This window comes from Brevundimonas naejangsanensis DSM 23858 (assembly GCF_000421705.1).
Classification (GTDB): Bacteria; Pseudomonadota; Alphaproteobacteria; order Caulobacterales; family Caulobacteraceae; genus Brevundimonas; species Brevundimonas naejangsanensis.
The window spans coordinates 119668-229590 of the sequence record NZ_ATXN01000004.1; the positions used below are offsets into that span (position 1 = coordinate 119668).

General features: G+C 68.0%; 116 protein-coding genes and 1 tRNA gene (2 of these 117 cut by a window edge). 63 read left to right on the forward strand and 54 right to left on the reverse strand.

Going from position 1 to position 109923, the window contains the following annotated elements:
• Together H556_RS0110095 and H556_RS0110100 are read left to right on the forward strand one after the other, a co-directional pair.
• A protein-coding gene (locus H556_RS0110095; protein WP_024354305.1) for a D-glycero-alpha-D-manno-heptose-1,7-bisphosphate 7-phosphatase crosses the window boundary here: on the forward strand, window positions 1–396 show its 3' portion. 111 nt of this gene lie to the left of the window's left edge; 396 of the gene's 507 nt are visible here — the last part of the coding sequence; its start codon lies beyond the left edge, outside the window; it ends in the stop codon at window positions 394–396.
• Window positions 397–459: 63 nt separating this feature from the next.
• Window positions 460–1353, forward strand: a complete 894-nt coding sequence (locus tag H556_RS0110100) for an alpha/beta fold hydrolase (protein WP_029673496.1) — start codon at window positions 460–462, stop codon at window positions 1351–1353.
• Between the two features lie 206 nt (window positions 1354–1559).
• On the opposite strand, the gene H556_RS0110105 is transcribed toward H556_RS0110100, so the two are convergent.
• The 3 genes from H556_RS0110105 to H556_RS0110115 form a co-directional block, all read right to left on the reverse strand.
• The gene (locus H556_RS0110105) at window positions 1560–1784 is read right to left on the reverse strand and encodes an alkylphosphonate utilization protein (protein WP_024354307.1); all 225 of its coding nucleotides are present in this window, start codon (window positions 1782–1784) and stop codon (window positions 1560–1562) included.
• 62 nt (window positions 1785–1846) lie between these two features.
• Window positions 1847–2452 (reverse strand): DUF4168 domain-containing protein, encoded by a 606-nt coding sequence (locus tag H556_RS0110110; protein WP_024354308.1) that lies wholly within the window; start codon window positions 2450–2452, stop codon window positions 1847–1849.
• A 157-nt stretch (window positions 2453–2609) separates the two neighbouring features.
• Window positions 2610–4661 carry an NAD(+) synthase gene (locus tag H556_RS0110115; protein ID WP_024354309.1) on the reverse strand — a complete coding sequence of 684 codons (2052 nt, stop codon included), beginning with the start codon at window positions 4659–4661 and terminating at the stop codon, window positions 2610–2612.
• Between the two features lie 154 nt (window positions 4662–4815).
• Here H556_RS0110115 and ftsY point away from each other — a divergent pair, with 154 nt between their 5' ends.
• The 3 genes from ftsY (at window position 4816) to H556_RS0110130 (ending at window position 7330) form a co-directional block, all read left to right on the forward strand.
• Window positions 4816–5751, forward strand: coding sequence for a signal recognition particle-docking protein FtsY (gene ftsY, locus H556_RS0110120; protein ID WP_024354310.1), 936 nt, complete (start codon window positions 4816–4818; stop codon window positions 5749–5751).
• Window positions 5752–5754: 3 nt separating this feature from the next.
• Complete coding sequence (locus H556_RS0110125) at window positions 5755–6399, forward strand: inner membrane-spanning protein YciB (protein WP_024354311.1); 645 nt, start codon at window positions 5755–5757, stop codon at window positions 6397–6399.
• A gap of 268 nt (window positions 6400–6667) precedes the next feature.
• Window positions 6668–7330, forward strand: coding sequence for a MarR family winged helix-turn-helix transcriptional regulator (locus H556_RS0110130; protein ID WP_024354312.1), 663 nt, complete (start codon window positions 6668–6670; stop codon window positions 7328–7330).
• A 135-nt stretch (window positions 7331–7465) separates the two neighbouring features.
• On the opposite strand, the gene H556_RS0110135 is transcribed toward H556_RS0110130, so the two are convergent.
• The 5 genes from H556_RS0110135 to H556_RS0110155 form a co-directional block, all read right to left on the reverse strand.
• Window positions 7466–7699 (reverse strand): hypothetical protein, encoded by a 234-nt coding sequence (locus H556_RS0110135; protein ID WP_024354313.1) that lies wholly within the window; start codon window positions 7697–7699, stop codon window positions 7466–7468.
• 69 nt (window positions 7700–7768) lie between these two features.
• Window positions 7769–8332, reverse strand: coding sequence for a DsbE family thiol:disulfide interchange protein (locus tag H556_RS0110140; RefSeq protein WP_024354314.1), 564 nt, complete (start codon window positions 8330–8332; stop codon window positions 7769–7771).
• A complete protein-coding gene (gene ccmD / locus H556_RS0110145; RefSeq protein ID WP_024354315.1) occupies window positions 8329–8481 on the reverse strand; it encodes a heme exporter protein CcmD in 153 nt (50 codons plus the stop codon). Before ccmD ends, H556_RS0110140 begins: the two co-directional genes overlap by 4 nt.
• A gap of 10 nt (window positions 8482–8491) precedes the next feature.
• On the reverse strand, window positions 8492–9211 hold the full coding sequence (gene ccmC / locus H556_RS0110150) for a heme ABC transporter permease CcmC (protein ID WP_024354316.1): 720 nt from the start codon (window positions 9209–9211) through the stop codon (window positions 8492–8494).
• A 69-nt stretch (window positions 9212–9280) separates the two neighbouring features.
• Window positions 9281–10315 carry an adenosine kinase gene (locus H556_RS0110155; protein WP_029673501.1) on the reverse strand — a complete coding sequence of 345 codons (1035 nt, stop codon included), beginning with the start codon at window positions 10313–10315 and terminating at the stop codon, window positions 9281–9283.
• A gap of 124 nt (window positions 10316–10439) precedes the next feature.
• Here H556_RS0110155 and H556_RS0110160 point away from each other — a divergent pair, with 124 nt between their 5' ends.
• The gene (locus tag H556_RS0110160) at window positions 10440–11336 is read left to right on the forward strand and encodes an ATP-grasp domain-containing protein (RefSeq protein WP_024354318.1); all 897 of its coding nucleotides are present in this window, start codon (window positions 10440–10442) and stop codon (window positions 11334–11336) included.
• On the opposite strand, the gene nth is transcribed toward H556_RS0110160, so the two are convergent.
• Window positions 11333–12118: an endonuclease III gene (gene nth / locus H556_RS0110165; RefSeq protein WP_081650945.1), complete on the reverse strand. Its 786-nt coding sequence runs from the start codon at window positions 12116–12118 to the stop codon at window positions 11333–11335. The two genes, H556_RS0110160 and nth, sit on opposite strands and share 4 nt — an antisense overlap.
• A 106-nt stretch (window positions 12119–12224) precedes the next feature.
• Between nth and H556_RS0110170 the strand changes: the two genes are divergently transcribed.
• The 7 genes from H556_RS0110170 to H556_RS16480 all read left to right on the forward strand — a co-directional run bounded on the left by H556_RS0110170 (window position 12225) and on the right by H556_RS16480 (window position 18564).
• Window positions 12225–13568, forward strand: coding sequence for an amidohydrolase family protein (locus tag H556_RS0110170; RefSeq protein WP_029673503.1), 1344 nt, complete (start codon window positions 12225–12227; stop codon window positions 13566–13568).
• Window positions 13569–13663: 95 nt separating this feature from the next.
• Window positions 13664–14755 (forward strand): HlyD family secretion protein, encoded by a 1092-nt coding sequence (locus H556_RS0110175; RefSeq protein ID WP_024354321.1) that lies wholly within the window; start codon window positions 13664–13666, stop codon window positions 14753–14755.
• Window positions 14752–16353 carry a DHA2 family efflux MFS transporter permease subunit gene (locus H556_RS0110180; protein WP_024354322.1) on the forward strand — a complete coding sequence of 534 codons (1602 nt, stop codon included), beginning with the start codon at window positions 14752–14754 and terminating at the stop codon, window positions 16351–16353. The genes H556_RS0110175 and H556_RS0110180 overlap by 4 nt, the downstream gene beginning before the upstream one ends.
• A complete protein-coding gene (locus H556_RS0110185) occupies window positions 16353–16952 on the forward strand; it encodes a TetR/AcrR family transcriptional regulator (RefSeq protein WP_024354323.1) in 600 nt (199 codons plus the stop codon). The genes H556_RS0110180 and H556_RS0110185 overlap by 1 nt, the downstream gene beginning before the upstream one ends.
• A gap of 97 nt (window positions 16953–17049) precedes the next feature.
• The gene (locus H556_RS0110190) at window positions 17050–17829 is read left to right on the forward strand and encodes a creatininase family protein (protein WP_024354324.1); all 780 of its coding nucleotides are present in this window, start codon (window positions 17050–17052) and stop codon (window positions 17827–17829) included.
• A gap of 29 nt (window positions 17830–17858) precedes the next feature.
• Window positions 17859–18323, forward strand: a complete 465-nt coding sequence (locus H556_RS0110195; protein ID WP_024354325.1) for a phasin family protein — start codon at window positions 17859–17861, stop codon at window positions 18321–18323.
• An 82-nt stretch (window positions 18324–18405) separates the two neighbouring features.
• Window positions 18406–18564 (forward strand): hypothetical protein, encoded by a 159-nt coding sequence (locus H556_RS16480; protein ID WP_233552034.1) that lies wholly within the window; start codon window positions 18406–18408, stop codon window positions 18562–18564.
• Window positions 18565–18571: 7 nt separating this feature from the next.
• On the opposite strand, the gene H556_RS0110205 is transcribed toward H556_RS16480, so the two are convergent.
• Genes H556_RS0110205 through tsaD form a run of 3 tightly spaced genes read right to left on the reverse strand, consistent with a single transcriptional unit; the run spans window position 18572 to window position 21241 of the window.
• Window positions 18572–18961: a Rieske (2Fe-2S) protein gene (locus H556_RS0110205; protein ID WP_024354326.1), complete on the reverse strand. Its 390-nt coding sequence runs from the start codon at window positions 18959–18961 to the stop codon at window positions 18572–18574.
• On the reverse strand, window positions 18961–19959 hold the full coding sequence (locus tag H556_RS0110210; RefSeq protein ID WP_024354327.1) for an NAD(P)H-dependent glycerol-3-phosphate dehydrogenase: 999 nt from the start codon (window positions 19957–19959) through the stop codon (window positions 18961–18963). Before H556_RS0110210 ends, H556_RS0110205 begins: the two co-directional genes overlap by 1 nt.
• A 43-nt stretch (window positions 19960–20002) precedes the next feature.
• The gene (gene tsaD / locus H556_RS16830; protein ID WP_029673507.1) at window positions 20003–21241 is read right to left on the reverse strand and encodes a tRNA (adenosine(37)-N6)-threonylcarbamoyltransferase complex transferase subunit TsaD; all 1239 of its coding nucleotides are present in this window, start codon (window positions 21239–21241) and stop codon (window positions 20003–20005) included.
• Window positions 21242–21354: 113 nt separating this feature from the next.
• Between tsaD and hemC the strand changes: the two genes are divergently transcribed.
• From hemC to H556_RS0110250, 7 genes are all read left to right on the forward strand, one after another.
• On the forward strand, window positions 21355–22299 hold the full coding sequence (hemC, locus tag H556_RS0110220; protein WP_024354329.1) for a hydroxymethylbilane synthase: 945 nt from the start codon (window positions 21355–21357) through the stop codon (window positions 22297–22299).
• 4 nt (window positions 22300–22303) lie between these two features.
• On the forward strand, window positions 22304–23011 hold the full coding sequence (locus tag H556_RS0110225) for a uroporphyrinogen-III synthase (protein ID WP_024354330.1): 708 nt from the start codon (window positions 22304–22306) through the stop codon (window positions 23009–23011).
• 48 nt (window positions 23012–23059) lie between these two features.
• A tRNA-Thr gene (locus H556_RS0110230) sits at window positions 23060–23135 on the forward strand.
• Window positions 23136–23719: 584 nt separating this feature from the next.
• On the forward strand, window positions 23720–23932 hold the full coding sequence (locus tag H556_RS0110235; RefSeq protein WP_024354331.1) for a cold-shock protein: 213 nt from the start codon (window positions 23720–23722) through the stop codon (window positions 23930–23932).
• Between the two features lie 514 nt (window positions 23933–24446).
• Complete coding sequence (locus H556_RS0110240) at window positions 24447–24845, forward strand: hypothetical protein (protein WP_024354332.1); 399 nt, start codon at window positions 24447–24449, stop codon at window positions 24843–24845.
• On the forward strand, window positions 24835–25569 hold the full coding sequence (locus H556_RS0110245; protein WP_024354333.1) for an NYN domain-containing protein: 735 nt from the start codon (window positions 24835–24837) through the stop codon (window positions 25567–25569). Before H556_RS0110240 ends, H556_RS0110245 begins: the two co-directional genes overlap by 11 nt.
• Window positions 25570–26005: 436 nt before the next feature.
• Window positions 26006–26272: a hypothetical protein gene (locus tag H556_RS0110250; RefSeq protein WP_155802469.1), complete on the forward strand. Its 267-nt coding sequence runs from the start codon at window positions 26006–26008 to the stop codon at window positions 26270–26272.
• Here the strand turns inward: H556_RS0110250 and H556_RS0110255 are convergent.
• The 4 genes from H556_RS0110255 to H556_RS0110265 all read right to left on the reverse strand — a co-directional run bounded on the left by H556_RS0110255 (window position 26269) and on the right by H556_RS0110265 (window position 28789).
• Window positions 26269–26769 (reverse strand): YciE/YciF ferroxidase family protein, encoded by a 501-nt coding sequence (locus H556_RS0110255; protein ID WP_024354335.1) that lies wholly within the window; start codon window positions 26767–26769, stop codon window positions 26269–26271. The genes H556_RS0110250 and H556_RS0110255 overlap by 4 nt on opposite strands.
• Window positions 26770–26825: 56 nt before the next feature.
• Window positions 26826–26975, reverse strand: coding sequence for a hypothetical protein (locus H556_RS16370; protein ID WP_155802471.1), 150 nt, complete (start codon window positions 26973–26975; stop codon window positions 26826–26828).
• A gap of 221 nt (window positions 26976–27196) precedes the next feature.
• Window positions 27197–27421 (reverse strand): hypothetical protein, encoded by a 225-nt coding sequence (locus tag H556_RS0110260; protein WP_024354336.1) that lies wholly within the window; start codon window positions 27419–27421, stop codon window positions 27197–27199.
• Between the two features lie 105 nt (window positions 27422–27526).
• On the reverse strand, window positions 27527–28789 hold the full coding sequence (locus tag H556_RS0110265) for a Glu/Leu/Phe/Val family dehydrogenase (RefSeq protein WP_024354337.1): 1263 nt from the start codon (window positions 28787–28789) through the stop codon (window positions 27527–27529).
• Window positions 28790–29031: 242 nt separating this feature from the next.
• Between H556_RS0110265 and metK the strand changes: the two genes are divergently transcribed.
• The gene (metK, locus tag H556_RS0110270; RefSeq protein ID WP_024354338.1) at window positions 29032–30231 is read left to right on the forward strand and encodes a methionine adenosyltransferase; all 1200 of its coding nucleotides are present in this window, start codon (window positions 29032–29034) and stop codon (window positions 30229–30231) included.
• A gap of 187 nt (window positions 30232–30418) precedes the next feature.
• Window positions 30419–31648 carry an argininosuccinate synthase gene (locus tag H556_RS0110275; RefSeq protein ID WP_024354339.1) on the forward strand — a complete coding sequence of 410 codons (1230 nt, stop codon included), beginning with the start codon at window positions 30419–30421 and terminating at the stop codon, window positions 31646–31648.
• A 22-nt stretch (window positions 31649–31670) separates the two neighbouring features.
• On the opposite strand, the gene H556_RS0110280 is transcribed toward H556_RS0110275, so the two are convergent.
• The 4 genes from H556_RS0110280 to H556_RS0110295 form a co-directional block, all read right to left on the reverse strand.
• Window positions 31671–32975 carry a PQQ-dependent sugar dehydrogenase gene (locus H556_RS0110280; RefSeq protein WP_024354340.1) on the reverse strand — a complete coding sequence of 435 codons (1305 nt, stop codon included), beginning with the start codon at window positions 32973–32975 and terminating at the stop codon, window positions 31671–31673.
• Between the two features lie 5 nt (window positions 32976–32980).
• Window positions 32981–33448 carry a universal stress protein gene (locus tag H556_RS0110285; protein ID WP_024354341.1) on the reverse strand — a complete coding sequence of 156 codons (468 nt, stop codon included), beginning with the start codon at window positions 33446–33448 and terminating at the stop codon, window positions 32981–32983.
• A gap of 255 nt (window positions 33449–33703) precedes the next feature.
• Window positions 33704–38566 carry an NAD-glutamate dehydrogenase gene (locus H556_RS0110290; RefSeq protein ID WP_024354342.1) on the reverse strand — a complete coding sequence of 1621 codons (4863 nt, stop codon included), beginning with the start codon at window positions 38564–38566 and terminating at the stop codon, window positions 33704–33706.
• 424 nt (window positions 38567–38990) lie between these two features.
• Window positions 38991–40148, reverse strand: a complete 1158-nt coding sequence (locus H556_RS0110295) for an AI-2E family transporter (RefSeq protein WP_024354343.1) — start codon at window positions 40146–40148, stop codon at window positions 38991–38993.
• Window positions 40149–40264: 116 nt separating this feature from the next.
• Between H556_RS0110295 and H556_RS0110300 the strand changes: the two genes are divergently transcribed.
• The gene (locus H556_RS0110300) at window positions 40265–41779 is read left to right on the forward strand and encodes a helicase HerA-like domain-containing protein (RefSeq protein ID WP_024354344.1); all 1515 of its coding nucleotides are present in this window, start codon (window positions 40265–40267) and stop codon (window positions 41777–41779) included.
• A 6-nt stretch (window positions 41780–41785) separates the two neighbouring features.
• Here the strand turns inward: H556_RS0110300 and H556_RS0110305 are convergent, their stop codons facing one another.
• Both H556_RS0110305 and timA read right to left on the reverse strand, forming a co-directional pair.
• Complete coding sequence (locus H556_RS0110305; RefSeq protein ID WP_024354345.1) at window positions 41786–42919, reverse strand: MltA domain-containing protein; 1134 nt, start codon at window positions 42917–42919, stop codon at window positions 41786–41788.
• Window positions 42919–43536 carry a TIM44-related membrane protein TimA gene (gene timA, locus H556_RS0110310; RefSeq protein ID WP_024354346.1) on the reverse strand — a complete coding sequence of 206 codons (618 nt, stop codon included), beginning with the start codon at window positions 43534–43536 and terminating at the stop codon, window positions 42919–42921. Before timA ends, H556_RS0110305 begins: the two co-directional genes overlap by 1 nt.
• Window positions 43537–43790: 254 nt before the next feature.
• On the opposite strand from timA, the gene secB reads away from it, so the two are divergent.
• A complete protein-coding gene (gene secB / locus H556_RS0110315; RefSeq protein WP_024354347.1) occupies window positions 43791–44318 on the forward strand; it encodes a protein-export chaperone SecB in 528 nt (175 codons plus the stop codon).
• Window positions 44319–44471: 153 nt separating this feature from the next.
• Window positions 44472–44813, forward strand: coding sequence for a putative quinol monooxygenase (locus H556_RS0110320; protein ID WP_024354348.1), 342 nt, complete (start codon window positions 44472–44474; stop codon window positions 44811–44813).
• Here the strand turns inward: H556_RS0110320 and dnaQ are convergent.
• The 5 genes from dnaQ to H556_RS0110345 are packed head-to-tail and all read right to left on the reverse strand — an operon-like array spanning window position 44771 to window position 48474.
• Entirely contained in the window at window positions 44771–45496 is a 726-nt protein-coding gene (gene dnaQ, locus H556_RS0110325; protein WP_024354349.1) for a DNA polymerase III subunit epsilon, read from the reverse strand. The two genes, H556_RS0110320 and dnaQ, sit on opposite strands and share 43 nt — an antisense overlap.
• Before the next feature lie 5 nt (window positions 45497–45501).
• Entirely contained in the window at window positions 45502–46143 is a 642-nt protein-coding gene (gene coaE, locus H556_RS0110330; protein ID WP_024354350.1) for a dephospho-CoA kinase, read from the reverse strand.
• Window positions 46140–47012 (reverse strand): shikimate dehydrogenase, encoded by an 873-nt coding sequence (gene aroE, locus H556_RS0110335; RefSeq protein ID WP_024354351.1) that lies wholly within the window; start codon window positions 47010–47012, stop codon window positions 46140–46142. The genes coaE and aroE overlap by 4 nt, the downstream gene beginning before the upstream one ends.
• Window positions 47009–47608: a Maf family protein gene (locus tag H556_RS0110340; protein WP_024354352.1), complete on the reverse strand. Its 600-nt coding sequence runs from the start codon at window positions 47606–47608 to the stop codon at window positions 47009–47011. The genes aroE and H556_RS0110340 overlap by 4 nt, the downstream gene beginning before the upstream one ends.
• The gene (locus H556_RS0110345; protein WP_024354353.1) at window positions 47605–48474 is read right to left on the reverse strand and encodes a pyruvate, water dikinase regulatory protein; all 870 of its coding nucleotides are present in this window, start codon (window positions 48472–48474) and stop codon (window positions 47605–47607) included. The genes H556_RS0110340 and H556_RS0110345 overlap by 4 nt, the downstream gene beginning before the upstream one ends.
• A 484-nt stretch (window positions 48475–48958) precedes the next feature.
• Between H556_RS0110345 and hemE the strand changes: the two genes are divergently transcribed.
• The 10 genes from hemE (at window position 48959) to H556_RS0110395 (ending at window position 59338) form a co-directional block, all read left to right on the forward strand.
• Window positions 48959–49993: a uroporphyrinogen decarboxylase gene (hemE, locus tag H556_RS0110350; RefSeq protein ID WP_024354354.1), complete on the forward strand. Its 1035-nt coding sequence runs from the start codon at window positions 48959–48961 to the stop codon at window positions 49991–49993.
• Complete coding sequence (gene hemH, locus H556_RS0110355; RefSeq protein WP_024354355.1) at window positions 49990–51069, forward strand: ferrochelatase; 1080 nt, start codon at window positions 49990–49992, stop codon at window positions 51067–51069. Before hemE ends, hemH begins: the two co-directional genes overlap by 4 nt.
• 10 nt (window positions 51070–51079) lie before the next feature.
• Complete coding sequence (locus H556_RS0110360) at window positions 51080–51547, forward strand: CopD family protein (RefSeq protein WP_024354356.1); 468 nt, start codon at window positions 51080–51082, stop codon at window positions 51545–51547.
• Window positions 51548–51797: 250 nt separating this feature from the next.
• On the forward strand, window positions 51798–53294 hold the full coding sequence (gene rho / locus H556_RS0110365) for a transcription termination factor Rho (protein ID WP_024354357.1): 1497 nt from the start codon (window positions 51798–51800) through the stop codon (window positions 53292–53294).
• Window positions 53295–53419: 125 nt separating this feature from the next.
• On the forward strand, window positions 53420–53659 hold the full coding sequence (locus tag H556_RS0110370; protein WP_024354358.1) for a DUF6489 family protein: 240 nt from the start codon (window positions 53420–53422) through the stop codon (window positions 53657–53659).
• 24 nt (window positions 53660–53683) lie between these two features.
• Window positions 53684–54997 (forward strand): tRNA uridine-5-carboxymethylaminomethyl(34) synthesis GTPase MnmE, encoded by a 1314-nt coding sequence (gene mnmE / locus H556_RS0110375; RefSeq protein ID WP_024354359.1) that lies wholly within the window; start codon window positions 53684–53686, stop codon window positions 54995–54997.
• A gap of 63 nt (window positions 54998–55060) precedes the next feature.
• The gene (mnmG, locus tag H556_RS0110380) at window positions 55061–56974 is read left to right on the forward strand and encodes a tRNA uridine-5-carboxymethylaminomethyl(34) synthesis enzyme MnmG (protein WP_029673513.1); all 1914 of its coding nucleotides are present in this window, start codon (window positions 55061–55063) and stop codon (window positions 56972–56974) included.
• A complete protein-coding gene (gene rsmG, locus H556_RS0110385) occupies window positions 56974–57594 on the forward strand; it encodes a 16S rRNA (guanine(527)-N(7))-methyltransferase RsmG (protein ID WP_024354361.1) in 621 nt (206 codons plus the stop codon). The genes mnmG and rsmG overlap by 1 nt, the downstream gene beginning before the upstream one ends.
• Window positions 57584–58420 carry a ParA family protein gene (locus H556_RS0110390; protein ID WP_024354362.1) on the forward strand — a complete coding sequence of 279 codons (837 nt, stop codon included), beginning with the start codon at window positions 57584–57586 and terminating at the stop codon, window positions 58418–58420. Before rsmG ends, H556_RS0110390 begins: the two co-directional genes overlap by 11 nt.
• A gap of 30 nt (window positions 58421–58450) precedes the next feature.
• Window positions 58451–59338 carry a ParB/RepB/Spo0J family partition protein gene (locus H556_RS0110395; protein ID WP_029673514.1) on the forward strand — a complete coding sequence of 296 codons (888 nt, stop codon included), beginning with the start codon at window positions 58451–58453 and terminating at the stop codon, window positions 59336–59338.
• 293 nt (window positions 59339–59631) lie between these two features.
• Here H556_RS0110395 and holA read toward each other — a convergent pair whose 3' ends face one another.
• From holA to H556_RS0110415, 4 genes are all read right to left on the reverse strand, one after another.
• A complete protein-coding gene (holA, locus tag H556_RS0110400; protein WP_024354364.1) occupies window positions 59632–60684 on the reverse strand; it encodes a DNA polymerase III subunit delta in 1053 nt (350 codons plus the stop codon).
• Window positions 60685–60694: 10 nt separating this feature from the next.
• Entirely contained in the window at window positions 60695–61183 is a 489-nt protein-coding gene (gene lptE / locus H556_RS0110405; RefSeq protein ID WP_024354365.1) for an LPS assembly lipoprotein LptE, read from the reverse strand.
• Window positions 61180–63759, reverse strand: a complete 2580-nt coding sequence (gene leuS / locus H556_RS0110410; RefSeq protein WP_024354366.1) for a leucine--tRNA ligase — start codon at window positions 63757–63759, stop codon at window positions 61180–61182. The genes lptE and leuS overlap by 4 nt, the downstream gene beginning before the upstream one ends.
• 87 nt (window positions 63760–63846) lie before the next feature.
• Window positions 63847–64302 carry a DUF3576 domain-containing protein gene (locus H556_RS0110415; RefSeq protein WP_024354367.1) on the reverse strand — a complete coding sequence of 152 codons (456 nt, stop codon included), beginning with the start codon at window positions 64300–64302 and terminating at the stop codon, window positions 63847–63849.
• Between the two features lie 353 nt (window positions 64303–64655).
• On the opposite strand from H556_RS0110415, the gene H556_RS0110420 reads away from it, so the two are divergent.
• Window positions 64656–65060, forward strand: coding sequence for an NtrZ family periplasmic regulatory protein (locus H556_RS0110420; RefSeq protein ID WP_024354368.1), 405 nt, complete (start codon window positions 64656–64658; stop codon window positions 65058–65060).
• Between the two features lie 3 nt (window positions 65061–65063).
• Here the strand turns inward: H556_RS0110420 and H556_RS0110425 are convergent, their stop codons facing one another.
• Window positions 65064–65711 (reverse strand): thiamine phosphate synthase, encoded by a 648-nt coding sequence (locus tag H556_RS0110425; RefSeq protein ID WP_245559465.1) that lies wholly within the window; start codon window positions 65709–65711, stop codon window positions 65064–65066.
• On the opposite strand from H556_RS0110425, the gene H556_RS0110430 reads away from it, so the two are divergent.
• The 4 genes from H556_RS0110430 to H556_RS16735 all read left to right on the forward strand — a co-directional run bounded on the left by H556_RS0110430 (window position 65710) and on the right by H556_RS16735 (window position 68336).
• Entirely contained in the window at window positions 65710–66420 is a 711-nt protein-coding gene (locus H556_RS0110430; RefSeq protein WP_024354370.1) for a YggS family pyridoxal phosphate-dependent enzyme, read from the forward strand. The genes H556_RS0110425 and H556_RS0110430 overlap by 2 nt on opposite strands.
• A gap of 62 nt (window positions 66421–66482) precedes the next feature.
• Window positions 66483–67169: a response regulator transcription factor gene (locus H556_RS0110435; protein ID WP_003168277.1), complete on the forward strand. Its 687-nt coding sequence runs from the start codon at window positions 66483–66485 to the stop codon at window positions 67167–67169.
• A gap of 7 nt (window positions 67170–67176) precedes the next feature.
• Entirely contained in the window at window positions 67177–68118 is a 942-nt protein-coding gene (gene gcvA, locus H556_RS0110440) for a transcriptional regulator GcvA (RefSeq protein WP_024354371.1), read from the forward strand.
• 95 nt (window positions 68119–68213) lie between these two features.
• The gene (locus H556_RS16735; protein ID WP_003168275.1) at window positions 68214–68336 is read left to right on the forward strand and encodes a hypothetical protein; all 123 of its coding nucleotides are present in this window, start codon (window positions 68214–68216) and stop codon (window positions 68334–68336) included.
• 7 nt (window positions 68337–68343) lie between these two features.
• On the opposite strand, the gene H556_RS0110450 is transcribed toward H556_RS16735, so the two are convergent.
• On the reverse strand, window positions 68344–69237 hold the full coding sequence (locus H556_RS0110450) for a hypothetical protein (protein WP_024354372.1): 894 nt from the start codon (window positions 69235–69237) through the stop codon (window positions 68344–68346).
• Window positions 69238–69323: 86 nt separating this feature from the next.
• On the opposite strand from H556_RS0110450, the gene H556_RS0110455 reads away from it, so the two are divergent.
• Window positions 69324–70718: an SLC13 family permease gene (locus tag H556_RS0110455; RefSeq protein ID WP_024354373.1), complete on the forward strand. Its 1395-nt coding sequence runs from the start codon at window positions 69324–69326 to the stop codon at window positions 70716–70718.
• A gap of 7 nt (window positions 70719–70725) precedes the next feature.
• Here H556_RS0110455 and xth read toward each other — a convergent pair whose 3' ends face one another.
• From xth to H556_RS0110470, 3 genes are all read right to left on the reverse strand, one after another.
• Window positions 70726–71523, reverse strand: a complete 798-nt coding sequence (gene xth / locus H556_RS0110460) for an exodeoxyribonuclease III (protein ID WP_024354374.1) — start codon at window positions 71521–71523, stop codon at window positions 70726–70728.
• A 252-nt stretch (window positions 71524–71775) separates the two neighbouring features.
• Complete coding sequence (locus H556_RS0110465; RefSeq protein ID WP_024354375.1) at window positions 71776–72417, reverse strand: LolA family protein; 642 nt, start codon at window positions 72415–72417, stop codon at window positions 71776–71778.
• A 297-nt stretch (window positions 72418–72714) separates the two neighbouring features.
• The gene (locus tag H556_RS0110470) at window positions 72715–75192 is read right to left on the reverse strand and encodes an FtsK/SpoIIIE family DNA translocase (protein ID WP_024354376.1); all 2478 of its coding nucleotides are present in this window, start codon (window positions 75190–75192) and stop codon (window positions 72715–72717) included.
• Between the two features lie 174 nt (window positions 75193–75366).
• Here H556_RS0110470 and H556_RS0110475 point away from each other — a divergent pair, with 174 nt between their 5' ends.
• Window positions 75367–76620: a UbiH/UbiF/VisC/COQ6 family ubiquinone biosynthesis hydroxylase gene (locus H556_RS0110475; protein WP_024354377.1), complete on the forward strand. Its 1254-nt coding sequence runs from the start codon at window positions 75367–75369 to the stop codon at window positions 76618–76620.
• Window positions 76621–76697: 77 nt separating this feature from the next.
• Here the strand turns inward: H556_RS0110475 and H556_RS0110480 are convergent, their stop codons facing one another.
• The 7 genes from H556_RS0110480 to H556_RS0110510 all read right to left on the reverse strand — a co-directional run bounded on the left by H556_RS0110480 (window position 76698) and on the right by H556_RS0110510 (window position 82456).
• Complete coding sequence (locus H556_RS0110480; RefSeq protein WP_003166576.1) at window positions 76698–76892, reverse strand: Trm112 family protein; 195 nt, start codon at window positions 76890–76892, stop codon at window positions 76698–76700.
• A 100-nt stretch (window positions 76893–76992) separates the two neighbouring features.
• Window positions 76993–77652 carry an LON peptidase substrate-binding domain-containing protein gene (locus tag H556_RS0110485; RefSeq protein ID WP_024354378.1) on the reverse strand — a complete coding sequence of 220 codons (660 nt, stop codon included), beginning with the start codon at window positions 77650–77652 and terminating at the stop codon, window positions 76993–76995.
• Between the two features lie 10 nt (window positions 77653–77662).
• Complete coding sequence (trxA, locus tag H556_RS0110490; RefSeq protein WP_024354379.1) at window positions 77663–78562, reverse strand: thioredoxin; 900 nt, start codon at window positions 78560–78562, stop codon at window positions 77663–77665.
• Window positions 78563–78967: 405 nt separating this feature from the next.
• Window positions 78968–80734 carry a tetratricopeptide repeat protein gene (locus tag H556_RS0110495; RefSeq protein ID WP_024354380.1) on the reverse strand — a complete coding sequence of 589 codons (1767 nt, stop codon included), beginning with the start codon at window positions 80732–80734 and terminating at the stop codon, window positions 78968–78970.
• Window positions 80735–80863: 129 nt separating this feature from the next.
• Window positions 80864–81634 carry a type I methionyl aminopeptidase gene (map, locus tag H556_RS0110500; RefSeq protein WP_024354381.1) on the reverse strand — a complete coding sequence of 257 codons (771 nt, stop codon included), beginning with the start codon at window positions 81632–81634 and terminating at the stop codon, window positions 80864–80866.
• Entirely contained in the window at window positions 81631–81849 is a 219-nt protein-coding gene (locus H556_RS0110505) for a ParD-like family protein (protein ID WP_024354382.1), read from the reverse strand. Before H556_RS0110505 ends, map begins: the two co-directional genes overlap by 4 nt.
• A gap of 52 nt (window positions 81850–81901) precedes the next feature.
• Window positions 81902–82456, reverse strand: a complete 555-nt coding sequence (locus H556_RS0110510) for a prolyl-tRNA synthetase associated domain-containing protein (protein ID WP_024354383.1) — start codon at window positions 82454–82456, stop codon at window positions 81902–81904.
• A 92-nt stretch (window positions 82457–82548) separates the two neighbouring features.
• On the opposite strand from H556_RS0110510, the gene H556_RS0110515 reads away from it, so the two are divergent.
• Window positions 82549–83289: a DUF6065 family protein gene (locus tag H556_RS0110515; protein ID WP_024354384.1), complete on the forward strand. Its 741-nt coding sequence runs from the start codon at window positions 82549–82551 to the stop codon at window positions 83287–83289.
• Between the two features lie 102 nt (window positions 83290–83391).
• Here the strand turns inward: H556_RS0110515 and H556_RS0110520 are convergent, their stop codons facing one another.
• The 4 genes from H556_RS0110520 to H556_RS0110535 form a co-directional block, all read right to left on the reverse strand.
• Window positions 83392–83946, reverse strand: coding sequence for a CC0125/CC1285 family lipoprotein (locus H556_RS0110520; RefSeq protein ID WP_024354385.1), 555 nt, complete (start codon window positions 83944–83946; stop codon window positions 83392–83394).
• 77 nt (window positions 83947–84023) lie between these two features.
• Window positions 84024–84656 (reverse strand): LysE family translocator, encoded by a 633-nt coding sequence (locus H556_RS0110525; RefSeq protein ID WP_024354386.1) that lies wholly within the window; start codon window positions 84654–84656, stop codon window positions 84024–84026.
• A gap of 52 nt (window positions 84657–84708) precedes the next feature.
• Window positions 84709–85266: a hypothetical protein gene (locus H556_RS0110530; protein ID WP_024354387.1), complete on the reverse strand. Its 558-nt coding sequence runs from the start codon at window positions 85264–85266 to the stop codon at window positions 84709–84711.
• A gap of 104 nt (window positions 85267–85370) precedes the next feature.
• Entirely contained in the window at window positions 85371–85838 is a 468-nt protein-coding gene (locus H556_RS0110535; protein ID WP_024354388.1) for a hypothetical protein, read from the reverse strand.
• Window positions 85839–86046: 208 nt separating this feature from the next.
• Here H556_RS0110535 and H556_RS0110540 point away from each other — a divergent pair, with 208 nt between their 5' ends.
• The 11 genes from H556_RS0110540 (at window position 86047) to H556_RS0110590 (ending at window position 94614) form a co-directional block, all read left to right on the forward strand.
• A complete protein-coding gene (locus H556_RS0110540) occupies window positions 86047–86607 on the forward strand; it encodes a NifU family protein (RefSeq protein WP_024354389.1) in 561 nt (186 codons plus the stop codon).
• Window positions 86608–86673: 66 nt separating this feature from the next.
• On the forward strand, window positions 86674–87306 hold the full coding sequence (locus H556_RS0110545; RefSeq protein ID WP_024354390.1) for a helix-turn-helix domain-containing protein: 633 nt from the start codon (window positions 86674–86676) through the stop codon (window positions 87304–87306).
• Window positions 87307–87366: 60 nt separating this feature from the next.
• On the forward strand, window positions 87367–87735 hold the full coding sequence (locus H556_RS0110550; protein ID WP_024354391.1) for a helix-turn-helix domain-containing protein: 369 nt from the start codon (window positions 87367–87369) through the stop codon (window positions 87733–87735).
• 57 nt (window positions 87736–87792) lie between these two features.
• Complete coding sequence (tsaB, locus tag H556_RS0110555) at window positions 87793–88506, forward strand: tRNA (adenosine(37)-N6)-threonylcarbamoyltransferase complex dimerization subunit type 1 TsaB (protein ID WP_024354392.1); 714 nt, start codon at window positions 87793–87795, stop codon at window positions 88504–88506.
• The gene (rimI, locus tag H556_RS0110560; RefSeq protein ID WP_024354393.1) at window positions 88503–88940 is read left to right on the forward strand and encodes a ribosomal protein S18-alanine N-acetyltransferase; all 438 of its coding nucleotides are present in this window, start codon (window positions 88503–88505) and stop codon (window positions 88938–88940) included. Before tsaB ends, rimI begins: the two co-directional genes overlap by 4 nt.
• Window positions 88941–88976: 36 nt before the next feature.
• Window positions 88977–89447: a Fur family transcriptional regulator gene (locus tag H556_RS0110565; RefSeq protein WP_003167517.1), complete on the forward strand. Its 471-nt coding sequence runs from the start codon at window positions 88977–88979 to the stop codon at window positions 89445–89447.
• Window positions 89448–89511: 64 nt separating this feature from the next.
• Window positions 89512–90915 (forward strand): tRNA (N6-isopentenyl adenosine(37)-C2)-methylthiotransferase MiaB, encoded by a 1404-nt coding sequence (gene miaB / locus H556_RS0110570; RefSeq protein WP_024354394.1) that lies wholly within the window; start codon window positions 89512–89514, stop codon window positions 90913–90915.
• Window positions 90916–91025: 110 nt separating this feature from the next.
• A complete protein-coding gene (locus H556_RS0110575; protein ID WP_024354395.1) occupies window positions 91026–92033 on the forward strand; it encodes a PhoH family protein in 1008 nt (335 codons plus the stop codon).
• Complete coding sequence (gene ybeY, locus H556_RS0110580; protein ID WP_024354396.1) at window positions 92033–92503, forward strand: rRNA maturation RNase YbeY; 471 nt, start codon at window positions 92033–92035, stop codon at window positions 92501–92503. The genes H556_RS0110575 and ybeY overlap by 1 nt, the downstream gene beginning before the upstream one ends.
• Window positions 92500–94089: an apolipoprotein N-acyltransferase gene (lnt, locus tag H556_RS0110585; protein WP_081650947.1), complete on the forward strand. Its 1590-nt coding sequence runs from the start codon at window positions 92500–92502 to the stop codon at window positions 94087–94089. Before ybeY ends, lnt begins: the two co-directional genes overlap by 4 nt.
• A 108-nt stretch (window positions 94090–94197) precedes the next feature.
• Window positions 94198–94614: a helix-turn-helix domain-containing protein gene (locus H556_RS0110590; protein ID WP_024354398.1), complete on the forward strand. Its 417-nt coding sequence runs from the start codon at window positions 94198–94200 to the stop codon at window positions 94612–94614.
• A gap of 80 nt (window positions 94615–94694) precedes the next feature.
• Here H556_RS0110590 and ahpD read toward each other — a convergent pair whose 3' ends face one another.
• From ahpD to H556_RS0110605, 3 genes are all read right to left on the reverse strand, one after another.
• Window positions 94695–95228, reverse strand: a complete 534-nt coding sequence (gene ahpD / locus H556_RS0110595) for an alkylhydroperoxidase, AhpD family (protein WP_024354399.1) — start codon at window positions 95226–95228, stop codon at window positions 94695–94697.
• A gap of 250 nt (window positions 95229–95478) precedes the next feature.
• Entirely contained in the window at window positions 95479–96033 is a 555-nt protein-coding gene (locus H556_RS0110600) for a peroxiredoxin (protein WP_024354400.1), read from the reverse strand.
• A gap of 162 nt (window positions 96034–96195) precedes the next feature.
• Window positions 96196–97743, reverse strand: coding sequence for a catalase (locus tag H556_RS0110605; protein WP_024354401.1), 1548 nt, complete (start codon window positions 97741–97743; stop codon window positions 96196–96198).
• A 128-nt stretch (window positions 97744–97871) separates the two neighbouring features.
• On the opposite strand from H556_RS0110605, the gene H556_RS0110610 reads away from it, so the two are divergent.
• Window positions 97872–98765 (forward strand): hydrogen peroxide-inducible genes activator, encoded by an 894-nt coding sequence (locus tag H556_RS0110610; protein WP_024354402.1) that lies wholly within the window; start codon window positions 97872–97874, stop codon window positions 98763–98765.
• Window positions 98766–98917: 152 nt separating this feature from the next.
• Here H556_RS0110610 and acnA read toward each other — a convergent pair whose 3' ends face one another.
• Window positions 98918–101623 carry an aconitate hydratase AcnA gene (gene acnA, locus H556_RS0110615; protein WP_024354403.1) on the reverse strand — a complete coding sequence of 902 codons (2706 nt, stop codon included), beginning with the start codon at window positions 101621–101623 and terminating at the stop codon, window positions 98918–98920.
• A 186-nt stretch (window positions 101624–101809) separates the two neighbouring features.
• Between acnA and ccmA the strand changes: the two genes are divergently transcribed.
• Together ccmA and ccmB are read left to right on the forward strand one after the other, a co-directional pair.
• Entirely contained in the window at window positions 101810–102430 is a 621-nt protein-coding gene (ccmA, locus tag H556_RS0110620; RefSeq protein ID WP_024354404.1) for a heme ABC exporter ATP-binding protein CcmA, read from the forward strand.
• Window positions 102427–103092, forward strand: coding sequence for a heme exporter protein CcmB (gene ccmB / locus H556_RS0110625; protein ID WP_024354405.1), 666 nt, complete (start codon window positions 102427–102429; stop codon window positions 103090–103092). Before ccmA ends, ccmB begins: the two co-directional genes overlap by 4 nt.
• Here the strand turns inward: ccmB and H556_RS0110630 are convergent.
• From H556_RS0110630 to H556_RS0110640, 3 genes are read right to left on the reverse strand one after another with little or no spacing between them, the layout of a single operon-like run.
• Entirely contained in the window at window positions 103089–103727 is a 639-nt protein-coding gene (locus H556_RS0110630) for a Smr/MutS family protein (RefSeq protein WP_029673525.1), read from the reverse strand. The two genes, ccmB and H556_RS0110630, sit on opposite strands and share 4 nt — an antisense overlap.
• 2 nt (window positions 103728–103729) lie before the next feature.
• On the reverse strand, window positions 103730–103963 hold the full coding sequence (locus H556_RS0110635) for a helix-turn-helix domain-containing protein (RefSeq protein ID WP_024354407.1): 234 nt from the start codon (window positions 103961–103963) through the stop codon (window positions 103730–103732).
• A 24-nt stretch (window positions 103964–103987) separates the two neighbouring features.
• On the reverse strand, window positions 103988–104599 hold the full coding sequence (locus H556_RS0110640) for a DUF2975 domain-containing protein (RefSeq protein WP_024354408.1): 612 nt from the start codon (window positions 104597–104599) through the stop codon (window positions 103988–103990).
• Window positions 104600–105040: 441 nt separating this feature from the next.
• Between H556_RS0110640 and rdgB the strand changes: the two genes are divergently transcribed.
• The 6 genes from rdgB to gshB form a co-directional block, all read left to right on the forward strand.
• A complete protein-coding gene (gene rdgB / locus H556_RS0110650; RefSeq protein WP_024354409.1) occupies window positions 105041–105643 on the forward strand; it encodes an RdgB/HAM1 family non-canonical purine NTP pyrophosphatase in 603 nt (200 codons plus the stop codon).
• Window positions 105644–105758: 115 nt separating this feature from the next.
• Entirely contained in the window at window positions 105759–106889 is a 1131-nt protein-coding gene (gene hemW / locus H556_RS0110655; RefSeq protein WP_029673529.1) for a radical SAM family heme chaperone HemW, read from the forward strand.
• Window positions 106890–106922: 33 nt separating this feature from the next.
• Entirely contained in the window at window positions 106923–107795 is an 873-nt protein-coding gene (gene rsmI / locus H556_RS0110660; RefSeq protein WP_024354411.1) for a 16S rRNA (cytidine(1402)-2'-O)-methyltransferase, read from the forward strand.
• Complete coding sequence (locus tag H556_RS15705) at window positions 107792–108235, forward strand: YraN family protein (RefSeq protein ID WP_024354412.1); 444 nt, start codon at window positions 107792–107794, stop codon at window positions 108233–108235. The genes rsmI and H556_RS15705 overlap by 4 nt, the downstream gene beginning before the upstream one ends.
• Window positions 108232–109044, forward strand: a complete 813-nt coding sequence (locus H556_RS0110670) for a SirB1 family protein (RefSeq protein WP_024354413.1) — start codon at window positions 108232–108234, stop codon at window positions 109042–109044. The genes H556_RS15705 and H556_RS0110670 overlap by 4 nt, the downstream gene beginning before the upstream one ends.
• A 213-nt stretch (window positions 109045–109257) precedes the next feature.
• Window positions 109258–109923, forward strand: the 5' portion of a protein-coding gene (gene gshB / locus H556_RS0110675; protein ID WP_024354414.1) for a glutathione synthase. 285 nt of this gene lie beyond the right edge of the window; the window shows 666 of its 951 coding nt (coding positions 1–666); the start codon lies at window positions 109258–109260; the stop codon falls past the right edge of the window.

Here is a 109923-nt window from a genome sequence, read left to right on the forward strand (position 1 = left end):
AAGCGGCTGAACGCAGCGGGCTATGTCACCGTCATCGTCACCAACCAATCCGGCGTCGCGCGCGGCATGTTCAGCGAAGAGGTCATGCACGATTTCAACCGCCAGCTGGTCGAGCGGCTGGCCGAGGGCGGCGGGCGCATCGACGCCGTCTACGCCTGTCCCTTCCACGCCGAGGCGGCGGACGACCGCTATCGCCACCCGGACCATCCCGACCGCAAGCCCAACCCCGGCATGTTGTTGAGGGCCGCGGCCGAACATGATCTGGACCTGTCCCGCTCGCTGATGATCGGCGACCAGCCGTCGGACATGGAGGCGGCGCGGCGTGCAGGCGTGGCGGGTCACCGCTTCACCGAGGGCGACCTGGATCAATTCATGCGCGATCTGCTACCCGGCTGATCGCTATTCTGCATCCGATGAATTAACGTCGTCCGCAGTAGACTGACTGTTGGGAGACGCCCCATGCCGATGACCACCCCGCTGGCCGACCGCTTTGTCGAGCGGCGCTGGACTTCCCCGGACGGCCTCAACCTCTACGCCCGCGACTACGCCCCTGCCGAGGGGCCGGCGCGCCTGCCGGTCATCGCCATCCACGGCCTGACGCGCAACAGCGCCGATTTCGGGGTGATCGCCGGATTGATCGCCCACAGCGGTCGCCGCGTGCTGGCCGTCGACGTGCGCGGGCGCGGACGTTCCGACCGGGCGCCCGATCCCATGACCTATACGCCCGACGTCTATGCCAAGGACGTGGTCGCGCTGATGGAGCAGTCAGGGATCGAGAAGGCGGTCTTCCTCGGCACCTCCATGGGCGGGCTGATCACCCTGGCGCTGACAGCCATCAAGCCCAAGGCCATCGCCGCCGCCATCCTGAACGACGTCGGCCCCGAGGTCGCGGTGGAGGGTCTGGCCCGCATCGCCGCCTATACCGGCCAGCCGGTCGTGATCGACAGTTGGGACGACGCCACGGCTTACGCCCGGCGCATCAATGAGGCGGCCTTCCCCGACTATACGGAGGCCGATTGGGCCGCCTTCGCCCGCCGCATCTTCCGCGAGGGGACGGAAGGATCGCCGGTGCTGGACTACGACCCCGACATCTCGGCGCCGATCAAGGCGGCGGGGTCCAAGGTCCTGGTCCCCAATCTGTGGCCCGCGTTCCGGGCGCTGGCGCGCAAGAAGCCGACCCTGCTGGTGCGCGGCGGAACGTCCGACCTGCTCAGCCCCGCCATCGCCGACAAGATGAGGAAGGCGGCGCCCGCCATGGCCTATTCCGAGGTTCCCGGCGTCGGCCACGCCCCCATGCTGGACGAGCCCGAGGCGCGCGCGGCCATCTTCGAGTTTCTGGCGGGCGTGAGCTGAGACCTCTCTATCCGCCGTCATCCTCGGGCTGGACCCGTGGATCAAGGGAAACGGCGCGCTCAACGCATCGTCGGTCGCCCGGACGGTCAGGCCGATCCTAGGGTCAAGCCCGAGGATGACGGCGCCCGCGGCCTCAAGTAGCGCGAAGCGCGATAGGCCCGCTTCAATGAGCCTCAAGTAGCGCGAAGCGCGGTAGGCCCCTTAAATTACGCCTTCTTGACGAACTCCGTGCGCAGGACCAGGCCGCGCACCTTTTCGACGTTGGCTTCGATTTCTTCGGGATCGCCGGTCAGGCGGATGTTCTTGACCATCGTGCCGCGCTTCAGCGTCACCCCGCCCGAGCCCTTGACCTTCAGGTCCTTGATCAGGGTCACGCTGTCGCCGTCCGACAGGATGTTGCCGTTGGTGTCCTTGGTGACGTCGTCGCTCATGATCGGTCCTGCCTGAAATAGAGAGAGGGCCGCCGCATCCGCGACGGCCCGTCCCCATGGGCCTATTCGCCCTGACGCGCCTGGGCAAGGGCGATGCGCGCCTGAAGGTGCTCGTCCTGGGCCGTGGCGGCGGAAATGGCGTTGAAACGCTCGATATCGAGACCCGAGTTCTGGATGGCGGCGGCCATCTGGGCCTGCTGGTCCTCATTCGGCTGGGCGCCGTTCAGGGCCCGGGCGATGCCGGAAATCTCGGCCATTGCGACGGCGAACTGACCGGCTTCCGCATCGGTGACGCCCGCGCCGACCGAGCCCGGCGCGGACGGGGCGGCGCCGGCCACGGCGGCGCGCGCCTGCAGGACGGGATCACTGGAAACGGCGGCGGAAATGGCGTTGAAGCGCTCGACGGCCAGGCCCGAGTTCTGCACGGCGCCGGCCATCTGGGCCTGCTGCTCCTCTGTGGGCGTTCCGTTCTGGACGGAGGCGGCCACGCTCTGGACCGTCTTCATGGCTGCGGCGAACTGAGCCAGTTCGGCGTCGGTGGGTTCGCCGGTCGGGGCGGGCGCGGCGGCGGGCGCCGGTTCAGCGGCGTCCTGCGCCAGAGCGGGCGCGGCGGTCAGAAATAGAGCGGCCAGAATGGCGGTCGGGGCGGCGGCCGTTGCAAAACGCATGGCGTATCCTTCTTCAGTCCCGAACGCTCAGCCCCAAGGCTGACCCGGACAGGTCCGGGCTCTCCCGCACGACCGGGCTATGTCAGTCTCACAGAGGGCGGGGAGGTCGAAACGCTAACCCGCGTCATGCAGGCGGGTAAACCCCGAAACGGCGCTTTCAACCTTCAGGGGTATTGGCGTCCAATTCGTCCAGCCACACCCGCGCCGAGGCGTCCGACGGCGCGCGCCAGTCTCCGCGCGGCGACAGCGACCCGCCCGTGGCCACCTTCGGCCCGTTCGGCACGGCCGAGCGCTTGAACTGGCTGGTCTGGAAGAAGCGGATCAGGAACTTCCTCAACCACCCCTTGATGGTCGCCAGGTCGTAAGCGACCCGCTCCGCCTCCGGCAGGCCCTGCGGCCAGTCTCCGCGCGCGGCGTCGCCCCAAGCCTGATGAGCCAGATAGGCGACCTTCGACGGCTTCAGGCCGAAACGGCTGATGTAGAACAGGAAGAAGTCGTTCAGCGCATAGGGGCCGACAATGGACTGCGTCGACTGGATCGCCCCGTCGGCGCCCGCAGGAACCAGCTCCGGCGAAATCTCCGTGGCCAGAATGGCGTGCAGGGTCCGAACCGCCGCCCCGCCTACCAGACCGCGCTCGGCCACCCAGCGGATCAGGTGCTGGATCAGGGTCTTCGCCACCCCGCCGTTGACGTTGTAGTGGCTCATGTGGTCGCCGACGCCATAGGTGCACCACCCCAGCGCCAGTTCCGACAGGTCGCCGGTGCCCAGAACGAAGCCGTTGTTCTGATTGGCCAGACGGAACAGATAGTCGGTCCGAAGACCCGCCTGCACATTCTCGAAGGTGATGTCGTGGACCGGTTGGCCATCGGCGAAGGGGTGGCCGATGTCGCGCAACATCTGTTCGGCAGCGGGACGGATGTCGATCTCGGCGCCGGTGACGCCCACCGCATCCATCAGCGCCCAGGCATTCGACCTGGTGCCGTCCGAAGTGGCGAACCCCGGCATGGTGAAGGCCAGGATGCCGGTGCGCGGCAACTCGAGCCGGTCAAAGGCGCGACAGGCGACCAGCAGGGCCTGCGTCGAATCCAGCCCCCCCGAGACGCCGATCACCAGCGTCTTCGACCCTGTCGCCGTCATCCGCCGCATCAGGCCCTGAACCTGAATATTGAAGGCCTCGAAGCAATCCTGATCCAGACGCGCCGCATCGTCTGGAACGAAGGGGAAGCGGTCCAGCGGACGGATCAAGGCGTCGCCCAGCCTCTCCCCCGCCTCGAACGGAACCACCGTCGCGGCCTCGCCCTCGATCCGGGCGCAGTCGGCGAAGGTGCCGTTGCGCAGGCGGTCCAGACCAATCCGGTCCACGTCCACGTCGGCGATGGTCAGATGGCTGTGCAGGGCGAAGCGTTCGCCCTCGGCCAGCCGCGCGCCCAGTTCATGGATCGTCGCCTGACCGTCCCAGGCCAGGTCGGTCGTGCTCTCACCCCAGCCCGAGGCGGCGAAGACATAGGCCGACAGGGTGCGCGCCGACTGGCTGGCGCACAGCAGGGCGCGCTCGTCCGCCTTGCCGATGACGATGTTGGAGGCCGACAGGTTGCACAGGATGCGCGCGCCCGCCAGCGCCGCCCGCGTCGAGGGCGGTTGCGGCGCCCAGAAGTCCTCGCAGATCTCGACCGCGAAGACGAAACCCGGCCGATTGTTCGCCTCGAAGATCAAGCCCGGCGCGAAGTCGACGCTCGTACCGTTCAACAGGACAGCGTCCTCGCTGCGGCTGGCGGCGGGCGCGAACCAGCGCTTCTCATAATATTCGCGATAGTTGGGCAGATAGGTCTTGGGAACCACGCCCAGCACCTCGCCCCCGCCCAGCACCACGGCGCAGTTGAACAGGGCGTCCCCGTTGCGGATCGGCGCGCCGATGACGGCGATGACGCCCGCTTCGTCCGCGACCCCGGCCAGACGGGCGATCTGGCGCTCGACCTCTTCCAGCAGGGCCGCCTGCATGTGCAGGTCGTCGATGGCGTAGGCGCTCAGCGACAGTTCGGGGAAGATCAGCAGGTCCACGCTCTGCGCCCCCGCCTGACGGATCAGCCGTTCGTGTTCTTCAGCGTTGGCGGCCGGGTCGGCGATATGAACCACAGGCGTCGCCGCGGCGACGCGCACGAAGCCGTGGCTGCTCGGGGCGTGGAAGGGATGCGTCTCGGACTTCGCCATCAATCTTTCCGCTCATCCCGGCGGACGCCGGGACCCAGTGAGAGCCACAGGCACAGACCCTACAGCCTGCGCGATCAATATAGGGTTGCGCGGTGAAGCCCAAGGACTGCGGTTTATAGTGACCTTAGAACCGCTCTCGGCTAAGGCTCTGCGCATGAACGATACGCCCAAAAAAGGCTGGTTTCAGCGGCTGAGCGCGGGTCTGTCCCGATCCTCCAAGCAGATGACCGATCAGGTCGTCTCGACCTTCGCGAAGGAGCCCCTCTCGGAGGAGGCGCTGGAGCGGCTGGAGGAGCATCTGATCGAGAGCGACCTCGGCCCCGCCGCCTCGGCCCGCATCGTCGAGCGCTTCCGGGCCCTGCGTTTCGGCAAGACCTCCGACGAGCGCGAGGTCAAGGAGGCGCTGGCCGAGGCCGTGGCCGCCGAACTGACGCCGCGCCAGGCGACGTTCGATCCTCTCAGCGGGCCCAAGCCCTATGTGGTCCTGTTTGTCGGCGTCAACGGCTCGGGCAAAACCACGACGCTGGGCAAGATCGCCTCGGACCTGACAGCCAAGGGCGCCAAGGTGATGATCGTCGCCGGCGACACCTTCCGCGCCGCCGCCCGTGAGCAACTCAAGGTCTGGGCCGACCGCGCCGGCGCTCATTTCGAGAGCCGCCGCGACGGCGCCGACGCCGCAGGGCTGGCCTTCGACGCCTTCACCAAGGCGAAGGAAGAAGGCTTCGACGTCGTGCTGATCGACACGGCCGGGCGGCTGCAGAACAAGTCCACCCTGATGGACGAACTGCTGAAGATCGTGCGCGTGCTGAAGAAGGTCGACCCCGACGCCCCGCACGAGACCTTGCTGGTGCTGGACGCCACCGTCGGCCGCAATGCGCTGGAGCAGGAAAAGATCTTCGGCCGCACCGCCTATGTCTCAGGCGTGGTGATGACCAAGCTGGACGGCACGGCGCGCGGCGGCGTCCTGGTGCCGGTGGCCCAGGCCTCGGACGCCCCGATCAAGCTGATCGGCGTCGGCGAAGGGGTCGAGGATCTGCAACCTTTCGACGCCCGCGCGTTTTCCCGATCCCTGGTCGGGCTTGAGGACTGATCCATGAGTGAAACGACCCAGAGCAAACGTCCGCAATGGATCCGTCAGGCCGTCGATTTCGGCGCCCTGGTCGCCTTCATGGCCGCCTATTTCATTACCCGCGACATGATCAAGGCGACCTGGGTGCTGGTCATCGCCTCGATGATCGCACTGGCCGTCGGCTTCATTCTGGAGCGCCGCCTGGCGCCCATGCCCCTGATCACCGGCGGCTTCGCCCTGGTGTTCGGCGTGCTGACCATCGTCACCGACGACGATCTGTTCGTGAAGCTGAAGCTGACGGTGCAGAACGGCCTGCTGGCGGCTGTCCTGCTCGGCTCGATCCCGTTGAAGAAGTCTCCGTTCAAGGCCCTGCTGGGCTCGGCCCTCAAGGTGACGGACGAAGCCTGGCGCAAGCTGACCTTCCGTTACGGCCTCTACTTCCTGGCCGTCGCCATCGCCAATGAGGTGTTCCGCAGCCCGACCGCCGTCACCGCCATCTGGTCGGCCCTGAACCTTGGCACGCCCGATCCGAACGGCGTCTGGACCGCCTTCCGCGGCGTGCTGTGGATCGCCGCCTCGGTGTTCGGCCTGTCGCAGGTGCCGCTGATCATGAAGAACATGATCAAGGACGAAGAGCCCGGCCCCATCTCGCCCGACACGGGGCTCTGACAGCCGCCCCGCCTCTCACCGTCATCCTCGGGTCAAGCTCGAGGATGACGGAGGCATAGAAGGACTCCCTCATCATTTCCGGGCCTCAAGTAGGGCGAAGCCCGACGGGCCCGCTAATAACGGCCTCAAGTAGCGCGAACGCGCGGTAGGCCCACTTAAATGTCTTCAAACCGTCAGCGTTTGCGTCGTTAAAGCGTTAAGGGCGGCTGTTAGCTGTTGCAGCATCATCCGGCCACGGCCGGTATCGGGCTGTTCGGGAATGAAGACGATGATAAAGTCGGGCAAGCAGGCGAAGATCAAGGGCGGGCTGGCGGAATCCCCCAGCCACCTGATGCACCGGGCGCTGCAGCTGGCGTTGGATATCTACGCCGAGGAAGCCGGGCCGGACGGCCTGACCCAGCGCCAGTTCGCCGTGCTGGAGGCCGTGGCCGCCCGTTCGGGCCTGACGCAGACGGATCTGGTCAAGGCCACCGGCATCGACCGCTCGACCTTGGCCGACCTGGTGGCGCGCATGACGACCAAGGGCCTGCTGGAGCGCGAGCGTTCGACGCTGGACGCCCGCGCCAAGGCGGTGCGCCTGTCGCCCGAGGGCGAGGCCGCCCTGCTGGCCGCTCGCCCGCGCGTCGAGGTCGCCGATAAGCGGATCATGGCCCTGTTGCCCAAATCCAAACGCGACAGCTTCCTGGACCTGCTGTGCAGTCTGTCCGACGCCGCCGACGCCGTTCCCGAACAGGCTCGCGCCGAGATCAAGGCCGCGAAGAAAGCCGCCAAGGAAGCCAAGAAGGCGGAAAAGGCCGCGCGCAAGGGCGACGGCAAGAGCGATGGTCGCGGCAAGAAGAAGAAAAAGGGCGAGGTAATTGCAGATCAACCGCAGGCTGATGACGCCGCTGACGCCGTCGTGGTCCCGCTCAAGGATGCGGCTGAAGGCTGAGGTCTTCCTATCCCGCTTATCCCCGCGGAGGCGGGGACCCAGTAAGAGCCACGCGCTCTACGGCAGGAAAGCGGATATTTGCGGCCAAAGCCCTGGACCCCGGCGTCCGCCGGGATAAGCAGATATTGAGGCTGCCTAAACCCGAATGTCGAGCAGGGAGCCGGGGCGCTGCAGGCGCGCGCTCGGCGCTGCCTGTTCGACCGGCGCAGAAACAGTCGCCACGGGACGCGCCGTCTCTGTCTCAGCGGCAACCGGCGCCGCCAGCCCCATGGCCTGACGGAAGAAGGCCGACTGGGCCGTTCTCAGGGCATGGGCCGCGCCGCCCGCCTGAGGCGGAAAGGCCGGCCGCTCGGACAAAATCGCGGACATGGGACGAGGATGCCCGCGCATCGTCTAGATATGGTTAACGCTCGATTCACCCTGTTTCGGGTGATCCGCTCAACGCGCGGGCGCGCTCAGGGCGTCGGTCAGTTTCTTCAGGTCAGCGTCCGTCAGCACTGGCCCCGAGGACTTGGCGACGATGGTTCCGAAGGCGTCCACGGCGAAGCTTTCCGGCACGCCCGACACGCCCAGATCCAGCCCGGCCCGGCCCTCGCGATCAACCAGCACCAGACGATAGGGATCGCCCAGTTCCTGCAGGAAGGCGTCGGTGGCGACGGGATCGTCCTTATAGGCCACGCCGACCACGGCGATCCCCTGCGCCTTCAGCTTCATCAGCTGCGGATGCTCCAGACGGCACGGCGCGCACCAGCTGGCGAAGACGTTGACGATCATCGGCTTGCCCACGCCCGCCGTCTTCAGGTCCAGCAGGTCGCTGCCGGCCTTGCCGCCCGACAGGATCGGCAGGACCGTCGTCTCGGGGATCGGCTGACCGACGAGGGCGTCGGGACGATAGGTCGGTCCTGCGGCGGGGTCGCCCGCCATTCGGTCCATCTGCGTCATCAGGAAGACGCCCAGCGCGACCAGAACGACGATGGGCAGCAGGGCCAGCCAGCGCTTCATTTGCGCTCGGCCTCCAGACGGGCCAGTTCGCGCTTCCAGCGGCGGGCGGCGATCAGGGCGCGAGCCGACAGGGCGGCCAGCACCACGGCGCTGATGCCCCAGGCGGGCCAGACGAAGGCGCCATAGGGGCTCATGTCCAGATCAAGCATGGCGAACTCCTCAGGCTTCCAGCGCCGCGCGGGCGCGAAGGGTCAGAACGCGGCGGCGACGCACCTCCGTCCTGATGGACGTCAGCCAGATCGCGCCGAACAGCACGGCATAGGCCGCCATCATCGTCAGCAGGGCAGGCAGGAAGACCGGGTCCACGCTGGTCCCGCCCGAGCGCAGCAGCGACGCGGGCTGGTGCAGGGTGTTCCACCAGTCAACCGAGAACTTCACGATCGGCAGGTTGATCAGGCCCACCAGGCCCAGCACCGCCGCCGCGCGCGCCGCCTTGGCCTCGTCGTCGATCGAGGCGCGCAGGGCCATGTAGCCGAGGTAGAAGAGGAACAGCACCAGCACGCTGGTCAGGCGCGCGTCCCACACCCACCACGTCCCCCACATCGGCTGACCCCACAGGGAGCCGGTGACGAGGGCCAGAGCCGTGAAGGCCGCGCCCGGCACGGCGGCCGCCCGCGCCGCCGCATCGGCCAGCGGATGGCGGAACACCAGGGCGAGGAAGCTGGACACGCCCAGCGCCCCATAGGCCATCAGGCCCAGACTGGCCGCCGGGACGTGGATGAACATGATGCGCACGGTGTCGCCCTGCTGATAATCGGCAGGCGCAGTGAAGCTGAACCAGGTCCCGAGCAGCAGCAGGCCGAGCGCGCAGATCCACAGCACCGGGACCAGCGGGCCGGTAAAGCGCATGAAACGGTCGGGATTGGCGAGGCCGAACATGGGCAGCCGATTACGCGGCCCCGCGCCCCACGGCAAGCGGGCGCGGCCTTTGACCCGTTGTCGCGGCTCTTACAGGCTCAGGCCGCTCTGCGCCGCCAGATCCTTCAGCGCCATCATCGGACGCGGCCCCCAGTGGCCGATGACCTCCGACGCCGCCAGCGAGCCCAGCGCTCCGACCTGCGCCAGAGACAGGCCGCGCGACAGGCCCAGCAGCACGCCCGCCGCGTACTGATCGCCGGCGCCGGTGGTGTCGACGACCTTCTCGACCGGATAGGCTTCGACCTCGACCCGTTCGTCGCCACGGAACAGCACCGAACCGGCGGCCCCGCGCGTCACGGCCGCCACCTCGACGATGCGGCCCAGGTGGGCGGCGGCATGATCGAAATCCTCGGTCTCGAACAGGGCGTGCAACTCGGCCTCATTGGCCAGGACGATGTCGGCCGAGGTCTCGATGAACTCCAGCAGCTCGGCGCGCCAGCGATGCACGACGAAGCTGTCGGACAGGGTGATGGCGACCTTGCGGCCCGCCGCATGGGCGGCGGCGGCGGCGGCCTCGAAGGCGGCGCGGGCCGGGGCCGGGTCGAACAGATAGCCTTCGAGATAGACGATGGCGCTGTCGCCGATCACAGCGGCGTCCACGTCCGCCGTGGTCAGTTGGTTGGCGGCGCCCAGGAAGGTGCACATGGTGCGCTGGCCGTCCGGCGTGACGTTGATCAGGCAGCGGCCCGTGCCGAAGCCGTTTCCGGCGCCGTCTTCCAGCGCGGGGGTATCGAAGTGGACGCCGACGGCGCGGATGTCGTGGCTGAAGACCTCGCCCAGGGTGTCTTTCGCCACCTTGCCGATATAGGCGGCGCGCCCGCCGAACGAGCCGACGCCCGCGACGGTGTTGCCCGCCGAACCGCCGGACGCCTCGACCCCCGCCGCCATTGCGTCATACAGGGCCGCGCTCTGATCCTCGTCGACCAGTTGCATCGAGCCGGGGACCAGGCCCTTGGCCTCCAGGAAGGCCGGTTCGCACGGCGCCAGGACGTCGACGATGGCGTTGCCAAGGGCGCAGACGTCGAAGCGGGTGTTTTGGGCGAAGGCGGGCAGGGCTTGGGTCATCCGCGCCCCATAGCGGGGCAGACGGCCGCGCACCAGACTTCAGACCTTCGCCGCGAGCGAAAACCGGCCTAAAGCCGTCGGACCTGTTGCAGACGCCCCTCGCCGGGGCTTGCGGAGCCGCGCCATGACCGACGTCGCCGTCCTGACCCCCGATCCGGCCGATCCCACCTATTCGACCCTGTGGCCCGGCGTGCTGGACCGGCTGGGCGAGGCGCTGGCGACGGCGGGGATCACGGCGCGGCCGACGCCGTGGACCGACCATGTCGAGAACGCCCGCGCCCTGATGGACTTTCCCCTGGTCCTGCCGCTGCTTGTCTGGGGCTATCATCAGGACCACCACAGGTGGCTCCAGGCCTGCTCGACCTGGGCCGAGGCGGGCGCGCCTTTGGCCAATCCCGCCCAGACCCTGCGCTGGAACGCCGACAAACGCTATCTGGCCCGCCTGTCGGAAAAGGGCGTCGCCGTCCCGCGGACGATCTTCGCCGACCATGTGGACGCTACGGTTCTGGAAGCCGCCTTCGCCGCGATAGGCGCCGAGACCCTGATCGTCAAACCGACCGTCTCGGGCGGCGCCTGGCGCACCCTGCGGGTGACGGCGGGCGAGCCCTTGGACATGGCCCTGGCCAACGCCCCCGTCGGCGGCACGATGATCCAGCCCTACCTCAAGGCCATCGAGACCGAGGGCGAGACCTCCCTGCTCTATTTCGGCGGCGAGCTAAGCCATGTCGTCAACAAGCGCCCCGGCGCGGCGGGCGAGTTCCGCATCCAGACCCAATATGGCGGTCAGTATCAGGCGCTGGACGTCGCGCCGCAAGGCGCGCTGGACCTGGCCGAGCGCACCCTGGCCGCCATCGACGAGGACCTGCTCTACGCCCGCATCGACATGACCCTGAACGGCGACGGCGACTGGGTGCTGATGGAGGCGGAGCTGATCGAGCCGGACTTCTACCTGGCCGCCGCGCCGCAAGCCGGAGCCCGCTTCGGCCAAGCGGTGCGGGCCCGGCTGGAGCGCAAAGCCTAGCCCCCCATGAAGCTGGCCCGCGACGGGCACAGGTCGGAGATCACACAACCTTCGCATTTCGGTCTCTGCGCCAGACAGGTGTAGCGGCCGTGCAGGATCAACCAGTGATGCGCCTTGGGCAGCCAGGCCTCGGGCACCACCTGGTGCAGTTGCGCCTCCACCTTGTCCGGCGTCGCGGCGTTGGCCAGCCCCAGCCGGTGCGAGACGCGGAAGACGTGGGTGTCCACCGCAATGGCCGGCTCGATCCCCAGTTCGTTCAGCACCACGCTGGCCGTTTTGCGCCCCACGCCCGGCAGGGCCTGCAGGTCGGCGCGGTTCAGCGGCACCTCGCCGCCGTGTTTCTCGACCAGCATCCGCGCGGCGGCGATGACGTTCTTCGCCTTGGTCCGGTAAAGGCCGATCGAGGCGATCAGGGGGATCAACCCCTCCTCGCCCAGGGCCAGCATCTTCTGCGGCGTGTCGGCGACGGCGAACAGGGCCTTGGTCGCCTTGTTGACCCCCACGTCCGTCGCCTGGGCCGACAGGGCCACCGCGACCACCAACGTATAGGGATTGACGAAGTCCAGCTCGGTCTTCGGGTCCGGCATGACGCCCGACAGGCGGACAAAGATCTCCTCCACCCGATCCTCGTCCGGCGGCCAGCTGATGATCGCGCCGACCGGCGCCTTTTTCGGCTGACGCGAGCGCTTGCCCGGCGGCGGGGTCAGGGCGGCCTTGGCGGTGCGGGACGCGGCGCGCGGGCGGGCGGCGGGCGCAGATAGGGTCGATTTTCGGCCAGTCATGCGTCTGGCTTCGCCTTCCACGGACGCCTCGTCAACGGGGGTGGGCCGCTTGACGCCCGCAGCGCCTTCCCCCAAGCCGCAACAGGGACAAGGGGAAAAGACGGTCATGATCCATTTATCGCGCGCGCTGACGACAGCGGCCTTTTTGGCGTTGGCCGTGTCGGCGTCCGCCCAGACCCCCGCCGCCGACACGCCCGTCATCGCTTATCACGGCGCGGTCCTGATCGACGGCACAGGCGCCGCGCCGCGCCGCGGAACCACAATCCTTGTTCAGGGCGAACGCATCCTGGCGATCCAGCCTGACGCCGACGCCATGCCGTCAAGCGCCGAACGGGTCGATGTCTCCGGCCTTCATGTCCTGCCCGGCCTGATCGACAGCCATGTGCATATCGCCACTCCGCCGAACGCCGACAGGGCGCATGTCCACATGCAGCGCTGGCTCTACTCGGGCGTCACCGCCGTTCGCGGCATGGCCGACGACCTGCGCTCCGTCGGCGAACTGGCGCGTCAGGCGCGGGTAGGAGAGGTTCCGTCGCCCGACATCTATTACGCCGCCCTCATGGCGGGCGAGGGCTTCTTCGACGACCCCCGCACGAGGGCCGTGACCGCAGGCGAGATTCCGGGCCGAACGCCCTGGATGCAGGCGATCACCCCCGAAACGGACCTGCCCCTGGCCGTCGCCATGGCGCGCGGAACCTCCGCCTCCGGAATCAAGATCTACGCCGACCTGCCGGCGGAGCGCATCGCCGCCGTCACGGCCGAGGCCCATCGCCAGGGATTCCCAGTCTGGACCCACGCCATGGTCTATCCGGCGACGCCGCAGGAGGTGATCGACGCCGGTCCCGACGTCATGTCCCACGCCTGCATCCTGGCCCACCAGGCCCAGACGCCCGCCGATCGCCCCCAGAGCTACGCCAGCCGCACGCCGATCGACCGCGCCCCCTTCCTCAATGGCGACAATCCGGTGGTGCAGGGCCTGCTGAACCAGATGCGCGACAAGGGGATCGTCCTGGACGCCACCGTCTGGGTCTACGCCGATCAGGAACGCGCCGTCTCCGACCGGCCGGGCGCCCGCCAGCCGATCTGTTCGGGGCCGATGGTCTTCGCCCTGACCCGTCAGGCCTATCGCACCGGGGTCGCCATCGCCGCCGGCACCGACGGAGAGACGCCGGAGGCCGATCCCTGGCCCGCCCTGCTGGAAGAGATGGAGCTGCTGCAGAACGCTGTCGGCATGACGCCGGGCGACGTCATCGTCGCCGCCACAGCCACCGCCGCCCGCGCCCTGAATCAGGAAGCCGATATGGGGACGCTGGCGGCGGGCAAACTGGCGAACATGATCTTCGTGGCGGGCGATCCGTCCGCCGACGTGGCCAATCTGCGCCGTCTGGTCTTCACCGTGAAACGGGGACAGCGTTTCGAGCGCCGCGATTTCGCGCCGGCGCGGGACTAACTGCGCCCTCTGCGACATTTTTACGCAGCTCGCCCTTGTATTCTGGACGCCGCCGTCCATTTTACGCGCGAAATTCCAAGCGAGCTGTCTCCCCCATGGCCCTCCCCGCCCCGCTCAAGAAGCGTCTGCCCCTGATCGTCGCCGGCGTCGTCGGCCTTGGCCTCATCGTCGGAGGCGTCGTCTGGTGGCAGGGCAAGCAGCGCTGGGAAGGCACCGACAACGCCTTCGTCCAGGCCGACACCGTGGCTGTCAGTCCCCGCATCGGCGGCGAGGTGGTCGAGGTCCTGGTCAAGGACAACCAGCGCGTCGAGGCCGGTCAGATTCTGGTCCGGCTGGATGATGCGGACGCCCGCGCCGCCCTGGCTCAGGCCCAGGCCAATCTGGCGGCTCTGGACGCCGCCGTAGCCAATGTCGACGCCCGCGCCGAACAGGAACAGGCCAACATCGCCGCCCGCGCCGCCGCCGTGACCCAGGCCCAGGCCCAGTCCAATCTCGCCCGCGCCGAGGTCGACCGCTACGGCAAGCTGGCCGATCAGGGCTGGGTGTCGCAGCAGCGTATCGAGACCCAGCGCGCCTCGGCCGAGACCGCCAGCGCCTCGGTCGCCCAGGCCCAGGCCGCCCTGACCGCCCAGCAGCGCACCGCCGCCGTGCTGGGCTCGTCGCGCCAGCAGAGCGTGGCCGCCGTGGAGCAGGCGCGCGCCCTGGTCGAGCAGGCGCAGCTGACGCTGGAGCGCACGGTGATCCGCGCCCCGGTGGCGGGCGTCGTCGGCGCGCGCGGCGTGCGCGTGGGTCAGGTCGTTCAGGCGGGCGGCCAGCTGATGTCCCTGGTGCCGCTGACGGATGCCTATGTGGTCGCCAACTTCAAGGAGACGCAGGTCGGACGGATGCGGCTGGGCCAATCGGTCGAGATCAAGGCCGACGCCTTCCCCGGCCGGTCGCTGCAAGGGCGTATCGACAGCTTCGCCCCGGCCACCGGCTCCGAGTTCGCCCTGATCCCGGTCGAGAACGCCACCGGCAACTTCACCAAGATCACCCAGCGCGTGCCGGTCCGCATCGCGGTCGAGCGCGACGACAGGGGCCAGCCGATCATCCTGCGCCCCGGCCTGTCGGTCGAGGTCAAGGTCGATCTGAAGAGCCAGGGCGGCGCCGCCTTCGCCGAAGCCGCCAATACGAGTCCCGCCCCGTGACCGACGCGGCCGCGTCATCGGCCCCGGCGCCGTCAACGACCGCACCGGGCGCCCAGCCCGAGATCAACTGGACGGCCCTGCTGCTCGGCTTCGCGGGCATGGTGATCGGCCAGTTCATGGCCATTCTCGACATTCAGATCGTCGCCGCCTCCCTGCCGCAGATTCAGGCGGGGGTCGGCGCCTCGGCCGATGAGATCAGCTGGATCCAGACCGCCTATCTGATCCCCGAGGTCGTGATGATCCCCCTGTCGGGCTATCTGTCGCGGCTATGGGGCACGCGGATCGTCTTTCTGGCCTCCTGCACAGGCTTCCTGATCATGAGCGTCATGGTCGGCCTGTCGTCGTCCATCGAGATGATGATCCTGTTCCGCGCGCTGCAGGGGTTTGTCGGCGGGGCCATGATCCCCACCGTCTTCGCCGTAGCCTTCACCGCCTTCCCGCCCGAACGTCGCGTGACCGCCAGCGTCATCATGGGGCTGATCGTCACCCTGGCCCCGACCGTCGGCCCGACCCTTGGCGGCCATCTGACCGAGCAGTTGAGCTGGCACTGGCTGTTCTTCATCAACGTCTTCCCCGGCGTGATCGTCCTGTTCCTGGTCGGGCGCTACGCCCATTTCGACAAGGGCGACCCCAGCCTGGCCAAGGGGTTCGACTGGTGGGGCCTGGGCCTGATGGCCGCCTTCCTGATGAGCCTGCAGTTCGTGCTGGAGGAAGGCGCCAAGGAGGACTGGTTCGCGGACGACAACATCCTGCTGCTCAGCATCATCGCGGGAATCTGCGGCCCGGCCTTCATCTGGCGCTCGCTGACCTACCGCAATCCGATCGTCGAGCTGCGCGCCTTCGGCAACCGCAACTTCGTGGTGGGGGTGCTGATGACCTTCATCGTCGGCGCGGCCCTGTTCGGCGGCACCTTCCTGTTGCCGCTGTTTTTGGGTCGGGTGCGCGAGTATTCGGCGGCCGAGGTCGGCACCACCATGATCGTGTCTGGTCTGGCCATGTTCGCCACCGCCCCCTTCGCCGGGCGGCTGGTGCGCAAGGTCGACGCGCGCATCCTGATGTTCGTCGGTTTCATGCTGGCCGCCTGGGGCATGTGGGACGCCCGCATCGTCACGGACCAGTGGGGCTTCTGGGAGTTCGCCGGGGTCCAGGCCATGCGCGGCGCCGGCGTCATGCTGGCCATGATCGCCTCGCAGCAGGTGACGATGGCCACCCTGCCCCCGCATATGGTCAAGAACGCCTCGGGCCTGGTGAACCTGGCGCGCAACGTCGGCGGCGCCTTCGGCCTGGCCATCCTCAACACCTCCCTGACCCAGAACACCGCCCTGCACATGGCCGAACTGACCAGCGCCATCGACCAGACCCATCAGGGAGTCCGCGACATGATCGCCGGCATGGCCGTGCGTTTCTCGGGCTCCATCGACCCGCAGGCCTCGGCAATGAAGGCGATCTATGGGATGTTGCAGAAACAGGCGACGACCCTGGCTTTTGGCGACGCCTTCGCCCTGCTGGCCGTCGGCTGCGCCTGCGCCGGATTCCTGACGCTTCTGTCCAAACCGGCCAAGCCCAATCCCGCCGCCGCTTCCTCGGACGTTCACTGATGCCCCGCGCCCGCGGCCAGATCGACGAACAGAAGAGCCAGGCCATACTGGAGGCTGCTTCAGGCCTGTTCGTCGAAAAGGGCGCCAAGGCCTCGATGAGCGAGATCGCCCGGCGCGCGGGCGTCTCGAAACAGACCCTCTACAATCGCTTTGCGACCAAGACCGAGATCGGTCGGGCGCTGGCGGCCCAGCGCTCGGACGCCGTCACCGCCCCCCTGACCTCAGGCGCCGAGCCCGAAGCGGTGCTGGCCGCCATCGCCGAGACCCTGATCGGCAAGATCTGCACGGGCGGCAAGGGCGCCTCCCTGCGCGGCGTGGCCCTGGTCTCGCCCGAAGCGCCGGAGCTGGCGCGCGCCATCTATGACGCCGGTCCGGGCGAGAGCGTCCGGCGCATCGCCGCCTGGCTGAAGGCGCAGGACGAGGCGGGGCGGCTGGCGGTCCCCGACGCCCTGGCCGCCGCCGAAATGTTCACCGGCATGGCGCTGGGCCACGGCCATCTGCGCTCGGTGCTGGGCCTGCCCCATCCCGACATCGCCGACCTGCCCGCCAGGGCGCGCGAGGTCGCGCGCCGTTTCGTCCGCGCCTTCGCGCCGGAATAGACGGCCGCGCCTGATTGGCCCTGAAGTTGGCCCTGAAGGCGGATCAGCGTAAAGCCGCCCTCAATCCTTTCCCTTGCGCCCGCCGGAGCCGTTTCCCATGCTGATCCACCTGTCGTCCTGGCCCGAGATCGACGAGCGCCTGAAGTCCGGCGCCCTGCTGTCCAAGACGGTGATCGTGCCGATCGGCTCCAATGAGCAGCACGGCCCGACGGGCCTTCTCGGCACCGACTGGCTGTGCCCCGAGATCATCGCCCACGCGGCCGAAAAGGGCGACGACAGGCTGGTCGTCACCCCCACCTTCAACATCGGCATGGCCCAGCACCACCTGGCCTTTCCCGGGACCATCACCCTGCGCCCGTCGACCTTCATGGCGGCGATCGCCGACTGGGTGTCGTCGCTGACGCGCCACGGCTTCGAGCGCATCTATTTCCTGAACGGCCACGGCGGCAACGTCGCCACCATCGAGGCCGCCTTCGCCGAAATCTACGCCGACTGGTCCTTCACGCCCGAGCCCTGGGCCGAGCGCCCGCCCTTCGTGCTGAAGCTGCGCAACTGGTGGGACCTGCCGGGCGTGCAGAAGCTATGCGAGGACATCTTCCCGACGGGCCACGGCAGCCACGCCACGCCGTCCGAGATCGCCGTGACCCAGGCGGGCTATCCCGACCGGATCAAGACCGCCGCCTATGAGCCGAAGATCGCCCCGTTCGGCCCGATCCGCGACGCCAACGACTATCGCGCCCGCTTCCCCGACGGCCGCATCGGCTCGGACCCGGCGCAGGCGACCCCGGAAAAGGGCCAGCGCATCATCGACGCCGCCGTCCCGGCCCTGATCCGCGATCTGACCGACTTCGCACAGGAAGTCTTGCCGGTCGCCTGAAACAGGCTCAGGGTCGCTGCATGAGCCCCATGCAGAAGACCGCCCGCAACGCCCTGCGCAACGCCCAGGCCGGTCAGGAACTGGCCGAGGCCTCGGCCGCCGTCATCACGCGGCGGCTGGGCATCATGGGCGAGGCGATGGCCAATCCGCTGCGCGCCGACCACGCCGAACTGGGCCGCATGGGAACCGAGAAGGTCGAGGCCATGGCGGCCTCGGCCGGGGCCGCCTATGCCGGAGCGATGGATCTGGCCGAACGGGCGGGCCGCGTGGCCGCGCGCGAGGGGGCGGAGGCCGCCGACTGCATGGCCAAACTGGCGCGCGCCGACACCCCCTTCGCCTTCGCCGCCGCCCAGACCGACTGGGCGATGGGCGCGTGGAGCCGGGCGATGAGCGACGGCTGGGCCTTCTACGGCGCGGCGCTGAAGGCGCAGGGACAGGCCCTGGCGCCCGTCCACGCCAAGGCCACGGCTAACGCGCGGCGCCTGAAACGCTAGGCATCTCCCAGCTCGCGCGGGCGTGATGGAACGCCCTGCTCCATCCCCGGATTGCTTTTGCAGCCATGCAAAGGAGATCACGATGGCCGAGAAAGACCCCAAGGACCCTCACCCCGGCATGATGGGCGACGGCACCGAGGAACAGAACCTCAACCAGCCGGGCGATCCGTCCAAGCGGATCACCGAGGACGAGGTCGACGACGCCTTCACCAAGGACCCCAAGCTGGTGCCGAAGGAATAGGCCGCGCTTACGCGGTCCGAATAACCCCATCCCGGGCCTCGACCGGCCAGGGCGCCAGCTTGCCGCCCGCGCAGGGCCCGGCGACGCAGGCGCCCGACAGCGGCTCGAACGCCGCCCCGTGCCAGCCGCACAGGATCAGCGACCCGTCCGGCGTCAGATAACGATCCAGCTCCACCGCAATGGGAAAGCCTGCGTGCGGGCAGCGATCCACCCAGCCCGCGACCCGACCGTCCTTCCTCACCACGAAGCCGTGAAAGAAGGCCTCGCCGATCTGCAGCACGAAGCCGCGCGAGCCGGGATCGGCGATGTCCGCCTCCAGACACAGGGCCACGTTCGGCGGCGTCTTCCAGACCCGCTTGCGCTCCTGCGTCTCCGGCGCCGGAACCTCTTCGGTCACTATTCGCGCTCGGGCTTCAGCGGGCGGGTCAGCAGGCTCTCGATCGCCTGATCCACCGTCAGCTCTCCCGCCAGCACCGCCGCCGTCGCCTCGCAGATGGGCGTGTCGACGCCCAGCTTGCGGGTCAGCTCGCGCACGGCGGGCGCGCTCTCATAGCCCTCGGCTACCGAGCGTTTGCCGGCCAGCGCCTGCTCAACGCTCAAACCCTGCCCCAGCGCCAGGCCCAGGCTCATGTTGCGCGACTGGGGGCTGGAGCAGGTCAGCACCAGATCGCCGACGCCACATAGCCCCGCCACCGTCTCGGCCTTCCCGCCTAGCGCCGTCGCCACGCGCACGATCTCGGCATAGCCGCGAGTAATGACGGCGGCGTGGGCGCTGCGGCCCAGTTCGCGCCCCTCGACGATGCCGCAGGCGATAGCCAGGACGTTCTTCAACGCCCCGCCGGTCTCGGCTCCGATCAGGTCGTCGGCGTAATAGGGGCGGAAGACCGGCCCCGACAGGGCGCCCGCCAGGGCCTCGGCCATCGCCGCATCGGCGCAGGCCAGGGTCACGGCGCTGGGCAGGCCGCGCGCCACCTCGGCAGCGAAGCTCGGCCCCGACAGCACAGCGGCCGTGGCTGACGGGATCGTCTCGGCCAGCACATCCGTCATCAGCTTCAGCGAGCCGCGCTCAATGCCCTTGGAGCACAGGATGATGGGCAGGCCCGGCCGGGCATAAGGCGCGAAGGCCTGCAACGTCGCCCGCATATGCTGGGCGGGCGGCACGGCCAGAATCAGGTCGCAGTCGGCCAGATCCGCCAGATCGGAAGTCACGTTGATGGCCGAATCCAGTTCGACCCCCGGCAGGAAGGCCTCGTTGACCCGGCGCGTGCGGATACTCTCGATCACCTCGGGCTCGCGCGCCTGCAACACCACGGCCAGCCCCGCCGCCGCCGCGCTCTGCGCCAGGGCCGTGCCCCAGGCGCCGCCGCCAATTACGCCTGCCGTATGAAATTCCATGTCTTCTCCGGTCCCCCGACCCCCCGCCGGGAGCCAAGCCGCTTTAAGCCTTGGCGCCCTTGCGGCCCGTTTTCTTGTGCACAGGATCAACGCTGGCGCGCGTCTCGTCCAGAGGCCATCGGGGCCGGGCGGCGACATCGATGTCCGACGTCAGCCCTTTTTCCAGCCGCTCGGCCCCCGCCAGGGCGATCATCGCCGCATTGTCGGTGCAATAGGCCATCGGCGGCGCCAGAAAGGCGAAGCCGTATTTCGTCGCCAGATCCTCCAGCGTCCGCCGGATCGTCTTGTTCGCCGCGACCCCGCCAGCCACCACGAATAGCTTGCGCCCTGCCGCCTCGCGCGCGGCGCTCGGCTGCTTGAGGGCGTCTTGGTCAAGCCCTACCGCCTCGCGCGCGGCGCTCGGCTGCTTGAGGGCGTCTTGGTCAAGCCCTACCGCCTCGCGCGCGGCGCTCGGCTGCTTGAGGGCGCCGTCAGCGAGTTCCGGATGCGCTTCGGCATAGGCCTTCATCGCCCGCTCGGTCCGCTCCGCCAGTTGGCGCGCGATGGCCTTCTGCACCGCATCGGCCAGATCGGCCCGATCCTGATCCGTCTCGCAGGTCTGGGCCAGACGCGACGCCGCCGTCTTCAGCCCCGAGAAGGAGAAGTCGCAGTCCTTGCGCCCCAGCAGCGCCCTGGGCAGCTCGAAGCGCGAGCCATCGCCTGACGCCGCCAGCCTCTCCAGCGCCGGTCCGCCCGGATAGCCCAGCCCCATGGCCTTGGCGATCTTGTCGAAGGCCTCGCCCGCCGCGTCGTCGATGGTCGTGCCCAGACGGCTCATGTCGCCGATGCCGCGCACCTCCAGCAGCTGACAGTGCCCGCCGGACACCAGCAGCAGCAGGAAGGGATAGGTCGTCTCCGCACCCAGCCGCGCCGACACCGCATGGCCTTCCAGATGGTTGACCGCGATCAGCGGCAGCCCGCGCGCCAGCGCCGCCGCCTTGCCGTACGACAGGCCCACCATGACCCCGCCGACCAGCCCCGGCCCCGCCGTCGCCGCCACGCCGTCCAGCGCGCTCCAGTCCAGCCCGGCCTCGGCCATGGCCCGGCGCGTCACGCCGTCGATCATCTCCACATGGCTGCGAGCGGCGATTTCCGGCACCACGCCGCCATAGGCCGCATGGTCGTCGATCTGGCTGTGGATGACGCTGGACAGCACCTCGGCGCCCGCCGCCGACAGGCGCACCACCGAGGCGGCGGTCTCGTCGCAGCTGGTCTCGAGCCCCAGCACGGTCAATCCGTCCATGACGCCCCCTTGGCCCCGTTCGGTTGCCCCGTCCGTCGCCCTGCTATAGTCCGCGTCCATCTTCATTGGGCGGAGTTAGCGACCCGCCCCCTCTTTCGCAACGGCGACCCGACTTGACTGAACCCCTTCTGCGCATCGGCACCCGGCGTTCGCGCCTGGCTCTGGCCCAGTCCGGCATGATGCAGCGCGCCATCGGCCGGGCGCTCGGCGTGCCCGATCCCGAGATCGAAGCTCTTGTCCCCCTGGTCGAGATCGTCACCACCGGCGACCGCATCCAGGATCGCCGCCTGCTGGAAGTCGGCGGCAAGGCCCTGTTCACCAAGGAGATCGAAGAGGCCCTGCTGGACGGCCGCGTCGACGTCGCCGTCCACTCGATGAAGGACGTCCCCGCCGAACAGCCTCCCGGTCTGGCCATCGCCGCCGTGCCAGAGCGCGAAGACCCCCGCGACGCCTTCATCAGCGACCATTACGCGACCTTCGCCGACCTGCCGCAGGGCGCCCGTTTCGGCACCGCTTCACTGCGTCGTCAGGCGCAGGCCCTGGCCCTGCGCCCCGACCTGAACATCGAGATGCTGCGCGGCAACGTCGACACCCGACTGAAGCGCCTGCGCGACGGCGACTTCGACGCCATCCTGCTGGCCTGTTCGGGCCTCAATCGCCTCGGCCTCGGCGAGGTCATCCGCCAGCGCCTGCCGCTGGACGCCTTCCTGCCCGCGCCGGGTCAGGGCGCACTGGCTCTTCAGACGCGCGAGGGCGACGTGAACGCCGCCTGGACCCGCGCCCTCAACCACGCCCCCACCGCCCTCGCTGTCGCCGCCGAGCGCGGGGCCATGGCCGCGCTGGAAGGCTCGTGCCGCACCGCCATCGGCGCCTACGCCCACATTACGGACGGCCGCCTGCACCTCAGCACTGAAATGCTCAGCCCCGATGGTTCGGGCCGCTGGACCCGCTCAGGCGACATTGCCGCGGGCGTTGATCACGCCGCCGCCCGCGCCCTCGGCCTCGACCTCGGCGGCCAGATTCAGGCCGTCGCCGGCGACCAGAAGATCGCGCTTTAGAGCGATGACGCCGATCCGCCGCGTCTGGGTCACGCGCGCCGAACCGGGCGCCGCCCGCACAGCGGACCGTCTGACAGCCCTCGGCTTCACCCCGCTCGTCGTCCCCCTGCTGACCTTGGCGCCCCTGCCCGGCGCCCTCGACGCCGCGCCTGACCCGGCCGCCGTCGCCGTTCTCGCCCTGACCAGCCCCAACGGCGTCGAGGCCTTCGCCCCGTTGGCCCCGCGCTTTAGCCGCCATCCCGTCTTCGCGGTCGGCGACGCCACCGCCGAAGCGGCCCGCGCCGCAGGCTTCGCCGACGTCCGCTCAGCCTCCGGCGATATCCACGCCCTCGCCCGCCTGATCGCGGCCGAAGCCCCGCCCGGTCCCCTGCTGGCCCCCGGCGCGCGCGAACCAGCGGGCGACCTGCCCACCCTGCTGCCCGACCGCCCGGTCCAGCGCCTGCCCGTCTACGCCGCCTTCGAGACCCACGCCCCGGCGCCCGCAACCTTCGACGCTGTGATGCTCCACTCCCCCCGCGCCGCCCGCGCGCTTGCTACAATCCTGGCGGCCAATCTGCCGCGCGCCGCCTCTTCCGGCCGCGTCGCCATCTGCATTTCCCAAGCCGCCGCTGCGCCCCTGCGCGCCTTCAATTTCACGGAAATCCGCATCGCCGCCGCCCCGGATGAGCCGGCGATGCTATCGGCTCTTGGCAAGCCTGCCGCTCCCGTATAAAGAGCCCTCCTCGCTCGCCCGCGCCTCCATGACGCGGGCGACGCCGGGGCCGCTTTAGCTCAGCTGGTAGAGCACCTCATTCGTAATGAGGGGGTCAGGTGTTCGAGTCACCTAAGCGGCACCACCTTTCCAGAGCACCGCTAGCTTTGACGCCCGGCCAGGATAAGCCGAAAGGCGCTTCCGCTTGGGAGCTGCGTGGGCGTCCTCATGCCATCATGCAGGTGTCGACGCTGCTGTCCTGTAGTCGTTTCGGTATCTGGAGCGCGTCTAGGGCAGGACGGTCATATTCCACGGATAGCGGGTTGCGGCCTCATTTGCCGGGGCCTGGCCTGTTAGGGTCTCCGGGCACATGAGAGGCCAAGAACGATGAAAGAATCCAAAGGAAAGCCGAAGAAGGCCAAACCTAAGACCAATGTTTCCAATCCAAGCGTGAAGAACTTGGTCGACAAGGCAGCCGTCGGATCAAAGCAGTCAAAATAATTCGAGGCCCGCTGGTCAACGGCGGGCCCTCATCGTGAGCCTGTTTCGATTATTATCGTCCCGACCTTGCGTTGATGGTGATCCATCCCCACATCAAACATGTCGATCTTCTTGCGTAACGCTGCTGCCCTTTTCTGCACGACGCATAGAGGTTCAAAAGCCGATCCCATCCAGACCCGACAGGCTTCAGAGGCTTTCTCTGCCGCCAACGCTATAGGAGGTCTGAAAATGGCTACCGGCACAGTAAAATGGTATAATTCAACCAAGGGTTACGGCTTTATCGCGCCTGACGATGGAGGCAAGGACGTCTTCGTGCACGCTTCCGCGGTAGAAGCCTCCGAGTTTTCCTCTCTCAATGAGGGGCAGAAGCTCGACTTCGAGGTCGAACTGGACTCCCGCAGCGGTAAGGAATCCGCAGCCCGCCTTGTGGTGGCGGCCTAGAGGCGACATCGTCACTTTTCGTGATGGCCGGATCGCCTTCGACGGGGTCGTGACTGGCCTGCTTCCGCTGGGAGCGCGTCGGGTCCGGTTGGAGAACGGCCATACCATCACCGTTCTTCCCAGCCTTAATCGACCGCTAAAGACCAGTGTCCTGGGGGATGAAGTCAGAGTCGAGATCGGCTTCAACCAGTTGAAGGGGTGGCGCTTGACGCGTCGCCCCGAGCCTCTGGCGGAAGGAGGCGCCTGTGTCGCCTCTGGCTGAGAAACTTCCCTTAATGAGCGATACGGATCTGTCGGCTCTGCGCGTCAATGCGCAACGGTTGGTTCTGCATGGTCTGCCGCCCCAGATCGCGGCTGCATCCGACATTCTTCCGCTTATTGACGCCGAGGCCGCCAGGCGCGCCGCTGGTCCCAAACCGGCTGCGGTGAAGACAGCCCGCGCGCCCAGAAGAAAGGCGACCTCGCCTGTGTCAGGACACCAGACGGCCTTGCCGTCGTTTTCGAAAGACCCTGGATGATCGAAGAGAGTTTCGTGCGCCTGTACGCGCAGGACTTTGTCCAGATGGCCGTGAGATCGGGTCTGGGCCAGGATGTTGACGCTGCTTTGCAACGACGACTGACCGAGGCCCGGATCCATGCAGTCGTCATGGATGACCGCAAAAGCAAAGGGCATCTCGCCGCCCTGGTCCGTCGGGTTCGAGACGAGGCGGGCCGTGTCGACGGCCGCGCGATGCGTTATGGGGACGATCCAGCGCTGGCGGCCCAACGGCGGCTCCGTTTCCTCTCAGGCGTCGCCGAGGCTTTGAACGCGCCTCCGCCGTCGCGTTCGCCAGATCGCCTCTCCGCCCGACGGGCGGCAGACGACGCGAAGCCGCGCTCCAAGGCAGAGACGGATACCCCCCATGGCGATTGAAGGCCGGGCCCCCCGGCTGGCTGTGCTGATCGACGCTGAAAACGCCTCTCCGAAAATCGCCGAAGCCCTATTCACCGAGATCGCCGCTTTAGGCGAAGCATCGGCGCGACGCATCTACGGCGATTTCGCCAGTCCTCAGATTGCTGGCTGGACGAAGGTGCTCGCGCGGTTCGCCATCCAGCCCCAGCAGAATTTCGCCAACACCAAGGGCAAGAACTCGGGCGACATCGCCCTGGTCATCGACGCCATGGATCTCCTGCATTCCGGCCGGTTCGACGGTTTTTGCCTGGTCTCGTCGGACGCTGATTTCACCCGCCTTGCATCGCGCATTCGCGAAGAGGGCGTCGACGTCTATGGATTCGGAGAGCAGAAGACTCCCGAGAGTTTCCGTCAGGCCTGCACTCGCTTCATTTATACTGAAAATCTGAGCCTTCCCGGCGACGGGGATGTCGATCCATCGAAAACCGTGCGCCGCTCCAGCGACAGCAGGCGGAGGCCGGCGGAAGCTGCGCGGCTGATCGCGACCGTGATCGCGGATATGGACGAGGATGGAGACGGGTGGGTCGCCGTGGGCGGTCTCGGCAACCGTCTCCGCAACGCCTACCCGGATTTCGACCAGCGAACATACGGCTACCCCAAACTGTCCGATCTCATTCGCGGAACCGGACGGTTTGAGGTCCAGACCAGCAGCAGCGGCGTCATGCGCATACGCGATCTGGCCTGATCGGAGCGACGGCGACGCGGCGACAGGTTCCGATCAATGTCCGCGCGCCGGTTGAGGGGGGCTGGGGCTGGGGCCGACATCCGTACAAGCGTCGCGGATGGAGCCCTTAGGAACAGAAGACCAGCTGCGAGATGCGCTTTGGGCGGCCTCTAGGGCCAACCGCTATCCGTCAGGGGCTCAACCGGGGCGGGACTCAGGATTATTCTGGAAACCATGAGGCCGCCATGTCCGCAAAAGCCCGTCACGCGCCCTCTATCTGGAGGCTGTCGCCCTTTGAGATCTTCCTCATCTTTCTGAGCGTGTCTTGCTTCGCAGGCGCCGCCTGGACCGTTCATCCATTCTAGAAAGACGTGAACGACGCTGCTGGCGGCGTTTCAGGTCGCAACCTACGCTAGATGAACGGCGCTCAGACTTCCCTCACAAGGGAGTTGTTTTCGTGCATAGGAAGCCGGTGATTGAGAGGGCGCTCGAACTTGCAGAAAGCGGAATCTTTCGCATTCCGAGTGAAGTTCGAAAGGCCCTCATTAGGGAAGGTTACACCCAATCCGAAATCTACGGACTGGAAGGCAAGGCGACCTGGCGGCAGTTACGCAAGAAGTTCGCGGAACACTGGTGCCCGCCCATCGACAATCCTTCTTTGCCGGCCGAAGACGCCGATCATCAGCATAACGCCCTTATCGAGTATTTCCTTATGGCAGGCTAGGGTGCAGGCTTCAGAGCTTCTGCGTTTACAGCTGCATCAGCAATAGAGGTCAGATCGACGTCGGTTTGGGACTCCTCCTGCAGCGTTTCATCGAGAAGCGCAGCGGCGTCCGCCAGCCCCAGAACGTTCGCCCAGCGCTTCAGCGTGCCGTATCGGGTGATCTCATAGTGTTCAACCGCTTGAGCCGCTGCGAGCAGGCCGGCGTCCAGCGCGGGGCTGTCCTTGTACTCTTCCATGATCTCGTCGCCCTCGGCGAGGATGCCTTCGATCGCATCGCACGTTTTGCCTCGAGCTGACTTTCCAATGATCTCGAACACTTGCTGCAGGCGCTCGATTTGACCTTCGGTCTGGCCTTTGTGCTTCTCAAAGGCGGCCTTGAGCTCAGGAGCCTGAGCGGCGCGAGCCATTTTGGGCAGCGACTTCAGAATTTTCCGCTCGGCGTAGTAAATGTCTTTCAGGGTGTCGTGGAAAAGCGCGTCTAGAGTTTTCTCGGCCATCGGGTTCTCCTGGCGATGGGGCCTCGTGGCGAAAGACGAAGCCTGCGTTATCCGGATCAGTCGTTATCCAACCCTTCAGCGATATCTGGCTCCGCATCAGGAGCATCACCCTGTTCATCCTCCTCCGGTCGGGCCGGCGCGGGTTGGTTGGCGGGGTTCTGGTCGTTGTCAGGATTTTGGTTAGGTTGCTGCTGAACGTCGGTCATGGCTTTCTCCCGTTGATCACACCAGAAGCAGCGGCTTTCGCGCTTGTTCCTAAGGCAGCGCTACACGAAAGAGTGCCTCCGACTGAGCTGCTCCCATGCAACCCTCGCGGCCAAAGGCTGTTCGCCTGCATAAGAGGGGAGGCAGAGCGTCTAAGCGGCGCCATCTTTCCCGCTCCATCACAGTCGGACCCACGCTCACGGCGCAGGCGCATGCCTGCACATCACGCTGCGAGGGTGCGGACGAGGCAAGCCGGGGCGAGGTCGCTGGGCGCGAAGCTGCGGACCTCGTGATTGCCGCGATAGAGGTCGATGCGTTCGAGGCGGGGCCAGTCGCGCGCAACCTCGGTCAGGCCGCGCACGGCCTCGACCTCGGTGGCGCCGGGCAGCACGCACAGCTCGGGCGTGATCGCCTCCGGCGTGTGGATCAGGCAGTAGAAGACATCCATCGCGTGGCCCCAACCATGGCTCGCCGCCCTCTTGCCGAAGGAAGATGACGGAGAAGCCGTTGGAAATGCGACGCTTTGGCGAAGTCTGAGGGTCGACGATACTATCTAGCTGGTGAAGAACTGCTGGGTGCCGTGCGCCTCGATCGCGCCCGCCAGACGGCCAAGCGCATGGATATAGGCCGCTGTTCGCAAGGTGACGCCCTTGTCCTCGGCGATGGACCAGACGGCGTCGCCCTCGGTCTCGATGATGGACTTGAGCCGCGACTGCACCTCGTCCAGCGTCCAGTAATAGCCCTGGCGGTTCTGGACCCATTCGAAATAGGACACCGTCACGCCGCCGGCGTTGGCCAGGATGTCCGGCAGGACGATCACGCCCTTTTCGGCCAGAATGCGGTCGCCCTCGGGCGTGATCGGGCCGTTGGCCAGTTCCAGCACGACCTTGGCCCGGACCGAGCCCGCGTTGCCGTCGTGGATCATGTCCTCCATCGCCGAGGGCGCCAGGACATCGCATTCGACAGCGATCAGTTCATCCGACGAAATGACCTTGCCGCCGTGTTCAGCCTGAACCACCGAATGACCAGCCGCCTTGGCCGCCAGCAGGGCGTCCACGTCGAGGCCGGAGGCCGCATGAACGGCGCCGCCCGAGTCCGACACGGCGACGATCTTGGCGCCGATGCTGCGGAACAGGCGCGCCACGTGCTGGCCCGCATTGCCGAAGCCCTGAACCGCCACGCGCAGGCCTTCGGTCGGCAGGCCCAGCCGCTCGGTCAGATGACAGGTCAGGTAAAAACCGCCGCGCGCCGTGGCGTCCTCACGCCCGACCGAGCCGCCCAGGGCGATCGGCTTGCCCGTGATGACGGCGGGCGCCGCCTGCCCTTGGATGGAGGCGTACTCATCGGCCATCCAGCCCATGATCATGGCGTTGGTGTAGACGTCGGGGGCCGGAATATCGCGATCCGGGCCGATGATGCCCGCGAAAGCCTGGACATAGGCGCGCGACAGCCGTTCCAGCTCGGCCTTGGACAGACTCTTGGGGTCGACCTGCACCGCCCCCTTGCCGCCGCCATAGGGCAGATTGGTCACGGCGCACTTCACCGTCATCCAGAAGGCCAGGGTCTCGACTTCCTCGACCGTTGAGTCGGGATGAAAACGAATGCCGCCCTTGGTCGGACCGCGCGTGTCATCATAGCGGCAACGCCACGCCAGGAAGGATTTACGCGACCCGTCGTCCATACGGATCAGCAATCGGACCTTCATGGTCTCGCGCGGATATTTCAGCTTCTCCAGCACATCGCTATCGATCTGCACGTGGCGGGCGGCCTCGTCGAGACGGGTCAGGGCCGCGTCTAGGATGTTTGGATTCGGCATGATTATTCCAAATGTATAGGCATAAACCCGGCCCCAAAGGCGGAACAGGTCTACTTCTTAAGGAAGAGCGGATTTTGCTGCCACATGAAATGCTGCAGCGCAATAGCAAGCGTGCGCTTGCGAAATCCCAGATCAGCCTCAGGATGATTGGAACAGGCCGATCCGACAGGCTAAAGTCGCCTTGCAGGTATAAGCATATCTTTATATGTCTGGCGGACCTGCCCTCACCCCAGGAGCCTGCCTTGGCCCGTTCGTCGTTCCTCTTCACCTCCGAGAGCGTTTCGGAAGGCCACCCTGACAAGGTCGCCGATCAGATTTCGGACGCCATCGTCGACCTGTTTCTGTCCAAGGACCCCGAGGCGCGGGTGGCCTGTGAAACCCTGACGACGACCAATCTGGTGGTGCTGGCCGGCGAGATCCGCGGCGAAGGCATCATGGACACGGAGGGCAATTGGGCCCCCGGCGTCGAACAGGAAATCGAAGATACGGTGCGCGGCGTCGTGCGCGACATCGGCTATGAGCAGGACGGCTTCCACTGGGAGACGCTGGAATTCCAGAACCACCTGCACCCGCAATCGGCCCACATCGCCCAGGGCGTCGACGCCGGCGAGGACAAGGACGAGGGCGCGGGCGACCAGGGCATCATGTTCGGCTACGCCTCGAACGAGACGCCTGAGCTGATGCCGGCCACCCTGGCCTACAGCCACAACATCCTGAAGGCCCTCGCCGAGGCCCGCCACTCGGGCAAGGAGCCGGGCCTGGAGCCCGACGCCAAGAGCCAGGTGACCCTGCACTACGAAAACGGCCGTCCGGTGCGCGCGGCCTCCATCGTCGTCTCGACCCAGCACAAGGCGAACCTGAGCCAGGATCAGGTCGCAGCCATCGTGAAGCCCTATGTCGAACAGGTGCTGCCGCAGGGCTTCATCACCACCGAGACCGAATGGCACATCAACCCGACCGGCACCTTCGTCATCGGCGGGCCGGACGGCGACGCGGGCCTGACCGGGCGCAAGATCATCGTCGACACCTACGGCGGGGCGGCCCCCCACGGCGGCGGCGCCTTCTCGGGCAAGGACCCGACCAAGGTGGACCGCTCGGCCGCCTATGCCTGCCGCTACCTGGCCAAGAACGTCGTCGCGGCGGGTCTGGCCGACCGCTGCACCATCCAGATCAGCTACGCCATCGGCGTGTCCAAGCCCCTGTCGGTCCACGTCGACCTGCACGGCACGGGCAGGATCGACGAGGCGGTGCTGGAGCGCGAACTGCCCAAGCTGATCGGCGGCGCCTCGCCGCGCGCCATCCGCGAGCATCTGGGCCTGAACAAGCCCATCTATCGCCGCAGCGCCGCCTATGGCCACTTCGGCCGGACTCCGGACGCCGACGGCGGCTTCTCGTGGGAAAAGACCGACCTAGTGGACGCGCTCAAAGCCCTGGCCGCCTGAACTTGCTAAACGGCTGAAAAAACTGCCTGAAATAAGGGCGTTGCGGGCTGGCTCGCGGCGCCCTTTCTGCTTAGAGCGGCGGTTCGAGGCGCGACGCCGCAATCATGCCCTTGCATCGCGGCGCGTCTGGTCCTTTAAGCGCGCCGAATGCGCCGATACGCATCCTGTTGAAAGGAATTCCCGACCGATGAGCAAGCCCGCCCCCAAGAAAGTCGTCCTCGCCTATTCGGGCGGGCTGGACACGTCGATCATCCTGAAGTGGCTGCAGACGGAATATAACGCCGAGGTGGTGACCTTTACCGCCGATCTGGGGCAGGGCGAGGAGCTCGCCCCCGCCAAGGAAAAGGCGCTGAAGCTGGGCATCAAGCCCGAGAACATCTTCATCGACGACCTGCGCGAAGAGTTCGTGCGCGACTTCGTCTTCCCGATGTTCCGCGCCAACACCGTCTATGAAGGCCAGTATCTGCTGGGCACCTCGATCGCCCGTCCGCTGATCTCAAAGCGCCAGATCGAGATCGCCCGCATGGTCGGCGCCGACGCCGTCTGTCACGGGGCCACCGGCAAGGGCAACGATCAGGTCCGCTTCGAGCTGGGCTATTATGCGCTGGAGCCCGACATCCGCGTCGTCGCCCCGTGGCGCGAATGGGACTTCAAGTCCCGCGAGGCCCTGCTGGACTTCGCCGAGAAGCACCAGATCCCGATCTCCAAGGACAAGCGCGGCGAGGCCCCCTTCTCGGTGGACGCCAACCTTCTGCACTCCTCGTCCGAGGGCAAGGTGCTGGAAGACCCGGCTGTCGAAGCGCCCGAGTTCGTGCACCAGCGCACCATCGCGCCGGAAGACGCGCCGGATGCCCCGACCATCATCACCGTCGCCTATGAAAAGGGCGATCCGGTCGCCATCGACGGCGAGGCTCTGTCGCCCGCCGCCCTGCTGACCAAGCTGAACCAGCTGGGCCACGACAACGGCGTCGGCCGTCTGGACATGGTCGAGAACCGCTTCATCGGCATGAAGTCGCGCGGCGTCTATGAGACCCCGGGCGGGACCATCCTGCTGGCCGCCCACCGCGGCATGGAGTCGATCACGCTGGATCGCGGCGCCATGCACCTGAAGGACGAGCTGATGCCGAAATACGCCTCGCTCATCTACAACGGCTTCTGGTTCAGCCCCGAGCGCGAGATGCTGCAGGCCGCCATCGACTACAGCCAGCAGAAGGTCTCGGGCACGGTCCGCGTGAAGCTCTACAAGGGCAACATCACCATCATCGGCCGCGAAAGCCCCAACAGCCTGTACGATCAGGATCTGGTGACCTTCGAGGAAGGCGTTCAGGCCTATGACCACAAGGACGCGGAAGGGTTCATCAAGCTGAACGCCCTGCGCCTGCGCGTCCTGGCCAAGCGGGACGGCCAGAAGGGCTGAGCCGCTCTCTTAAAACCCAAGCCTACCGGGGCCGGGCGATTCTCAGGATCGCCCGGCTTCTGTCATCCGCGACCCAGATGGAGCCGTCCGGCGCCGTCGCCATCGTCACGGGAGAGCCGCGCGGGTGGCGGCCGGCGATCCTGTCCCAGCCCGGCGTCAGCACCTTGCCGTTCACGCTGGGCGCGCCGGCGGGGTAGGGCAGGGCGCCGCGCGGATAGATGGCGTAACGCCCGCCGATATCGATCAGGGGCCGCCCCGCCTCATCCGTCTCGACCGCCACGATACGGCCCGCTGTCCGGCGAAAACCGTGCCAGGTCATCAGCAGCCGCCCCTGAAGCTCAGGGAACATCGCCCCCTCATAGTAGATCAGGTCCAGCGGGGCCGCGTGCGGGGGTAGCAGGGCGATCGGCTTCTCGCGCTCATTGCAGCGCGCCTGACGCGCAGGCCAGCCCGGCAGGGGCGTGACCAGATCGACGCAATAGGGCCAGCCGTAATGGCGCCCCTGCGTCAGGACGTTGATCTCGTCATAGGGATGGTCCGGCGTCTCCAGATCGACCGAATTCTCGGCCTGAAGCACCGTCCCCGACGCATGACGCACAAGGGCGATGGAGTTCCTCAGTCCGCTGGCGAAGACGGTGCTGTCCTCGGCCCAGCGGCCGTTCCCCCGATAGGCGTGGCGCCGCACCTGCGCCGTCGCTGCATCCTCTATGCAGGCCCCGCGCGCATCAACCTTAGGCTTGCCCGCCGCGTCGAGGCAGCGGTCGCTGGGCGCCCCGACATTGACCAGCAGGTCGCCGTTCCCGTCGAAGACGAAGCTCGACAGCGGATGGCGATTGTCGTGCAGCCGATTGTCCGGCAGGTCGCCGATGACGGTGCGGACGCTGGCCTGCGCGTCGACGGCGTCGGGGTCCAGCGTCAGGATGCGGTTCATCTCGGACACATAGATGCGCCCGTCCGGCCCGCGCTTGACCGTGTGCGGCATGGACAGCCCGCCCGCCAGCCGTCGCCAGCGCGGCGCGGCGTCCGCCGCAAACGACACCCGCCACACTGCACCCTTGCCCGCCTCCCACGCGCCCAGATCGGTGACCAGCCAGTCGCCGCCGTCCAGAGGCATCAGGCCGCGCGGCATCTGCGGCCCTGCAGCGCGCGCTGATCCTTGCCACACCAGCCCCAGACAATAGCCCGTCGCCATCCGCACCCCGGTCGCCGGCCGCCCGTCGCAGTCGCCCTCGACGGCATAGGTCCGCGCCGCCGTCTGCGCCCTAACGTCAGGCGCGAACGTCGCCAGCGACAACAGGACAGCGGCGGCGATCAGACGGATTTTCATGACGGTCAGGCCAGATCCTGAATCTCTTCGTCGGTCAGTTCGCCGGGCACGATGGTGACGGGCAGTTTGCGGCCAGTGAAGGCAGCGCCCTGCTTCAGCACAGCCGAAATCAGCGGACCCGGCCCACGACCATTGGCCCCGGCGGCCAGGATCAGGATCTTGATGTCGGGGTCGTCGCCGACAGCCTTGCGGATGGCGGCCTGGGGATCGCCCTCCTCAATCAGATAGACGGGCGGGGCGCCCGAGGTTTCGGCCACCTTCTCGCCGAGCCGGGTCAGCAGGCTTTCCGCCTCTTCGCGCTGCTGACGGCGGATTTCATCACGGACGCCGGACCAGTGTTCGTCCGATCCGCCGGGCAGGGCGCGCAGCAGCACCACATGGCCCCCGGTCGAGCGCGCCCGCCGCGAGGCGTAGGCCAGGGCGGCGCCCAGCTCGGGACTGTCATCGACGACGACGAGGAACTTCCTGGGCATGGGCCCTCCGGTTCACTGAACAGCAAGGGGCCACCTAAACCGACCCAGCCCCAAACGCCAAGGCCCGCCCGCCTCGCCAGACGACGAAACGGACGGGCCCTGATTTTACCGAAGCCGCCAATAGCACTCCAAGAAGCGCTCAAGCAGCAAGCCGCCGCGCGGCGAGCGATAGCGCCTCAAAAAGCGCTCAAGCAGCGAGCGACCGCGTCGCGAGCGTAGCGCGTGACGCCGGGCTCTCGCCCGGCGTCACCTTGCTTAAGAAGCCGAAGCCAGCACTTCGCGGATGGCCCCGTTGGCGATGGTCAGCTTGGCGAAGGTCCAGCCGGAGCCCGAGGTCTCGATCTCGTCGACCGAGCCGCGCAGGGCCTCCACCTGATCCATGCGAGCGCCGATCCAGGCGTCGACCGCCTGTTCCGCGCTGTCCTCGCCGGCGCCGGCTGCCTGGGCCGAGGCGGTGGCCACGGCGCGGGCCAGCTGCTGCTGCTCGGTCATCAGGTCCTGGATCAGGCGACGCACGGCCAGGCGATCGAAGTGATCGCCCGACGGCACGGACCCGGCCGCCACGCGCAGGCGGTCGAAGTCGAAGGCGGCGCCGACCTGGTGGTAGACGCGGGCCATCGCCGGAGCGTCCCAACCCAGTTCGCCGGCCAGGTCGCCGATGTCGGCCGTAGCCACCATCGGACGCAGCATGGCGATGTCGCGGGCCAGCTCTTCGGGCGCGCCCAGACCGATGAAGGTCTGGACCCGGCTTTCGTAGCGGGCGTGCTCGTAACGCGACAGCACGTCCGGACCGGCGGCGCGCAGGGCGTCGGCGGCGGGCTGATAGGCGGCGATCATGCCGCCCACCGTCGTCTCGGTGCGGGCCGCGCGGCGCGCCAGCCAGAAGGTCTGGCGACGCAGGACCAGGGCGATCTCCTGATACAGAGCCGTCTGGGCCTCCGCCGGGATCTTCAGGTCCAGGGCCTCGACCGCCTTCCAGGCCTCATCGAGGCGGAAGACGTGACGCGCGGTCTCGAAGGCCGTGACCATGGCGGCGGTGTCGCATTCCGCCGCCGCGCGCAGGCGGTCGGGGAAGGTCGGCCCGGCCATGTTGACGATCTCGTTCGACAGCACGGTGGCGATGATGTCGCGACGCAGGCGGTGGCCCTTCATGTCCTCTTCGAACTGGGCCAGCGGGGTCGGGAAGTAGTCGACCAGCATGCGCTCGAAGAAGGCGTCGTCCGGCGCCGCCGAGGCGACGATCTCGTCGAACAGCTCCAGCTTGGAATAGGCGGTCAGGACCGCCAGCTCCGGCCGCGACAGGGCCTGGGCCTGCAGCTTCATCTCGGCCATGCGGGCGTCGTCGGGCAGGTATTCCACCGCCCGGTTCAGCTTACCGATCGAGACCAGGTGCTGCATGAACGCCTGCTGGGCGTCCAGCGCTGCGGCGCCTTCGGCCTGTTGCAGGGTCAGGGCCAGGGTCTGGTCGTAGTTGTGGCGCAGGACGTTGTCCGCCACCTCGTCGGTCATCGACTTCAGCAGGGCGTTGCGGTCTTCGGCCTTCAAGTGGCCCGAGGCGATGGCGCCGCCCAGCAGGATCTTGATGTTCACCTCCTGGTCGGAGGAGTCCACGCCGGCCGAGTTGTCGATGGCGTCGGTGTTCAGACGCACGCCCGCGCGCGCGGCCTCGATGCGGCCCAGCTGGGTCATGCCCAGGTTGGCCCCTTCGCCGATGATCTGGGCGCGGATGTCGCCGCCGTTGATCCGGATGGCGTCATTGGCCTTGTCGCCGACCTGCAGGTTGGTCTCGCCCGAACCCTTGATGTAGGTGCCGATGCCGCCGAAGTAGAGCAGCTCGGCGCGGGCCTTGAGGATGGCCTGCATCAGGGTGACCGGGTCCACCGTGTCGGCCTCGATGTCCAGCAGGTCCTTGATCTGCGGGGTCAGGGTGATCGACTTGGCCGAGCGCGAGAAGACGCCGCCGCCTTCCGAGATCAGGCTCTTGTCATAGTCCTGCCAGCTGGTGCGCGGGGTCTCGAACAGACGCATGCGCTCTTCCCACGACCTGGCCGGATCCGGGTTCGGGTCGATGAAGATGTCGCGGTGATCGAAGGCGGCCACGACCTTGGTCGCCTTGGACAGCAGCATGCCGTTGCCGAAGACGTCGCCGGACATGTCGCCGACGCCGACCACGATGAAGGGCTCGGTCTGAATGTCCTTGCCGACTTCGCGGAAGTGGCGCTTGACCGCCTCCCAGGCGCCGCGCGCCGTGATGCCCATTTCCTTGTGGTCGTAACCGGCCGAGCCGCCCGAGGCGAAGGCGTCGTCCAGCCAGAAGCCATAGGACTGGCTCACGCTGTTGGCGATGTCCGAGAAGGTCGCCGTGCCCTTGTCGGCGGCCACGACCAGATAGGGGTCGTCGCCTTCCCAGGCCACGACGTCAGCCGGGCGCACCGGGGCGGCGTCGCCGACGATGTTGTCGGTGATGTCCAGCATGCCCGACAGGAAGGTCTTATAGGCGCGAATGGCCTCGGCCTGCATTTCCTCGCGCGTGCCGCCGACCGGCAGCTGCTTGGGATAGAAGCCGCCCTTGGAGCCGACCGGCACGATGACCGAATTCTTGACCTGCTGGGCCTTCACCAGACCCAGGACCTCGGTGCGGAAATCGTCGCGACGATCCGACCAGCGCAGACCGCCGCGCGCCACCGGACCGAAACGCAGGTGAGAACCTTCGATGTGCGGCGCCCAGACGAAGATTTCGCGGAACGGCTTGGGCAGGGGCAGGTCGGCCAGTTCCTGACCGGCGATCTTGATCGAGATGTGCGCCTTCGGGTGACCCTCGGCGTCGACCTGATAGAAGTTGGTGCGCTTGATCCCGTCGATCAGCCCGGCGATCCGGCGCAGGGCGCGGTCGTGATCCAGGCTCTTCACGTCCTGAAGCAGGGTCTCGATCTTGGCGTCCAGTTCGGCCACGGCCGCTTCACGCTCGGCGACCGAGCCGCCGTGGGCCGGATCGAACTTGGCCTTGAACAGCGACAGGATGGCGCGCGCCACGTCGGGATATTCGCGCAGGGCCGCTTCCTGCACCGCCTGCGACGGGTCCAGACCGGTCTGCTGACGATAGCGGGCCAGGGTGCGGATCAGGGCCGCTTCGCGCCAGTCGACGCCCAGCTCCAGCACCAGACGGTTGAAGCCGTCGCTCTCGGTGCGGCCGTTCCAGACGGCCTTGAAGGCCTCTTCGAACGGGGTCTTGAGGTCGGCGAAGACCAGGTCGGCGCCGTGCGGGTCTTCCAGCAGGAAGTCGTGGATATAGATCGGCTCCTGGCCGATCGCGCGCACCACGTGGTCGGATTCCTCCAGCGTCTTCAGGCCCATGTCGGCCAGGATCGGCAGGACGTCCGACAGCGGCACGGCCGAGCCGCGACGATACAGTTTGAAGCGGAACTGCAGCTTGGTCTCGTCCGCCGTGCGGAAGGCGCGCACCGCCACCGGCTCGGCATGGACGCCATCGGCCGCCGAGCCGTCGTTCAGACGGTCGAACTGCTCCAGATCGGCCACGGCCTCGGCCGCGTCATAGCGGTCGCGGAAGGCGACGCCGAAGCCCTCGGCCCAGCGGGCGCTGGTCGGGCCGACGGCGGCTTCGTCCACCCCGGCCTGGCGCAGGGCGCGCTCGAAGCGGTCGATCCAACTGCGGCCGGCCTCGGCCACCTCGGCCTCCAGCGCCTTGAGGTCCGGCACCGGATGCTCGCCCGGCGTCACGCCGATGATGTAGTGGACGCGGGTCAGCGGCTGGTCCGACATCTGCGGATAGGCGGCCGACACCCGGCCGCCCCAGGCCTGGGCCAGGATGGCGCCGATACGCTGGCGCAGACCGGCGTCGTAGCGTTCGCGCGGCACGAAGCACAGCACCGAGACGAACCGGTCGAACGGATCACGGCGCGTGAACAGGCGGATGCGCGGGCGGTCATACAGATGCAGGATGCCCAGCGCCGTATCCAGCAGCTCGTCCTCGCCGATCTGGAACAGCTCGTCGCGCGGATAGTTTTCCAGGATGGTGCGCAGGCGCTTGTGGTTGTGGCTGCCCGGCGCCTTGTCGGCGCGCGCCAGGGCGTTCTCGACCTTGCGGCGCAGCAGCGGCACCTCATGCGCCATGACGTCATAGGCTTCATGGGTGAACAGGCCGACGAAACGGGTCTCGCCCACGGCCCGGCCCTGATCGTCGAAACGCTTGACGCCGATGTAGTCCATATAGGCGCGGCGGTGCACGCGAGAGCGCATATTGCCCTTGGCCACCGTGACCGGCTCGCTCTCGTTCAACTGGGCCTGCATGGCGGGGGTCAGCACGGCCGGCTCATTGGCGCGGCGCAGGACACGGCGTTCGGGGTCGCTGAGGACGCCCAGACCGTCGGTCGACTGGCTCAGGGGCGCCTCGGCCTCATAGGCGCCGTCGGCGCGGCGCGGATAGTCGTACTGACGCGCGCCCAGGAAGACGAAATGATCGTCCTTGACCCAGCGCAGGAAGGCCAGGTTTTCGGCCAGGACCTCGCTCGCCACGCCGACCGGCGGATGGGCTTCCAGGCGAGCGATCTCGGCGCCCATCGCCTCCAGCATGGAGGCGTGGTCGCGCACGGCGACGCGGACATCGGCCAGGGCGGCCGCCAGCCCTTCGCCCAGGGCGTCGCGGCGCTCCTGCGGCAGGGGGTCGATGACGGCGATGATCAGGGAGTCGCGGCGTCCGGCCTCGACCTCGACGATCGGGTGGAACAGGGCGCGCACGGTGACGCCCGCCTCAGCCAGTTCGCCCAGCACGCTGTCGACCAGGAAGGGACCGTCGTCCTGCAGGATCAGGACCTGATCATAGCCCGTGTTGACGCCGTGTTCGTCGACCAGAGGACCGACGGTGATGCGGGCAGGCTCGCCCGCCTTGCGGGCCTGGGCGCCGCGCCAGGCGCCGGCCAGCAGGATCGCCAGATCGTCGCCGCCCAGTTCGGGCGTCTCATCGGCGGCGTAGTCGTCGAAGGCCTGGGCCAGCAGCGCCTTTTCGGGCGCTCCCGGCGGCGCTGCAATCCGCGCATAGGCCGCTTCCAGCGCTCCCAGGTCAGCGGGAACGGCGGGAACGATGCGCGAAGCAGCGGACATGACGACAGTCTCAAACGGCGCGGTGGAAAACCGCTGGGGAAAACTGCGGCACCTTAGCGCGCCCGGCGAGAACGGCTAGGCCGCTTGAGCCCCGAAATGCATGGATTTTCAGTGTGCAGCGCACCATGTGGCGCTAGAGGCCCAGTTGTGGACGGTTTTCCGCGTCAGCCCCGCGCATCGCAGCAGCAAAAGCCCCATTTCCGCCGTCTTCTGACAGAAACCGGCCCGGCGACAGACTGTCAGACTGGCCCCAAAAACGAACAAGGCCGTCGAACGATGTCCGACGGCCTGCTCGGTCCGGCGCTCAGGAGGGGGAGGGGAAGCGCCGGCCTCAGACGCCGCGGCCCGGGAGGGGGAGGGGAGGGCCGCGTCGTGTGAGGATGAGATAGGCGTCGATTGCGGCCTTTCAAGGACAATTGAAGGATTATTTCAGGCTTCCATCCTGCGGCGGGACGTCGCGGCCCAAAATCCGTCCGAGCCAGGAAGAACCGCCCTTTGGTTTCGGCGCCTTGTCCGGCTTGCGGGCATAGGGCTCGCCATCGCCCGACAGCAGGACGGCGATCCACCGCGAGCCCTTGAACTCGGCCAGGATCGCCATGGCCATCACGGCCAGAGGCGTCGACAGGAACATCCCCGCCACGCCCCACAGCTTGCCCCAAAAGGCCAGGGCCAGCAGCACGACGATGGGGTCGATATTCTGATTGTCGCCCTGCATCCGCGGCTGCACCAGATTGCCGACCAGGAACAGCAGCACCTGAAGCCCGACGAACAGGACCGCCGCCGGCCAGTAGCTCTCGAACTGCACCAGGGCGAACAGGGGCGGGGCGCAGCCTGCGACCGCCCCGCCGAGCACCGGGATAAAGCCGACAATGAAGATGACGAAGGTCCAGAACTCGGCGTTCTGGAGCCCCACAGCCCGCATCAGCACCCAGGCGACTGCGCAGATCATCGCCCCGGTCACAGCCTGGACCCACAGATAGCCCTCGACCCCGCCGCGCACGCGCTCAAACACCTCCAGCGCCTCCTGACGCGGGCCGCGCTCGGGGAACATGCCGACCATCTTCTTGCGGAAGCCCGCCTGAGAGGCCAGCAGGAAGCCCAGGTAGATCATGACGAAGAAGGCGCCGGTCGCCGCTCCCTGCACCTGGAAGGCGGCGCTGGTCAGCCAGCCGCGCACGTCGATGCCGGCGATCATGTCGTGAAAGGTCGGCGGATCGCTGACCCCGACCAGACCCGATACGTCGCGGCTGATCTGGTCGATGCGCGGGCCGATGCTGCCCGCCACGCCCGAAGCGTCGGTGAAGAAGCCCGCCGCCCCGTCGACGATGATCCAGATCGACAACAGGAAGCCCAGCACCACGACGATCAGGGCCGCAGCGCCGGCGAAACGCGGCGGGATGGGCGTGCGGCGCTCGATGGCCCGCTTCACCCCGTCGATCATGATCATCAGGAACATGGCCATGGCCAGGGGGGTCAGGATGTCCCTGAGCCAATAAAGGGCCGCTCCTGCCGCCACGACAGCGATCAACACCACCGCATTGGAGGCTGGCGAAGAATGATTGACGGTGATCGGAAGCTTCATGGCGGGACTGTCGTCGTGGCTTGAACCCGCGTCAATCGCTGTAAACCGCCGAGGTTCCGCCTTGCAGCCGCGGCGCGGTCGATTAAGCATGGCTTGTCACGCAGGAGACCCGCTTCATGACCGACGCCCCCGCCCTGTTTCTCGGCCAGTCCTTTGAAGGCGCGCCTGAACGGCTGCTGCTGAACCGGGCCAATCGCCACGGCGTCGTGGCGGGCGCCACCGGCACCGGCAAGACCGTAACCCTGCAGATCATGGCCCAGGGCTTTTCCGAGGCGGGCGTGCCGGTCTTCTGCGCCGATGTGAAGGGCGACCTGTCCGGCATCAGCCAGGACGGCGGGCTTGAGAAGTTCGCCGAGCGCGCGGGCAAGATGGGGCTGACGCTGAACGGCAAGGCGGCGCCCGTCGTCTTCTGGGACCTGTACGGCCAGAAGGGCCATCCGATCCGCGCCACCATTTCCGACGTCGGCCCGACCCTGCTGGCCCGGATGCTGGAGCTGAACGACGTGCAGGAGGGGGTGCTGACTGTCGCCTTCCACGTCGCCGACAAGGAAGGTCTGCTGCTGCTGGACCTGGAGGACCTGCGCGCCCTGCTGGCCTATGTCGGCGAGAACGCCCAGACCATCGGCCGAGAGGTCGGCAACGTCTCGCCAACCTCCATCGCCGCCATCCAGCGGGCCCTGCTTCAGCTTGAGCAGCAGGGGGGCAAGGCCTTCTTCGGCGAACCGGCTCTGCGGCTTGAGGACATGATGCGCACCGCCCTGGACGGCCGTGGCCAGGTGAACGTGCTGGACGCCACGCGGCTGATGAACAGCCCGCGCCTGTACGCCGCCTTCCTGCTGTGGCTGCTGAGCGAGCTGTTCGAGCAGCTGCCCGAGATCGGCGACCCGGAGAAGCCGCGCCTGGTCTTCTTCTTCGACGAGGCGCACCTGTTGTTCAACGACGCGCCCAAAGGCCTGCTGGAGAAAGTCGAGCAGGTCGTCCGCCTGATCCGCTCCAAGGGCGTCGGCGTCTATTTCGTCACCCAGAACCCGGCCGACATTCCCGACAGCGTCCTGGCCCAGCTGGGCAACCGGGTGCAGCACGCCCTGCGCGCCTATACCCCCGCCGAACAGAAAGGTCTGCGCGCCGCCGCCCAGAGTTTCCGCGCCAATCCCGCCTTCGACACGGCTGAGGCCATTCAGGCGCTGGGCGTGGGCGAAGCGCTCGTTTCAACTCTGGATGAGAAGGGCGCCCCCACCGTGGTGGCCCAGACCAAGATCCGTCCGCCCGACTCCCGCCTCGGCCCGGCGACCGAAACCGAGCGCGCCGCGACCATGGCCGCCAGCCCCGTGCGCGGGGTCTATGACACCGCCGTCAACCGCGAGTCCGCCGAAGAGGTGCTGAAGGCGCGCCGCGCCCAGGCCGACCGCCTCGAAGCCGAAACTGCCGCCGCCGCGGCAGAGGCCAAGGCGGCCGAAAAGGCCGCGCGTTCGGCGCCCGCTCCGCGCGCCCCGGCCGCGCCCCGCCCCCGCGCGCCATCCAACCGGCAGACCCCGGTCGAAGCCCTCACCAAGTCCGTGCTGCGCACCGCCGGATCGACCATCACCCGCGAACTGCTGCGCGGCGTGCTGGGCAGTCTGAAGAAGCGATAGACGTCCTCAGCCGCGCGGGATCAGGCGCCACATCCGCAAGGGGTGGCGCACCGCGCCCGCCTCATGCCCCGCCGCGTCGCCCCGCCCGATATAGAGGTCCGCGCGCACCGGGCCGCGAATGGCCGAGCCGGTGTCCAGCGTCATGACCAGGCCGCGATAGCTGGCGCGGGCGCCGCGCAGATTGCCGCCGTCCGCCTCGATCCAGGCCGCCTCGCCGTAGGTCCAGCGCGAGGGGTCCACCGCGACCGAGCGTCGGGCAGGCAGGGGGACGCCCGCGGCGCCCGTCGCCTCATCACCGTCATCGGGCCTGGTGGTGAAGAAGATATAGCGCGGGTTCAGCGCCATCACGCGGCGCGCCTCAGCCCCGCGATGGGCGGCCAGCCAGGCGCGGATGGCCTCGCCCGACGTGCCGTCGCGCGGCAGCAGGCCCTCGTCGGCCATGGGGCGGGCGATGCCCACGAACTTCGCCCCGTTGTCGGCGGCGTAGGCGGCGCGCAGGCGGGCGCCGTCGGGGAAGGTCAGGGTTCCGGAGCCCTGAATCTGCAGGAAGAACAGATCCTCCGCCTTCATCCAGGCCAGAACCGACGACTGAGCGGATCCGGCCTCGATGGCGGCGCGATCGCCGACGCTGGACAGATTGGCCGGGCGGCTGAGCACAGGCGCATCGAACTCGGCGTCGGGCGTGCGGCGAGCCGGATATTCAGGCGCGAAATAGGCCGTCAGCAGCCCCCGATCGCCATCGTCGGTCTGGACCTCGGTCGCGGCGAAGCGGCTTTCGAGGAAGGCGCGGGCGTCGCTGGGATTGGCGCGCGAGGCAAGGGCGTTGGCGTCGCGACAGGTCTGGATCGCGATGCGGGACGGACCGCAACCGGCGGCATAGGCGCGCAGGGCCGCCAGATGGTCTTCCTCGGCCCAGCCGGGCAGGGCCGCCAGGTTGAGCTCGCCCGCAACCGGCGGGGGCGTCGGCCTGTCCACGGGCGGCGTAGGGCCGGGGGGCGGGCCGGGGGTCGGAATCGGACGGGGCGTGGAGACGCAGGCCGCCGCCAGCAGGGTCAGGGCTGCGACGCCCATCCAGGAAAGCGGAGCCGTAAGAGGACGGGCCGCGCCCGTCTGATCGAGGGACGCGGACCGGGCGATCATCAGGCGGTCGCCGGCTCGACGCGGGCCAGGGCCCAGTTGGGGTCGGACGTTCCCAGTCGCCGCTCAAAGGTCCAGATTTCGGCGGTGCGGCGCTCCTCGGTCACGGTCTCGCCGCCAGAGGGGGTCAGGGAGCCGCGCACCTCGGCCAGGAAGCGCACCTTGGCCAGGGCGCGGTCGCCCTCGGCCGTGGCCAGCTCCAGATCGGCGCGCGGGGCGTGGACCAGTTCGGCGCTCTCGGCGTCGCCGCGCGCCTCACGGGCGGCGATGCCCGCCTCGAACGAGCCCATGACCTTGTCGGTCAACAGGGGACGCAGGGCCTCACGGTCGCCCTTGGCGTAGGCGCCCACAATGGTCTCATAGGCCTGACGCGCGCCCTCCAGAAAGCGGTGGGGGTCGAAGTTCGGATCACGCGCCTTCAGCCCCGCGATCGCCGCAGTCAGAGCCGGATCGGCGACAGGCCCCTTGGGCGCCTCGGCCGCGCCGCCCAGCGCCGCCGGAACCGCAATCGGTTTCGGATTGTCCTCGGGCTGACGGCCGACCTTCTTGCCCAGCACATTATAGAGCTGGAACAACAGAACCGCCGCGATAACGGCGAAAATCACGATCTGAAAGGTCACCGGCACGGTGGGTTCCTCGATTTTAGTCAGGCCGCCTGTCGCACGTCAGAAGACGCCCGGCGGGCTCTCCCCCAAGCGAAAAGGCTGGGCGTACAATGTGATTAGGGGTCGATCCGGGCGGGCGCAAGGCGAAGCAGGGGGCGAACGCCGGTCTCGACGTTGCGACACAGGGTCTCGCCATGCTACCGCCGCCCCTCATGCCTGCTCGACGAACGAGCGGGACGCCTCATTTCTGCAAGACGGTTTCCATACCCATGACCGACGCCACGCCGCCCGCCGACGCCAACGGCCAGACGCCCGACCAAGCCCAACCGCAGGACGGCCAGCCGCAAGGCCCCGGCTTCCGCATCCTGGCCCAGTACGTCCGCGACCTGTCGTTCGAGAACCCCAAGGCGCCGGACAGTCTGCGCATCGACGGCAAGCCCGCCATCGACATGGGCGTCGAGATGAACGCCCAGGGCCGCCCCGACGGCCTGTTCGAGGTCGACCTGAAGCTGTCGATCAAGGCCACGGCCGACGACAAGTCGCCGGTGTTTCACGTGGAACTGCTCTACGGCGGCCTGTTCGCCCTGCAGAGCGTCCAGCCCCAGGACATCGAGCCCCTGCTGCTGATCGAATGCCCGCGCTACCTCTTCCCCTTCGCGCGCCAGATCATCGCCCAGGCGACGGCCGACGGGGGCTTCTACCCGCCCTTCATGGTCGACCCGATCGACTTCGCCGCCATCTACATCGCCCGCCAGCAACAGATCGCCGGCGCCCCGGCCGAAACCGGCCAGGCTTGATAAGAGGTCGCTAACGCGAGGCGCGCGGCGCCTCGCTGCTTGAGCGACAAGATGGGTCACTATCGCAGGACGCGCGGCGTCCTGCTGCTTGAGCGACATTTTATGTGGAGGGGGCGTCCTAAGGGGCGCCCCTTTCTTTTCAGGGATGGGTTGATGCTCAAGGTCATCGCCGAGGACTTCATCAAGCCTGAACATATCGAGACGGTGCGGCCTCTCTACGCCGAATTGGTGCGGCTGACGCGGCGGGAGCCGCTGTGCCTGGCCTATGATCTGTTCGAGGATCACAACCAGCCGGGACACTTCATTTTCATCGAGGAATGGCCCGATCAGGCCGCGCTCGACGCCCATTGCGCCAGCGAACATTTCCGCCGCCTGGTTCCCCAGATCGACGCCCGCCAGACCAGGCCCGGAACCTATATTCTGATGAAGCCCGTCCTAGCGGAATCCGCTGATCAAGCGGCTTCTTCAGCCTCGGCCTCGACCGTCACGCCATAGGCCGCCCACAGGCTGAAATCCTTGATCGTCGCCTTGAGGAAGGCCAGGTGGGCCGCCTCTTCCTCGGCCGTGACGAAGGAGGGCAGGGGGCGCGGCCGGGCGCCATAGGCGGCGCGCACCGCAGTCTCCGCAGGACCGCCGCGCGTCGAGGTCAGGTCCAGCGCCCGCTCCTTGCCGCCGCGGAGCTCCAGATAGACCTCGGCCAGCAGGCGGGCGTCGATCAGGGCGCCGTGCAGGGTGCGCTCGACCAGGCTGATCTTGTAGCGCTTGCACAGGGCGTCCAGCGAGTTGGCCATGCCCGGAAACCGCTTCTGGGCCAGGGCCAGGGTGTCGATCCAACGGTCCTGCGGCGGCGGCTTGCGGCCGATGCGGCCGATCTCGAAGTCGATGAAGTTGCGGTCGAAGTTGGCGTTGTGCGCGATCAGGGGCGCATCGCCCAGGAACTCCATCAGGTCATCGACGACCTCATGAAATTTGGGCGCGTCCTTCACCTTGTCGTCGGTGATGCCGTGCACCTTGATGGCGTCCGGCGGGATCAACCGTTCGGGGTTGATGAAGCGGTGAAAGGTCCGGCCCGTCGGCAGCAGATCCTCGATCTCGATACAGCCCACCTCGATCAGCCGGTCGCCGGTCTTGGGATCAAAGCCGGTGGTTTCAGTATCAAGGACGATTTCGCGGGCCATGTCCCTTAATGCCGGGGTTCGCTCCTGAACGAAAGAGCGCCGCGCGGCGGCGTCCACGACGGCGACAGCACTGTCCCCACGATCCGGCGCACCTGATCGCGCGCCGCTTCCAGCCCTTGCCCCGTGTCGATGAGAAAGTCGGCGCGCGCGCGTTTTTCGGCGTCCGGAGTCTGGCGCGACAGAATGGCGTCGAAGCGCTCGCGCGTCATGCCGGGGCGGGCCAGGACGCGCCGGGCCTGCACCTCGGGTTCGGCGGTGACCACCACCACGGCGTCGACAGCGGCGTCGCCGCCCGTCTCGAACAGCAAGGGAATGTCCACGACCGCCAACGACGAGCCCTGAGCCTCCGCCGCCTTCAGCGCCTGTGCGCGATCCATCGCGACCAGGGGATGGACGATGGCCTCCAGTCGCTGAAACGCGGTCTCGTCGCGCCCCAGAACCTCAGCCAGCCGAGCTCGATCTACGGCGCCGTCCACGATCACGCCGGGAAAGCTCTGTTCCAGCGGCGCCACGGCCGCTCCGCCCGTTCCATAGAGCCGGTGAACGGCGGCGTCGGCGTCCCAGACCACCGCGCCTTCCTCAGCGAACATCTTCGCCGTCGTGGATTTTCCCATGCCTATGGAGCCGGTCAGCCCCAGAACGATCATGCGGCGGCGTCCATGTCCGTCGCGCTCGCCAAATGGGCCATAGCCACGGCGCGCAGATCCAGCGGGGGGGGCGGGACGCCGAAAATAGCCTCAAACGACGGTCCCGCCTGACCGATCAGCATGGCCAGGCCGTCGACGGTGATCAGCCCTCGCGCCTGAGCCGCAGCCAAAAAGGGCGTGAGCACCGGCTTATAGGTCATATCCATGACGACCGCGTCGGCTTTCAGGACACCGAGGTCTATGCTCGGCGGCGCGCTCAGGGCGTTGATGACCAGGTCGGCGTCGGCCAGGGCGCCCTCGTCCTCAGCCACCGCCACCCCGGCGCCCAGGTCGGCGGCCAGAGCCTCGGCGCGGCTGCGCGTGCGGTTCAGGATGGACAGGCGCGCCCCGGCCTCGACCAGGGCGCCCGCGACCGCGCGGGCGGCGCCGCCCGCGCCCAGCATGACGACATGGGCGCCCTTCAGCTCAAGAGACGGCGCCTGTTCCGCCAGGGCGTAGAGCACGCCCGCCCCATCGGCGCTGTCGGCCCGAACCCGGCCGTTATCAAACACCAGGATATTGGCTGAACCGGTCGCCTTGGCCGCCGGGGCGATGTCGTCAGCCAGAGCGAAGGCCTGCTCCTTGAACGGCGCCGTGACGTTGAGTCCGTGGATCAGGCCCGCCCGCCCGGCGGCGACCAGGGTGCGGAAACCATTGGGGTCCTTCGGCTGAAAGGCGACATAGGAGCCGTCGACCGCTCCCGCTTCCAGCCAGGCGTTATGCAGCACCGGACTCAGGGAATGACCGATCGGATTGCCCACGACCCCGCCCAGACGGACCCGCCCCGTGATGCGCGCCGGACGAGCCGCCGGTTCCGTTTCTATCTTCATGACGCAATAACCCCCGCACGCCTCAACTCTGTGAGGACGGGCCATAACGGCAATCCGAGAACAGTGAAATAGTCGCCGTGCACGGCGTTGAAAAGTTGCGCCCCCATCCCCTCAAGCCGGTAGGAGCCGACGCAGGCCAGCAGGCCTTCGCCCTCCACCGCCAGATAGGCGTCCAGAAAGGCGTCGGAGAAAGCGCGGACCTTCATTTCGGCTGTATCCAGCCCGCTCCACACAACCTGGCCCTTGTGCGCCAGAGCCGCGCCTGAATGCAGCTGATGCGAGCGGCCCCGCATGGCCGCCAGGCGCGCGCGCGCCGCACCCAAGGTCGGCGCCTTGGACACCAGCCCGCCGTCAAAAGCCAAAGTCTGGTCCGCCCCCAGCACCCAGGCCTCAGGATCATGACGCGACACCGCCAGCGCCTTGGCCCGGGCCAGTTCCACCGCCAGCTCAGCCGGATCGACGCCCGGCGTCTTCAGCGCGTCTTCGTCCACATCAGCGACCTGGACGACGAAGGGCACGCCAGCGTTTTCCAGCATGGCGCGTCGGGCGGCGCTCTTGGAGGCCAGGATCAACCGTTCGTTAGGGGCCTCGGTCACATCGGCGCTCCCAGCCTGCGGCTGCGCCGCTCGCTCAACAGGTTGATGATGGCGGCGGCCGTCTCCTCGACCGAACGCCGGGTCACGTCGATGGTCGGCCACCCGCGCCGTTCAAAGGCGCGACGCGCCTTGATGGTCTCTTCACGAACGGAGTCATGGTCGACATAGGCCGAGGCGTGGCCTGCGTTCAGCCCGTCCAGGCGATTGCGGCGGATCTGCACCAGACGGTCCGGCGAGACGGTCAGGCCGACCACCAGCGGGTTCTTCAGCGCCGTCAGCCGCTCCCCGTCTTCCTGACCCGGAACCAGCGGCACATTGGCCGCCCGGATGCCCCGGTGAGCCAGATAGATGCAGGTCGGCGTCTTGGACGTCCGGCTGACGCCGCACAGGACGACATCGGCCTGTTCCAGCTGCTCCAGCGTTCCTTGTCCGTCATCGTGGGCGATGGCGTAGTCCAGCGCGCTCATCCGGTTGAAATAGCCGGTATCCAGGGCGTGCTGGGCGCCCACCCGCGCCGAAACATCCGCCCCCAGATAGCGCGACAGGGCGCCGACCAGCGGGTCCAGCGCCCCGATCTGCGGCATCTGCAGCTGACGGCAGCCTTCCTCCAGTTGCTCGCGCAGTTCCCGATCGACCAGCGTATGCAGAACCACGCCGGGCGCCGCTGCAATTTCTTCCAGCACCCGCTCCATCTGCTTGTTGGACCGCACCAGGGCGTAGATGTGCTCGATGGGAATGACGCCGTCGAACCGGGCGATCACCGCCTTGGCCATCGCGTTCAACGTCTCGCCCGTCGAATCCGAGACGAGATGAACATGAAAATAGGTGGCCAGACGCGAAGCGCCGGGAGGACGGGCAGGGCTCATGAGGACGGCGTCTCCTTCTGGGCGACGGTCGGATCATCCCCGCGCCCTGTTGAAAAGCCGGGGCGCCGTTCGTGAAAGACCGGGCGCCGAATCCTGTAGCAAGCCCCGTCGTCGGTCGCGAGCGGGGATCGCGGGCGCCGTTGCCATGATCGGCGCCGGAGTCGTCCGCCTGGGCGCCGAGGTTTCATCCCATGCTGTGGGCAGGAGCGCCTGTCCAAATTCGGCGCCCATGGATTCACCCACAACGGCGCCCAGAGGCAAACCCGAGTCCCGCGGGTGTTTCACGGCTTATCCCCATGACTCACACCCCCGCTGGCGACTGCGCGGATTCGTTCGCCGCGAAACGGGGACAAGAGGGAGTCCGACCGGGACGGGCCAGGGTTATCCCCGCGCTCCCCGGCCCTGCTTCCAACCTCTAATTCTTTCAATTCTTAAATCTGAATAGGGATTGAGGCTTGGGGGTGTGCATCCTAAAGCCCAAGACATGAGCACGCCCCTTCTGATCCAGGCTCTCCAGGGCCAAACCCTTTCCCGCCCGCCCGTGTGGTTCATGCGTCAAGCCGGGCGCTACCTGCCGGAGTACCGGGCCTTGCGGGCCCAGGCGCCGGACTTCATCGCCTTCTGCCTGAACCCGGAGATGGCGGCGGAGGCGACCCTGCAGCCGATGCGCCGTTTCGGCTTCGACGCCGCCATCGTCTTCGCCGACATCCTGCTGATCCCCGGCGCCCTGGGGCAGAAGGTGTGGTTCGAGGCGGGGGAGGGGCCGCGTCTGGGCGCCCTGCCGTCGGTGCAGTCGATGGCCGACAAGGCTCAGCAGGCTGGAGAAGCCCTCAAGGCCGTGGGCCAGACGCTCAGCCTGGTGCGCGCGGAACTGGAGCCTGAACGCGCCCTGATCGGCTTTGCGGGCGCGCCCTGGACCGTGGCGACCTATATGCTGGACGGCGAGCACCGGACGATGGGCAAGGGCGAGCGCGGTCTGGCGCGGACCTACGCCTATACCCAGCCCGAGATCGTCTACGGCCTTCTGGACGTGCTGGTGGAGTCCACCGCCCACTATCTGAAGATGCAGCAGGACGCAGGCGCCCAGGTGCTGAAGATCTTCGAGAGCTGGGCCGAGGGCCTGCCCGACGATCTGTTCGAAAGCCTGGTGCTGAAGCCGCATCAGAAGCTGGTGACCCGCGCCCGCGAACTGGGCGTCACCGTGCCCCTGATCGGCTTCCCGAGAGGCTCGGCGGCCCTGGCTGAACGCTATGCGCGCGAATGCGAGGTGCAGGGCGTGGCGCTGGACACCGCCTGTCCGCTGGAAGTCGGCCAGCGCGTGCAGAAGATCAAACCCATCCAGGGCGCGCTGGACCCTCTGCTGCTGCGCGCAGGCGGCGAGGCGCTGGACCGCCGCGTCGATCAGCTGATGGAGGCCTGGGGCCAGGGGCCGTGGATCTTCAACCTGGGCCACGGCATCCTGCCGGACGTGCCGATCGCCCATGTCGAGCAGGTTCTAAAGCGGATCGGCGCCCAATGACCGGGACCGCCACGAACGACGAGGGACGACCCAACCGGCGCGTGGCGGTCGTCCTGACAAATCTGGGCGGTCCTGATCGTCCGGAAGCGGTCAAACCCTTCCTGTTCAACCTCTTCAACGATCCGGCCATCATCGGCCTGCCGGGGATCGTGCGTACGCCGCTGGCCAAGCTGATCTCCAGCCGTCGCGAAGCCTCGGCCCAGGCCAACTACGCCCTGATGGGCGGCGGCTCGCCCCTGCTGCCCGAGACGCAGAAACAGGCCGAGGCCCTGTCGCGCGCCCTGGCGGACGCTTCGCCGGGCGACGACAGCCGGGTCTTCATCGCCATGCGATACTGGCATCCCCTGACGGAAGAGACGGCGGCGGCGGTCAAGGCCTTCCAGCCCGACCAGATCATCCTTCTGCCCCTCTATCCGCAGTTCTCGACCACTACGACGGCCTCGTCGCTGAAGAAGTGGACCGAGTGCTACGACGGCCCCGGCGAGATCCACGTCGTCTGCTGCTACCCGGACGCCGACGGCCTGATCGAGGCCCAGGTCCGCCTGATCCAGCAGACGTTGGACAAGGCTGAAGGCAAGCCGGTGCGGGTGCTGTTCTCGGCCCACGGCATCCCCGAGAAACTGGTCGCGGCCGGCGATCCCTATCAGGCCCAGGTCGAGGCGACCGTGGCCGCCGTGGTCGAGCGCATGGGCCTGACCGATTGGGCCATCTGCTATCAGAGCCGGGTCGGTCCGCTGAAATGGCTGGGCCCCGCCACCCCTGACGCCATCGAACAGGCGGCCAGAGATGGCGTGGGCGCGCTGGTGGTGCCGATCGCCTTCGTCTCAGAACACATCGAGACCCTGGTCGAACTGGACATGGAATACGGCGAACTGGCCCACAAGGTCGGTTGCGCCCCTTATCTGCGCGCGCCGACGGTCAGCGCCGACCCGGTTTTCATCACCGCCCTGGCCGATGCGGTCGGGCGGGCGCTGGAGACGTCGGGGACGGCGCCGCAGGGCGCTTCTCTGGGTGGACCATGCGCCCACTTGAAAGCCTGCCCGTCCGGCTGTTCAAAGGGCTCTAGGGCGGCCTGAGGGGATCGACATGGACTATTACAACCTGGCCCGCGGGCTTCACATTCTGGCGGTGATCGCCTGGATGGCCGGAATGCTCTTCCTGCCGCGTCTGTTCGCCTATGACGCCGAGCAGAACGCCAAGTCTGAACCCCTGCGCAGCGAGATGCAGGCGCTGTTGCGCGTTTGGCAAACGCGGCTGCTGCGCATCATCATCAACCCGGCGATGATCCTGGCCTTCATCTTCGGCGGCTGGCTGCTGTGGCTGCGCAGCGGCGACGGCGCCGACTGGTCCTTCGCCCATCAGCCGTGGATGATGACCAAGCTGATCGGCGTCTTCCTGCTGGCCGGTTGGCACGGCTTTCTGGCGGGGCAGCGCAAGAAGATCGCGGCGGGTACTTCCAAATACTCCGGTCGTTTCTGGCGCATGACCAATGAGATTCCCTTCGTTCTGGCCATCATCATGGTGCTGTCGGTGACGATGGAGTGGAGTTTCTGAGAGCCCTGACGCGAGCGAGGCGGTCGCGCGTTGCTTGAGGGCCTTGACCCGCATGGGTCTTTCGTGGTTCCGCTTCGGTGAACCGTGCGGCCGATCCGTGCAGCGCGGTCCCTCTCTTTTCGCGACGCCTGCCGGTTTGAACCTGCGGGAGCCCGTCGCCCTCCCTCCCAGCCCCTGCGGCTGAAGCCATTACGACCTTTCTGCTCCTGGCCGCCTTGCTGCGTCCGGGCGCGCGAACGAGCACGCCATCATGACCGATACGCCTGACACGCCGGAAACCGAAGTCGCTGAAAACGCAGTGGAAACGCCTGTGGAGCGGCCGCGTCGCACTCTGAGCCTGGGCGGCAGCCGCACGGCGGCGCCGGTCGAGGAGGCCGAGCCTGAAGTCGCCGTTCACCCCGTCTCCGACGATGACGATCACGGCGTCGACACCACGGCGGAAGATGACGATGAGGACGACGACGGCGAGCCCATCGTTCCCAACGGCCGCATCACGCTTCAGGAACTGAACGAGAAGACGCCGGAAGACCTGGTCGCTTTCGCCGAGGGTCTGGACATCGAGAACGCCGGCAATCTGCGCAAGCAGGACCTGCTGTTCGCCATCCTGAAGACCCTGGCCGACGAAGAGGTCGAGATCATCGCTTCGGGCGTGCTGGAGATCCTGCCGGACGGTTTCGGCTTCCTGCGCAGCCCCGACGCCAACTACCTGCCGGGTCCGGACGACGTCTATGTCTCGCCGTCGCAGATCCGCCGCTTCGGCCTGCGTTCGGGCGACACGGTGCACGGCGCCGTGCGCGGCCCCCGCGAAGGCGAGCGCTACTTCGCCCTGCTCAAGGTCGACACGATCAACTTCGAAGATCCGGAGATGGTCAAGACCAAGGTCCTGTTCGACAACCTGACGCCGCTCTATCCCGAAGAGCGCCTGCACATGGAAATCCAGGATCCGACGCTGAAGGACCGCTCGGGCCGTGTCATCGACATCGTCGCCCCGCTGGGCAAGGGCCAGCGCTGCCTGATCGTCGCCCCGCCGCGTGTCGGTAAGACGGTGATGCTGCAGAACATCGCCAAGTCGATCGAGCGCAACCATCCGGAAGTCTTCCTGATCGTCCTGCTGATCGATGAACGCCCCGAAGAAGTCACCGACATGCAGCGCACCGTGAAGGGCGAGGTCGTCGCCTCGACCTTTGACGAGCCCGCCTCGCGCCACGTCGCCGTGGCCGAAATGGTGATTGAAAAGGCCAAACGCCTGGTCGAGCACAAGAAGGACGTGGTGATCCTGCTGGACTCCATCACCCGTCTGGGCCGCGCCTACAACGCCACCGTCCCGTCGTCGGGCAAGGTGCTGACCGGCGGCGTCGACGCCAACGCCCTGCAGCGGCCCAAGCGCTTCTTCGGCGCCGCGCGCAACGTGGAGCAGGGCGGCTCGCTGACCATCATCGCCACGGCCCTGATCGACACGGGCAGCCGCATGGACGAGGTGATCTTCGAAGAGTTCAAGGGCACCGGCAACTCGGAAATCGTCCTGGACCGCAAGGTCGCGGACAAGCGCATCTTCCCGGCCATCGACGTGCTCAAGTCCGGCACCCGCAAGGAAGACCTCATCACGCCGAAGGACCAACTGGCCAAGACCTATGTCCTGCGCCGCATCCTCAACCCAATGGGGCCGCAGGACGCGATCGAGTTCCTGCTCGACAAGCTCCGCCAGTCCAAGAACAACGGCGACTTCTTCCAGTCGATGAACACATAATGGCGTCCCTATCGCCTCGCACGCGGTGCGAGGCTGCTTGAGGGACGTTCTCTGAAGCAGCCCCACGCCGCGCGTGCGGCGGTAGAGAACAAGAATGTGTTTCACGTGAAACAGGAGCGTGGGTCATGAAGCTGAACATCGAGATCGACTGCACCCCCGCCGAGGCTCGCGCCTTTCTGGGTCTGCCGGACGTGACGCCGCTCAACGATCATCTGGTGGCCGAGATGCAGAAGCGTATGGACGCCAACATGGCCGCCATGCAGACCGACGAACTGATGAAGACCTGGACCAGCTTCGGCGTTCAGGCCCAGGACCAGTTCCGCCGCCTGATGGAAGCCGCCGTCACGGGCGCGGCCAAGCCCTGAATCTGACGACGTGGGCCTGACGACGTGAGCGACACCATTTTCGCCCTCGCCACCCCGCCGGGGCGGGGCGCCATCGCGGTGCTTCGACTGTCAGGACCGGCCACGGAGACGGCTTTGACGGCGCTGGGGGCAGGGGGGCTTGCCCCGCGCCTGGCCTCGGTGCGCAGCCTGCGCCACGACGGCTGCTTGATTGACGAAGCCCTGGTGTTGCGCTTCATCGCCCCGCGTTCCTACACGGGCGAGGACTCGGCCGAGCTGCACCTGCACGCCGGCCGCGCCGTGGTCGAGGCGGCCAGCACCGCCCTGATCGCCCTCGGCTTGCGTCCGGCGGACCCGGGCGAATTCACCCGCCGCGCCTTCCAGAACGGGCGCATGGATCTGGCGCAGGCCGAGGCCGTCGCCGACCTCATCGACGCTGAAACCGAAGCCCAGAAATCTCAGGCCCTGGGCCAACTCGACGGCGCCCTGTCCGCCGCCTACGCCGGATTTCGCCGCGACCTGTTGAAGGCTCTGTCGCTGGTCGAGGCTGAGATTGACTTCCCCGACGAGGAAGTGCCTGACAATCTGGCGCGTATGGCCGGGCCGGTGCTCGACGCCCTGGCCGCCGATCTGCGCACGGCCTTGGCGGATTCCGAGCGCGGCCGCCGGGTGCGCGAGGGCTATCGCATCGTTCTGATCGGCGAGACCAACGCGGGCAAGTCGTCGCTGTTCAACGCTCTTGTCGCGCGGGAGGCGGCCATCGTGACGCCGATCGCTGGAACGACGCGCGACGTGCTGGATGCAGACATCATGATCGGCGGTTACGCCGTCACCCTGTCAGACACGGCCGGTCTGCGCGACAGCGAGGATCCGGTCGAGGCCGAGGGCATCCGCCGCGCCCGTGTCCGCGCCGAGGGCGCTGACCTGCGTCTGTGGGTGCGTTCGCCCTCTACCGAGGGCGATACGAATCCGGCTTTCGGCTTCATTCGTTCCTCTGACCTTCAGGTGTTGAACAAGTCCGACCTGGGCGCAGTGGCGGCGGCGCCGGATCTCGAAGCCTTGAGCGTCAGCACGATGACGGGACAGGGGCTGTCTGAACTGCATGACTGGATCGCGGCCCGCCTGGCCCGCGACCTGTCCGGCGCCGACTTCCCCACCGTGACCCGCGAACGCCATCGTCGTCGCCTGGCGGAAGCTCTGGCTGGGGTTGAAGCGGGGCGTCGTGCGCTAGATCTGGGGCCGGAGATGGCGGGCGATGATCTACGCCGCGCTGCCGACGCCTTGGCCCGCGTCACCGGCGCCATCGGTGTCGAGGATATCCTGGGCGAGGTCTTCTCTTCCTTCTGTATCGGCAAATAGGCCGGGCTTTCACCTGTTTCACGTGAAACAACCGTTCTCGAGCCGGTGGCGATTCCGGCCCGGATGGACTATGTGGACGCCATGAGTTCGATCCCCGATCATACCTTTGATGTCGTCGTCATTGGCGGCGGCCACGCCGGTTGCGAGGCCGCGACGGCCGCCGCGCGCGCCGGCGCCCGCACCCTGCTTCTGACCCAGAAGCTGGAGACCATCGGCGAGATGAGCTGCAACCCGGCCATCGGCGGCCTGGGCAAAGGCCATCTGGTGCGCGAGATCGACGCCCTGGACGGCGTCATGGGCCGTCTGGCCGATGTCTCGGGCATCCAGTTCCGCATGCTGAATCGCTCCAAGGGCGCCGCCGTGCGCGGCCCGCGCAGCCAGATCGACCGCCGCCTGTATCGCGAGGCCATGCAGGCCGAATTGGCGGACTATTCAAACCTGATCCTGATGGCGGGCACGGCTGAGGGCCTGATACTGAACGGCGATCGCGTCGTCGGCGTGAAGACCGGGGCAGGGGAAGCGATCCGCGCCGGGGCAGTCGTGTTGACGACCGGCACCTTCCTCAACGGCGTCATCCATCGTGGCGATCTGCGCATCCCGGCCGGGCGCTATGGCGAGGATCCATCGACGGGCCTGGCCGGCGACCTGCATGCCGCGGAGCTAATGATGGGTCGGCTGAAAACCGGCACGCCCGCGCGCCTGGACGGCCGCACCATCGCCTGGGACCGGCTGGAGATGCAGGCGGCGGACGACCAGCCCGTGCCTTTCAGCTTCATGACGGGCCGTATCGAGGTGCCGCAGATCGCCTGCGGCGTCACCCATACGACCGAAGAGACGCATCGCATCATCGCCGACAACCTCGGCGAAAGCGCCGTATATGGCGGGCGGCTTTCGGGTCGTGGCCCGCGCTACTGCCCCTCGATCGAGGACAAGGTTGTGCGGTTCGCCGACAAGACCAGCCATCAGGTCTTCCTGGAGCCGGAAGGTCTGGATGATCCCAGCGTCTATCCGAACGGGATTTCGACCTCGGTGTCCGATGCGACGCAGCTGGCCTTCCTTCACACCATGCCGGGTCTGGAGAAGGTCGAGGTTTTCCGTTTCGGCTACGCCATCGAATACGACTATGTCGATCCGCGTGAGCTGACACCAGCGCTGGAGGTCAAGAAGCGACCCGGCCTGTATCTTGCGGGCCAGATCAACGGTACGACCGGCTATGAGGAGGCGGGCGCGCAAGGGCTGATCGCCGGCCTGAACGCCGCCCGCGCAGCCGCCGGTTCTGATCCGCTGATCCTCGGCCGCGATCAGGCCTATATCGGCGTGATGATCGACGACCTGGTGACGCGCGGCGTTACCGAGCCCTATCGCATGTTCACCAGCCGTGCCGAGTATCGTCTGACCCTGCGCGCCGACAACGCTGATCAGCGGCTGACGCCGATCGGAATTGAAGCGGGTATCGTCGGCGCAGAGCGGGCGAAGATCTGGCTGGAGAAGGCGGACCTTCTGGGCGCGGCCAATCGTGTTTCACGTGAAACGCTGTTCACGCCCAAGGAGGCGGGGGCGCTGGGCATCACGGTCAACGCCGATGGTCAGCGTCGCTCGATCCGCGACCTGCTGGCCTTCCCGAACGTGACGCTGGATCAGTTCATTGCGATTCGCCCTGTAATCGCAGACTGGTCCGCCGCGGTGCGGGAACAGGTCGAGATCGACGCCGTCTACGCCGGCTATCTGGACCGTCAGGCCCAGGACGCTGAGGCGCTGCGACGGGAGGAGGGACTGTCGCTGCCAGCCGACGTCGATTACGCGGCCATCGGCGCTCTGTCGAACGAAGTGCGCGAGAAGCTGTCCATGATCCGTCCCCTGACGCTGGGGCAGGCTGGTCGTATTGAAGGCATGACGCCGGGCGCCCTGACCGCGCTTTTGGCTCATGTGAAGAAGGTGAAGGGCGTGGAAGCAGATCTCGCGGCGGTCGTCGCCTGATGTCGGACGCCATCGACGCCTTCCGCGTCCAGACCGGAGCCAGCGACGCCGACATCGCCGACCTGACGACTTTTCTGGCCATGCTAACCGAGGCCAATGAGGTGATGAACCTGGTCGGGCCGGACACCATTCCCGATTTCTGGAACCGCCACGCCTGGGACAGCGCCCAGCTTCTGGACCTGGCGCCGGAGGCGGAGACCTGGGCCGACCTGGGCGCGGGGGCCGGCTTTCCCGGCGTTGTTCTGGCCATCCTTTTGAAGGGACGGCCCGGGGCCCATGTTTGGCTGGTGGACAGCCTTGGCAAGCGCTGCCGCTTCCTTCAGACGATTGTCGATGCGCTCGACCTGCCCGCGACCGTGGTCAACGGGCGGGCCGAGGAACAGTCGATCACGGTCGACGTCGTCACAGCACGAGCGGTGGCGGCGATGGAGAAACTACTGGGTTATGCACAGCCCTACTTCCAGCGCGGTGCAAAAGGCCTGTTCCTCAAGGGAGAGAAGGCCGAGGCTGAGTTGAAAGAGGCCCGTCGGGTCTGGCAGTTTGAAGCTGAGCTTACCGTCTCGCGCAGCGATCCGCGCGGCCGCATCGTTTCACTGGGGGGCCTTCGCCGTGTCCGTTGAGTCCGTAAAGCCGTCTGCTTCTCGTGACACCCGAGTTCTGGCGGTCTCAAACCAGAAGGGCGGAGTGGGCAAGACCACGACCGCCATCAACCTCGGCACGGCTCTGGCTGCAATCGGCGAAAAAGTGCTGATCGTGGACATGGACCCGCAGGGCAATGCCTCCACCGGACTGGGTGTTCCACGTGAAACACGACGGGTGACCATCTATGACGTCATCGTCGACGGACGGCCGGTCGACGAGGCTGCGATCGAAACCGCCGTGCCCGGCCTGTTCATCGTCACCGCCGACCCAGACATGTCGGGCGTCGAGATCGAGCTGAGCCAGTCGGATCGGCGCTCCTATCGTCTGCGCGACGCCCTGGCGAAGCAGGGGGGCAATGGTCATTCCCGGTATGACTATGTCCTGATCGACTGCCCGCCGTCCCTGAACCTGCTGACGCTGAATGCGATGGCCGCGGCCGACGCCGTTCTCGTGCCGCTGCAGTGCGAATTCTTCGCTTTGGAAGGCCTGACCCAGCTGATGCGGACCATCGACATGGTGCGTCAGAGCCTGAACCCGGCGCTGGAGATTCAGGGTCTGGTCCTGACTATGTATGACCGCCGTAACGCCCTGTCGGGCCAGGTGGCGGCCGATGTGCGCGCCCACTTCGGCGACAAGGTCTATGACAGCGTCATTCCCCGGAATGTGCGGGTGTCCGAGGCGCCGTCGTTCGGCAAGCCGGCCCTGATCTATGATCTGAAGTGCGCGGGCAGTCAGGCCTATCTGAAGCTGGCGCGTGAACTGGTGGCGCGCGAGCGCCAACGTCGTCAGGCCCTCGCGGCCTGATTAACCTGATAAGTAAACGGAAACAGCATCTTGTCCGAACGTCAGCGTGGTCTGGGCCGGGGTCTCTCGGCGCTCTTGGGTGAAAACGCGCAGGAAGCGGTCGCCGTCGATGCGGCCGGTCCGGCCCCCGCGGGCGTGCAACGCGCCCCGATCGAGGCGCTGAAACCCAACCCGGATCAGCCGCGCAAGATCTTCGCCAAAACCGATCTGGACGAGCTGACGGCGTCGATCCGCGGCAAGGGCGTCCTGCAACCGATCCTCGTGCGGTCGCAGCCGGGGGAAGCGGGCGTGTGGCAGATCATCGCCGGCGAACGCCGCTGGCGCGCCGCCCAGGCCGCCCGCCTTACTCAGGTGCCGATCGTCGTGCGCGAGATGGACGACATCGAGGTGCTGGAAGTCGGCGTCATCGAGAACGTCCAGCGCGCCGATCTGAACCCGATGGAAGAGGCCAACGCCTACGCCGTCCTGATGGAGCGTTTCGGCCGTACTCAGGACGCCTTGGCCGGGGTCGTGGGCAAGAGCCGCAGCCACGTGGCCAACACCCTGCGCCTGCTGCAACTGCCCGAGGCGGTGCGCGACCATGTGGTGCGCGGCGAACTGTCGGCGGGGCACGCGCGCGCCCTGATCACGGCGCCGAACGCCGAACAACTGGCGGCAGAGGTCATCGCCAAGGGCCTGAACGTTCGCCAGACCGAGGCGCTGGCCCGTCGTTCGGCCGAGGGACCGAAAACGCCCAAGGCCCGGCCCATGCCGAACGGGGAGGGCGCGGCCGACATCGCCGCCCTGGAGCAGGATCTGTCTGACGCTCTGGGTCTGAAGGTGTCGCTGGCCGACAAGGGCGGCAAGGGCGAGATCACCGTCAAATACGGCACTCTGGAGCAACTCGACGACCTGTGCCGGCGTCTGATGCGCGGTTGAGCAACTGAGCGAAAAAAGCCCGTCCAGGGCTGAGCCGGGACGGGCAAGTCGGGGATGAGAGCGGGGCCGACACGCCAGCAGGTGGGAGCGCGCCGGATGATCCGATCAATGATCGAGGACCGATCCTCCCTATAGGAAACGCTTATATACGTTCCTGTCAATACTGCGTGTCTGACGTGATCGGTAGCCCCTAAGGGTCCTAGGGAGGACCGGCTGATGCATGGACTGAGGCCTCTTTCTGGCCTCACGATAGGGGGACGCTCATGACTCAGAAATGTGAGAGAGCCAGCGCGTCACAGCCCCATGCGTTTGGCGCGGGCGGCGATCTCCAGCAGCAGGCGTTCGGCGATCAGGGCCTCGGGCATGCCTGTGGTTTTGGTCATGACGTCGGCGGTGTTGACGCTGTCCTGCACCTCGTCGAGCAGTTCGAGCCGCCAGCCGCGCGCCTGGCGCAGAATTTCCGCCTCCTGTTTCCAGAAGACGCCTGCGGCCTTGGCGGCTTCCTTGGCGCCGGCGCCATTGGCCTGCAGAATATTGATCCGGCGCAGCTTTCCGAGATGAAGCGAGGTCATGCGCACAGCCATGACGGCGCTTTCGCCCTCGGCCAGGGCGCGGCGCAGTCCCGCCTGGGCGGGGCCGGGACGGCCGCCGAAGGCCTGTAAGGCGGCGTCGGACAGGGAGGCGTCGGGTTCGACCCCGAGGTGGGCGTCCAGCTCCTCCACGTCGATAGTGCGGCCCGAGCCGGGGCCGATGTAGAGGATCAGCCGTTCGATCTCCTGACGCATCAGGCCGCGCTCGCGGGGCAGTCGGGCGACGAAGCGGTCCAGGGCGTCCGAGGTCAGACCCACCTTATCGGCGCCGAGGGCCTCGCGCGTCATGCGGGCGACGTCGCCGACCTCGTCCTCATAACAGGCGATGGCCACCGCGCCCTGGGCCTTTTCGGCGGCCTTGCGCAGGGCCGATTCGCGACCCAGCGCTCCGGCCTCGATCACCAGCATGGCGTCGGGGTTGTAGGCGCCCTCGGCGTGGGCGCTCAGGGCGGCGGCAACGGCCTTGTCGACGCCGCCCCTGGCGTCGCCCATGCGCACCCGCACCAGACGCCGCCCGCCGATCATGCTCAGGGCCGTCAGGGCCTCTTCCAGCCGGACCGGATCGCTGTCGATGTCGGCTTCGGTCAGCAGGGTGACGTTGAAGGGGTCGTTCAGATCCGGCGTGATCGTCCTGCACAGCGTCAGGGCGCGTTCGGTCACGCCCGAGCGGTCCTTGCCGTGAATGACGGCGGCGCGGACGCCGGCGTCCGGCGCCTTGAGGAAGCGGTCGACGTCGGGCCGCCGGGACAGGATCATGCGGCGGCCTTCAACGCCCCGCCAGGACGCGCATCATGTCCAGGCGGATCAGGCGCGCCAGATCGGCGGCGGCGCGGTCCTCGCCGTCCTGCTGGGCGGCGATGGCGGCGTAGGGCTGGTCGGCGGCGGCGTAGGTGATGGTGGTGGTCTGCACGCCCTTGAGGGTTTCGCCGCCCGCTACGGGGGTCAGGGACCAGGCGGCCCTGACCGTCAGTTCATAGCGGCTGGCCGTGTCGTCGATGCGGCGGCCCAGCGGGCGGCGTTTGTGCTCGACCTCGGTCGCCAGACGGTACAGCGGCGCCTGGGCGCCGTCGCGGCCGAAAGCGTCCTCCAGCTGTTCGCGCAGCCGATAGCCCAGCCGGTCGTCGGGCGTCGTTACGGCGATGCGCGACAGGGCGCCGCTGACCCCTGCATCGCCATACAGGGGCGTGAAGCCGCAGCCGGACAGCAGTGCCGCGCCGACCAGCGCCAGCAGGAGACGACGCCCGCCGGGCATCATCCGGCCACCAGATTGACGATACGATCGGGCACGACGACCACCTTGCGGATGCTGAGGTTGTTGGCTGCAAGGTAGGCCTGAACCGTCGGATTGGCGAGAGCGGCGGCCTCGACCGTCGCATTATCCGAACCGCGCGGCAGGATGACCTCGCCACGACGCTTGCCGCCGATCTGGACGGGCAAGGTGACTTGATCGTCGGCGGCCAGGGCCGGGTCATAGACGGGCCAGAGCGCGTCCAGAACCATTCCGGCCTCGCCCAGTTGGGTCCAGCATTCCTCGGCCAGGTGCGGGGTGAAGGGCGCCATCAGCCGCGCCAGGGCGGACAGGGCGGTCTTCTTCGCCTCGGCGCCCGCCTTGTCGTGTTGTCGGATGGTCGCCAGGAAGGCGTAGAGCTTGGCCACGGCCGAGTTGAAGCGGAAGTGTTCGACGCCTTCGCTGACGGCCTTGATGGCCTTGTGCGTCTCGCGGACAAGGTGGGCGTCGACCCCGGCGTTGGCGGGCGCGGCGGCGTCGAACGAGGCGTATTCGCCCCAGACGCGCTGGACGAACCGGGCGGCGCCCTCGACACCCCCCGTCGACCACTGGATATCACGCTCGGGCGGGCTGTCCGACAGGATGAACAGGCGGCCGGCGTCGACGCCATATGCGGCGATGATGTCCTGCGGCGCGACCACATTCTTCTTGGACTTGGACATCTTTTCGATGTCGCCGATCGTCACTGCGGCGCCGGTGGACAGGCGGGTGGCGACTCTCTTGCCGTCCACGGTTTCGATGCGCACGTCCGACGGCTCGACCCAGCGCGGCTTGCCGCTGTCTTCATGGCCGTCGAAATAGGTCTCGTGGACCACCATCCCTTGGGTGAAGAGGCCAGCGAACGGCTCCTTCACGTCCATCAGGCCGGCGTCCGACAGGGCGCGGGTGATGAAACGGGCATAGAGCAGGTGCAGGACGGCGTGCTCGACGCCGCCGATGTACTGATCGACGGGCAGCCATTTGGCGGCGGCGGCCTTGTTGATCGGCTCGGCCGCCTTGGGATCGGCGAAGCGCGCGAAATACCAGCTGGAATCGACGAAGGTGTCGAGCGTGTCCGTCTCGCGTCGGGCGCCGCCGCCGCACGACGGACAGTTGACGTGTTTCCACGTCGGGTGACGGTCCAGCGGATTGCCCGGTACGTCGAAGGTGACGTCCTTGGGCAGTTCGACCGGCAACTGGTCGGCCGGAACCGGCACGACGCCGCAGGCCTCGCAGTGGATGACCGGGATGGGGCAGCCCCAGTAGCGCTGGCGGCTGACGCCCCAGTCGCGCAGGCGATAGATGGTCGCGCCCTGGCCCGTTCCGGCGGCCTCGATGCGGCGGATGGCCTCGGCCTTGGCGGTCTCGATGTCCAGACCGTTCAGAAAGTCGGAATGGAAGATGGCGCCGGGGCCGGTATAGGCCTCGTCGGCCACGGCGAAGTCGTCGCCCGCGCCTTCGGGGCGGACGACCGGGATCACCGGCAGATCGTATTTGCGGGCGAAGTCCAGATCGCGCTGGTCATGCGCCGGGCAGGCGAAAATGGCGCCCGTTCCGTAGTCGGACAGAATGAAGTTGGCGATCCACACCGAAACCTCGGCGCCGGTGAAGGGGTGGACGACCTTCAGCCCCGTATCCCAGCCGATCTTCTCGGCCTGTTCGATGTCGGCCTGGCTGGCGCCGCCCTTGCGGCATTCGGCGACGAAGGCGGCGACCTTGGGGTCGGCCTCGGCCAGTTGCTTCGAGATCGGATGATCCGGGGCCAGGCCCATGAAGCTGGCGCCGAACAATGTGTCCGGGCGGGTGGTGTAGATCTCCAGTCCGTCATCGAAACCAGCCGGGGCGGTGCCAGCCCAGGCCCATTTCATCTGCAGGCCCTTGGACCGGCCGATCCAGTTTTCCTGCATCAGGCGGACCTTTTCGGGCCAGCGGCCTTCAAGCTCGGCCAGGCCGTCGATCAGATCATCCGCATACTGAGTAATGCGCAGGAACCACTGGTTCAGCTTGCGTTTTTCGACCACGGCGCCCGAGCGCCAGCCGCGCCCGTCAATGACCTGCTCATTGGCCAGGACGGTGTTGTCGACCGGGTCCCAGTTGACCACGCCGTCCTTGCGATAGACCAGGCCCCGCTTGAACAGTTCGAGGAACCATTCCTGCTGTTTGCCATAGTATTCGGGGTCGCAGGTGGCGAACTCGCGGCTCCAGTCCAATGACAGGCCCAGCAGCTTCAGCTGGTCGCGCATCGTCGCGATGTTGGACCAGGTCCAGTCGCCGGGGTGGACGCCGCGCTCCATCGCCGCGTTCTCGGCGGGCATTCCGAAGGCGTCCCAGCCCATCGGGTGCAGCACGTCATAGCCGCTGGCCCGCTTCCAGCGCGCCACCACATCGCCCATCACATAGTTGCGGGCGTGGCCCATGTGGATGTTGCCCGACGGATAGGGGAACATCTCCAGGACGTAGTATTTCGGGCGGCCGGTGTCGGCGTTGGACACCGAAAAGGCGTCGGCCTCGGCCCATCGGGCCTGTTGGCGGGGTTCGGCGGTCTTAGGCTCGTAACGGGCCACGGCGTATCCTGAGGCGGCGCCTCAGGCGCAAAGCTTGAGGCGGGCCTGAGGACGCATTTGAGACGAAAGGTGAGGCGCGGCCGGTCCTTAGCGACGGGCCGCGTTGGCGAGGTTGAGCTGGCGCGCCTTGGTCAGGATGGCGTTCTCCAGATCGGTTTCGGTCTGGGCCGCGACCGGAGCCGAGACCCAGGCGCCCGAGGCGTCCTTGACTTCCTTGGTCACGGCGACGTTGAGGGCGTCGGCGCGCAGGCGGCGATCCAGGATGAAGACGGTCGCCTTGAAACGCTCGTTCGGCGTCTGCGGATTGACGTACCAGTCATAGTTCACCACGCCGCCCCAGGGGTCGGCGCTGGCCAGAGGCATGAAGGACAGGGTGTCCAGGGTGGCGCGCCACAGATAGGCGTTCACGCCGATGCCCAGCTGGGCTTCCATGCTGGGCGCCTTGGCCTTGGAGCCGCCGCCGACGAAGGGCAGGCTGGAGCAGCCGCCGAGCAGCAGTCCCGAGGCGATCAGGGCGACCGCAGCGCCGCGAACAAGAGCCATTCCATAGTCTCCGTAAAGGGGTGGACGACGTACGCCGGGCGCTTCCGAGGGCCCCCCGAGGGGCGATCATCGAAAGAGACCGCGCGCGCACGCGCCGCAGCGACGCTCTATAACACGCTGAAAAGGGGCTATGACAAGGCGAACCGGCGTTCCTCGCCGCCAATATCGACGGCAAAAGGTCGGAACGGCGTGACGCAGGCGCCACAGGGGCCGCCGGAGTCGCCTCTAACCGTGATCGCTTGGCTTCCATGCGTTGACCGCGAGGCTCGAGTCCATATCTTATCCCCAGGTCGGATGGTTCCGGCTCGTCAATAACGGATCGGCGGCTCAAGTCGGTCTTTTGGGTAGGTGGAATGCGTTTCGTCGCCGTCATCGCTGGATGCGTGGGCGCCCTGGCCTTGGCCGGGATGACGAACGACGCCTCGGCTCAGACGCGAGCCCGCACCCCCTCCGTCAATCTCAGCGATATCGCCGCCCAGTCCTCGACCACGCCTGCGACCCCGGCCCAGCGTCGCGGCCTGCGCTGGAACGAGAACGGTCGCTGGGGTCTGAACTTCAACCTGAACCAGCCGGTCGGCCGCGAAGCCGACTGGGGCGATGTCGAGGCCGGGGCCTATTACCGTCTCAGCCCGCGCCTGCGCGTCGGCGCCGCCGCGAACCTGGCCTCGCCTGAAGTCGACCCGGCCCGGGCGCCCGAAAGCGCCGCCGACCGCCGCGCCGCGCCGCGCGTACGGCTTGAGACCATCTTCAAGTTTTAAGTCCTAGCCGGCGAAGGCCGTCTGGATCGCCTCCACGCCCGCTAGCCCGCTCGCGCCTGTTGACGGCAGCCGGGAGGCGTTGGCCGCCGTGATTCCGCCCAGAGCGTAGACCGGGCAGGGGGCCAGGGCCGCCAGAGCCGAAAATCCTTCTACCCCCAACGCTGGCTTGACCCCAGAAGCGCCGCCCGCGGGGAAGACCGGCGACAGCACAAGGGCGTGCAGATCCCGCGCCGTCCGCACTGCTTTCGTGGAATGGGCCGCCCCGGTCAGCAACCAGTCCGGCCGTCGTCCTGACAAGGCATAGGCGGCCGAAAGCGCCCGTTCGGGCAGGTGCACGCCGTCCGCCCCGATCTGCTCGGCCAATTCGGCGTCCAGCCCCACCAGCAGCCGAACCCCGGCCCTGTGCGTCGCCTCGCGCAGGCGCTGTCCGGTCTCCACTCGATCCGCGGCGCCGAAGTGACGGAAGACCACGCCTGCTCCGGCAGGCAGTCGGGCGGCTGTCTCCCACGGACGGGGCGTACGCGCCGGGTCGGTGAAGAAAAGCAGGGGAGGCAGGGCGCGACCGCCATGCGGCGCCGTGAGCGCCAGGGCGCGGGCGGCGTCCCACAGACTTTGCGCTTCTTCGGACAGGGTGTCAGACAGGGGCATCATGACCGTCCCTAATCCCGCCGCCGCCGTTTCGTCCATCGCTGACCGCTTCGCCCAGGTGCGGGGCCGCATCGCCGAGGCGGCGAAGGCGGCGGGCCGCGACCCGGCTTCAGTGGTGCTGACCGCCGTGTCCAAGACGCAAGGGGCACAGGCGCTGCAGGCGGCGCTGGACGCCGGCCAGCGCGTGTTCGGCGAGAACCGTGTGCAGGAGGCGCAAGCCCACTGGGCCGCCCGTCGCGCGGCCTTGCCGGATCTGGAACTGCGCCTGATCGGCCCTTTGCAGACCAACAAGGCGCTGGAGGCGGTCGAACTGTTCGACGTCATCGAGACGCTGGACCGCGAACGGCTCGCCGCCGCCCTGGCGGCCGCCATGACGCGGACGGGGCGCCGCCCCAGCGTGCTGGTCCAGGTCAACACCGGCGCCGAGCCGCAGAAGGCGGGGGTTCTGCCCGGCGACGCCGACGCCCTGATCGCCGCCGCGCGCGACCGATACGGCCTCAAGGTCGAGGGCCTGATGTGCATTCCCCCCGCCGATGAAGACCCGGCCCCGCATTTCGCCCTGCTGGCCGCCATCGCCGCGCGCAACGAGCTCAGCGTCCTGTCGATGGGCATGAGCGGCGATTATCCGGCGGCGATTGCGGCGGGCGCGACCCATGTTCGGGTCGGTTCGGCCCTGTTCGGGGAACGAAATACGGCGCCGGCGACCTCTTAGAACGCAATATCCTGTCCGGCGCCCTTGGCGTTCGGCCCAAGCCTCGCCATTCTAAAGAGACCATGCGCACGCCCAAGACCATTCTGATCATCGACGACGACGACGACCTGCGCGAGGCCTTGGCCGAGCAGCTGGCGCTTCACGAGGAATTCCGCCCGGCTCAGGCCGCGACGGCGACCGATGGAGTGCGTCAGGCCAAGGAGGCGCGCGCCGACCTCATCCTGCTGGACGTCGACCTTCCAGACATGGACGGCCGCGAGGCCTGTCGCCTGATCCGCAAGGCCGGGATTTCGACCCCGGTCATCATGCTGACGGCGCAGTCGTCGGACTCCGACGCCATTCTGGGCCTCGACTCCGGGGCCAATGACTATGTCACCAAGCCGTTCCGGTTCGCCGTCCTGCTGGCGCGCATCCGCGCCCACCTGCGCAGCCATGAACAGTCCGAGGACGCCGTCTTCCAGGTCGGCCCCTATGAGTTCCGCCCGGCCTCCAAGCTGATGGTCGACGACAAGGGCAAGAAGGTCCGGCTGACGGAAAAGGAAACCAACATCCTGAAGTACCTCTATCGCGCTGGGGCCAAGCCGGTGTCGCGCGAAGAGCTGCTGACGGAGGTCTGGGGCTACAACGCCGGGGTCACCACCCACACCCTGGAAACCCACATCTACCGCCTGCGTCAGAAGATCGAGGCCGAGCCGGGTCAGGCGCGGCTGCTGCTGACTGACGCCGGCGGCTACCGCCTCCAGCCTTGATCTGCCGATGAGCGAACGCCGCCCGACCCCGCCGCTGGTGGCGCTTCGGGCGTTCGACGCGGCGGCCCGCCACGGCAGCTTCCGCGAGGCGGCCGAGGAACTGGGCGTCACCCCCGGCGCCGTCAGCCGCCATGTGAAGGCGCTGGAGATGCGCCTGGGCCTGCGCCTGTTCGACCGCTTCAACCGCTCGGTGCGGCTGACCGCCGATGGCGCCCGCCTGGCCCAGGGCGTCGCCGACGCCTTCGAGCGGCTGGAAAGCGCTCTGGACGCCGTGCGGCCCGGCCGCTCGCGTCAGTTGCGGATCAGCGCCTTGCCGTCCCTGGCCAGCAAATGGCTGTCCCCGCGCCTGCATCGGTTCAGCGAGGACAATCCCGACCTCGACCTGATCGTCTTCGCCGAGGACCGCATCGCCGACCTGTCGAACGGCGAGGCGGACGTGGCGCTGCGCTATGGCGAAGGCCCTTATCCGGGCCAGGTGGCGCGGCGGCTGGTCAATGAGCGGCTGATCCCGGTCTGCGCCCCGTCCTTCGCCGCTGCGCGGCGGTTGAACCAGCCTTCCGATCTGCTGGACGTGGTGCTGATCCACGAGACCTGGCATGACATGCCCTATGCGAACCGACTGGGCTGGAAGGCCTGGTTCGAAAGCGCCGGAGTCGAGGATCCGCGCGTGAACCATCTGCGCGGCCCTCACTTCAGCCACAGCCATCTGGCGCTGGAAGCCGCCTTGTCGGGGCGGGGCGTGGCCCTGACCTCGGCGCCCCTGGCGGCTGAGGAGCTTCGCGAGGGGCGGCTGATCCAGCCGGTCGACCACGCCCTGACCAATGATCTGGCCTATTGGGCCGTGGTCCTGCCCGAACGGGCGGACGAACCCAAGCTGCGCCGCTTCCTCAACTGGATCGTGGCGGAATCGCGGCCGGATCGGGACGCAGAAACGGATCAGGTGACTTAAACTCACTCGATGCGGCCGAACCGTGGTTTGTCTTTCACGGTCGCGCTTCCTATCTTGAGGCTGTTCGGAACTCCCTCGCCGAAAGGAACTCAATCATGAAACTCGTGCATCCCCGCGCTTCGGGCTTCTCGTTCGAAGGCGTCGTCGTCTTCACCGGCAGCGTCACCCTGATCCTGCTGGGCGTCCTGGCCGGCGCCGCCCTTCTGGGCGCTGCCTGACATCAGCTCAACGCGGGCGCCATTCGCTGAGAAGGGCGCCCGTGGCTCCATCCTCGAAGGCCAGCCGGTCCAGCCGCAGGGCGGCGACGCAGACCGGACGGCTTTCGGCGTCCTTCTGGACGCAGTGGACGGCTTTTCCGTCCGCAAAGGCGGTCAACCGCCCCTCCAGACGCAGCGCATAGCCTCCCGGCGCCGGCGTCGGAGCGACGCCTCTGTCTCCTCGAATGACATGGACATAGGCCTGGCCCTGACGGCGGCCCAGGCGCGAGCCGCCCGTCTCGAACACGGCCGCCAGTCCTGAGGTCCGTTCGGTTTCAGATGGCGCTGGCGCGGCGGTCGACAAGACATCGCCGACCTCGGACCTGCCTTTCGTTTCGGTTTCTTCGGCGGTCTGGACAGCCATCAGCGCAGGCTCGTCCGGGCGACAGGTTTCCAGCCCGCTCCAGGGACGGGCGATCCAGAATCCTTCGACCGCCTCCCAGGGACTGGGAGTCGCCGCGTCGTCAGCGCCCGCCGTGATCACGAGGCCGGACGCGGCGAGATCTTCAGGCAGAACTCTCAGCATCAGGCCGCCGTCGTCGCCGCGCGCCAGCGTCGGCAGGCCCGGCTGCGCCTGCTCGGTTGATCCTGCGCCTTCGCAACCGAAAGGCAGACGCACCGATACGGTCCGTCCGCTCAGAGCCGCGTCGCGCGGGCGGCCGTCGGCCGTGGCGGTTCTCGCTTCGGTCAGGGCGGCCAGCAGGGCGGCGCGGTTGAGGGTGGAGTCCAGCACGACCGTCGGCGGGGCGGGCGCCGGAGCTTCGGGCGCGGCGGGCTCGGACGGCTTCTGGCACGACGCCAGAAGGGGCAGGGCGGCCGCCAGGGCGATCGGCGCGGCGAGACGGGTCGTTGTGATCGACATGGAAGCAGCCTAACACGGGAATGACGGATTGGCGCCCCGGCCCGTGAACGGGTCCGGCGTCTGGCGGAACAGGGGCTCTTGCGCGGGTGACGCTGGACCAGATTATCGCTCTCGTCGTCCTGATCGTCGTGGTCGGGGTGATGATCCATGGACGTCTGCGGTCCGATGTGGTGGCGCTCAGCGGCGCGGCGGCCCTGCTGCTGTTCGGCGTGGTGCGCCCGGTGGAGGTTCAGGGCGCCTTCGCCAGCCCGGCCATCATGGCCCTGGCGGGGCTGTTCGTCATCGCCTACGCGATGGAGCTATCGGGCCTGCTGGCCTGGCTGATCCGCAAGGCCAAGGGCATGACCCGGGTGTTCGGGCGACACGCCGTGTGGATCGTGATCGGCCTGTGCGGCGCGGTCGGCGGCTTTCTGAACAACACGCCGGTGGTGGTGCTGGCGGCGCCGGTGGTCCGCGACATGGCCCTGTCGCTGGGCCTGTCGCCCAAGCGGTTCCTGATGCCGCTCAGCTATGCGGTCATCATGGGCGGTCTGCTGACCCTGATAGGCACCTCGACCAATCTGCTGGTCAGCGACATGGCCCGCAATACGGGTCAGCCGGTCTTCTCTCTGTTTGAAATCACGGGCGTGGGTCTGTGCATCGCCACGGTCGGCGGCCTTTATCTGTATTTCATCGGCTCGCGGGTGCTGGAGAAGACCGCCGCGCGCGATGAGGCCGAAATGGCGGCGCGTCGGGAAGCCGAGGAGGCCGGTAAGGGGGGCAAGCGCAGCCTGCTGTCGTCCTTCCGCCTGCCGTGGCTGATGGAACAGCGCGCCAGCCCTGGCGGGTCGGGCGATGCGGTGCTGGGCAATGTCGATCTGTATGAAAAAGGCGCCGAGCGGCCGCTGGAGCTGAAACGCGCCCTGGCGTCTCTGGCCGTTTTCGTCGCCGTGGTCGTCGCCTCGGCCTTCGGCCTGGCGCCCATTGCGGCCTCGGCCTTCGCCGGGGCGGTGGCTCTCATACTGATGCGGGTGATCACCGCCGAGGAAGCCTACGCCGGGCTGAGGCCTGAAATCCTGCTGCTGGTGGCGGGGATGGTGGTTATCGGCTCGTCGCTGGAGGTGACGGGTCTGGCGCAGGCCGGCGCCGACGCCCTGATCGACGTGATCCGCCCCTATGGGCCCTGGGCGGCGCTGTTCGTGTTTTACGGCGTGACGTTGTTCGCGACGGACATCCTGTCGAACGCCACGGTGGCGGTGCTGTTTTCGCCGATAGCCGTGGCCATAGCGGCGGCGCTGGGGGTGGATGCGCGGCCGTTTCTGGTGGCGGTGATGATGGCGGCGTCGGCCGCCTTCGCCACGCCCTTCAGCTATCAGACGAATGTGCTGGTCTATCAGATGGGCAATTACAGCTACATGGACTTCGTAAAGGTCGGCCTGCCGCTGAACCTGATCACCTGGGCCACCGGCATGGCGGCGATCCCGATCTTCTTCCCGTTCTGAGGCGGGTTCAGACGTCCAGATCCATCACGACCGGGGCGTGGTCGCTGGGCCGCTCCCATTCGCGTACCGTGTCGAGGATGCGGGCGCTGCCCTTTACCACGGCGGGGGTCAGGCCGGGCGAGGTCCACAGGTGATCGAGGCGCAGGCCCCGGTTCGACTTGCGGAAATCCTTGGCGCGATAGCTCCACCAACTGGCCAGTTTGACCGGATCGGGAATCTGGTCGCGCACCACATCGGCGAAGCCTCCGGCGTCCTGAAGCCGGTAGAGGGTCTCGACCTCGCCGGGGGTGTGGCTGACCACCTTGGACATGAAGCGGTGGTTCCAGACGTCGTTTTCGCCCGGCGCGATGTTGAAGTCGCCGGCCAGGACCAGAGGCCGCTGGCGGTCGCGGGTCTTCATCTCGGTGGTCAGCCGTTCATAGAAGTCCATCTTGTGATCGAACTTGGGGTTCAGCGCCCGATCCGGCAGATCCCCGCCCGCCGGAATGTAGAAGTTCTGCACCTCCACGCCTTCGACCACGGCCGAGACGCAGCGGGCGTGACCCTCGCGGCAGACGTCCAGCCTGGGGCTGTCGAGGATGGGCAGGCGGCTGGCGATGGCCACCCCGTGCCACCCCTTCTGGCCGCCGATCCGCAGGTAGGGCAGGCCCATGTCGATGAAGGCCTGACGCGGGAACTGATCCTCGGTGCATTTGATCTCCTGCAGGCACAGGACGTCCGGGGCGTTCTCGGCGACGAAACGGGCGACCTGATCAATGCGCAGGCGGACCGAGTTGATGTTCCAGGTGACGATGCGAAGGCTCATGCCACGGGCCTTAGCAGCTTGGCGGAGCAGGGTCTAAGCCGACGACGGGGCGGGGCCGTCGTCTGATTAAAAAGACGCCCGGAGCAAGGCTCCGGGCGCTTGAAGTTCGTCTCTCTCGCCGCCAGGCGGGGATGAATCCGTGGCGGGCGGGACGGCCGCCGCCGTCCTGTGCCCAAAGTGTCACGGGCAACAAAAAAGGTCAAACTGTCATCGTTGTAATTTATGTGTGCCGATCACGTCACGTTTGTGACGTCAGTTGCGGCGGTTGCGACGGGTCGGATCGCGCAGCTGGAACAGGCTGGCGGCCAGGCCGGGCGCAGGCTCCAGCGTGGTCAGCTGCACCCGGGTGCGCGAGCCTTGGGCATCGGTGATGGTCCACTCCTGAAGGCGGACAGGCGACCCGGCGAAGGCCAGGATGACAGAGCCCTCGTTCGGCCGTTTGGCGTCGCGGGCAGTGATGGCGAAGGCGCCCGAATCCATGCGCGTCACCCGGTCGATGGTCACGCCCTGATCCAGCCGGACCTCGCGCGCCAGGAAGGTCGACAGCGGCGTCTGGCCCAGCGGCGCCTGACGGAAGACGTTCAGGCGCGGGTCCCAGCGGCTGACGTTGTTGCCGTCGGCCACGACCAGCAGGCCCTCCGGGTCGGTGTACTCGAACCGCATCTTGCCGGGGCGTTGCAGATAATAGCGGCCGGTGCGGCGCTGATTGTTCGGCCCGGTTTCGACGAAGGTTCCCTGCGCCGTCGTCATGCTGGTCAGATAGGTCTGGGCCTGACGCAGCACGGCCTGATCGTCGGCCGACAGCCCGGCCTGAGCCAGGACGGTGGCGGGGGCGGCGGCGAGCGCGACCAGGGCGGCGGAGCCGAGGCCGAAGGCGCGGCGGGAAATGCTCATGTCTTTTCTTCTCCCGTTCTGAACGGTTTTCGACCGGGTGAGGATGAGGACTTCATCCGGCAGGCTGATGACGCCAGCCTGACCATATTCCGGCGCTGGGATGAAGCGGCGTTCATTGTTTAGTGTCCTAGCGCTCGCGACGCGGTCGCTCGCTGCTTGAGGACGTGAGGCGTTTAAGCGTCGAGTGGAGCGCGGAGTTCCCGGCTTGCGTGCGCGACGGGGCGCTGAAGCAGCGAGCGACCGCGTCGCGAGCGATAGCGCCCGGCAGCGCAGCTGCCGCCCTTGGCGTAGCCGAGGCTACATTGGAGGCGGCCCGGCCAGCACCTCGCGCTTGCCCGCATGATTCGCCGGGCTGACGACGCCTTCCTGCTCCATGCGTTCGATCAGGGTGGCGGCGCGGTTGTAGCCGATCTGCAGGCGGCGCTGGACGTAAGAAGTTGAGGCCTTGCGGTCGCGCGTGACCACAGCCACGGCGCGGTCATACAGGTCGTCCCCGGTGCCGCCGCCGTCTTCGCCCATGGCGCCGTCGCCGTCTCCGTCCGGTTCGTCGGTGATCAGGTCGAGGTATTCAGGCTCGGCCTGGGCGCGCAGGTGTTTACAGACTTCTTCAACTTCCTGATCGCCGACGAAGGGGCCGTGCAGGCGGGTGATGCGTCCGCCGCCCGCCATGTAGAGCATGTCGCCCTGACCCAGCAGCTGCTCGCCGCCCTGTTCACCGAGGATGGTGCGGCTGTCGATCTTGGAGGTGACCTGGAAAGAAATCCGGGTCGGGAAGTTGGCCTTGATGGTGCCGGTGATGACGTCCACCGACGGGCGCTGCGTCGCCATGATCAGGTGGATGCCCGCCGCGCGCGCCATCTGGGCCAGACGCTGGACGGCGCCTTCCACATCCTTGCCCGCGACCAGCATCAGGTCGGCCATCTCGTCCATGACCACGACCAGATAGGGCATGGGCTCGGGGCGGATCTTCTCGCTCTCGTAGACGGGGCGGCCCTGTTCGTCGAAGCCGGTCTGGACGGTGCGCTCGAAATGCTCGCCCTTTTCCTGGGCTTCGCGGGCGCGCTCGTTGTAGCTGGCGACGTTGCGCACGCCGAGCTTGGACATGCGGCGATAGCGGTCCTCCATCTCGCGCACGGTCCACTTCAGGGCCACGACCGCCTTCTTGGGATCGGTCACGACCGGCGCCAGCAGGTGCGGGATGCCGTCATAGACCGACAGCTCCAGCATCTTGGGGTCGATCATGATGAAGCGGCACTCGGCGGGCGAGTGGCGATACAGGATCGACAGGATCATGGCGTTGACCCCGACCGACTTGCCCGAGCCGGTGGTGCCCGCGATCAGCAGGTGGGGCATTCGCGCCAGATCCGCCACATAGGGCTCGCCGCCGATGGTCTCGCCCAGCGCCAGCGGCAGCAGATGGCTCTTCTTGTCGTATTCGCCCGACGCCAGCAGGTCGCGCAGGAAGACGGTCTCGCGCTTGGCGTTGGGCAGTTCGATGCCGATGGCGTTGCGGCCCTGAACCACGCTGATGCGGCAGGCGCGGGCTGACATGGAGCGGGCGATGTCGTCGGCCAGCGCCACGACGCGGCCGTGCTTCACGCCGGGCGCGGGCACCAGTTCATACAGGGTGACGACGGGGCCGGGGCGGATCTGATCGATCTGGCCGCGCACGCCGAATTCCTGAAGCACGCCCTCCAGCATCTTGGCGTTGGCCTTCAGCGATTCCTCGTCGACGGCGCCGCCGCGCTGGCCGGGCTTGGCCAGAATGCCCAGCGGCGGCAGTTCGAAGCCGCCCTCATTGGCGAAGTCGAAGGCCTGCTGGTCCGCGTCGCTGCGGACGGGCTTGGGCGCCTTGACCGCCGCCACCTTGGGTTCGGCCGGTCGGTTCGCGCGGGCCGAGGGCGGGGCGATGGGGGCGGGCGCCGCGTCCTCCCACGGCGGAGTATAGGCGTCGGCTTCGTCGGCTTCATCATAGGCGGCTGCAACCGAAGCCGAAGCAGCCGGGGCGGGTGCAGACAGAGGACCGTCGGCCTCCATCTCGTCGGCGTCCGGCAGGCGATGGCGCGGCTTGCGGGCCGGGGCGGCGGCCTCGGCGGCAGCGCGCGGGGTCTTGCCCGGTTTGGCGGCCTTGGCAGGACGGGCGGCGCGGGCCTCGGCGCCCTTCTGGGCGGCCCAGCCTGCGGTGTCGGTGAAGTCGCGCAGGCGCAGGCCCACGGTATAGGCCAGGCTCCACAGCGCCAGCGCCAGGAACAGCAGGCCCAGGATGATGCGCGCGCCGGGGACCTTCAGCGCGCCCAGACCGTTGGCGGCCAGGCCGGTGACGGCGTCGCCCCACAGTCCGCCCATGCTCGCCGCCAGCGGCCATTTCGCGGGCGCCGCCGGGGCCGAAAGGGCGGCCGACAGCAGCAGTACGCCGGCGACGGCGCAGAAGATCTTGAACGGTGTCGGCTGCAGCCGGTGCTGCAGGGCGTCGCCGATCGCCACCGCCAGCCCGAAGGCGATCAGCAGCAGGACGGCCGGCCATGCGGCCAGCCCCAGCGACTGCATGATCAGATCGGCGAAGGTCGCGCCCGCGCCGCCCAGCCAGTTGGTCGGCGCCTGGGCGGATGCGGCGTTCCAGCTGGGATCGGCCGGGTTCCACGAGATCAGGGCCACCAGCAGCAGGGCGGCCAGCATGGCCTGCAGCACGCCCCTGAACCGCACGGTGAAAGGCGCCGCCCAGACGATGCGGACGGTGCTCCAGACGCGTTGACCGAGCGCGAGGGCGGCGGACATGAAGGCGGACCCCCAGAAATGGGACAGACAGCGGGACTCCGATCCCTAATGCCTCGCATAAGGTTAAAGCGGCATTTACCAGCCCGGTCTTTGCGGGCGGGATGAGCCCTTATGTCCCATTCGGCGGGCGGGCTTGAGGTGGCGTGACGCGCGATAGGGGCCTAGAACGAGATCATGAGCGGATCGGACGACTACGACATCATCATCGCCGGCGCCGGGCTGGTCGGGGCGACCTTTGCGCTGGCGGCGGCGCAGGGCGGCCTGCGCCCTGTCATGGTGGACCCTCAGCCCTTTGACGCCCAGATGGCGCCGACTTTCGACGGGCGGGCGACGGCCATCTCCTACGCCAACTTCCGCATGCTGAAGGCTCTGGGCCTGGGCGAGGCGCTGGAGCCGCACGCCTGCCGCATGGACCGCATTCTGGTGACGGACGGCCGCCGCCCCGGCGCCGCCAGCCGCAAGCCTTCGGCCGCCTATATCCGTTTCGATGCGGACGAGATCGGCGACCGCAATGGCGGAGAGCCGCTGGGCTATATGGTCGAGAACCGCCGCCTGCGCGCCGCCCTGGCCGAGTTGGTGAACGCGCAGGGGCTGGAGGTCCGCGCTCCCGCCGCCGTGGCCGATGTGGCCGTTGGGCCCGGTCGGGCGACGGTGACGCTGAAGGACGGGTCGACCCTGTCGGCGCCGCTCGTGATCGGGGCGGAGGGCCGCAACTCCACCGTGCGCCGCGCGGCGGGCATCGACGTCTTCGGCTGGACCTATCAGCAGAGCGGCGTCGTCTGCACCGTCCGCATGGAAAAGCCGCACGGCAACGTCGCCCATGAGTATTTCCTGCCGGACGGCCCTTTCGCCATCCTGCCGCTGACGGAGAACCGGGCCAATCTGGTCTGGACCGAAAGCACCCGCCGGGGCGAGGCCCTGCGCTCGGCCTCGGACGAGGCCTTCCACGCCCATTTGACGCGCCGGTTCGGCGACTTTCTGGGCGGGCTGACGATCGAGGGGCCGCGCTTCGTCTATCCCCTGTCGCTGCAGCTGGCCGAGCGCCTGACGGCGCCGCGCATGGCCATCATCGGCGACGCCGCCCACGGGGTGCACCCGGTGGCGGGGCAGGGGCTGAACATGGGCCTGAAGGACGTCGCCGCCCTGTCCGAGGTGCTGGCCGAGGCCGCCCGCATCGGCGAGGACATCGGCTCGGAGCTGGTGCTGGAGCGTTACGCCCGCTGGCGCCGGTTCGACACGGCGGCGCTGGCGGCGGGCTTCGACGGCTTCGTGCGCCTGTTCTCCAACGACATCGCCCCGGTGCGGTTGGCCCGCGATCTGGGCATGGCGGCGGTCAACCGCATCGCCCCCCTGCGCCGCGCCTTCATGCACGAGGCTGGCGGAGCGACGGGGGATCTGCCGAGGCTTCTCCGAGGAGAAGCGCTTTAAAGAGGCCCTATCGCTCGCCGCGCGGCGGCTCGCTGCTTGAGGGCCGCTGACGTTCTTTTGCCCGCGCGTAGAGCGTTTCAGTCCAGCGGGCGGGCGTCTTCGGCCAGCATGATCGGCACGCCGTCGCGGATGGGGAAGGCCAGTTTGGCGCCCGCCGAGACCAGTTCGTTGCGCTCGCGGTCATAGGTCAGGCGGCCGCGCGTGACCGGGCAGACCAGCACCTCCAGCAGGCGGGGATCGACCGAGACGGGGGTGTTGAAGGCGTCGCTCATGATTTAGGTGCCCTATCGCTCGCGCCACGGACGCTTGCTGCTTGAGGGCGCCGTGCGCCCGTGTCTGGGTTGCGCTTTTATCTTTGGATGCGGTTGGACGCTACTGCATCGCCGGTCCGGGTTCGTCGTCGTCGGGGGCGATGGCTTCGATGCGGAGGAGGGCGGTCAGGGCGGCTTCGCGGTCGATCAGGGTCAGGGCCTCCAGCAGGGCCTGTTTTTCGGGCGCCTCGAAGGGCAAGCCCATCGCCAGGCTGTTGACCAGCGCCTCCTGCGGCGCGGCGCGGGCGGTGTCCCAGTCGATGTCCAGACCGCGCCCGGACAGATAGGGCGCCAGGGCTGACAGGAAGGGCTCGCGGTCGAAGGCCTCGTCGGGATCAGGCGCGCGCAGGTCGGCTTCATAAGGCAGGAAGTCGGCGCGCACCTGCCGATAAGGGGTGCGCACCTGCATCTCGGTCGCCACGACGAAACGGCACACCCCGGTCAGGGTGATCAGATAGCGCCCGTCCGAGGTCTCGGCGAAGCTGGTGATCCGCCCGGCGCAGCCGACGCGGGTCAGGGGCGGGTTCACCCCGGCGGGGCCGACCGGCTGGATCAGGCCGATCATCCGGTCGCCCGCCATCGCATCATCCACCATGTTCAGATAGCGCGGCTCGAACACGTTCAGCGGCAGCTGGCCCCGCGCCAGAAGGATGGACCCCGGCAAGGGAAAGACCGGGATCACCTGCGGAAGTTCGCTGGCCTTGACGTAGCCCTGAGCCATGATCGCGCCGTTACGAGAACAGGATGGAGGACAGGCGCCGTCGTCCGTCGCGGGCGACTTCGCTGTTGGGGCCGGCGGCCTCGAACACGGTCAGCAGCTGCTTGCGGGCGGCCTGTTCGTTCCAGTCGCGGTCGGCCTGAACGATGGTCAGCAGGTGGTCGACCGCCCCCTTCAGATCGCCCGCCGAGGCCAGGGCCTGGGCCAGGTCGAAGCGGGCCTCGTGGTCGTTTTTGTTCGCCGCCAGCTTGGCCTCCAACTCGGCGGTCGCGCCGGTCGGGGCGGCCGAGGCCAGGGACAGCTGGGCGCGTACGGCCTGAACCGTCGGCTCGGTCGAGTCGGCCGGGGCCATGGCGATGGTCTGGGCCGCCTGTTCGGCGTCGCCCTCGGCCAGATAGACGCGGGCCATGCCGGCGATGGCCTTCTGGTTGTCCGGCTCCATCGTCAAGACGTGGGCGAAGGCCTGGGCGGCGCCGCCCAGATCATTGAGGGTCAGCGACTCCTCGCCCAGCGACAGCAGTTGTTCGACGTCGGTGTTGACGCCTTCGCCGCCGGTCAGCTTGTCGATGAAGGCCTTGATCTGGCTGTCGGGCACGGCGCCCTGAAAGCCGTCGACCGGCTGGCCGTTGACGAAGGCGTAGACGGTGGGGATCGACTGCACGCGCAGCTGGCCCGCATAGGCCGGGTTGGCGTCGACGTCGATCTTGACCATCTTCACCGCCCCCTTGGCGGCGCGCACGGCCTTCTCCAGCGCGGGGCCCAGCGTGCGGCACGGGCCGCACCAGGTGGCCCAGAAATCGACGATGACCGGCTGATGCTTCGAGGCCTCGATGACATCGGTCATGAAGGAGGCGTCCGTGCCGTCCTTGATCAGGTCGGGCGGGGTGGTCAGGGACGGGTCGGCGAAGGTCATGGTCGGGTCCGCAAGGCAAGACGAAGGAAGATAACGGATCAGATGGCGTCGGGATGCGTGCGCATCAAGCCGCAAGCGCGCCTTGCCGCATGGGAAGGCGCCAGAAGCGGAAAAAGAGAGTCCAATTCGTCTGAATCGTCTGAAATCTCCCTGTGAGAGGGAGCAAGTCTAACACAGGGGCGGAGGGGGGATGGTTGATTGCGCCGTATCCTTCTCCCCTTGTGGGAGAAGGTGGCTCGCGTAGCGAGACGGATGAGGGGTGTGAGCGCCGCCTTAGTGCGTTTTCGTTACAGACCAGCCAGAGCGGATGACGGAGCGCCGACACCCCTCATCCGAGCGCCTTGCGGCGCCCACCTTCTCCCGCAAGGGGAGAAGGAAGAGGGGGAAGATGGAAGGGCGAAGGGACTACAGCCGGTCCATTCGCAGCCAGCGGGCGTCGCCCAGCCAGGCGGTCTTCAGCGCCTGATCGGCGGCGGCGGCTTCGGCGGCGCGGCCCTGGGCGGCTTCGGCGCGGGCCAGGCCGTAGAGGGCCCAGCCGTTGTTCGGGGTCTGGGCCAGGGCGAGGCGGAAGGCCTCGGCGGCCTGATCCGGACGATCGGCCTGATACAGGGCGGCGCCCAGCGACTGAAGCACCGGATAATACCAGTAGGCCGGTTCCGTATAGGGCAGGGCGGCTTCCAGATCGGCGGCGCGGCGATAGTGGCCGGCCGCCTCGGCCGGACGGCCGCGCGCCATCGCCATGCGGCCTCGCGCCACGGCCTCGGCCAGGGTCAGCAGTTCGGGCGCCGGGACGCCTTGTTCCACCATGTCGGCGAAGGCGTCGGAGGATCGCAGGGCGGCCAACTGCGCCAGTTCGCGGTCGAAGCCCCGCTGGTCCCTTAGCCGGGCATAGGCGACGGCGCGGGCGTAGTGGCGCATGGCGACGGCGTAGGGCAGGCGGGCGTCGGCTTCAGGCGCGGCCAGGATGGCGCGCGGTTCGGCGAACTGGGCCAGGGCCTGATAGGGTGCGGCGTCGATCAACTGCACCCAGGCGATGCGGGCCGAAGTGTCAGGGTCCAGCACGATGCGCAGACGCCGCGCCTCGCTCAGGGCCGTGTCCATGTCGCCGGCCATCTGGGCCGAGGCGACGATGAAGTGGATGTTGTGCGGATAATAGCCGTAGCGGACTAGGCTCTCGTCGCCCGTGTCGCGGATGAAGGCTTCATCCGCCCGCGCCGCCGCGACGTTCAGGCGGATGGAGTCGGCGTAACGGCCGCGCCGGACGTAGATGTGGCCGGGCATATGCACCAGGTGGCCGGCGCTGGCGGGACGGGAAACGGCCATGCGGTCGGCCGCCGCCTCGGCGCGCGCGGGATCGGCCGCCTCCATCAGGTGGATGTAGAGGTGGGCCGCCTGCGGGTGATCGGGGGCGCGCGCCAGCACCGTCTCGATCAGGCGGATCGCCTCGCCGATGCGGCCGACGGGGGTGCGCTGGTCCGCCGCCCAATAGTTCCACGGCGTGGTGTCCATCGCCGCCTCGGCGGCCAGGACGGCGATGTCGTCATCGGCGGCGAAGCGGGCGGCGGCCGCCAGCATGGCGTCGGCGTATGCGGCGTCGAGCGCGGCGCGATCGGCCGCCGGATCGTTCGAATAGCGCAGCGCCAGCGCCTCGATCAGCACCTGTTCGCGCGGTGAGGCCCGGTCGCGCAGGGCCAGGGCGTGGTTCAAGGCCCTGAGCGCCGCCTCCCGGTCGCGCTCATCCATTGGCGCATTGATGTTGGGGCCTAACGCCATCGCCTCGCCCCACCAGCAGGCGGCGCAGTCGGGATCGCGGCCTTGCGCCTCGCGGAAGGAGCGCACGGCTCCGGCGTGGTTGAAGCCGTAGGCCAGGGTCAGTCCCTGGCTGAAATAGCCTTGCGCCTCGGCGTCGTCGGTGGTCGCCCTGAACGGCGAGGCGGTCAGGTCGGGATAAAGGGGGATGGGCTGCGTCTGGCTGGCGGGCGCCGCTACGGCCGAGGCGACCAGCAGGCTGCGGGCCAGAGCGCCGCCGCCCCGGCCTGCCCCGCAGACGCCGCCGAAAAGGCCTTTGGGGCGTAGCATCATTGCGGCGTCCGACGATGGAAGGGCGGTCATCGGCCCGGCCAACACCAGACCGGCGCCGCCCACGGCGAAGGCTTTCCAGAACAGTCTCATGCACCGTCCCCTTCCAGGGCCTGACGCGATGGAACCGCCTTGCATGCGGCGTGTGATCGAACGTTGATCTTACGCTTCGCCGCTCCCGAGAAATAGTGCGGAAACAGAGCTTTCCGTGTCGAGCGCTGGCTAGGCGGTCAGACGTCGCTCGTCGGGACGAAGAGTCAGGACGCGGACGCCGTCGCGAGTGACGGCGACGGTGTGCTCGAACTGGGCCGACAGCTTGCCGTCGGCTGTGACCACGGTCCAGCCGTCATCCTCGGTGCGGATGGTGCGGCGACCCTGGTTCAGCATGGGCTCTATGGTGAAGACCATGCCTTCGCGCAGGGTCAGGCCGGCGCCGGGGCGGCCGAAGTGCAGCACCTGAGGCGCCTCGTGCATCTCGCGGCCGATGCCGTGGCCGCAGAAGTCGCGCACGATGGAATAGCCGCGCCGTGTCGCGTGTCGCTCGATGGCGTGGCCGACGTCGCCCAGGGTGGCGCCGGGACGCACGGCGCGGATGCCCTTCCACATGGCCTGATAGGTCGTCTCGACCAGACGTCGGGCGGGACCGGCGACCTGACCGATCAGATAGGTCTTGCTGGAGTCGGCGATGAAGCCGTTCTTTTCCAGGGTGATGTCCAGATTGACGATGTCGCCGTCCTTCAGCACGTCGTCGCGCGACGGCACGCCGTGGCAGACGACCTGATTGGGCGAGACATTCAGCACGAAGCCATAGCCGTACTGACCCTTGCTGGCGGGACGGGCGGCCAGGTCGTGGGTGATGAAGGCCTCGACCCGGTCATTGATCTCCAGCGTGTTCATGCCCGCCAGCGGCAGGCCGTCCAGCCAGGTGAAGACCGAGGCCAGCAGGGGCCCGGACTCGGCCATCAGTTCGATCTCGGCCGGGGTCTTGGTCATGCGGCGGCCTGATCCATCGTCTGGTCGGGGGCGGCGACGCCCGCCGCCTTCAGCTCGCGCGCGGCCAGTTCCTGAAAGGACAGGCCGGGGTTCAGTTCGCCCAACATGCCGATCCTGATCCAGAAGGCGGCCTGGGCGTTGATCGAGCGGCACGAGACGCGGCTGGCGCGGCGCAGCTGTTCGTGCAGTTCGTCCTCGATGTTGACGATGCCCATGGGGGCTTCTCCATATACGATATGCATATGGTCCATATAGGAGGCGCTGGTTTCAGTCCAGCGCGTCGAAGTCAACGACAATCGGCTGCCGCTCCAGCAGCGCCAGCACCTTGCGGAAGTCGTTCTGGCTCAGGGCGGTGGTGGCGGTGTTGGTCAGGGGGTGGAAGTTGACGGTGTCGGCCTCCCACAGGCGCTGGTCCAGCACGAAAGTCACGCGGCGGTCCGTGTCGTTGATCAGACCCAGCGCCGTGACCGAGCCGGGGCGCACGCCCAGCGTTTCCCACAACAGGGTCTCATTGCCGAAGGAAAGGCGGTCCGAGCCGATGGCGCGGTGCGCCCGCTTCAGGTCGATGACCGTGTCCTGAGCGGCCGAGATCAGCCACAGGCGGCCCTTCTTGTCCTTGAGGAACAGGTTCTTGGTGTGGACGCCGGGCAGGGCGGCCTTCAACTCCAGTCCTTCCTCGACGCGGAAGACGGCGGGGTGGTCGTGGGTGGTCTGCGCGATCCCGTGCTCGGCCATCCAGGCCAGCAGGCGGGCGCGATCGTAGGCGGGTTCGGGGGCGGGCGAAGTCGGGGTTTGCGCGGCGAGGTCGGTGTTGGCGGTCATCTCGGTCTTGTCGGGCGGGCGGCGAGGGCGATAGGGGAGTGGGGCGACCCTCAGGGTCGTCACTTCATTCGTCAAGCTTGGGGAGCCGCGTCTTGGAACTGGAATGCTATCCGATGAATGCGCGTCCGTGCGACCTGGTGCCGGGCCGCCAGTCGCGCAACTGGATGGACGCCTTCGCCAGTCGACACCCCTATCGCTGTCTGCCGCTGACGATGGCCAACACCACGGGTTGGGAGATCCTGTGCCCGTTCGGCTTCACCGCCGAGTGGAACGGCGGGCCGTCGCAGAACGACATCACCATCACGCCCGACCGGCATCAGCCGGAGATGGACCACTTCGTCAGCTCGCACTTTTCGCGCGGGGTGCTGACGATGCACCCGCAGTATCTTTTCCGCACGCCGCCGGGATGGGGCCTGATCGCGCAGGGCTCGCCCAATCACGTCAAGGACGGCATCCAGCCGTTGAGCGGTTTGATCGAGACGGACTGGCTGCCGTTTCCCTTCACCATGAACTGGATCTTCACGCGGCCGGGGCGGATTAAGTTCGAGAAGGGGGAGCCCTTCTGCTTCATCCTGCCGGTCGAACACCGCAAGGTGGAGCAGTTCGAGCCGGTGATCCGCTCGCTGGAGTCCAACCCCGGCATGAAGGGGCAGTTCGACGCCTGGAACCGGTCGCGGACGGATTTCAACACTCGCCTGGCCTCGGGCGATCCCGAGGCGGCCAAGGAGGCGTGGCAGCGCTTCTACTTCAAGGGCGAGGTGCCCGAGGCCCTGGGTACAGCGCCCGCCACCCACTCGAACAAGCGCCGTTTGAAAAACCCCCGCGTCGGCTGACGCAGAAACGCCCGCCTCCGTCGCCGGAAGCGGGCGTTGTCGTTTCAGGGCTTCTCGTCGCTCAAGCAGCGAGCGACCGCGTCGCGAGCGTTAGCGGCCTACTTAAGAAGCAGGACGGACCACCCGCGGGCCGAGGTTGTTGATGACCTCGCGGGCGTCGAAGGCGTTCATGTCGCCGGCGGGCTTGGGACCACGCCCCATGACGATTTCGGCCGTGGCCTCATAGCGGTCGACCTGACGGATGTCGCGGTCCCGGCCCCAGTAGGGGTCCCAGGTGCTCCAGTAGCCGCGCTGGTAGAAGCGCCAGGACGGACCCCAGTAGGGGCCGTAGCGGTCGTAGTAGAAGGGGTCCGGCGTCGTGTAGAAGCGCGTGTCGCGGTCGGTGGCGCGGGTGACGGTGGCGAACCAGTCATAGCCGTTTTCAACCGTCAGTTCGGCCGAGCGCAGCAGCAGGGACATCTCGACCTGATCCCGCGAGGTGACGGAATTGCCCGAGAAGCTGACGGCGTAGCGGTTGGCCTCCAGGCGCTGCTCGGCGTAGCCGCCGCGCTGGCCGTTCACGCCGGCGGGCTGATAAGGGGTGGCCGTGGCGCATGCGCTGAGGGCGAGCGCGCCCGCCAGGGCGATCAGCACCGGGGTCTTGCGAAGCTTGATCATGGAAAACTCTCCTTGAGCGTTCAGTGAACGCTCTTCGGTCTGAACGACGGGTGAACGGCCAAGTTCCAAATCGCGCTTCACAGACGTGAGACGATCAGGACGGCGGCCAGCAGCAGAAGACATCCGACGACTATGCCGAAGCCCTTGCGGAAACGCGGCGCGGTCATCTGTCGCGCCAGCGCCGCCCCGCCCAGGCCGTAGCCGCACATCGACAGGCCGTCCATGCCGATGGTGGTGACGGCGAACAGGGCCAACTGGGGCGCCAGAGGGCGGTTGATGTCCAGGAAGGGCGGCAGCACGGCGGTGAAAAAGAGGATGGCCTTGGGATTGGCGATCTGAACCATGAAGCCGTCGATCAGGGCGCTGCGCCCGCGCTTGACCTCGATGTGCGAAGGCTCGGCGGCGGTGGCGAAGGCGCCGCGCAGGGCCTTTACGCCCAGCCAGGCGACATAGAGGGCGCCCAGGACGGCGATGACGCGGAAGACCTGGGGGAAGGCCATCACCAGGGCGCCCAGGCCCAGGGCGGCGGCGCCGAACCAGACCAGGGTGGCCGAGTTCATGCCCACGACAGCGGTCAGGGCGGCGGCCTTGCCCTTCTCCATGCCCGTGGCGACGGCGAAGATGTTGGCGGGGCCGGGCGTCACCGCCATCACGGCCATGACGCCGACAAAAGCCAGATACAGATGCGGATCGACAGGAAGCGCGGCCATGAGGCCCTTTCGAGCGCGCCGGGCGCTGCGTCAAGCCGTCGCGGTCATCGGATCAGGTTTCAGAGGGAATCGGCGGGACGGGCGGCGAGGGCGGGACAGCCAGGGCGGCTTCGACCTCGTCCATCGCATCCAGGGCCTGGTCCATGCCGTACTGGGCGATCAGACCATAGGTGACCATGTGGTCGGGGTCGGCCTGAGCCCAGGCGCCGTTGGTCGACACGCTCTCGACCATCGGCGCGATCCCGGCGGTCGCCTCGCGTACGATGGCTTCGATGTCGATTTCGGCCAGGGCGGCCTGGGCGATCTGTCCGGCCTGGCGCGTCGTCTCGGCGGTGAAGTCGGCCACGTGCGGCTGATAGTCCGACCAGAGGGCGGCGATGCGCAGGCCCTTCTGGGTTTCGCTCAGGCTGTCGTCGGCCTGGATGCGTTCCGCCCTTGCGCCGAACTCCTCCATCTTCTGCTCGAAGACGGCGGCGGCGGATTCAAGGCGCAGTTCGGCTGAGGTCTTCTGCGTCTCGGCCACGGCGGTCGAGACCGGCAGCAGGGCCAGGGCGGCGGCCAAGGACAGGGGGGCCAGAGACAGGGGAACAAGAGAGAGGGCGCGGACCATGACGAGGCTCCTTCAGCGGATGTCGGCAGGGTCCGCCGAAGGGCGCGCGCGCTCAAGTGAAATCGCGGTAAGGCGCCGGGAAGGGCGCCCTCTCTCCCGTTTGATCAGTCCTGGGCGTCGGGGGCGGCCGGGGCGGTCACGGCCTGGGCCACGGCCTGACGGATCTGGGCCGGAACGGCGCGGATCTGGGCCGGGGCGGCCTCGGCGGCGGCCAGGATCTGGTCCTTGTTCTCGGCGTTCTCGGGCTTCTCGGCGAAGGTGCGGAAGAAGGCGGCCAGTTCGTCGGCGAAGGCGTTGAAGGTCGGCTCATAGCGCGTGATGATGGCGTCGGCGCGCGTCTGCTTGGCGGCGGGATCCAGAGCCGGGTCCTCGATCACGGCGTCCAGTTCGGCCTTCATGCGCTCAGCCTCAGCGTTGAAAGCTTCGCCCTTGGCCTCGAAGGCGGCTTCCTCGGGCGAGGGGGCGGGCTGGGCGGCGGGCGCGGCGGGAGCGGCGTCCTGAGCAGCGACGACGGCGGGGGCGGCGCAGACGGCCAGGGCCGCAGCGGCGGCGGCGAGGGTCAGGCGGGACATGTCGGGGGCTCCGGCAGGCGACGGGCGCGGCGCCCGTCAGACTAAGAACTCGCCGGCCGGGAGCGACCGGAGATGGCCGCCACGGTGAGGGCGCCGTCGACGAAGCGCAAGCGTGACCTTGTATGAAAGCGCATTTGGGCATGAAAGTGCACGAGCACGGCCCGGCCGGCCTCTTGAACCCGTGCGCGACAGGGCGCATCTGCGGGTCATGTTCATCCAGACCGAAGCCACCCCCAATCCGAACGCCCTGAAGTTCCTGCCCGGCCGCGATGTCGCGGGCGAACAGACGCTGGAATACCGCAGCATCGACGAGGCGGCGGCCTCGCCCCTGGCCGAGGCTTTGTTCGAGCTGGAAGGCGTCGAGGGCGTCTTCTTCGGCGCCGACTATGTTTCGGTCACGCGCGCGGCGGACGGGCCGGATTGGACGGCGATGAAGGCGCCGATCCTGTCGGTGGTGATGGATCACTTCGTCTCGGGCGCGCCGCTGATGCGGGCGGGGGCGGAAGCGGCGCCGGAGGATGGAGCGCCCGACAGCGAGATCGTGGCCGAGATCAAGGGGTTGCTGGACACCCGCATCCGCCCGGCCGTGGCCCAGGACGGCGGCGACATCCTGTTCGACCACTTTGACGAAGAGACCGGGGTGTTGCGCCTGCGGATGCGCGGCGCCTGCGCCGGCTGCCCGTCCTCCTCGGCGACGCTGAAGGCCGGGGTCGAGCAGATGATGCGCCACTATGTTCCCGAAGTGACCAGCGTCGAACAGGTCATCTGACGCCTTCGCCGATCTGTTTCACATGAAACGCTCGCGCCCGGCGGGTCGGCGGGGCATGATGGCGCGATGGCAGGTTCAGGCGAGACATCCGAGGCGCGGGCTCTGGGCGAGGCGCGGGTTCTGGGCGAGGCGCTGGCGGCGCTGCGGCGCGACTGCGGGCTGAGCCAGGCCGAAGCCGGCGCCCGGATCGGCATGACCGGCCAGGGCTGGGGCCTCTATGAGGCGGGCAAGCGTCCCGGTCTGTTTCGTCCCGATGTTCAGCGACGTCTGACCGGCGCCCTGGACGCGACGCCCGAGGCGCTGGTGCTGCAATCGCAGGACGATCCAGCCGTGTCCAGGCAGCCGCGCCGCCCAGAATCCTCTCCTGAAGTCGCCGCGCCGCAAGGGCTTTCGGCGCGCGGCCGCGCCTTCGAGGACGCCCCCGCTCAGGCCCGGCGCTTGCGGCTTGAGACCGATGAACTGGCGCCCTGGGCCTCGGCAGGCACGGTGTTGGAATATGTGCTGGGGCGCTGGCCGCGTCGGGGGCAGGGCTGCGTCATCCAGATGGAAGACGGGATGCGGAAGGTTCGCCTCTATGACCGGGCCGATGATGCGGAGGTGGTCGTCATCGGCGCTGGCGCGCTGGATCAGTCGGAACGGATCGCGCGCTCGCGCATCCAGTCAATGTCCGCGGTCACCAGCCGTCTTGATGATGAGTGAAACAAAATAGTTGTAATGAGGGCTTGATCGTGAAACTCTCTGGTTGAAATCGGAGGGGTCATGTCGCGTCGCAGTCATCATATCGACCAGGCCGTCGGCCTGCGGATCGCCGCGCGCCGGTCGGCCCTGGGCTGGTCGCAATCGGTTCTCGGGCGGGAACTGGGCGTCAGTTTCCAACAGGTTCAGAAATATGAAACCGGGGCCAATCGCGTCTCCGCTTCCCGCCTGCATCAGGCGGCCGTCGCCATGGGATGTTCTGTGGCCGATTTCTTTCCCGCGCGTTCGAGCGTCGAGGGGGAGGGCGCCGTGCTGCACCCGGTGCTGATCAGCGCAGAGGGGCGAGGCCTGGCCGAGGCTTTCGCCCGTATTCCCGATGTCGCCGCGCGACGGGCCTTGACCCGTGTAGCCCAGGCGATGGCGGCGGCCTGACGGACGCAAGACGCTGAGCGGTCGCATCGGCGCCGGTTTGGCGTTAGGGACAGGATCATGAAGGTCATGGTCATTGATACGGCGCTGGGCGCCTGCGTCGCCGGGGTGTTCGCGGACGATGCAGCGAGCGGCGCGGTGCGCGGTCTGGGCCTGCGCCGGGAGCTGATGACCAAGGGCCATCAGGAGCGGCTGGGCGGATTGGCGCGCGATGCGGCGGCCGAGGCGGGCGGTTTCGACGGCGTGGACCGGATCGGAGTGACGGTGGGGCCGGGCTCCTTCACGGGCCTGAGGGTCGGACTGGCCTTCGCCCTCGGGTTGGGCGCAGCGCTGGGTCGGCCGGTGGTCGGGATCTCGACGCTGGACGGCCTGGCCGCTTCGGTTGCGACGACGGGTCTGGTCGCCGCCATGATCGACGCCCGTCGGGGCCAGGTCTATGGGCGGCTGTTCCGCGACGGGGCGCCTCTGGGCGAGGCTGAAGCCTGGCCGCTGGAGACGGCGCGCGACCGCATCCTGGCCGAGGCCGGTCAGGGGAGCGCCGTTCTGGGCGGTGTCCTTCTGGTCGGCAGCGGGGCGACGCTTCTGGCCGAGACCTTTCCAGAACTGGCCGGGGCCGGGCTTGAACCGCTGGCCGCGCCAAATCCCGAAGCGCTGGCGCGCCTGACGATGGCCGCCGATCCGGCGACCTCACCGCCGGCGCCCCTGTATCTGCGCGCGCCCGACGCTACGCCGCCCAGCCGCTTGCCGGGCCAGCCACGCCAACCCGCCGCGTGAGCGAGGCTCCGATTTTTCCGCCGGTCGATCCCGTCCATCTGGCGATCATCCACGCTGAGGCGTTTGAGACGCCGTGGGACTCTGCGGCGCTGGCCGAGCTTCTGGCCTCGCCGGGAGTTTTTGCAGTGGCTGAGGCCGAAGGTTTCATCCTCGTCCGCGTCGTGGTCGATGAGGCGGAGATCCTGACCCTGGCGGTGCGACCGACGGCGCGGCGGGCGGGGCTGGGCAGGCGTCTGGTCGAGGCGGCGGTGGTGCGCGCCGCTGCTCTGGGGGCTGAGCGCATGTTCCTGGAGGTGGCTGAAGGCAACGTCGCCGCCCGCGCCCTGTACGCCCGAAGCGGTTTCGTCGAGATGGGCCGCAGGCGCGGCTATTATTCGCATACGGACGGCCGTCGCGAGGACGCCCTGACGCTTGTCCTGAACTTCTCTGGGTAGCTTCCATAAGGCGACGGTCCATCCTATCTTCGCCGCATGGACCGGATCGAAAAACTCTGCGCCGAGCGCGGCATGCGCATGACTGAGCAACGTCGGGTGATCGCCCGCGTCCTGTCGAACGCCGAAGACCACCCCGATGTGGAAGAACTGTATCGCCGAGCTTCGGCGATCGACCCGCACATCTCCATCGCCACCGTCTATCGCACCGTGCGCCTGTTCGAAGAGGCGGGCGTGGTCGAGAAGCACGACTTCGGCGACGGCCGCAGCCGTTATGAAGAGGCCGGCGAGGATCACCACGACCACCTGATCGACACCAAGACGGGCGAGGTCATCGAATTCTTCGACGCCGAGATCGAGCGCCTGAAGACCGAGATCGCGCGCAAGCTGGGCTATGAGCTGGTCGGTCACAAGCTGGAGCTGTACGGTCACGTCATCCCCGGCGCCGAACCGGTCGAGCGCGAGGGCCTGATCTACAAGCGCCGCCCGCGCGACGAGGTCGAAGACTGATCCCGCCTGATCCTGACCGGGGTCCCCGCTTGCCGTCGCCGGTTTCGGCGATCATAAGCCGAGCATGACCGATACGCTCGAAACGCCCGTCCTGGAGGATGGCGGCGCGCCGGAAGGCGGGGCCGCGCCCAAGCGCCTGTTCATCAAGACCTACGGGTGCCAGATGAACGTCTATGACTCCGAACGCATGGCCGATGTCCTGCGGCCGCTGGGCTATGCGCCGACAGACACGCCGGAAGGCGCCGACTTCGTCATCCTGAACACCTGCCACATCCGCGAGAAGGCGGCCGAGAAGGTCTATTCCGAACTCGGCAAGCTGCGACAGATGAAGGATGAGAAGGCGGCGGCGGGGCAGGGCGGCATGACCATCGCCGTGGCCGGCTGCGTCGCCCAGGCCGAGGGCGAGGAGATCATGAAGCGCCAGCCGGCGGTCGATCTGGTGGTCGGGCCGCAGGCCTATCACCAGCTGCCGGAGCTGCTGACCCGCACGGCGCGGGCGCGGGGCGAGCGCATCGGCGCCGACTTCGCCCCCAATGAAAAGTTCGACGCCTTGCCTGCGACGCGCGGAACCGAGGGGGTGACAGCCTTCCTGACGGTGCAGGAGGGCTGCGACAAGTTCTGCACCTTCTGCGTCGTGCCCTATACGCGCGGCGCCGAATGGTCGCGGCCGGTCGCGGCGGTGCTGGACGAAGCGCGGGCGCTGGCCGACCGGGGCGTGCGCGAAATCACCCTGCTGGGCCAGAACGTCAACGCCTATGACGGCGAGGGGCCGGACGGGAAGCCCTTTACGCTGGCGAAGCTGGCCTACGCCCTGGCGGACATCCCCGGCATCGAGCGCATCCGCTATACCACCAGCCATCCGAACGACATGTCGGACGACCTGATCGCGGCGCATGGCGATCTGGACGCCCTGATGCCCTATCTGCACCTGCCGGTGCAGTCGGGATCGGATCGCATCCTGCGGCTGATGAACCGCAAGCACGGGCGTCAGAAGTATTTCGACCTGATCGACCGCATTCGCGAGGCCCGGCCGGACATGGCGCTGTCGGGCGACTTCATCGTCGGCTTCCCCGGCGAGACAGACCGCGACTTCGAGGACACCATGGATCTGGTGCGGCGGGTGAACTACGCCAGCGCCTTCTCCTTCATGTATTCGCCGCGCCCCGGCACCCCCGCCGCGACGATGGCGGTCCAGGTGCCCGACGACGTCGCCAAAACGCGTCTGCACGCCCTTCAGGCCCTGCTGACCGAGCAGCAGGTGGCCTTCAACCAGTCGCTGGCCGGGCGCGTCCTGCCGGTGCTGTTCGAGAAGAAGGGCCGTCACGGCGCCCAGGCCATCGGCCGCTCGCCCTATCTGCAATCGGTCCACGTCGGGGATGCGGATCACCTGATCGGCCGGAGCGTTCCGATCGAGATCATCAGCGGCCAGCAGAACAGCCTGACCGGCCGCCTGATCCAGACCAACTGACGGATATCTCTCAACGCATGCGGCGCGAGCGGCGTTAGGGATGCTCACAATCCCCCTCAAACAGCCTCGCACCGCGTGCGAGGCGTTAGGGGGCCCAACAAGGAGACCTCATGGCGCGAGAGTCCGAGTTCCTGTCCCTCAGCGATGCGGCGTTGCGCGCCGTCATCGGGCCGCAGAGCCGCCACCTGGCCCTGATCGAGGACGCCTTCAAGGTTCTGGTCGAGACGCCGGGCGGCGGGGTGTCGATCAACGGCTCTACGCGGGACCGGGCGCAGGCGCGCCGGGTGATCGAGGCCCTGTCCAACCGGGCCGAAGCGGGGGCCGAGATCACCGAGGCGGACGTGCGCACCGCGCTCGGCGCCGCCGTCACCCAGCCGCGCGCCGAACCGGCCAGCCGCAGTGTCGGGCGCAGCGTGCCGGAAGGCGCCGCCCTGCCGGTGGGGCGGCGCGGCGCCATCGCGCCCAAGACAGCGTCTCAGGCGCGTTATCTGGAGATGCTGGGCCGGTGCGAACTGACCTTCGGGGTCGGCCCGGCGGGCACGGGCAAGACCTTTCTGGCGGCGGCCTACGGCGCCTCCTTGCTCAAACGGGGGCAGGTGGATCGGCTGGTCATCACCCGCCCGGCGGTCGAGGCGGGCGAGAAGCTGGGCTTCCTGCCCGGCGACCTGAACGAGAAGGTCGATCCCTATCTGGCGCCGATCTGGGAGTCGCTGAACGATATCCTGGGCGTCGACGACGTGCGCCGCCGCCGCGAGAAGGGCGAGATCGAGGCCGCCCCCATCGCCTTCATGCGCGGCCGCACCCTCAGCCACGCCTTCATCATCGTCGATGAGGCGCAGAATACCTCGCGCATGCAGATGAAGATGGTGCTGACCCGTCTGGGCGAGGGCGCGCGCATGGTGGTGACGGGCGACCCGTCGCAGGTCGACCTGCTGAACCCGCGCGATTCCGGCCTGGCTCACGCCCTGCGCATCCTGAAGGACGTGGAGGGCGTCGGCGTCCAGCAGTTCAAGTCCGAGGACGTGGTCCGTCACGCCATGGTCGAGCGCATCGTGCGCGCCTATGACAGCGACGCCGCGCGCAGCCGCCCCTTCCCCGACCTTGAGGACGACGCCTGATGATCGAGGTCGAGATCGACAGCGAGGGCTGGACGCAGGCTTTGCCCGAGGCGACGGCGATCGTGGAAAGCGCCGCAGCGGCGGCCCTCGGAACGGTCGAGGGCGATGTCGTGGTGCTGCTGGCCGACGACGCGGCGGTGCAGGATCTGAACGCGCGTTTCCGCGACAAGGACCGGCCGACGAACGTGCTGTCCTTCCCGGCCGCCGAGAGCGCCTTTCCGCATCTGGGCGACGTGGTGCTGGGCTACGCCTATTGCGCGGCGGAGGCGACGGCGCAGGGCAAATCCCTGTCGGATCATCTGAGCCATCTGGTCGTCCACGGCGTGCTGCATCTGCTGGGCCGCGACCACGAGGACGACGCCGAGGCCGAGGAGATGGAGGCCGAGGAACGCGAGATTCTGGCCGAACTGGGCGTCGCCGACCCCTATGCTGCGGAGAATGGCGTGGCCGAGCATGAGGGCGCCGCGTGAGCGGGGCGCAGGCCGCCCGGTTCTCGGGCCTGCTGAACAACCGCTGGGGTCGGATCGGTCTGGCGCTTCTGGCCGGGGCGGGCGCCGCCCTGGTCCATCCGCCGTTCGGTTTCCTGCCGGGGCTGCTGGGTTATCCGCTGCTGTTGCTGCTGGCGGATCGGGCCAGCGGGATGAAGGGCGGCTTCTGGGTCGGCTGGCTGGCGGGTTTCGCCTATTTCTTCATCGGCTGCTGGTGGGTGGCCGAGGCCTTTCTGGTCAATCCGGCCCAGGCGTGGATGGCGCCGTTTGCGGCCAGTCTGCTGCCGGCGGGCATGGGGCTGTTCTGGGGGCTGGCGACGCTGGCCTATCGCTGGCTGCGACCTGAAGGCGTGCGGCGGGTTCTGCTGTTCGCCGCCCTGTTCGCCCTGCTGGAGTGGACGCGCGGTCATGTGCTGACCGGCTTTCCGTGGAACCCGGCGGGTGCGGGGTGGGCGGCTGGGTCGGCCATGTCGCAGTTCGCCTCGGTCGCCGGGGTCTATGGGCTGGGTCTGATCACAGTGGCGGCGGTCAGCGCTTTTGCGCCCTTGGCCGACGCCGGTCCGCGTCGTCCGCGCCTGATCGCGGCGGGGCTGGGCGTGCTGACGCTGAGCGGTCTGTTCGCCTTCGGGGCCGTGCGCCTGTCCTCGGCGCAGGCGGTCGAGACTCCGACCCTGGTGCGGCTGGTTCAGGCCGATATTCCGCAGGACTATAAGTGGAGCCCCGAAGCCTATCAGGCCATTCTGGGGCGTTATCTGGAACTGACGTCGCGCCCGGGCGAGGCTCTGCCGGACGTGGTGATCTGGCCCGAGGGCGCCCTGCCGACCACGGCCAACGACCTATTCTCTTCGCCCGATGCCCAGGCGGTGGCGGCGGCGCTTCAGACGGGCCAGACCCTGCTGGCGGGGCTGAGCCGGGGCGAGCCGGACCCGAGCGCTGAAACCGGCGCCCGCTATTACAACAGCCTGTTCGCCCTGCATGACGAAGGGGCGGCGGGCTTGCGCATCGGCCCGATCTACGACAAGCACCGGCTGGTGCCGTTCGGCGAATACCTGCCGCTGGGCGACCTGATGGGTCGGATCGGCGTGCGCAGCCTGGTGCATGTGCCGGCCGACTTCAGCGCCGGGCCGGCGCCCGCGCCGATCAGCCTGGCCAACGCCCCGCCGGTGCAGCCCTTGATCTGCTACGAGGCCCTCTATCCCGGCTTCACCCCGGCGACGGCGGCGACGCGCCCGGCGTGGATCGTCAACGTCTCCAACGACGCCTGGTTCGGTAAGACTTCGGGTCCGCGCCAGCACCTGAACCTGGCCTCCTACCGGGCGCTGGAGACAGGCCTGCCGGTGGCGCGGGCGACGCCGACGGGCGTGTCAGCCATGATCGATCCGTGGGGGCGGATCGTCGAGGGCAGGCGGCTGGATCCTGGTCAGGCGGGGATCATCGACGTGCGTCTGCCGCAGCCCGCGCCGCCTACCCTCTATGGTCGATGGGGCGATCTGGGGTTTGCGATCCTGATGATGATCATGCTGACGGCGGGCCGTCGCCGCGCCGGAAATACGGGAGCGGATCGTTAAGCATGATAAGATGCGCGATCCCGACGGCGCCCCTGTGACGCGAAAACGCATGACAGGGGAGGGGGCGCGCGGCATGTGGATACCAGTGCAACCGGGAAGGGGCTGGAGATGATCAGGGGTTCGGGGACGGAAGGTCCTCATCTGGTGGACCGGCATGTCGGGCGGCGCGTGTGCGAGAAGCGCATCGCCCTGGGCTATAATCAGACCGATCTGGGCCAGGCGCTGGGCGTCACCTTCCAGCAGGTGCAGAAGTATGAAAAGGGCGCCAACCGCATCTCGGCGTCCAAGCTGTGGGACATCGCCCGCTTCTTCCGCGTGGACATCGGTTATTTCTTCGAAGGGCTGACCGCCTCGGCCCAGCCGGGCATGGCCGAGGGCGAGGCCGAGCCCTTCGTGCATGACTTTCCCGCTACGCGTCAGACGATCGAGATCGGGCGTCTGGCGCCGCGCCTGTCGTCGCGTCAGCAGAAGCTGGTGGTGGATCTGATGCGCGAGCTGGTTGAAGAGGGCTCCGAGGCCGACTGAGCGTTTCGCGGGAGGGGCGGACAAGAAAAAGGCGCGGGAAGCGATCCGCGCCTTTTCCTTATCGGGGTCGGGACCGGCGATCAGGCGCGCAGGGCCGTCTCCGAGGCGACGATCCGGCTGGCGGCGTGGACCACGGCGCCGATGCGCAGGGCGGCCTGAATCTGGACGTTCGGCACGGCGTGCTTGCGCAGTTCGCCTTCGTGGGCGTCCATGCAGGCGCCGCAGCCGTTGATGGCCGACACGGCGGTGGACCATAGCTCGAAGTCCAGCTTGTCGACGCCGGGATTGCCGATGACGTTCATCCGCAGCTTGGCCGGCAGGGTGGTGTATTCCTGATTCTTCATCAGGTGCAGCGAGCGGTAGTAGATGTTGTTCATGCCCATGATGGCGGCGGCGGCCTTGGCGGCGTTCATCGCTTCGGGCGACAGGACCGTCTCGGCCTGGGCCTCGATCAGCTTGACCACGGGGCCGACGCCGATGGCGTGAGCCGAGGCCAGGAAGCAGCCCCACTTCTGCTGGTCGTTCAACACCGTCTCATTGGCGAGCGAGGACAGGTTCAGCGAGATGTCCTTGCCATAGGCCGGGATCAGATCGCGAAGGGCGTCGATGGACATTTTTTGTTCCTTTCAGGAAGCGGCTATCGCGTGCGACGCGGTCGCTTGCTGCTTGAGCCGCAATGGCGTGAAGGGCGCTCAAGCAGTCCGGACGATAGCGCTCCAAATGCGCTCAAGCAGTCCGAAGGACGATAGCGCCCAAAAACTAACAAAGGCGGCGACAGTCGCCCGCCGCCGCCTCTGTCGAGGGGCGGCCCGGACCCTACTCACGCGGTCCGGGCCTGGTCGTTTTCGACCTTTGGGCCAGTCTTTAGGCGGCCAGGGTGTCGCCGCCGACCGGACGGTTGCAGGCGCACAGTTCGTCGGTCTGCAGGGCGTCGACGACACGCAGGGTGTCTTCCGGCGAACGGCCGACGTTCAGGTTGGTGACGTAGACGTGCTGGACGATGTTGTGCGGGTCGACGACGAAGGTCGCGCGCAGGGCCACGCCTTCTTCTTCGTCCAGCACGCCCAGGGCGCGAGCCAGCTTGCCGCCGTTGTCGGCGAACTGCCAGATCGGCAGCTTGTTCAGGTCGGCATGGTCGCGGCGCCAGGCCAGCTTGGTGAACTCATTGTCGGTCGAACCGCCCAGAACCACGGTGTCGCGGTCCTCGAAGTCCTTGCCCAGCTTGGCGAAGGCGGCGATTTCCGTCGGGCAGACGAAGGTGAAGTCCTTCGGGTAGAAGAAGATGACCTTCCACTTGCCCTCGAAGCTGTCCTGGGTAATCGGCTCGAAGGCCGAGGCGCCGTTTTCTTCGTGGCTGTTGAAGCCCGGCTTCACACCGATAATTTTGAAATCAGGCAGTTTTTGACCGACGCCGAGCATCGCGCTTCTCCTAAAAGGCTTGGTTCAAGAAAGGGGTCGGCGGATCGGGGTGAGCGACCCGCCGTGGGTCTCAGATGGGCTCTGCCAGACGTAAAGTCAAATCGATCATTTTGCTAAGTTGAATAGATTTGATTTATGTCCAGCGCCGACGCCCGCCAGGGCTTATCCGGCCCCCTGAAGTCGGGCGGCGACTTTCAGGTGCATGGGCAGGGCCGACGGTTCTTCGCCCGCCTGACGGCGATCCTTTTCGACCGCAGCGCGGACGCCCGCGCCATAGTCCGGGTGGACGCGATCGAAGTGGGCGAACTGACGCTCCAGGATGAAGTCCGGCACGCCCTGCATGGCGGCGGCCAGGTTGGCGAACAGCCGGGCCTTCTGATCGGCGTCGAACAGTTCGAACAGGGCGCGCGGCTGGCTGTAGTCGTCGTTGCCCTCGCGGTGATCATACCGGTCGGCGTCGCCCGAGATGCGCAGCGGCGGCTCGCGGTACTGCGGCGCCTCCTTGGGGCCCGAGAAGGAGTTGGGCTCGTAATAGGCGTCCGGGTTGGGGTTGTTGGGCATGAAATGCATGGCCCCGTCCTTGTGATAGGTGTGCACCGGACTGCGCGGCCGGTTCACCGGCAGGCTTTCATAGTGGGTGCCCAGACGGTGGCGATGGGCGTCGGCGTAGGAGAAGACCCGCGCCTGGAGCATCTTGTCGGGCGAGAAGCCGATGCCGGGCACGATGTTGGAGGGGCTGAAGGCGGCCTGTTCGATCTCGTTGAAATAGTTGTCGGCGTTGCGGTTCAACTCCATCACCCCGATCTCGATCGGCGGATAGTCGCCGTGCGGCCAGACCTTGGTCAGGTCGAAGGGGTTGTAGGGCGTCTTCTCGGCGTCCAGTTCGGGCATGATCTGAACCTGGACGGTCCAGCGCGGGAATCGGCCGTTCTCAATCGCGCCGAACAGAGCCTCCTGATAGCCTTCCCGGCTCTGGCCCACGACGGTCTCGGCCTGGGCGTTGGTGTAGTGGGCGTGGCCCTGCTGGGTCTTGAAGTGGAATTTGACCCAGAAGCGTTCGCCCGCCTCGTTCCACAGAGAATAGGTGTGCGAGCCATAGCCGTTCATGTGCATCGGCGTGATCGGCAGACCGCGATCCGAGAACAGGGTGGTGACCTGGTGCAGGCTCTCAGGACTCTGCGACCAGAAGTCCCACATGGCCGTGGGGCTGCGCAGATTGGTGCGCGGGTGGCGTTTCTGGGTGTGGATGAAGTCAGGGAACTTCAGCGGGTCGCGCACGAAGAAGACCGGCGTACTGTTGCCGACCAGATCCCAATTGCCTTCCTCGGTATAGAATTTCAGTGAGAAGCCGCGCACGTCGCGTTCATGGTCGGCGGCCCCGGCCTCGCCCGCCACGGTCGAGAAGCGGGCCAGCATCGGCGTTACGGCGCCCGGCTGCAGCGCCCTGGCGCGGGTGTATTTCGAGATGTCGCCGGTGATGGTCAGGGTCCCGAAGGCGCCCCAGCCCTTGGCGTGAACGGCGCGCTCGGGAATGCGCTCGCGGTTCTGGTGCGCCAGTTTTTCGATCAGCTGATAGTCCTGCATCAGGACCGGGCCGCGCGGGCCCGCCGTCAGGCTGTTCTGGTTGTCGGCGATCGGGGCGCCGGCCGTCGTGGTGAGGGTCGGGGCCTGAGTCGGTGTCAGGGCAGGGGACTTGGGATCCGTGGTCATGGGCTCTCCTCCGTAGCGTTCGACAGGATTAGGCTCGACGCTTTGATATAAAGCCAATCGATTGTTTTTGGCGAGTTCATAAAAGTGTTCTATATATAGGGCTGTCTTCCCGCTTTCCAACGGCGCCCATGTCCGTCCTGCCTACGCTGCGTCAGCTACAGTATCTGAAACTCCTGGCCGAGCACGGTTCGTTCAGTCGCGCGGCCGAGGCCGCCCACGTCAGCCAGCCCGCCCTGTCTTCGGGGGTGCAGGAGCTGGAGCGCGTGCTGGGCGCTCCCGTGGTCGAGCGTACGCGCGGGGCCGTGATCCTGACCGCCGTCGGCGCCGAGGCCGTGCGCCGGGCCGAGGACGTGCTGGCCCGCACCGAGGATCTGGTCGAGGCCGCCCAGAACGCCGGCAAGCCCTTGTCAGGCCGTTTCCGGCTGGGGATCATCCCGACAGTGGCGCCCTTCCTGCTGCCGCGCACCCTGCCGGGGCTGAAGGCCCTGTATCCGGGCCTGCGCCTGTTCATCCGCGAAGACCTGACGCCGCGCCTGATCGCCGGGCTGAAGGCGGGCCAGCTGGACGCCGCCGTCATCGCCCTGCCTTACGACGCGCCGGGGATCGACCACGCCCATATCGCCGACGACGAGATTTTGGCCGCGGCCCCGGTTGGCCACCCGCTGGCCGGTCTGGGCCCGATCCCTGAGGGGATGCTGAAGGCCGACGACCTGATCCTGCTGGAAGACGGACACTGCCTGCGCGATCAGGCCCTGGCGGCGGTCAATATCGAGGCCCCGCGCGGCGAGGACGTCTTCGCCGCCACCTCCCTGCACACGCTGGTGCAGATGGTGTCCTCGGGGCTGGGCGTCAGCTTCCTGCCGCAGATGGCGGTGAAGGCGGGGCTGGCCGACAGTCCGGGCGTGGTGGTGCGCCCGATCTCCGAAGACGCTCCGCGTCGCGAGATCGTGGTCGCCTGGCGCGCAGGCTCCAGCCGCGCAGCCGAGGCGCGTCTGCTGGCCGAGGCGCTCAAGCTGGATTGAGGCGCCGCGGCCCCTTGGGCCGCCAAGCCTTTCTCTGCGCTGCTTCTCCCTCGCCGGGCAGGTAGGGTGCGGAGGCAAAGAAAAAGGCCGGCGGAGCGATCCGCCGGCCTTCATTTTTAGTGGTCTAACGCGCTTACGCGCTGCTTGAGACCTTACTTCTCGTCGCCGCGCGCCAGGTTGCGCAGGACGTAGGGCATGACGCCGCCAGCCTTGAAGTAGTCCAGCTCGGTCTGGTTATCGATGCGGCAGCGCACCGGGAAGCGGGCCATCTTGCCGTCCGACGGGCGGAACAGCTCGACCCACAGGTCCTGGCGCGGCTTCAGCTTGCCGACGTTGGCGTCGGTCAGGCCGCGGATGGTGACGATCTCTTCGCCCGTCAGGCCCAGCTTCTGCCAGCCGTCTTCCTTGAACTGCAGCGGGACGACGCCCATGCCGACCAGGTTCGAACGGTGGATGCGCTCATAGCTTTCGGCGATGACGGCGCGGACGCCCAGCAGGCGGGTGCCCTTGGCCGCCCAGTCGCGCGACGAGCCGGTGCCGTATTCCTTGCCGGCGAAGACGACCAGCGGACGACCTTCCGACTGATAGCGCATGGCCGCGTCGTAGATCGACATCGTGTCTTCCGAGGGGAAGTGCTTGGTGACGCCGCCCTCGATGTCGGGGGTGATGCGGTTGCGGATGCGGATGTTGGCGAAGGTGCCGCGCATCATGACTTCGTGGTTGCCGCGGCGAGCGCCGTAGCTGTTGAAGTCCAGGGCGTCGACGCCGTGGTTGGTCAGGTACTGACCGGCGGGCGAGGCCTTCTTGATCGAACCGGCCGGAGAGATGTGGTCGGTGGTGATGGAGTCGCCGAAGATGCCCAGGATGCGCGCCTCGACGATGTCCGTGACCGGAGCGGGCTCCATGGTCAGACCTTCGAAGTAGGGCGGGTTCTGGACGTAGGTGGAGGTGTCCTGCCACTCATAGGTCTGGCCGCCGGTGACCTGGATGGCCTGCCAGTGCTCGTCGCCCTTGAAGACGTCGGCGTAGCGCTTGGCGAACATCTTGGGCGTGACGGACTTGCGCTGGATGTCGGCGACTTCCTGCGCGGTCGGCCACACGTCCTTCAGGAAGACGTCATTGCCCTTCTTGTCCTGACCGATCGGCTCCTTGGTGATGTCGATGCGCATCGAGCCGGCGATGGCGTAGGCCACGACCAGCGGCGGCGAGGCCAGGTAGTTGGCCTGAACGTCCGGGTTCACGCGGCCTTCGAAGTTGCGGTTGCCCGACAGCACCGAGGTGGCGACCACGGCGTTGTCGTTGATCGCCTTGGACACGGCCGGGTCCAGCGGGCCCGAGTTGCCGATGCAGGTGGTGCAGCCGTAGCCGACCAGGTTGAAGCCCAGGGCGTCCAGATCCTTCTGCAGACCGGCGTCGGTCAGATAGTCGGTGACGACCTGCGAACCGGGGGCCAGCGAGGTCTTGACCCACGGCTTGGCTTTCAGGCCCAGGGCGTGGGCCTTGCGCGCCACCAGACCGGCGGCGATCAGCACCGACGGGTTGGAGGTGTTGGTGCAGGAGGTGATGGCGGCGATGACGACGTCGCCGTCGCCCAGGTCGAACTTTTCACCCTCGACGGCGACGCGGGCGGCGTCGGTCGGGCGCGAGAAGACCTCGCCCAGGGCGGTCTCGAAGGCCGGGGCGGCGGTGGTCAGCTCGACGCGGTCCTGCGGACGCTTGGGACCCGCCAGCGACGGCACGACCGTCGAGATGTCCAGTTCAAGCACGTCGGTGAAGATCGGGTCTTCCGAGGTCTCGTCGATCCACAACCCTTGAGCCTTGGCGTAGGCTTCGACCAGGGCGACGCGCGCCTTCTCGCGGCCGGTGGCCGTCAGATAGTCGATGGTGGCCTGCGACACGGGGAAGAAGCCGCAGGTGGCGCCGTATTCCGGGGCCATGTTGGCGATGGTGGCCTGGTCTTCGATGGTCATGCCGGCGATGGCGGGACCGAAGAATTCCACGAACTTGCCGACCACGCCCTTCTTGCGCAGCATCTGGGTGACGGTCAGCACCAGGTCGGTGGCCGTCGCGCCTTCCGGCAGCTTGCCGGTCAGCTTGAAGCCGACGACTTCGGGGATCAGCATCGGGATCGGCTGGCCCAGCATGGCGGCCTCGGCCTCGATGCCGCCGACGCCCCAGCCCAGAACGGCCAGGCCGTTGATCATGGTGGTGTGGCTGTCGGTGCCGACCACGGTGTCGGGATAGGCGACGGTCTTGCGGCCTTCCTCGGCGGTCCAGACGGTCTGGGCCAGGTGCTCCAGGTTGACCTGGTGGCAGATGCCGGTGCCGGGCGGCACGACGCGGAAGTTGTTGAAGGCCGACGAGCCCCAGCGCAGGAAGTTGTAGCGCTCGATGTTGCGCTCATACTCGCGCTCGACGTTCTGGCCGAAAGCCTTGGAGTCGCCGAAGTGGTCGACCATGACCGAGTGGTCGATGACCAGATCGACCGGGACCAGCGGGTTGATCTTCTTGGCGTCGGCGCCGAGCTTGTCCATCGCGTCGCGCATGGCGGCCAGGTCGACGACGGCCGGAACGCCGGTGAAGTCCTGCATCAGCACGCGGGCCGGACGGAAGGCGATCTCGTGCTCGACGGCGCCCTTGTTCTCGATCCAGGCGGCGACGGCCTTCAGGTCGTCCTCGGTGACGGAGACGCCGTCTTCGTTGCGCAGCAGGTTCTCCAGCAGCACCTTCATCGAGCGCGGCAGGCGGGAAATCCCGGCCAGACCGGCTTCCTCGGCGGCGGGAAGGCTGTAATAGGCGTATTTCTTGCGCCCGACCGCGAGGTCCTGGCGGGTTTTGAGGCTGTCGATCGACGGCATGGAGATGAGTCCTCTGACAAACGCCGCCCGACAATTCGGTTGCGCCTTCGCGCGCTGGACGTCGGGGCGCACAGGTCCCCGGCGCGCGCGGCGAAGGCCTGCTGCGGCGCTTGCGCATATAGTCCCGCGCGCGTGGGTCGTCCATGTATCCACACCCCTGACGTGGACATTGAGAGAGACTCGCAAGTGCTGACCCGGCTCGACATCAAGGCCCTGAGCCTGTCGCGCGGCGAGCGGCGGCTGTTCAACGGCCTGAGCTTTTGCCTGTCGGCGGGCGAGGCGGCGGCTCTGACAGGGGCCAATGGGGCAGGAAAGACCAGCCTGTTGCGCGCGGTGGCGGGCTTCATCCGGCCCGATGCGGGGACGATCGTTTTTCATGGGCCCGAGGGCGTGATGGAGGCAGAGACGGCGCGGCGTTCGGCGCTGCATCTGCTGGGCCACCACGAGGGCCTGAAGCCTCAGCGCACGGCGCGGCAGGAGCTGGGCTTTCAGATCGAGTGGCTGGGCGGATCGGCCGAAGCGATGGACGCGGCCGTCGCTCGATTGAAACTTGCGCCCCTGCTGGATCTGGAGACGCGCAAGCTGTCGGCGGGGCAGAGGCGGCGGCTGTCGCTGGCCCGTCTGGTCGCCGCCCCGCGCGCCCTATGGCTGCTGGACGAGCCCTTGGCGCCGCTGGACGAGGTCTGGCGCAGCGTGGCCGCTGAGCTGATGGCCGAACACCTGGCGGGCGGGGGCATGGTCCTGGCCGCCGTGCATGATCCGCTGCCGGTTGCGGCGCGGTCCTTGGATTTGGGGGGCGTGCGATGAAGGCCGCCCGCGCCCTGTTCGCGCGCGAGCTGTCCTTGGCCTGGGGCGGCGGCGGGGGGCCCTTGCTGGCCTGCGGCTTCCTGTTGTGCCTGACCGCCATCCTGCCGTTGGCGGCGGGAGGCGATCCGCGTGTTCTGGCGCCCGCCGCCTCGGGGGCCAGCTGGATGGCGCTGGCGCTGGCGTCGCTGCTGTCGCTGGAGCGGATGTTCGAGCGCGATCTGGAAGACGGGGCGCTGGACCTCCTGGCGACCGGCCCTCTGCCGCTGGAGGCGGTGGTCGGGATCAAGGCGCTGGCGCAGTGGCTGGCCGCGGGTCTGCCGCTGGCGGTCGCGGCGCCGGTCGCGGCTCTGGCGCTGGGCCAGCCGCCTGAATTGATCGGTCTGACAGGAGCTTCGGCGGCGCTGGGCGGGCTGGGCTTCGCCTTTACCGGCGCGCTGGGCGCGGCGCTGGCGCTGGGCGCGCGGCGTGGCGGCCTTTTGATCGCCGTGGTGGTGCTGCCGCTGTTCATTCCGCCGGTGGTTTTCGGGGCGGGCGCCCTGACCCGCGCCGCCAGCGGCCAGAGCCCGGCCTCGGCGCTGGCCCTGCTGGGCGCCTATGTCCTGTTCGCCCTGGTGATCGCGCCCGTGGCAGGGGCGGCGGCGGTTCGGAACGCGCAGGGTTAGCGCCCCTTCAGCGTCACATACAGCGCCCCGTCGCCGCCGTGGCGGCGGTGGGCGGGGGCGAAGCCGGAGACGACGCCGCGCAGGTGCGGTCCGGTCAGCCACTCGTGGACCGAGGCGCGGATGATCCCGCCGCCGCGTCGGCCCTGGCCGGTGATCACCAGAACCGAGCGCAGGCCGCGCATCTTGCAGCCGATCAGGAAGCCGCGCAGCTGGTCTTCGGCTTCGAAACGACCGAAGCCGTGCAGGTCGATACGCGCCTCGATCGGATCGCGCTCGCGGGTCAGGCGGCGTTTGCGGCCGGGCTCAAGCTCTTCCGGCGCGGGTTGGGCGCGCGGGGCGATGGGCGGCCGCGCGGCCTCGGGCGCGCGCGGCAACGACGCTGGAGTCGTCGAGCGTCCGGCGGAGGCAGGGGTCAGGGCGGCGGTGCGCTTCTTGCCCGCGACGCCGCGCGCGAGGGGAGGCGCGACCGGCTCGGTCTCGGCGGCGGGCAGGACGGCGCCGGGCGTCACGCGGGCGGCCTTGCGCTGGGCGGGCGGCGTCACCGTGGCGGTCACCCGGCCCCAGATGCGCCTGTCGTCTTCGCTGGTCGCGGAGCCTGCTTTAGGCGCTCCCTTGCCCGAAGGGGGGCGGGCCACGCTCAATCCTCGTCGTCGACAGCGTCCGGCGGACCGGGCTCATGGGCCAGCAGGTCGCCGGGCTGGCAGTCCAGCTCACGACACAGGGCGTCCAGGGTGGTGAAGCGCACGGCGCGCGCCTTGCCCGTCTTGAGGATGGACAGGTTGGCGACGGTCACGCCGACGCGGTCGGCGAGCTCGGTCAGCGACATGCGGCGCTGGGCGAGGATGCGGTCAAGTTGGACGCGAATGGCCATGAGGTGAGCTTTAGCCTGTCCCGGTCAGATCGTCAGTTCGGATTCGCGACGAAGGCGCGCGCCCTCGCGGAACACCTCGGCCAGGACGAAGACGACCAGGACCGAGAAGACGGGGGTGAGCAGGTCGCTGATCCCCTGCGGCTCCATCACGCCGGGCGCCAGACGCGCGGCGACCAGACCCTGCACGATCCAGACGCCGCCGGTGACGACGGCCAGGATCAGGCCGATCTGGCGCAGGCGGCGGACATTGTCCGGCTGGAACGGATCGCCAAGGGTCAGGGTGCGGAAAATCTTGCGCAGATAACGCAGGATCAGCAGGAAGCCGCTGAAATAGGCGGTCAGGGCGCCCAGGCCGAACAACAGCAGCGGGCGCGACAGCGGCATCTCGCGGCCGTCGGCTCCGTCCGAAACCGTCACGTTCAGATTGTCGAGCGGAATGAAGATGGAGGCGACCCACAGCAGCAGCAGCAGGCCGGTGACGAGGATCATCACCACATAGGCGACATCCAGGGCGATCTTCAGCACGCTGGCGACCGAACCGGGGCCTAAGGTCCGAAGATTGGGCGTGAGCAGATTGGGGTTGCGCCGATGGCGCGGCTTGGACTTCCCGGCGGGATTCAGATTCGGGAAGCGCATGGGCGGCGTCTCAGGCCGGGGGACGAGGCGCGGTCGCCGCGGCGGGTCCGGCCGACCCGCGCGCGGCGTTATTCTTCGCGGCGTTCATGGCGATCGTCAAAGTCCCCCTCCCGTTCAGCGCGATCAGAAGCTCTGAACGATCAGGGCGATCGCCGCGGCCGGCAGGGCGGCCAGCAGGAAGGCGTTGCCCAGGCTGTGGGCCAGACGGTCCATCATGTTGGTTTTTCGCATGGCTTGCATATCGGTCTCTCCGTCAAAGCACATTTTTTGTGCGTTTATGTTGTACCGCTGGACTATTGTTGCGATTTGTTTCTCGCATTTGAACGGTGCGGCCTTCGTTCTTGATAATGAAGATAGGCCATGCCCCGATGAAAGCCAACTTACATATCGTTTAACGATGTTACCATTTCGCAATGGATTCGACGGGAGTAAGGTCGGGCCATGAATCTCAAGCTCATCAAGGGGATGCGGCTCGTCGCCGCCACCCACAATCCCGGCAAGGCGCGCGAGATCGAAGCGCTGCTGGACGGACATTACCGGATCGTCACGGCGGGCGAGCTGAATCTGCCCGAGCCGGAGGAGACGGAGAGCACCTTCGCCGGCAACGCCATGCTGAAGGCGCGCCATGCGGCCCAGGCCTCGGGCGAGGTCGCCCTGGCCGATGATTCCGGCCTGTCGGTCGCGGCGCTGGACGGGGCGCCAGGCATCTATTCGGCGCGCTGGGCCGGGCCGGACAAGGACTTCGCCCTGGCTATGCGCAAGGTCGAGCAGCGGCTGGAGGAGACCGGATCGCGCGATCGCTCGGCCTGGTTCACCTCGGCCCTGGCGGTGGCCTGGCCGGCCGGGCCCTGCGTCGTGGTCGAGGGCCGGGTCGACGGCCAGCTGGTCTTCCCGCCGCGCGGCGACGGCGGCCACGGCTACGACCCCGTGTTCCAGCCGGAAGGCTCGGACAAGACCTTCGCCGAGATGGACGCCGCCGAAAAGGACGCCGTCAGCCATCGCGGCCGGGCCTTCGACAAACTCAAGGCGGCGCTGATTGATTGAGGCGCTCGCCCCTCAAGCAGCCGCGCTCCGCGAGGGTGGCGGTAGGGGTGAAACCCGGCCTGCCCCTCAAGCAGCCGCCCTTCGCAAGGGCGGCGATAGGGGCGAAAAAAACTCCATCGCCCTCTACGTCCACTGGCCATATTGCGCGCGCATTTGCCCCTATTGCGACTTCAACGTCGTGCGCGACCGGGGGCGGACCGAGGAGCAGGCGGGGCTGGCGCAGGCCATTCTTGACGACCTGGAGGCGCAGGCGGCGTTGGTCGGCCCGCGCGCCTTGGCCTCGATCTTCTTCGGCGGAGGCACGCCGTCGCTGATGCCGCCGGACGCTGTGGCGGCGGTGGTGGAGCGCGCCCACGCCCTGTTCCCGCCGACCGACGCCATAGAGGTCAGCCTTGAGGCCAATCCGACCGACGCCGAGGCCGGGCGTTACGCTGCCCTGGCGCAGGCAGGCGTCAACCGGCTGTCGATGGGAGTGCAGTCGTTTGACGACGCGGCGCTGAAGTTTCTGGGCCGCGACCATTCGGCCGAGGAGGCGCGCCGGGCGATCGGTCTGGCGGGGCGGGCGTTCTCGCGCCTGTCGATCGACCTGATCTACGCCCGGCCGGGGCAGGGCGTCGCCGACTGGAAAGCGGAACTGTCCACCGCGCTCGATCTGGGGTTCGAGCACGTCTCGCCTTATCAACTGACCATCGAGGGGACGACGGCGTTCGGGCGGGCCGTGGCGCGCGGGGCCTGGGCGCCGCCGGACGAGGATCTGGCCGCCGAACTCTATGAGGCCACGCAAGGGACGCTCGAAGCGGCGGGGTTCGAGGCCTATGAGGTGTCCAACCACGCCCGCGACGTCGCCGCCCGTTCCAGCCACAACCTGCACGTCTGGCGCGGCGGGGACTATCTGGGTCTGGGGCCGGGCGCGCATGGGCGGTTGACGCTGGCGGAGGGGCGGGTCGCCACCGTCGCGCACCGGCGCATCGGCGACTATATGCAGGGCGTCGCCGCCCGAGAGCCCTGGGCCGAGCGCGAGGTTCTGGATCCCCGCGACGCCGATGAGGAACGGGTGTTGCTGGGCCTGCGCACGGTCGAGGGCGTGCCCTTGTCCCTGCTGCAGCGGCTGGGCCTATCGGTGGACGAGGGCAGGCTAGCCGACCTGTTGGCCGACGGCTTTGTCGCTCTGAGGGACGGGCGCGTCGCCGCCACGGCGACAGGACGGCCGCTGCTCGACGCCGTGCTGAAGGCGCTGCTGACCTAGACCGCGCCGCGCCGGACTGGCAGGGTCCGGCCGATGTCCGACGCCCCGCTTTTCCCGCCGACCGCCCCGCCCGCGCGCCCCGTTTCGCCGGGCCTTTATCTGGTGGCGACGCCGATCGGCAACCTGCGCGACATGACGCTGAGGGCGCTGGACGTGCTGGCGGCGGCCGATCTGGTGCTGGCCGAGGACACGCGGGTGACGGCCAAGCTGCTGACCGCCTATGGGCTGAAGGCGAAGCTGGAGCGCTGCGACGACCACGCCTCGGCCCGCGCCGCCGAGACCGCCGTCGAGCGGTTGAAGGCGGGCGAGGTAGTGGCTCTGGTGTCGGACGCGGGCACGCCTCTGGTGTCCGACCCCGGCTATGTCGTGGCGCGGGCGGCGGTGGCCGAGGGCCTGCCGGTGCATCCCGTGCCGGGACCGTCCAGCCTGCTGGCGGCCCTGTGCATCGCCGGCCTGCCTGCCGACCGGATCCTGTTCGCGGGCTTCCTGCCGCCCAAGTCGGGCGCGCGCCGCACGGCGCTGGAGGAGCTGCGGACGGGTCGTCAGACGCTGGTCTTCTTTGAAAGCGGGCCGCGTCTGAGGGACAGCCTGACCGATATGGCGCAGGTGCTGGGGCCGCGCCCCGCCGCCGTGGCGCGCGAACTGACCAAGCTCTATGAGGAATGCGTGCGCGGCGATCTGGTCGAACTGGCCGCCGATCCGCGTCTGGATGCGCCCAAGGGCGAGATTGTGGTGGTGGTCGGCCCCGGCGAGGCGGAAACGGCCAGCGCCGCCGACGCCGACGCCGCCCTGTCCGAAGCCCTCACCCGCCTGCCGCCCGGCGAGGCGGCGGCCGAGGTGTCCAAGGCCCTGAATCTGCCGCGCAAGCCGCTCTACAAGCGGGCGCTGGAGCTGAAGGCGCGGTGAGCCCGGCCCCGCCCTCTCGCCTGTCGCGCCCGCATCCGCCGCCGAAGCGACCCAAGGCGGGCTGGCGTCGCAGGCTGGGCGGGCGGTCGCATCGTCAGGGGCATGACGCCGAATGGATCGCCGCGCTGTGGCTGATGCTCAAGGGGTATCAGGTGCTGGCCTTTCGCCTGAAGGGGCGGGGCGGAGAGATCGACATCCTGGCCCGGCGCGGGCGGGTTCTGGCCGCTGTCGAGGTCAAACGTCGCGCCACGCTGGAGGCGGCGGCGCTGGCTCTGGGGCCGGATCAGCACCAGCGTCTGATCCGCGCGGCCGAGGCGGCGGCGCGCGGGCGGCCGGCTCTGGCGGGGCTGGACCTGAGAATCGACATGGTGACGCTGGCCCCCGGACGCTTTCCGCGTCATCTTCGCGGCGTGATCTCCAGGGGAGCGGATCGGCCTTGACGCGCGAGGAAGCAGAGGCGGTGCTGGCGCAGGCGGGCGAGGGGCCGGACGAGGCCTTTCCCTTGCTGGATTGCGCCATCGCCTGCGCCATCCATGACTATCCGTTCCGCGACGCCGACGGGGTGCGCATCCTGGCCGACCACGCCGCCCAGCGGCTGAAGGAGCGGGCGGCCAATGAAAGCCCCGATGAGGCCCTGACCGAGGCCTTGGCCGGCGACCTGCGGTTGAACGGCGACTTGCTGAACTACGACCATCCGGCCAATACGGACGTGATCGACGTGGCCGAGCGGCGGCGCGGCCTGTCGGCGGTGCTGGTCATCTTCTATCTGGACGCCGCGCGCCGGGCGGGACTGAGCGCGGCGCCGGTCGACTTTCCCGGCCACGTCCTGTTGCGGGTGGAGACGCCCGAGGGGCCGGTGGCGCTGGACCCGTTCAGCCAGGGACGGCTGGTGCTGCCGTCGGAGCTGACGCGACGCGCCCTTCTGGCGGGGCTGACGCCCCATGTAGCCGACCGACTGGACCTGCTGATGGCGCCGGTCGGCGAGCGTCAGGCCCTGATCCGGCTGCAGAATATCCTTTTCAACCGCGCGCTTCAGGCCCGAGATTACGAAGGCGCCGAGCGCTCGGCGCTGCGCCGCGCCCTGCTGGACCCGGAGGACCACCGCCCCTGGCTGGACGTCGCCGCCGCCCGCGAGAAGCAGGGCGCCCTAACCGGCGCCATGCACGCCCTGTCCCGCGCCCGCACCCTGGGCGAGCCTCTCGCGGCCTGCGACGTCCGGCTGGACCGGATGCGGTTGCAACTGAACTGAAGCGCGGCCTTGCGGCGCGCAGCTTCGCGCCTCAAGTAGGCACTGACGGCGCTTCGGCGCTCAAGCAGCGAGCGCCCGCGGGGCGAACGTTAGCGCCACTAAAATCAGCTCAAGCAACGCGCGCCCGCGGGGCGAACGTTAGCGCCACTAAAATCAGCTCAAGCAGCGAGCGCCCGCGGCGCGAGCGATAGCGCCCACCAAGAAGGACTCCCCATGCTCAAGGTCGCCATCCAGATGGACCCGCTCGAGGCGGTCAATGTCGAGTCGGACACCACCTTCCTGATGGCCCTGACCGGGCAGGCGCGCGGCCACAAGCTGTGGGTCTATGACTTCCGCACCCTGGCCTTGGAGGACGGCCGCCTGTTCTGCCGCGCCCGTCCGGTGACGGTGCAGCGCAAGCAGGGCGATCATGCCGATTTCGGCCCCGAGCAGCGGCTGGATCTGGCTGAAGACGTGGATGTCATCCTGATGCGCCAGGACCCGCCTTTCGACATGGCCTATGTCACCGCCACCTATCTGCTGGAGCGGGTTCATCCCAGGACCCTGGTGGTCAATGATCCGGCCGAGGTGCGCTCGGCGCCCGAGAAGTTGATCGCCACCCTGTTTCCCGGCCTGCAGCCCCCGACCCTGGTGTCGTCCGATCCCGAGGCTCTGGTCGACTTCCACCGCCGTCATGGCGATGTGGTGCTGAAGCCCCTGCATGGCGCGGCCGGCTCGGGCGTTGTGCGGCTGAAGGCGGACGATCCGAACCTTGAAGCCCTGATCGAGATTCACGCCGCCGGGTCGCGCGATCCTCTGGTGATCCAGAAATTCATCCCGGCCGTCTCGGCGGGCGACAAGCGCATCATCCTGGTCGACGGCGAGCCGGTCGGCGCCATT

Excerpts from the sequence above, each read along its gene's own strand:
- H556_RS0110100 (WP_029673496.1), top strand. The coding sequence starts at position 460 with ATGCCGATGACCACCCCGCTGGCCGACCGCTTTGTCGAGCGGCGCTGG.
- H556_RS0110105 (WP_024354307.1), bottom strand. The coding sequence starts at position 1,784 with ATGAGCGACGACGTCACCAAGGACACCAACGGCAACATCCTGTCGGAC.
- H556_RS0110110 (WP_024354308.1), bottom strand. The coding sequence starts at position 2,452 with ATGCGTTTTGCAACGGCCGCCGCCCCGACCGCCATTCTGGCCGCTCTA.
- H556_RS0110115 (WP_024354309.1), bottom strand. The coding sequence starts at position 4,661 with ATGGCGAAGTCCGAGACGCATCCCTTCCACGCCCCGAGCAGCCACGGC.
- ftsY (WP_024354310.1), top strand. The coding sequence starts at position 4,816 with ATGAACGATACGCCCAAAAAAGGCTGGTTTCAGCGGCTGAGCGCGGGT.
- H556_RS0110125 (WP_024354311.1), top strand. The coding sequence starts at position 5,755 with ATGAGTGAAACGACCCAGAGCAAACGTCCGCAATGGATCCGTCAGGCC.
- H556_RS0110130 (WP_024354312.1), top strand. The coding sequence starts at position 6,668 with ATGATAAAGTCGGGCAAGCAGGCGAAGATCAAGGGCGGGCTGGCGGAA.
- H556_RS0110135 (WP_024354313.1), bottom strand. The coding sequence starts at position 7,699 with ATGTCCGCGATTTTGTCCGAGCGGCCGGCCTTTCCGCCTCAGGCGGGC.
- H556_RS0110140 (WP_024354314.1), bottom strand. The coding sequence starts at position 8,332 with ATGAAGCGCTGGCTGGCCCTGCTGCCCATCGTCGTTCTGGTCGCGCTG.
- ccmD (WP_024354315.1), bottom strand. The coding sequence starts at position 8,481 with ATGCTTGATCTGGACATGAGCCCCTATGGCGCCTTCGTCTGGCCCGCC.
- ccmC (WP_024354316.1), bottom strand. The coding sequence starts at position 9,211 with ATGTTCGGCCTCGCCAATCCCGACCGTTTCATGCGCTTTACCGGCCCG.
- H556_RS0110155 (WP_029673501.1), bottom strand. The coding sequence starts at position 10,315 with ATGACCCAAGCCCTGCCCGCCTTCGCCCAAAACACCCGCTTCGACGTC.
- H556_RS0110160 (WP_024354318.1), top strand. The coding sequence starts at position 10,440 with ATGACCGACGTCGCCGTCCTGACCCCCGATCCGGCCGATCCCACCTAT.
- nth (WP_081650945.1), bottom strand. The coding sequence starts at position 12,118 with ATGACTGGCCGAAAATCGACCCTATCTGCGCCCGCCGCCCGCCCGCGC.
- H556_RS0110170 (WP_029673503.1), top strand. The coding sequence starts at position 12,225 with ATGATCCATTTATCGCGCGCGCTGACGACAGCGGCCTTTTTGGCGTTG.
- H556_RS0110175 (WP_024354321.1), top strand. The coding sequence starts at position 13,664 with ATGGCCCTCCCCGCCCCGCTCAAGAAGCGTCTGCCCCTGATCGTCGCC.
- H556_RS0110185 (WP_024354323.1), top strand. The coding sequence starts at position 16,353 with ATGCCCCGCGCCCGCGGCCAGATCGACGAACAGAAGAGCCAGGCCATA.
- H556_RS0110190 (WP_024354324.1), top strand. The coding sequence starts at position 17,050 with ATGCTGATCCACCTGTCGTCCTGGCCCGAGATCGACGAGCGCCTGAAG.
- H556_RS0110195 (WP_024354325.1), top strand. The coding sequence starts at position 17,859 with ATGCAGAAGACCGCCCGCAACGCCCTGCGCAACGCCCAGGCCGGTCAG.
- H556_RS16480 (WP_233552034.1), top strand. The coding sequence starts at position 18,406 with ATGGCCGAGAAAGACCCCAAGGACCCTCACCCCGGCATGATGGGCGAC.
- H556_RS0110210 (WP_024354327.1), bottom strand. The coding sequence starts at position 19,959 with ATGGAATTTCATACGGCAGGCGTAATTGGCGGCGGCGCCTGGGGCACG.
- tsaD (WP_029673507.1), bottom strand. The coding sequence starts at position 21,241 with ATGGACGGATTGACCGTGCTGGGGCTCGAGACCAGCTGCGACGAGACC.
- H556_RS0110225 (WP_024354330.1), top strand. The coding sequence starts at position 22,304 with ATGACGCCGATCCGCCGCGTCTGGGTCACGCGCGCCGAACCGGGCGCC.
- H556_RS0110235 (WP_024354331.1), top strand. The coding sequence starts at position 23,720 with ATGGCTACCGGCACAGTAAAATGGTATAATTCAACCAAGGGTTACGGC.
- H556_RS0110240 (WP_024354332.1), top strand. The coding sequence starts at position 24,447 with ATGATCGAAGAGAGTTTCGTGCGCCTGTACGCGCAGGACTTTGTCCAG.
- H556_RS0110245 (WP_024354333.1), top strand. The coding sequence starts at position 24,835 with ATGGCGATTGAAGGCCGGGCCCCCCGGCTGGCTGTGCTGATCGACGCT.
- H556_RS0110255 (WP_024354335.1), bottom strand. The coding sequence starts at position 26,769 with ATGGCCGAGAAAACTCTAGACGCGCTTTTCCACGACACCCTGAAAGAC.
- H556_RS16370 (WP_155802471.1), bottom strand. The coding sequence starts at position 26,975 with ATGACCGACGTTCAGCAGCAACCTAACCAAAATCCTGACAACGACCAG.
- H556_RS0110260 (WP_024354336.1), bottom strand. The coding sequence starts at position 27,421 with ATGGATGTCTTCTACTGCCTGATCCACACGCCGGAGGCGATCACGCCC.
- H556_RS0110265 (WP_024354337.1), bottom strand. The coding sequence starts at position 28,789 with ATGCCGAATCCAAACATCCTAGACGCGGCCCTGACCCGTCTCGACGAG.
- H556_RS0110275 (WP_024354339.1), top strand. The coding sequence starts at position 30,419 with ATGAGCAAGCCCGCCCCCAAGAAAGTCGTCCTCGCCTATTCGGGCGGG.
- H556_RS0110280 (WP_024354340.1), bottom strand. The coding sequence starts at position 32,975 with ATGAAAATCCGTCTGATCGCCGCCGCTGTCCTGTTGTCGCTGGCGACG.
- H556_RS0110285 (WP_024354341.1), bottom strand. The coding sequence starts at position 33,448 with ATGCCCAGGAAGTTCCTCGTCGTCGTCGATGACAGTCCCGAGCTGGGC.
- H556_RS0110290 (WP_024354342.1), bottom strand. The coding sequence starts at position 38,566 with ATGTCCGCTGCTTCGCGCATCGTTCCCGCCGTTCCCGCTGACCTGGGA.
- H556_RS0110295 (WP_024354343.1), bottom strand. The coding sequence starts at position 40,148 with ATGAAGCTTCCGATCACCGTCAATCATTCTTCGCCAGCCTCCAATGCG.
- H556_RS0110300 (WP_024354344.1), top strand. The coding sequence starts at position 40,265 with ATGACCGACGCCCCCGCCCTGTTTCTCGGCCAGTCCTTTGAAGGCGCG.
- H556_RS0110305 (WP_024354345.1), bottom strand. The coding sequence starts at position 42,919 with ATGATCGCCCGGTCCGCGTCCCTCGATCAGACGGGCGCGGCCCGTCCT.
- secB (WP_024354347.1), top strand. The coding sequence starts at position 43,791 with ATGACCGACGCCACGCCGCCCGCCGACGCCAACGGCCAGACGCCCGAC.
- H556_RS0110320 (WP_024354348.1), top strand. The coding sequence starts at position 44,472 with ATGCTCAAGGTCATCGCCGAGGACTTCATCAAGCCTGAACATATCGAG.
- dnaQ (WP_024354349.1), bottom strand. The coding sequence starts at position 45,496 with ATGGCCCGCGAAATCGTCCTTGATACTGAAACCACCGGCTTTGATCCC.
- coaE (WP_024354350.1), bottom strand. The coding sequence starts at position 46,143 with ATGATCGTTCTGGGGCTGACCGGCTCCATAGGCATGGGAAAATCCACG.
- aroE (WP_024354351.1), bottom strand. The coding sequence starts at position 47,012 with ATGAAGATAGAAACGGAACCGGCGGCTCGTCCGGCGCGCATCACGGGG.
- H556_RS0110345 (WP_024354353.1), bottom strand. The coding sequence starts at position 48,474 with ATGAGCCCTGCCCGTCCTCCCGGCGCTTCGCGTCTGGCCACCTATTTT.
- hemE (WP_024354354.1), top strand. The coding sequence starts at position 48,959 with ATGAGCACGCCCCTTCTGATCCAGGCTCTCCAGGGCCAAACCCTTTCC.
- hemH (WP_024354355.1), top strand. The coding sequence starts at position 49,990 with ATGACCGGGACCGCCACGAACGACGAGGGACGACCCAACCGGCGCGTG.
- H556_RS0110360 (WP_024354356.1), top strand. The coding sequence starts at position 51,080 with ATGGACTATTACAACCTGGCCCGCGGGCTTCACATTCTGGCGGTGATC.
- rho (WP_024354357.1), top strand. The coding sequence starts at position 51,798 with ATGACCGATACGCCTGACACGCCGGAAACCGAAGTCGCTGAAAACGCA.
- H556_RS0110370 (WP_024354358.1), top strand. The coding sequence starts at position 53,420 with ATGAAGCTGAACATCGAGATCGACTGCACCCCCGCCGAGGCTCGCGCC.
- mnmG (WP_029673513.1), top strand. The coding sequence starts at position 55,061 with ATGGACTATGTGGACGCCATGAGTTCGATCCCCGATCATACCTTTGAT.
- rsmG (WP_024354361.1), top strand. The coding sequence starts at position 56,974 with ATGTCGGACGCCATCGACGCCTTCCGCGTCCAGACCGGAGCCAGCGAC.
- holA (WP_024354364.1), bottom strand. The coding sequence starts at position 60,684 with ATGATCCTGTCCCGGCGGCCCGACGTCGACCGCTTCCTCAAGGCGCCG.
- lptE (WP_024354365.1), bottom strand. The coding sequence starts at position 61,183 with ATGATGCCCGGCGGGCGTCGTCTCCTGCTGGCGCTGGTCGGCGCGGCA.
- H556_RS0110415 (WP_024354367.1), bottom strand. The coding sequence starts at position 64,302 with ATGGCTCTTGTTCGCGGCGCTGCGGTCGCCCTGATCGCCTCGGGACTG.
- H556_RS0110420 (WP_024354368.1), top strand. The coding sequence starts at position 64,656 with ATGCGTTTCGTCGCCGTCATCGCTGGATGCGTGGGCGCCCTGGCCTTG.
- H556_RS0110430 (WP_024354370.1), top strand. The coding sequence starts at position 65,710 with ATGACCGTCCCTAATCCCGCCGCCGCCGTTTCGTCCATCGCTGACCGC.
- H556_RS0110425 (WP_245559465.1), bottom strand. The coding sequence starts at position 65,711 with ATGATGCCCCTGTCTGACACCCTGTCCGAAGAAGCGCAAAGTCTGTGG.
- H556_RS0110435 (WP_003168277.1), top strand. The coding sequence starts at position 66,483 with ATGCGCACGCCCAAGACCATTCTGATCATCGACGACGACGACGACCTG.
- gcvA (WP_024354371.1), top strand. The coding sequence starts at position 67,177 with ATGAGCGAACGCCGCCCGACCCCGCCGCTGGTGGCGCTTCGGGCGTTC.
- H556_RS16735 (WP_003168275.1), top strand. The coding sequence starts at position 68,214 with ATGAAACTCGTGCATCCCCGCGCTTCGGGCTTCTCGTTCGAAGGCGTC.
- H556_RS0110450 (WP_024354372.1), bottom strand. The coding sequence starts at position 69,237 with ATGTCGATCACAACGACCCGTCTCGCCGCGCCGATCGCCCTGGCGGCC.
- xth (WP_024354374.1), bottom strand. The coding sequence starts at position 71,523 with ATGAGCCTTCGCATCGTCACCTGGAACATCAACTCGGTCCGCCTGCGC.
- H556_RS0110465 (WP_024354375.1), bottom strand. The coding sequence starts at position 72,417 with ATGAGCATTTCCCGCCGCGCCTTCGGCCTCGGCTCCGCCGCCCTGGTC.
- H556_RS0110470 (WP_024354376.1), bottom strand. The coding sequence starts at position 75,192 with ATGTCCGCCGCCCTCGCGCTCGGTCAACGCGTCTGGAGCACCGTCCGC.
- H556_RS0110475 (WP_024354377.1), top strand. The coding sequence starts at position 75,367 with ATGAGCGGATCGGACGACTACGACATCATCATCGCCGGCGCCGGGCTG.
- H556_RS0110480 (WP_003166576.1), bottom strand. The coding sequence starts at position 76,892 with ATGAGCGACGCCTTCAACACCCCCGTCTCGGTCGATCCCCGCCTGCTG.
- H556_RS0110485 (WP_024354378.1), bottom strand. The coding sequence starts at position 77,652 with ATGGCTCAGGGCTACGTCAAGGCCAGCGAACTTCCGCAGGTGATCCCG.
- trxA (WP_024354379.1), bottom strand. The coding sequence starts at position 78,562 with ATGACCTTCGCCGACCCGTCCCTGACCACCCCGCCCGACCTGATCAAG.
- H556_RS0110495 (WP_024354380.1), bottom strand. The coding sequence starts at position 80,734 with ATGAGACTGTTCTGGAAAGCCTTCGCCGTGGGCGGCGCCGGTCTGGTG.
- map (WP_024354381.1), bottom strand. The coding sequence starts at position 81,634 with ATGACCAAGACCCCGGCCGAGATCGAACTGATGGCCGAGTCCGGGCCC.
- H556_RS0110505 (WP_024354382.1), bottom strand. The coding sequence starts at position 81,849 with ATGGGCATCGTCAACATCGAGGACGAACTGCACGAACAGCTGCGCCGC.
- H556_RS0110510 (WP_024354383.1), bottom strand. The coding sequence starts at position 82,456 with ATGACCGCCAACACCGACCTCGCCGCGCAAACCCCGACTTCGCCCGCC.
- H556_RS0110520 (WP_024354385.1), bottom strand. The coding sequence starts at position 83,946 with ATGATCAAGCTTCGCAAGACCCCGGTGCTGATCGCCCTGGCGGGCGCG.
- H556_RS0110525 (WP_024354386.1), bottom strand. The coding sequence starts at position 84,656 with ATGGCCGCGCTTCCTGTCGATCCGCATCTGTATCTGGCTTTTGTCGGC.
- H556_RS0110530 (WP_024354387.1), bottom strand. The coding sequence starts at position 85,266 with ATGGTCCGCGCCCTCTCTCTTGTTCCCCTGTCTCTGGCCCCCCTGTCC.
- H556_RS0110535 (WP_024354388.1), bottom strand. The coding sequence starts at position 85,838 with ATGTCCCGCCTGACCCTCGCCGCCGCCGCTGCGGCCCTGGCCGTCTGC.
- H556_RS0110540 (WP_024354389.1), top strand. The coding sequence starts at position 86,047 with ATGTTCATCCAGACCGAAGCCACCCCCAATCCGAACGCCCTGAAGTTC.
- H556_RS0110545 (WP_024354390.1), top strand. The coding sequence starts at position 86,674 with ATGGCAGGTTCAGGCGAGACATCCGAGGCGCGGGCTCTGGGCGAGGCG.
- H556_RS0110550 (WP_024354391.1), top strand. The coding sequence starts at position 87,367 with ATGTCGCGTCGCAGTCATCATATCGACCAGGCCGTCGGCCTGCGGATC.
- tsaB (WP_024354392.1), top strand. The coding sequence starts at position 87,793 with ATGAAGGTCATGGTCATTGATACGGCGCTGGGCGCCTGCGTCGCCGGG.
- H556_RS0110565 (WP_003167517.1), top strand. The coding sequence starts at position 88,977 with ATGGACCGGATCGAAAAACTCTGCGCCGAGCGCGGCATGCGCATGACT.
- miaB (WP_024354394.1), top strand. The coding sequence starts at position 89,512 with ATGACCGATACGCTCGAAACGCCCGTCCTGGAGGATGGCGGCGCGCCG.
- H556_RS0110575 (WP_024354395.1), top strand. The coding sequence starts at position 91,026 with ATGGCGCGAGAGTCCGAGTTCCTGTCCCTCAGCGATGCGGCGTTGCGC.
- ybeY (WP_024354396.1), top strand. The coding sequence starts at position 92,033 with ATGATCGAGGTCGAGATCGACAGCGAGGGCTGGACGCAGGCTTTGCCC.
- H556_RS0110590 (WP_024354398.1), top strand. The coding sequence starts at position 94,198 with ATGATCAGGGGTTCGGGGACGGAAGGTCCTCATCTGGTGGACCGGCAT.
- ahpD (WP_024354399.1), bottom strand. The coding sequence starts at position 95,228 with ATGTCCATCGACGCCCTTCGCGATCTGATCCCGGCCTATGGCAAGGAC.
- H556_RS0110600 (WP_024354400.1), bottom strand. The coding sequence starts at position 96,033 with ATGCTCGGCGTCGGTCAAAAACTGCCTGATTTCAAAATTATCGGTGTG.
- H556_RS0110605 (WP_024354401.1), bottom strand. The coding sequence starts at position 97,743 with ATGACCACGGATCCCAAGTCCCCTGCCCTGACACCGACTCAGGCCCCG.
- H556_RS0110610 (WP_024354402.1), top strand. The coding sequence starts at position 97,872 with ATGTCCGTCCTGCCTACGCTGCGTCAGCTACAGTATCTGAAACTCCTG.
- acnA (WP_024354403.1), bottom strand. The coding sequence starts at position 101,623 with ATGCCGTCGATCGACAGCCTCAAAACCCGCCAGGACCTCGCGGTCGGG.
- ccmB (WP_024354405.1), top strand. The coding sequence starts at position 102,427 with ATGAAGGCCGCCCGCGCCCTGTTCGCGCGCGAGCTGTCCTTGGCCTGG.
- H556_RS0110635 (WP_024354407.1), bottom strand. The coding sequence starts at position 103,963 with ATGGCCATTCGCGTCCAACTTGACCGCATCCTCGCCCAGCGCCGCATG.
- H556_RS0110640 (WP_024354408.1), bottom strand. The coding sequence starts at position 104,599 with ATGCGCTTCCCGAATCTGAATCCCGCCGGGAAGTCCAAGCCGCGCCAT.
- rdgB (WP_024354409.1), top strand. The coding sequence starts at position 105,041 with ATGAATCTCAAGCTCATCAAGGGGATGCGGCTCGTCGCCGCCACCCAC.
- rsmI (WP_024354411.1), top strand. The coding sequence starts at position 106,923 with ATGTCCGACGCCCCGCTTTTCCCGCCGACCGCCCCGCCCGCGCGCCCC.